Below are 102270 nucleotides of genomic sequence, written 5' to 3' on the forward strand. Positions count from 1 at the left end.
CGCCACCATGATGTTCTCCAGCACGGTCTGCCGGTTCAGCGGCCGCGAATGCTGGAAGACCATGCCAAAGCCCTTGCGCGCGATCTTGTGAGCCGGCAGGCCGGCGAGGTTCTCGCCCTGGAAGGTGACCTCGCCCGCGGTCGGGCGTTCAATCCCCATGATCGATTTCATGGCGGTCGACTTGCCCGAGCCGTTGGGACCGATCAGGCCGAGGATCTCGCCTTCGCGCAAATCGAGATTGAGGTTCTTGACCGCCGTGAGACCGCCGAAGCGCTTGGTCAGGCCGCGCACCTGCAGCGCGGGAAGGGAGTTGATGCGAGCATCCATCACGAGCGGGCCTCGCGCGACAGTGCAGCTCCAAGGAAGCCGCCGGGGAAGAACAGCACGACCAGGAGCGCGACAAAGGAGACGATGAAAGTCGCAAGCTCGCCGGTCGGCCGCAGGAACTCGCCCGCGACGATCAGGAAGATCGCACCAAGTGCGGCGCCCAACACCGTGCGGCGGCCGCCGAGCACCGCAGCCACGATGACGTTGACGCCGACAGCGACGTCGACAACGGTGCCGACCGAGGCGGTGCCGAAATAGAACACCAGCAGCGCCCCCGAAAGTCCCGAGAAGAAGGCGCTGACAATGAAGGCGAACAGCTTGTGCTTGACGATGTTGAAGCCGAGCGCGCCGGCCTGGACCGGATCCTGCCCGCTCGCCTGCAGCACCAGCCCGATCGGCGATTGCGACAGGCCGTAGAGAATTGCGGCACTGATCACCATGAAGCCGAGTGCGATCCAGTAGTTGATGTTGGCGCTGATGGTGATGACGTCAGGAATGGTCAGGCCGATCTCACCGCCGGTGAGATCGGCGAACACCACGACGAAATTCTGCAGCATCAAGACGGCGACCAGCGTGGTCAGGCCGAAATAGGGACCGCGGACCCGCAGCGCCGGCAGCGCAAGGACCAAACCGGCGATCACGGAAGCCATGGCGCCGAGGAAGATGCACAGATAGACCGACCAGCCATATTGGTTGTTGAGGATGCCGGCCGTATAGGCGCCGACGCCGATCAGGAAGGTCGGGCCGAAATTGACCTCGCCGGCGAAGCCGAACAGGAGGTCCCAGGCCATTGCGAACACACCGAAATAATAGGCGACGGTGAGGAGCCCCAGCACGTAGCCGGAAACGTAGAGCGGCAATGTCGCGGCGATCGCGACGACCACGATCGATATCAGGAATAGCCGCGATTTGAAGAAGTCGGTCATGCTCAGCGCCTCCCGAGCAGGCCTTGCGGCCTGACATACATGACTGCGACCAGGAGCAGCAGGGCAGGGATGGTTCGATAGGCCGGTGAGATCAGATAGGCCGTGACCGTCTCCAGATAGCCGACCACGAAGGCCGCGATGAGCGAGCCGGACACGCTGCCGAGGCCGCCCAGCACCACGATCGAGAAGGCGCTCGCGGTGAGCGGTCCGACGCTGTAGGAGCTGACCCCTAGGAACATGCCGAGCAGCACGCCGGCGATGCCGGCTAGCACGCCATAGATCGCCCAGACCACGAGATAGATGCTGTTGAGCTCGAGCCCGAGCAGGGTCACGCCGCGCGGGTTCATCGAGGCCGCCAGCACCGCCTTGCCGGTCCGTGTGCGGTTCACGAGCAGCCACAAGGCGCCGATCACTACCCAGCAGACGACGGCCGTGAAGATTTCGTTCTTGGGCGTGCGCACGCCCAGGATATTGACGACGCCTTCGATGATCGGAAGCACGGTCTTCGCGTTATTGGTGAAGAAATATGCGATCAGCTCCTGGATCATGATCCCCCAGAGCAGCGTGCCGGTCAGGACGAAGATTTCCTTCTCCTCATTGGGAATCCGCTTCGATTGCTGGATCGGCTGCACTACCGCGAAATAGGTCGCGAAAGACGCAATCAACGCTACCGCGACGCCGATCAGCGCGCCGGTATAGGTGTCGGTATGCAGCACGCTCGCGGCGGCCCAGGCGGCGACCGCTGCCAGCACCATGATGGCGCCGTGCGACAGGTTGAGCACGCCGGACACGCCGAAGATCAGTGTGAAGCCCATCGCGCCGAGCGCGTACAGGGCGCTGACAGCAAAGCCGTCGATCAGGATCTGTAAAGCAAGCATCTAATGCGGCCTCGGCAAAACCTTGGCCTTCACTCCCCGAAATCGCGAGACAGGACGAAGCTCCCGGGACCATGTACGCGACCTGGCCCGGGAGCGTGCTCTCTTTACATTGTCAGTTCGAGGTCAGCTTGATGAAGCTTGGGAACTTCATCTCGGACTTGGCGACGTTCTTGGGCCAGACGGCCACTTGCTGGCCGTCCTGCCATTGCAGCATCAGCCCGGTGATCAGGCCGGGGCCATATTTGATCGAGTGGGTGAATGGGTCGTCCTTGCCATAGAACTGGACGCGGCCGATGGTGCCTTCCCAATCGGTCTTTTCCAGCGCCTCGATCAGCTTGTCGGCATCGGTCGAGCCGCCCCGCTTCACGGCATCGGCGATGTAATAGACCTCGTCATAGGCTGTGTAGCCGGCGTAGGACGGATAGTTGCCGAACTTCGCCTTGAAACCATCGGCAAAGGGGACCGACTTCGGCGTCACCGCGACGCCCGGGCCCGAGACGCCCTGATAGAGCACGCCATTGGCTGCGTCATTGGTGTCCTTGCCGAAGGTCGAGTTGGTCGCCTGCGACGAGATCCCGAACATCGGGATCGGCACCTGCTGGTTCTTCCACTGTACCGTCGGCTGCACGCCGACATGCGAAATGCCGGTGATGATCACGTCAGGCTTGGCCGCTTCGATCTTGTTGAAGATCGGGGTGAAGTCGGTGGTGTCGGGCGAGAAGCGGATGTGGTCGAGCACTTTCAGCCCGATCTTGGGCAGGCACTCCTCGTAGCCGACGTCGAGCGGCTTGGTCCAGGCGGCGTCCTCGCTCATGATCACCGCGCTCTTCATGTGCTTCTGATCGACCAGCAGCTCCTTGGCCGCGTCGCAGACCGATTGCGCAAGTGCTGCCGACGTCAGGTAGCCGTGGAAAGTGTATTTGTTCTTCTCATAATCGGCATGGACGCTCTTGCTGATCTCGTTAGAGGCCGCACCCGGCGTGACGAAGGGGGTTTTCAGGCGCGAGGCCCAGGGCTCCAGCGCCAGAACAACCTCGCTGATATAGCTCGCGATGACGATGTTGACCTTGTCCTCGTTCACCGCGCGCTGGAACGCGCGGACGGAATCGGCCGACGAGGAGTGATTGTCATAGGTGATGACTTCGATCTTGCGGCCGTCGACGCCACCCTTGGCATTGATTTCGTCCGCCGCCATCTGCGCGGCCTGCGGGATCGAGGCGCCGGCGATCGCCTGCGCCTCGGCGATGACGCCGATCTTGATAGGGTCGGCGGCGAGTGCCGGCGTCAGGCTGGTCAAAAGGCCGAGGGCCGTTGCGCAGAGCAGCGCGGGCACTGACCAATTGGGGGGCATCGTTTTCATCTTTGTTTCTCTCCACTTAGTGTTCATTCTGCCTTGGCCGGCATTGTAACGGCGCGCGCGGTTGCAGCAAGCAAAACCGGGGGTGACTCCGGTTCGCCAAAGCAGAACTAAAGTCGAAAGCCTGCTTTATATGCAGACTGATGCATCGATAACGGTGACGACCCGCCTGCCGTGGGGTCCGCTTCTTCCGATGGGAGACGCGGACCGGGTTCCCATTCAATCCGATCTCATCGCGCTCTACGCGGTAAAATTGAACAGCTTCGCCGCGGTGCGGCCGAGAATGTCCGCTTTCTCGTCCTCGCTCAGCGTCGTGCAGGCGAAGATGTGATCCACCGGCTGCATCTGCCAGGGATAGGGATAGTCGCTGCCAAGCACGATCTGGCTCGCGCCGACCTGCGCCACGAGGTGACGGATGGCCTCGGGCGTAAAGACGAGCGAGTCGAAATAGATCTGCTTCAGATATTCCGTCGGCTGCTTCTTCAGCTTCACGTCCGGATTGCAGCCCTTGGGACCGACCAGACAGGCGTGGTCGGAACGATCGGCATAGGAGGGCAGGTAGCCGCCACCATGGGCTGCGATCACTTTCAGTCCGGGAAAGCGATCGAAGGTGCCTTCGTAGATCAGATGCGACAGTGCGATCGTGGTCCCTAAGGGATTGGCGATGGTGTTGCCGAGCCAGCCGTTGCCGGCGAGGCGCTTGTTCAGTTCGGGGAGGCCCTGGGGATGAATGAACAGAGGGACACCGAGTTCTTCGGCCTTGGCCCAAACGGGATGGAACTTCGGGTCGGAGAACTCGACGCCGTTGACGACGTCGCCGATAGCAGCTCCCTTCAATCCGTGCTTCTTCACCGCGGTCTCCAGCTCCTGCACGGCAAGGTCCGGCGCCTGCAGAGTGAGCGAGGCAAAGCCTGCGAAACGGTCCGGCTTGGACGCGCAAAGCTCGGCAAGCTTCTCGTTCTGGATTTTGACGATCTTTGCGGCGAGGTCGCGGTCGCGGTCATACCAGAATGGGTTGATCGAGAGCACTTCCATGTCGATTGCTTGCGAGTCCATCGCGGCGATGCGCTTGTCGATCTCGATGAAAGCCTCTTCCGCCCCGTTGACCGGCGGCACCTGTATCTTGGCCGCGTCCGCTCCGAGCAGCGCGCCGGCCTCGTGGAAGTGGCAATGGGAGTGGACGTCGACTGTCTTGATGCGCTTGCCGCCCACCGTGACCGGCAGCGTCTGGCGCGTTGCTTGCGCATGTGCGGACTTCAACAGACCGCAGCTGCAAAAGACGACGCCGGCGGCGCCCGTTTTCAGAAAATCACGGCGCGTGGTCATGATGGCTTCCTCCCTGGATTTTTATCGTGTTTTGGATTTTGATTTGAGCACAACCTAAGACAGCCAAGCCGTCGGCAGCAAGATACCTGCGCGAGGCGCGTAGCGCATGGCTGGTCAAACCGGCTTGATGCCGGCCTTCACAATGATGTCACGCCATTTCGGCACTTCGTCCTCGATCCGCTTCCGCATGCCATCGGGACCGTTGGCCAGCACTTCGAAGCCGTCCTTGCGCAATTGTTCGGCAACCTCGGGCCTTCGGAGAATTTCGGTCGATTTGGCGGCGAGCTGTCGGACGATGTCGGGTGGCGTCTTCGCAGGCGCGAGAAAGCCCTGGAACGTGTCCGAAACGAAATCCTTGTAGCCAAGCTCGATCATGGTCGGCACATTTGGCAGGTCGAACCATCGGCTGGTGCCGGTAACGGCCAGCGCCTTTAGCGCGCCGGCCTCGATATGCGGATGCGCCGGCGGCAATGCGGCGACCGCAATCTGTGTCGTGCCGCTCAGGACGGCCTGGACCGCCGGACCTGCGCCCGAGAACGGCACATGCGTCATCTCGATTCCGGCGATGATCTTGAGCAGTTCGCCTGTCAGATGCGGGGTCGTGCCGATGCCGGGGCTGGCATAATTGAGCTCGCTCGGATGGTCCTTGGCACGCGCAACGAGCTCGGCGATCGAATTTATGCCCTGCTTCGGATCGACCAGGATGACGTTGGGCGAAGTGCCGAGTTCGGCAATGGGCGCGAAATCCTTGTAGGCGTCATAGGGCGTCTTGGCATAGAGCCCGGGATTGACAACATAGGCGCTCGAGGTGAGCAGGAGCGTATAGCCGTCCGGCTCAGCATGGGCGGCAATGCCCATTCCGATGTTGCCGCCGGCGCCGGGGCGATTCTCGATCACCACCGTGCCGCTGATCGCCTCGCCAAGATGATTGGCAAGGATCCGCGCCATGATATCGGTCGGGCCGGCCGGCGCAAATGGCACGATGATCTTGACGGGATGGTCGGGGTAGCCGGCCGCCCTCGCAGGCGCCAGGCCAAATCTTACGCTCGCAGCAGCGCCTGCGAGAACACCGGCGGCGCGGAACACCTCGCGCCGCGACGGACGTATTGGATCGCCCATCCTGCACCTCCCTGACTTGATCGCCCGGCTCGTGCCGGGTCTGTTCTTCGCGCTGCGACCGGCGGCGCGGGCCGACCCTATATCACATGTCGAATACCGCAACAGCGCGGATCGGGGAGGCCGTGCCCTCGCGCATTTTCATCGGCAGGCCGATAAAAGTGAACCGGCCCCGGCCGAGCAGGGTCTCCAGATTGCACAGGCTCTCGATATGGGTGATGTCGAGATCGAGGCAGGCCTTGTGCACCAGCAGGTTGACGTCGCCCATCGGGCCCGGCCGCATCGAGTCGATGCCGAAATGCACAACCCCCTGGCGGGCAAGCCATTCGGTTGCAGCGACATTCACGCCGGAATTGTCCGTTGCATAGTCCTTGCCTGGAAAGGTGCGGGCGTGGTGGCCGGTGCAGAGCAGAACGGTGCCACCCTTCGGCACGGCGAGTCCTGTCTGTTTCACGGCCGTTTCGAGATCATCAGGCGCAATCTCCGCGCGTGGTGCGATGTGCCGCAAGTCGAGGCAGATGCCGGGCACGATGCACTTCTCCAGTGGATACTCGTTGATCGGTATGCCGCCCTTGCCGAAATGCCGGGGGGCGTCGATATGGGTGCCAGCATGGTCGGGCATCGAGATGAACATCGACGACAGCCCCCACACCTGGCCGGATTCGGCGAAAGCATCCTCGTGGCCTTTCCAGACGCCGTGGATGATCGGGGGGTGCCCGGGGTAGGTCGGTGCGCGGTGATAGAGTTCGCGACTGAGATCGACGATTTTCATTTCAAGAAGCCTCTGACCCAAGAGGCCCGCAGGCTAACGCAACACATGGCCGGGCAGCCAGAGCGATATTGCAGGGATGTAGGTCACGAACATCAGGACTACGAACATCACCGCATAGAACGGCCAGATCTTGCGCATGACCTGTTCGATCGTCACCTTGCCGACCGCGCAGCCGACGAACAGGATCGAGCCGACCGGCGGATGGCACAGCCCGATGCCGAGATTGAGCAGCATGATCATGCCGAAATGAACCGGGTTGACGCCGAAATTCTGCATCACCGGCAGCAGGATCGGCGTCGCGATCAGGATCGACGGCGCCATGTCCACCAGCGTGCCGAGTAGCAGCAGCAGCACGTTGATGAGGAACAGGATGACGTATTTGTTGCTGGAGATGGACAGGAAGAACGCCGTCATCTTCGCCGGCATCTGCGTCAAAGCCATGATGTAGCCGACGCTGGAGGCGCATGCGATCAGGGTCATCACCATCGCAACCGTGCGCAGTGTCCGGTGCAGCAGCACGGGCAGGTCGCGCCAGCGATAGTCGCGGTAGATGAACATGGTGACGAAGAACGCCCAGAGGCAGGCCACCGCGCCGGCCTCGATGGCGGTGAAGATGCCGCCCAGGATGCCGCCAAGAATGATGACGAGGGTGATCAGGCCCCAGGCCGCATCGATGCAAATGCGCAGCGCGTCCTTGACCGGCACCATCTGTCCCCGCGGATGGCGTTCGCGGTAGGCGATCACGACGCAGAGGATGATCAGCGAGAGGCCGAGCAGGAGCCCCGGGAAAACGCCCGCCATGAACAAGGCGCTGATCGAGATCGTCCCCCCGGTGGCGAGGGAATACAGCACCGCATTGTGGCTCGGCGGCACCAGCAGCGCCTGCACCGAGGAGGTGATGGTGAGGTTGGTCGCGAACACACGCGGATAGCCCGCGCGCTCCATCTGCGGGATCATCACCGAGCCGATCGCCGAGGTGTCGGCAACCGCCGAGCCCGAGATGCCGCTGAGAAACGTCGTCGCCAGCACATTGACGATCGAGAGCCCGCCGCGCAGGCGGGTGAAGCCGACCAGCACGTCGGCAAAGGCGACCAGTCGCCGCGCCATGCCGCCTTCGGCCATGATCGCGCCGGCGAGCACGAAGAAGGGAATGGTCAGCATGGCCACCTTGCTGACGCCGTCCGAAATCTTCAGCATCAAGGCTTCTAACGGGATGCCAATCGAGAGCGCGCCGGCGATGGCTGCCATCGCCAGCGAATAGGCGATGGGCATGCCGATCAAGAAGCAGAACGCCATCGTCGCGAGCAGGATGAAGATATCCATTGTTGTCTACCGGCTCTCTCTTTCGGTCTTCTCTCGTGCCTGATCAGTCGAAGGACGGGGCTTCGGAGCCGTGCGTAATCGGATCGGGCGGGAGCCCCAGGAAAATCCGCTCGATGATGAACAGCAGCAGGCAGAACCCGCCGATCGGGATCGGCAGATAGGTGATGCCGACCGACAGGAAGGGGAAATCGGCGATGGTGTTGTGCCAGGTCACCTCGACCAGCCGCTCGCCCCAGATGATCATGAACAGCGCAATCACCGCCATCAGCAGCTGGACCAGCAGGTCGAGCAGCCGCCGCCCGGCTGGCGGCAGCTTGTTGGCGAAATAGGCGACGTTCATGTGCAGGTTGAGCCGGTAGGCGGCGGCGGCGCCAATGAAGGTCAGCACGATGGTGAGGAGGATTGCAAGCGGCTCAGGCCAGGACGCCGCGCTGTTGAGCACATAGCGGGTGAAGACCGCGTAGGGGATGACGGCGGAGATCAGCACCAGCGCCGTGGTGCCGACCACCACGCATGCGAGGTAGAGATAATCCATCGTCCGGCGAAACAGTCCCGCCATTCCAAACGCCTCCCGATGTGATTTGCGTTCCGCGATCAGATCGCCTGGATGCGCTTGATCATGTCCTGGTATTTCGGGCCGTATTTGTCCCACACCGGCTTCACCGCCGCCTGGAACGGCGCCTTGTCGGCGATCTCGACGATCTCGCAGCCCGCGGTCTTGGCCTTGTCCATCGCCTGCTGCTCATATTTCTTCCACAGCTCGCGCTCTTCGAACTGCGCCTCGCGGGCGAATTTCTTGATCAGGTTCTGATCGTCGGCCGACAGCGCCGTCCAGGCCCGCTTCGAGAACAGCAGCACCTCAGGGATGACCAGATGCTCGGTCAGCGAATAATATTTCGCCGCCGTGTAGTGATTGGAGAACACATAGCTCGGCGGATTGTTCTCGGCGCCGTCGATCACGCCCGTCTGCAGCGAAGAGAAGACCTGGTCATATCCCATGGCGACGCCGTTGCCGCCGAGCGCGTTCATCATGTCGATGAAGATGGGGTTGCCGATCACGCGGATCTTCAGGCCCTTCAGGTCCGCGACCGTCTTGATCGGCTTCTTGGTGTTGTAGATCGAGCGCGCGCCGGCATCCATCCAGCAGAGCGCGACGAGGTTGGCATTGGCGTTGGCGCTGATCTTGTCGAGCAGCTCCTGGCCGATATCGCCGTCCATCATCTTCTGCGCATGCGCCATGTTCTTGAACAGGAAGGGCATGTTGACGACGTTGATGTCGTCGACGATCGGCCCCAGCGCGCCGGCCGAGACACGCAGCATCTGGATCGCGCCGATCTGCGTCTGCTCGATGGTCTCCTTCTCGCCGCCGAGCTGGGCGGACGGATACATCTGCACCGTCAGCCGCCCATTGGTCGCGGCCTCCAGCTTCTTGCCAAGGCTTTCGGTGGCGGCAACCGTCGGATAGCCGGCGGGCTGGACGTCGGAAGCCTTGAAGCTGGCCTTTGATTGAGCGAGGGCTATCGAGAACGGCGCGGAGCTCGCCGCCGCTGTCGCCAATCCGGCTGTCAGTCTGATGAAGTCGCGGCGTTTCATAATATCCTCCCACTCTCGCTTTGTTTGAACTGAACGGACCGCGCGTTTCGCGCCCCCGTATCGTCGTCAGGCTTGCTGGTCGAAAAACTCCGGATTGGTGTGCCGGGTCGCGGAGATGTCGTGCAGCAGGCGCACCAGGTGCTTCTCCATGGCGACGCGAGCCGCAGCCGGATCATGCGCCTCGATCGCCGCCAGGATCGGCTCATGCTCCGCGATCACCTGTGTCATGCGCCCGGCAACCGGCAGCGTCAGCCGGCGATAGCGGTCGACATGAACCTTGACCTGCAGGATCAGCCGCCAGATGCCGGGATAGCCGGCGATCTCCGCGATGCTTGAATGAAAGGCTTCGTCCGCCTGGTGAAAGCCCTCGCGGTCCCTGGCCGCATCCGCCTCGCGCTGGCGCTGCACGATGGCCTGCAGATTCATGATCTGGCTCGGTGTCGCACGCTGCGCCGCCATGCCTGCGGTGGTTTCCTCCAGCGCCTTGCGGACGATGATCGCTTCCGGGAGCGCGGCAAGCGGAATGCGCGAGACGAAGATTCCGGACTGCGGAAAAATGTCGACCAGACCTTCGTCGGCCAACTTGAGAATGGCCTCGCGCACCGGCGTGCGGCTCAAGCCGTAGGAGAGGGCGATCTCGGCTTCGGAGATCGGCTCGCCCGGGCGCCTTTGCAGCGACACCAGCTCCTCACGCAGCTCGGAATAGATCCGCGACGACGCCGTCGTCCGGCGCGGCCGCCCACCACGACGGATCTTGCTGGGCGACTTGCCGGGGGAGCGGGCGGCGGCTGCCGCTTTCTTGCTGGTCGTGCGTGCACGCATAGCTGTTCTCGTAACTAATATATTAGTATATGAACTGGACAGGGTTGGCAAACGAACAAGCAGCACTTTCTATTGTGCGCTGCCGCAACGGGAGTTTTGGGATGACCGATTATCGCAAGCTGTTTGATCTCACCGGCAAGACCGCGGTCGTGCTCGGTGCAGCCTCGGGTATCGGCAAATCGTCGGCGGAAGCGCTGGCCGCGCTCGGTGCCAGCGTGTTGTGTGCCGACTGGTCGCTGGACGGGGCGCAGGAAACGGTCAGCGCCATTCGCGCAAGCGGCGGCTCCGCCGACGCCGCTTCCTGCGATGCCGCGAGCGCCGCCGATGTCGCATCGCTAGCGAAGATAGCGAGGCAGATATTTCCGCGGCTCGACATTGCAGTGACGACGCCGGGCCTGAACATCCGCAAGACCATCCTCGATTACACCGAGGAGGATCTGGACCGCGTCATCAACCTCAACATCAAGGGCACGGTGTGGTTCTTCCAGGCCTTCGGCCGCATCATGGTCGAGCAGAAAGTCGGCAGTCTGATCGCTTGCTCCTCGGTGCGTGCCGTGACCATCGAGCCGGGGCTTGCGGTCTACGGCTCGACCAAGGCCGCGATCGGACTATTGGTGCAGGGCTTTGCCTCCGAGGTCGGCCGCCATGGCGTGCGCGTCAACGCCATCGCGCCGAGCATTGTCGAGACTGCGTTGACCGCGCCGTTCAAGCAGCGGCCTGATATCTACAATCTCTATGCCGGGCACACGGTGTTCAATCGCTGGAGCAGCGCGGACGAGGTCGCCACCGCCGTTGCCTATCTTGCTTCGGACGCGGCAAGCTATGTCAGCGGCAGCACGCTGTTCGTCGACGGCGGCTGGACCGCGGTCGACGGCCCGCCGACGGGGCTGACGCAGTTGGCGAAATAGCAGGCCGCCCGCTGCAACCTGACTGCAACGCTTCCGGATTGACCGGTCGGGGACATGAGTGCTGTTGCAGACAGCGAGCGCATGGACACGTGATGCTTGGCACGTCGCTCCGCGTGCGCGCGTCACGGTCAGACGAGACTGTCGGCAGCGACGATCGATCGCCTGAAGCGCGATCGATCAGCTGACGGCTATCTCAGTCGAAGCTGATGTTCCGGCCCAATCCAGTCACAAAGGTTTGAGTCCGCCGTGTTGGTGCAAATGCGGATTGCATGCGTTTCAACACGAGTTGCCGTTATAAATATCCAGGCATAACGGTGTGAAACGAGCTGGGCCTGCGGTTCAGCCCGATGGGCCGGGTGAGAGAACAGAGAGACAAATGCCATCAAACGAGCGCGCGAAGATGCTTCTTCCGTCGGCTGTCCTGGTGCTGCTCACGGTCGCGCCCCATGGCGCCGCCGCCGCAGAATGCCAAAATCAGAACACCGGCATCACCCTTTCCCCTGGATTTTGCGCGACAGTCTTTGCCGACAATCTCGGCCACGTCCGTCACCTTGCAGTCAGCAGCGACAATGTCGTTTACGCCAACAGCTGGAGCGGCCGCTACTACCACAACGACACCCCGCCGGCCGGCGGATTCCTGCTCGCGCTGAAGGACACGACTGGCAGCGGCAAGGCGGACGTCATCCGGCGCTTTGGCGCGGACCAGTCCGCCGGCGCTGCGGGTGGCACCGGCATCGCGCTCTACAATGGCGCGGTCTATGCCGAACTGAACGACAAGATTGTCCGCTATGCGCGTGCGGCGGGCGAGACGGCGCCGGCCAGCAAGCCGGAGACCGTGCTGTCCGGCATGCCGCTGACCGGCGATCATCCGATGCACCCGTTCGTCATCGACGCGAAGGGCGACCTGTTCGTCGACCTGGGATCCGCTACCAATGCCTGCCAGTCGGACAATCGCATGCCGCTGTCAAAAGGCCTCGATCCTTGTACCGAACTGGAGACGCGGGCTGGCATCTGGCGCTACGACGCCAACAAGACCGGTCAGACCTTCTCCGCGGCCGCGCGGTATGCCACCGGCATCCGCAATGGCGAGGGGTTCGGGTTCGACAGGGCCGGGCGGCTCTACGTCACGCAGCATGGCCGCGATCAGCTGTCACAGAACTGGCCCAAGCTTTATACGGTCGAGCAGGGCGTCGAGTTGCCGGCGGAAGAAATTGTCGAGCTGAAGCAGGGCAGCGACTACGGATGGCCGGAATGCTACTATGATCAGGATCAGAAAAAGCTGGTCCTGGCGCCGGAATATGGCGGCGACGGCAAGACGGTTGGAGTGTGTGCCGGCAAGCAGACGCCGGTCGCCGCCTTTCCCGGCCATTGGGCGCCCAACGACATGCTGATCTACACCGGCACGCAGTTTCCCGCGCCTTATCGCGACGGCGCCTTCGTCGCCTTCCACGGTTCGTGGAATCGCGCGCCGCGGGAGCAGGCGGGCTATGATGTCGTCTTCCAGCCAATGGCCAACGGCAAGGCAGCGGGAGATTATGTCGTGTTCGCCGACGGCTTTGCCGGCGTGCACAAGGATCCCGGTCGCGCCGCCTTTCGGCCGAGCGGACTGGCGATGGGGCCGGACGGCTCTCTCTACATTGCTGACGATGTGCATGGCCGCATCTGGCGGGTGACTTATCGTGGCGATGCGACGACCGCGCGACTGGCTGCGGCGCCGACGCCCGCCGCGGCATCGGGTCCGGCCGGCACGGCCGTGCCGCCGGAAGGGACCCATGCCGATGCTGGGCGCGCCACCCTGGCCCTGCCAGTACCACCCGGCGCCAGCAAGGATCAGGTTGCGCTGGGCGACCGCATCTTCCACGGCGAGGTTAGCGACGGCACCTGCAGCGGATGTCACGGTCCCGACGCCAAGGGGACGCCGGTCGGCCCCGACCTGACCTCCGGCATCTGGGCATGGGGCGACGGCAGTCTTGCCTCTATCACCAAGACCGTGACCAACGGCGTGCCGCGTCCGCGCAACTATACCGGCGTCATGCCGCCGAAGGGCGGCGCCGAGCTGTCGGACGCCGACGTTGCGGCGGTGGCGGCCTATGTCTGGGCGGTTGGCCACACCAGTCACTGAGGGAGCCGAGATAGGGCACCGCGCTTAGCTCACGAAGCCCGCGCGGCTCCTCGCCGCGTGCGCCGCGGGACTGGTCAGGAGATCGATCAGGATTTTCGCCTCTGCCGGGCTTTTTGCGCCTGTCGTCACGGCGGCCGTGTACGTAGTCTTGAGCTCGCAGCCCGGCGGCAACGCGCCACTCAGTGCGATGCCCTCGGTGCTGATGATTTCGGTGGATTGCGTGCAGCCGATCGGCCTTGCCGCGGTGGAGGCCGCAAGGTGCCGCATCGCGGTTGCGCCGTTCGGATAGACCTGCAGCCGCGCCGATACAGTATCGGCGATGCCGAGCCGCTCAAGCACATCAGCGACATGGATGCCGGCGGTCGATGCCTTGATGTCGGGGACGAAAATCGCATCCGCCGCAAGAAACGCTGCCCGAAGCTCGTCGGTGTTGCGGACGGAAAGCCTGGGATCGCCGCTGCGCACCGCAAGTGCGGTTTCGACCGTGCCGACATCGGTGATCGAGGCTTGGACGACCAAACCTTCCCCGGCCAGCTGCGCCGCGAGCGCCGCAGTCAGGATGATCAAGTCGGTTGGAGCGCCGTTTCGAAGCTTGTCGGCCATCGCGCCGACGGCGCCGAATTCACCGCCGATTTCGAAACCGGTGCGCGTCTTGAAAGTGGCCGCGAAGCTTGCGACCAGGCCCTGCGCCGCGCCGCCGCTCAGGATATTCACGCTGTTCATTCCGCAAGGTCCATCGCCGCAATCAAATTGTCACGGCTGATCGGGAGCTGGCGCACTCGCACAGAGAGGCCGTCAAAGACGGCATTGGCAATCGCCGCCGTCACTGGTCCATGCGCGGCTTCGCCGGCACCGACCGGCTCGATCTCGGGCCGCCGGATCAATTCGACATCCACCAGCGGCACCTCCGAGAAACGCAGGATCGGATAGTCCGTCCAATTGTTGCTGGTGATGCGCGCGGCGTCAAAGCGGACGCGCTCCTTCAGGACCCAGCTCGTGGCCTGGATGGCGCCGCCCTCGATCTGGTTGATCACGCCATCCGGATTGATGGCTTCGCCGACATCGACCGCGATCGTCAGTTTCCTGACGCGGATCGTCTCGTCACCCTCGATCTCGGCAATGGCGGCACAGTAGGCGCCGGTGTTCTTGTAACGGGCAAAGCCGATGCCATGGCCGACGCCGGCTGTTGCCGCCGGCTTCCAGTTGGCGCGTCGGGCGACGGCGCGGATCGCGTCCTTCGCGCGCTCGTCCTTGAGATGGCGCAGCCGGAAGGCGAGGGGATCCTCGCCGCGCGCGGCGGCGATTTCATCGAGGAATGACTCGATCGCAAACACATTGCCCTGTGCCCCGAGCGTCCGCAGCGCCGAGGTGCGTACCGGCATGGTCAGCAGGCGATGGCTTTGCACGGTCCAGGCCGGAAAGTCGTAGAGCGGGATCGAGTTGCGGTCGCTGCCGCCGCCGTTGGCCTGCGGCGGATCGGTGGAGATCATCCGCGGAAAGGGATTTTCGATTTCGATCGCCGCGAGCAGCGCCGGTTGCGTGGCCCGTCCGGGCCGCGCGGTATGCCCATTGCTCCAGATCGCGTGACGCCATTCGACGACATCGCCTTGGGCGTCGAGATCGGCCTCGATCTGGATCGCCATCGCGGCGCCAAACGGCGCGTGCGTCATCTCGTCTGCGCGCGACCATTGCACCCGAACGGGTTTGCCGGCTGCGGCGCCAGCGAGCAACACGGCGTCGAGCGCGACATCGTCGGCGGCGTTGTGGCCGTAGCAGCCGGCGCCTTCGACATGCTCGACCGTGATGTTATCGGCCGGCATCTTCAGGACCAGCGCAAGGTCGGCCCGCAGCAGATAGACGCCCTGGCTATGGCTCCAGACATGGACGCGCTCGCCACTCCATTGCGCGATCGCGCAGGACGGCGCGATCGAACCATGCGCGATATAGGGCCGGACATACTGCCGGCGGATCGTACGCGCTTTCGCGCCGGGGTTCGCCGCCGCTTTCGTGCCAACGATTGTCGAGTTGACCGGCTGTGCCTTCAGGAAGGCGGCGAGGTCGTTTTCGTCAGGCAACGCTTCTCCAGTCGTCCAGCTTGCGCCTTTGCGCAACGCGCCCAGCGCGGCGTCAGCGGCATGCTCGGTCTCACAGACAACGCCGGCAAAATTGCCGTTACGGACGACGGCGATAAGCCCGGGAACGCCGCGCGCGGCGTCTTGGTCGAGCCCGGCAAGCTTCGCGCCGGATCGTTCCGGCCGCAGCACACGCCCATGCACGAGTCCGGCGAGCGTGAGATCATGGATGAAACGGGGCCGCGCGAACACCTTGTCGGGAATGTCGAGCCGTTGCACCGAATGCCCCGCAAGCGCGCGCCGTGAAGCCGGTTTCGGCGCGGCTCCCGGCGCGGCATCCCGATCGAGCGAGACCTCGTCGGCGAGCTCCCAGTAGCTGGTGGCGACGTTGCCTGGGCCCGAAATGGTGCCGTCGCTGATGTCGAGCGCATCCCTCCCGACGCCGAGCCGATCTGCGGCCGCAGTCAGAAATATCCGCCGGATCTCGGCACAGGCCTGCCGCAGTGCGCGGCCCGATTGCTGGATCGACAGGCTGCCCGAAGTGACGCCCTCATTCGGGCTTGCCGCGGTTGATGCGCGGATCATCTTGACGCGCGCGAGATCAACATCGAGCTCGTCGGCGGCGATCTGGGCCAGCGCGGTGACGATGCCTTGCCCGATCTCGACCTTGCCGGGCGAGACCGTGACCTGGCCGTCAGCGCCGAACCTGACCCAGGACGACAGTCTTGGGTTGGCGGCGAGGCTGACCGGCAGGCTCGGCGCGGGTGAGGCGCTCATGAGGGCATCGTCTCTTTGATCATCTCTGATTGACCATCTCTTGTGCCGCAGCAAGAATCGCACGTACCATTCGGTTATGCGAACCGCAGCGACAGAGATTGCGGTCGAGCGCCGCGCGCACGTCGACCTCGGAAGGATCGCGATTTTGTCTCAGCAGCGCGGCCGCGCTCATGATGACGCCGGAGACGCAATAGCCGCATTGCATCGCCTGCTCCGCAATGAAGGCGCGCTGCAGCGGATGTGGATGCTCGGCACTGCCCAATCCTTCCAGCGTGATGACGTCCTTGTCCGCGACCGACCACAATGGCGTGTCGCAGGACGTGACGGCATGATCGCCGACAATGACCCGGCAGGCCCCGCATTCGCCGGAGCCGCAGCCGAAATGCACACCGGCCAGCCCAAAATGGCTGCGCAGCACGTCGAGCAGCGCGCGGTCCGGGTCGGCATCGACCTCGGTCGCCGCCCCGTTGAGGCGAAACCGGATGCTTGTCATGGACGCCTCAGTTCTGCTGCTTCTCAAATCGTTTGACGACGTCAGCCCATTTCACAATATCATCGCGCAGGAATTTATCGAACTCCTGCGGCGACATCGACATCGGAACGGCGCCTTGTTCGCCCCAGAGCTTGACGATTTCGGGGCGCTTCACCACGGCACCTACGGCGGCATTGAGCTTGTCGATGATCGGCTTCGGCGTGCCCGCAGGCGCCATCAGGCCGAGCCAGATCGTCGCCTCATAGCCGGGCACACCCGCCTCGGTCACCGTGGGAACATCGGGCAGGACACTGGAACGCACCTTGCCGGTGGTTGCCAGCGCGCGCACCTGATGCTCGCCGATATTGGGCGCCATCGCGGGCACCGCGTCGATCATCATCTGCACCTGGCCGCCGATCACGCCTGAACGCGCCTCGCCGCTGTTGCGATAGGGCACATGGACGATGTCGATGCCGGCCATGCTTTTGAAGAGTTCGCCGGCCATGTGATAGGGCGTGCCCTGGCCCGAGGAGGCGTAGTTCAGCTTGCCCGGCTGCGATTTCGCCAGCGCAACGAACTCCTGCAGCGTCTTTGCCTGTAACGACGGATGCACGACGATCACGAGGTCGGACGAGTTGACGGGCGCGATCGGCGCGAGGTCGCGCATCAACTCATATTTGCGCTGCGGCACCAGCGACTCGTTCGCCGTCTGGGTGTTCGACATCATGAGCAGGGTGTAGCCGTCGGGCGGTGACTTCGCGACCTCCAGCGTCCCGATGATGCCGCCAGCGCCGCTGCGGTTCTCGACCACGAAGGGCTGGCCAAAGCTCTGCTGCAGCACATTGCCGAGCAGGCGTGCCGCGACATCGGCGGGTCCGCCGGCCCCGAAGGGGACGATGATCTTGATCGGGCGGTTGGGATAATCGTCGGCCCGGGCGGGGAAGCTCAGTGCCGGCAGCCCAAGCATGAGCACTGCCAGAATCCAGACAAGCCTCGAGACGGCCATCCTTGGTCTCCCCCGAAACATCATTGGTTGTGCCGCAATCTAGCGGCAAGGCAATCGGACTGTCGACGCCAGATCGCGGCCGACGACGCTGGAATAAAGGCTAATGTCATCCGCATGAGAGCGGAGATGAAGCCGACGCCGCGTTGCTATTTCAACGTTTCCAGATAGGCGATGACGTCGTCGACGTCCTTCGGGTCGCTCATTCCGCCATAGGGCATGCGGTTTCCCCTCACCTTGGCTTGGGGATCCCGGATATAGGCACGCAGGTTCTCCTCGTCCCAGACGAGGTTGGCGCGCTTCATCGGGTTGGAGTAGCGGAAGCCGTCAAGTGAGGCGGATGGACGCCCGATCACGCCCTTCAGGCTCGGACCGAGCGCATCGGTACGGTCGGAATGGCAGGCTGCGCAGGTCTCGAACAGGACCTTGCCGTGTTCCGCATCCGCCGCGGCGGCAGGACCGGCGACAAGGGCGAGAAGAGCAACCCGGGCGATGCCCGGGACCCGAGTGCGCATAACGGTCCCCTTGATGTTGCCTGGCGTTTCCAGTCCGATCACGCGTGAACCAGCGGACCGGGGTTTTTCAGATATTGTTCGGTGATCGCCTTGGCCGACCAGTAGGCCAGTGCGCCGAGCGTGCCGGTTGGATTGTAGCCGGGCTGCTGCGGGAACACGGAGGCGCCCTGGACGAAGAGATTGTGGGCATCCCAGGCCTGCAAATAGCGGTTTACCACGCTGCTGTTCGGGTCCGCCCCCATGATGGTGCCGCCGGTGTTGTGGGTCGACTGATACGGCACGACGGTGAAATTCTTCGGCCGGTAGTGCATCTCGTAGCGGGTTGGGTTCATCGCCTTGATCACGCCCTCGAGCTTGCCGACCACATGGCGCGACATCGCGTGGTCGTTGTCGGTGGCGTTATAAGTCAGCCGGATCAGCGGTCGGCCGAGTGCATCCTTGTAGGTGGGATCGAGGTCCATGAAATTGTCGCGATGGGCATAGACCGAGCCCTGCGTGTTGAAGCCGGTGGAGCAGCGATACCATTTCGCGGTCGCCTGCTTCCATCCCACGCCCCAGCGCGGCTCATCTTTCGGCATCGCGCGACCGCCGATCGGCGGCGCGCCGGCATTGGTGCAGACGATGTAGCCGCCGCCGAAGAAGCCGAGGCCGGAATGGTCGAAGTTCTCGCCGTTGAAATCGTCGATCGCAATCGACATGCCGGGCGCGCCCATGAACGGATTGAACTCGCGGCCCTCGAAGAAGGCGTTCGCTCCCGCTTCGAACTGGTAGCAATAGTTCTTGCCGACCACGCCATTGCCACTGCTGGGATCGTAGGGTTCGCCGATGCCGGCCAGCAGGAGTTGCTGGGTGTTGCCGAACACAAACGACGACAGGATCACGATGCCGGCGGGTTGTTCATACTCCTCGCCGGTCCTCATGTCGGTGTAGAGCACGCTGGTGATGCGCTTTGCGTTCCTGTCGTAGTTGAGCCGCGTGACAAAGGCGCGGGTTCGCAGCTCGAATTTCGGCTCGGTCCGTAGCACCGGCACGATGTTGACATTGGGAGACGCCTTGGCGTTGGCCTCGCAGGCTGTGCGATTGCAGTGGCCGCAATATTCGCAGGCGCCGAGCGTAATGCCTTCCGGATTCACATAGGGCGCGCTCGAGGTCGCAACCGGCACCGGAAACGGGTGATAGCCGAGACTTGCCGCCGCCGCGCCGAACATTGCAGGTCCTACCGCGGTCTTGATCGGCTTGTTCGGATAATCCTCGCTGCGCGGCCCTTCGAAGGGATTGCCGCCTGAGATCAGCTTGCCGCGGAGATTGCCGGCCTGGCCGGAGACGCCGCAGAGCTTTTCGAAACGATCATAATGCGGCTCGAGCTCGTCATAGCTGACCGGCCAATCCTGGATGGTCATGGTATCGGGAATGGCCTTGGCGCCGTACCTTTCGGTCAGCACGCTCCTGATGCGAAAATCGGTCGGCAGGAAGCGCCATTGCAGCGCGCCCCAATGGATGCCGGTGCCGCCGACGCCCTCGCCGGGCAGGAAGGCGCCGAAGCGTCGGATCGGCAGCGCCACCTCGTCCGGCGCATTGCGGAAGGTGATGGTGTCGATCGAGTTGTCCTGCATCAGCTCGAGCCGTACCGCATAGCGCAGCTCGTCGCGCAGCCGCGTCAGCGTGAACTCGTCGGCGGGATTGCGGTCCGCACCGCGCTCGAGCGCCACGACATTGAGCCCGGCCTTGGTCAATTCGCGGGAGAGGATCGCGCCGGAGAAGCCGAGGCCGATCACGACCGCATCGACGTCTTTCAGTCTTGTCGCCATCGCGACCTCCCTTTTTACGAGAAGTCCGCGATCGATTGCGGCTCGGCGACATAGCGTTTGTCGCGATAGGCATCGATCTTGTCGGCATAGGTGGCCGGCAGTCCCGGGAAGCCGATCATCTTCCAGGCGACCTTGTCACGGTTGCCGCCATAGATCGGATCGGCGAAGAAGCCGGCCATGGCGAGCGAGAGCAGCTGGTTGAAGAAGGCCCGCGTGTCGAAATTGTCGAACGCGGCCTTGCCGTCCTCCATCGCCTTCAGCGCGGCGACGCGATCGCCGACCGCGAGCCGGTCAAAATCTTTGCCGCCGAAGTTTTTGCGCGACCAGGCGTTGGCCGCGACAATGCCGGCTGCGAAGAATTCGCGCGGTGTCAGCGCCAGTTGATAGCCCTGCTCGGGCTTGCCCTTATGGAACGGGCCGGCGCGATACATTTTCGCGCCGCCGCCCCAGGCGCTGCCGAGCTGGCGGTCGATGAACACGGCAACCCCGCAATCGCTGCCGGATGGCGAGAGCTCGTCGGCGGGAATCAGCGTGTCGACGGCGGCGACGATAAAGGCTGCTTCGGTGGCGGTCAGCGTGACGAAGGGCTCGGTGTCGGCTGGAGCCGCGGCGGCAGGCGAGGGCGCCGCCGGCTGTGGCTGGGCTTCGGCTTCTTGCGGGATTCCCGTCGCAATCGCGGTGCCGGCAAGGCCGACGCCAAGCAGGAATGTTCGTCGCTGCAGAGCGTCGTCGGTCATGGACACCTCCCATTTGCCCGCCGACGGCTTTTTCCGCTGCCTCTCACATGGGCGGGGTTTCGGCAAGTCCCCGATGCAGCTTTGGCTTGCAAGGTTACCTTAAGCCGGCAGCAGGGCGAAAGGGGTTTGCGACCGCTCAAAGCGCCGAAGGAGGCCGGTCCCGACGGCTGCCAGCCGGGTCGACAAACTTGTTTCGTTGGGGAGGTATGCGAGCTGTTCGCGAGTCTGGAGCCGTTTGTGGCTAGGACTCGGCCAGGAAGCCCTTCAGGAACAGGTTGGCCGCCAATTGCGCGAACTCCTTCGGCTTGATCGGACCCTTGGCGTCGTACCACGTGTATGTGTAGTTGATCATGCCGAACAGCATCATTGTATAGACGCGCGCATTTCGCCTGTTCATCTTCTTCGTGGCATCGATCGAAACCAGCACCTTGCCGACCAGTTCGACGATCTTGCGCTCGGTCTGAACGATCTGGCGCTGCTCCTCCGCCTGCAGCGCGCCGAGATCGTTCAACAACACGATTTGCTCCTCGGGCGACCGCGCGTTGTGTTCGACAAAGGCTTCGATCACTCGGACGAATGTCTCGAGCGGCGCTCCGCCGTCGGCGACGGCCTGCTCCAGATTTGCGAGCAGGCTGCGCACGAGCGAATCGAGCATGGCGAACAGGATCGCCTCTTTGGAATCGAAGTAGTGGTAGATCGCGCCACGGGACAACTCGCACGCCTCCACCAGATCGCCGACCGATGAACGCTCGTAGCCGCGCGTGGCAAAGAGGCGCGCCGCGTTGCGGAGAATGCCGGCTTGAATGTCGTCGTAGTTTTCGGATCTCGTGCGAGCCATCCCTCACTGTCCCTGATTTGTCCCGCGATCGGCGCCGAACGCTCGTACCAGTTGCCTCAAAGGCCGGCAAATTACCCGCTGCACGGCCAGAACTCCCCGGCCCGTAAGCACCCACTTGCATCGCGCGGGCAGGTGATGTATTAATAGAACGAACGGTCGGATTATTATTAGATCAATTGGGAAACAGATCAAGGGAGAAGCCGATGAACATGCTCGCCCGGAGCCCGGAATGGGGCGACCTGATCCGTCGCGACCGCGTCCGCGGAGACCTCTACCGCGACCCGGCGATCTTCCAGCTCGAGCTGGAGCGGGTCTGGTACCGGACCTGGGTCTATGTCGGCCACGAGAGCGAAATACCCAAGCCTCATGATTTCGTGCGGAAGTCGATCGGCCTGCAGCCGATCCTGATGACACGCGGTCAGGACGGCCGCATCCACCTCCTGCTCAACCGCTGCACCCATCGCGGCAACCAGCTCTGCGCGAAGGAGCAGGGCAACGCCGTCAACTTCACCTGTCCGTTCCACGCCTGGAATTTCGGCAGCGACGGCCGCCTCGTCGGTTACGCCTTCCCTGACGGCTACGAGGGCCTGGACAAGAAAGCGCACGGGCTTGGGCGGGTGCCGCGCGTCGCCTCCTACCGGGGCTTTGTGTTCGGGTCATTCGCGCCGGACGGGCCATCGCTTGAGGAGCATCTCGGCGGCGCGGCGGAAACCCTCGATCGCCTGGCCATGACCTCGCCGGAGGGCGAGATCGAGATCAAGGCCGGCTTCCTCAAGCACCGCGTCAAGGCGAACTGGAAATTCATCCTGGAAAACGAGACCGACGGTTACCACCCCGCCTTCGTCCATTCCTCGATCTTCGCCGTTGCCGACAGCGGCATCGGCAGCCTCTATGGCGCGAAGTCGACGGCACTGACGCGCGACTACGGTAACGGTCACACCGAGCTCGACCTCAGGCCGGAATTTCGCAAGCGCGATGTGCCCTTAAGCTGGTTCGGAACGACCATCGAGAGGCTGCCGGACTATGCCGCGCGCATGAACGGCGCTTACGGCGAAGCGAAGGCACGGCAGATCATGATCGACGGTACGCCGCATGTCATGATTTTCCCGAACCTGTTCATCGCCGAAATCCAAATGTTCGTGATCGAGCCGCTCGCCGTCGAGGACAGCGTGCAGCACGTGACCGCCCTGCAGTTCAAGGGGGCGCCCGATCTGAACCGACGCATGCGTCAGCAGACCATGGGGTCGGTTGGTCCAGCAGGCCTGCTGCTCGCCGACGATTCGGAGATGTACGAGCGCACGCAGCGCGGCGTGCATGCGAGCGACACCGACTGGATCTATCTCGGGCGCGGAGAACATCGCGAGCGGCGTGACGGCGACGGCTTCATGGTCGGGCATGCGACCGACGAGGTGCCCTCGCGCGGCATCTGGCGGCACTACCGCGCCTTGATGGAGCAAGCCTGATGATTCAAGCGCAAAGCAAGGCGGACCTCGTTCACGACGTCTCGCAATTCCTGTTTCGCGAGGCGCGCTACGCCGACGATCACCGCTACGAGGACTGGGAAGGGCTGTGGGCCGACGACGGCATCTACTGGATCCCGGCCAACGGCGACGACATCGATCCGGAACGGCAGATGTCGATCATCTACGACAATCGCTCGCGCATCGCTCTGCGCGTGAAACAGCTCCTGACGGGCAAGCGCCACACGCAGGAGCCGCAGTCGCGCTTGCGCCGCATCGTGGGCGACATCGAGGTCCTGAAGTCGGACGGCCGTGAGCTGCACGTCACCTGCAACACGATGATCTTCGAATCGGCGTTGCGCGGCGACATCATCTGGGTCTCGCGGAACGAATTCGTGCTGCGGCGGGACGGCGACGACTTCAAGATCGCCCGCAAGAAGGTGGCGTTGGTCAATAACGACAAGGCGATCTTCACACTGTCGTTCCTGGTGTGATGGCCTCGCTGCCGTAGCACACGGAGGAAATTCAATGACTGCAGACGATCTGGTGCTGTTATCCGTCGAGCGGGGCCTTGCTCGCATTACGCTCAACCGCGGTGGCGCCTCGAATGCCATGAACGCCGAATTCCTGGAAGCGCTTTGCCGGGCTGTCATGGCCTGCCACGGCGAGCCCGGGATTCGGGCCGTGCTGCTGAGCGGCCGCGGCAAGAATTTCTGCGCCGGCGGCGACATTCACGCTTTTGCCGCGAGGGGTGAGCACATGCCGGACTACATAAGGGTCGCGACGGCCTGGCTGCAGAATGCGGTCACGGGATTGATGCGGCTTGAGGCGCCTGTGATCGCCAGCGTGCAGGGTTTTGCGGCTGGCGGCGGTGGCTTCGGGCTGGTCTGCGCCGCCGATCTGGTGATCGCGGCGGACAGCGCCAAATTCCTGGCGGGCGCCACCCGGGTCGGCATGGCGCCGGATGCCGGTGTCAGTGTCACGTTGCCGCGGCTGGTGGGCTTGCGCCGGGCGGCCGAGATCCTTCTCACCAATCCGGTCCTAACGGCGCAGGAGGCGCGCGATCTCGGCATCGTCAACCGTGTCGTGCCGGAAGCGCAACTCGAGCAGGCGTCGCTGGAATGGGCACGTGAGATCGCGTCCGGCGCACCGAAGGCGCTTGCCGCGACAAAACGCCTGCTGACGAGCGGCGTCGGCAGCAGCATCGATTCCTGCCTGTCGGAGGAAGCGCGCACCGTGTCCGAACTCTCAGGCACCGCGGACGCCCGCGAGGGGCTCGCTGCGGTGATCGAGCGGCGCGCACCGACCTTCGTTGGTCGATAGAAACCGCCATGACGGGCGCGCTCGCAGGACGTCATGCCATGATCACCGGAGGCGCCAACGGCATCGGCGCCGCGATCGCGCGCGCCTTTATCCGCGAGGGCGCGCAGACCACGATCATCGACCGCGATCGCCGCGCCGGCGAAACCATCGCCCGTGAATCCGGGCTGACCTTCATCGAGGCCGACGTCGCGGATACGGAAACCTTGCGGGCGCGCGTTGCCGCTGCCGGCGGTTTCGACATTCTCGTCAACAGCGCGGGCGTGGATCAGCATTCGTTTTTCGGCGAAACTTCGGCGCCGGAGTGGCGGCGCTTGCTGGCGATCAATCTGGAGGCAGTGCTGGCGACCACCCACGCCGTGCTGCCGGCGATGCAGGCGGCGCGCTTCGGCCGCCTGATCAACATCGCGTCCGAAGCGGGGCGTCTCGGCTCGCGTGGTGGTTCGGTCTATGCCGCGGCAAAGGGCGGTGTCATCGCCTTCACCAAGTCGATGGCGCTCGAAAATGCCCGCTACGGCATAACGGCGAATGTGATCGCTCCGGGCCCGATCGATACGCCGATGCTGCGCCGCGCGGTGGCTGCCGGCGGCGAGCGGCTTCTGGAAGGGATGAAGGGCGCCACGCTGCTGCAGCGCCTTGGAACACCAGAGGAGGTGGCCGCGGCGGCCGTGTTCCTGGCAAGCGACGCTGCCGGCTACATCACCGGCGAAACGCTCGGTGTATCAGGCGGCATGGGAATCGGCACATGACGGCAGCGACGCAGCCCAGGTCCGTCAATTCCGCCGCAGCCGATGACGTTGCTCCGATCGTGCAACGCCTGCGGGAGACCTACGCGCGCTGGACGCGGAGGACCCCGATCGAACAGATGCGCGACGATTGGGACGAGTTGTTCCGCAGCCGCGCGCAGCCTTGGCGGATCAACGGGTTTGAGGCCGGCGGTGTGGCCGCGGAGTGGATCATGGCTCCAGATGCGCGGGCGAACCGGACCATCCTTTATCTGCACGGCGGCGGGTTTCGCATGGGCTCGATCGACTCGCATCGCGATTTGATGCAGCGGCTATCCATCGCTGCCGGCGCCCGCGTGCTCGGCATCAATTATCGCCTCGGGCCGGAGCACGTGTTTCCGGCGGCGGTGGAGGACGCGCTGTCGGGATATCGCTGGCTGCTCGACAGCGGTGTGCGCTCCGGATCGATCGCTTTCGCCGGCGACTCCGCCGGTGGAGGCCTGGTACTCGCCTGCATGTTCGCGGCGCGGGCGGCAAATCTGGAATTGCCGTCGGCCGCCTGTTTGATGTCGCCATGGACCGATCTCGCTGCGACCGGGGCGACGTTCCTGTCGCGCGCCGATGTCGATCCCCTGCATCAGCGGCCGATGATCCTGAGCATGGCAAAGGCCTATCTTGGCCCATCAGGCAATCCTCTCGATCCCCTGGCTTCGCCGTTGTACGGCGATCTTGAAAGGCTGCCGCCCTTGCTGATCCAGTGCGGCGACTGCGAGACGATCCTCGATGACTCCGTTCGTTTGGCCGACCGCGCCGCGAAGGCCGGCGTCGCTGCTGAGCTCGAGGTCTATCCGTCGATGATCCATGTCTTTCAGGCTTACGGTGAATTACACGCAGCCCGGCAGGCGCTCGCCAGTGCCGGTCGATTTCTCGGTCGATATTTTACGGAACAGGACAAGCGGCCCCCAGAAGGCCGCGGCGACACGCGCGATTGCGGGTGAATGGTGCCGGCAAGCGGTGAGAGGGAGGGATTGATGACTTTTGCGCGCGACCTGGTGAAGGCTGCCAGCCGAAACTATCCGAACAAGACCGCATTCATCTGCGGTGACCGACGTGCCACCTGGGCGCAAATGGACCAACGCTCCGACCGTCTTGCCAAGGCGCTGCAAGGACTCGGGCTGAAGAAGGGCGATACGGTCTCGACCTTGTCGCAGGAACGGATCGAGATTCATGAGCACTTCTACGCCTGCATGAAGACCGGCGCCATCCGCATCGGGGTCAACGCGCGATATGTCTGGCGCGAGATCGAACATGTGCTGCGCGACAGCAGGACCCGGTTTCTGTTTGTCGAAGATCGCTGCGTGCCTCTGATCAAGGATCACCTCGCGGAGCTCGAGGCGATGCGGATCGTCCTGATCGGTATCGGCACCAGGGCGCTGGCCTACGAACAGGAGGCGCTGATCGCCTCAGCCGAAGGCGAGCCGGCCTGGCCCGCGCTCGCGCCTGACGATCCCCTGTTCTACAGCTACACGTCGGGCACCACAGGCTTTCCGAAAGGCGTGATCCTGACGCAGCAGGGCGTGGTCGACGCCATCCTGTTCTCGGTCTCCTCCTTCGGCTTCTCCCCCGACGACGTCTGGTACAATCCATCGGCGTCGGCCTGGGTCACCATCGTCATGAGCAGCTTCAACCTGGCCAACGGAATGACCACGGTGATTCCGGACGGCGGCTTCCGGATCGATCAGTTCCTGCTCGATGTCGGGCGCTTCGGCGTGACCAGCGTGATCTTGGTGCCGACGATGATCCAGTGGATCATCAACGAGCTCCGCTCCAGGAGCTATGACCTGTCGTCGTGGCGGTTTCTGATCTACGGCTCGGCGCCCTCGTCGCCGGCGCTGATCCGCCAGATGCGGGAGGTCCTGCCCTGCGATCTGGTGCAGACCTATGGTCTGACCGAGATAACCGGCGGGTGGGCCACATATCTCTCCGAAAAGGATCATCGGGAAGCGCTCGCGCGGCGTCCCGAATGGCTCAAGTCGGTTGGGCGCTTCGGCCCGCATTTCGAATGCTCGATCCGGGACGCCGACGGCAAGCGCGTGCCGCCGAACACGCAAGGCGAGGTCTGGATCCGTGGCACGGCGGTTATGAAGGGCTATCTCAACCGCCCGGAGGAGACGGCCGATGTGATGCGCGAGGGCGGCTGGCTGTGCACGAACGACATCGCGCAGATGGACGAGGACGGTTTTCTCTATCTGCTCGACCGCAAGAAATTCATGATCATCAGTGGCGCCGTCAATGTGTTTCCCGCGACCGTGGAAGCGGTGCTCGCCGAGCACGACGGCATTGCAGAGGTCGCCGTCGTCGGCGCGCCGCATCCCCAATGGGGCGAAGCCGTCGTCGCTTTTGTGCGGGCCAAAAGCGGCCACGCCGGCCTGACCGGGCGCGAGATCATGGACTTCTGCGCCGACAAGCTGTCAAAGCCGGAAATTCCGAAGCATGTTATCTTCGTCGAGGAGTTGCCGAAGACCTCCAACGGCAAGATCATGAAGCAGCCGCTCAAGGAACGGCTGCTTCGCGAGCCGTCTTTGCTTCCGTGGTGAGGCGGTTGAAGGAACGCCAGTTCGGAACCCTGCAGGACGCCGCCGCAACGGACGGCGAATACAAGTGAATCAATGCGGCTTTTTGTCTCCCGGCCTTCTACTGCCGAAACCGCGCTTGTTACAGGAAATTAATCCTCTCGCCAGTTTCGCGTAACATCTGGGTGCCTATCTCCAGCGCGCGTTCGAACTCGCAACTTATTCACGCGCGGTTGTCTGGGGATTCAACGTGAGCCGAATTTTGAAATCCGTGGCATTCATGCTGGCGGCGATCTACTTGTTGGTGGATGCGGTCTTTATGACCATTGCTCGACCATTCGCCAACGGGATTGCCGGACACAAGTTACTCGGAAGCCTTCGCGTCCGGATAACTTCGCTGGGCCCTTATCCCACCCTGGCCTTGTTTGCCGTGCCTCTGATCGTTCTTGAACCGGTCAAGCCGGTTGCCGCTTATTTGGCCGGCACGGGCCACATCACGATCGGCGTGACAGTCCTCGTCGTCGGCGAGGTGCTGAAGCTTGTGATTGTTGAACGCCTCTTCAGCATCAGCCGTCACAAGCTCATCTCGATACCCGCATTTGCTTGGACGTATGCGAGGTACGTGCAGGCCTCGGGATGGCTGACATCGTTCGAGGCATGGCAGGCCGCACGGCGCTGGACACGTCTCGCCCGACACGCCGTTCGCAGTTCCGTTGGGGAGGTGAGAGCTTTCCGGGGATTTAAACGCGCCTCGTGCCAGCACGGCTAACGGCGCCGTGCGATACCTTTTCCATCGCTGTCGAAAGCATCCGGGCGCGGTTCACACGGCCATTTGCTGACGGCAGGTCCAGTCCGGGAAATCCGATATGATGGCAGAGCACAGTCTCTGGCGTTTCTCGCGCGCGCTGCATCGCGCGATCAATGAGCGCCAGTCCGATGATCTGGAGACCTACATCGATGAAGACGTCGATTGGGTGATCTATGGCCCTATCGAACTGTTTCCGTTTCTTGGCGCCCGCCACGGTAAGGCTGCCGTGCTCGAGGTGTGCCGGCAGATCTCCGAAAACGTGCGAGTCCATCGCTTTGATCGCGAGTCGCTCATGCTGGGCGAGGATACGGCCGCATCGATGATGCGCTATTCCTTGACCGCGTTGGATTCGAATAAGCCGATCAATTTGCGGCTCGCTCATTTTGCGCGATTTAAGGCCGGCCGGCTGCTCAATATTCGTGTTCTTCTCGACTCCCATGAGCTGGTGGCACAGGCCCTCGGAGGGCCAATGCACAGATAGTGCTATCAGCGATGTCCGCTTTTGAGCCGATCCCGTCGAGATCGCGCTTCAACGACTACGGCTGGAACCGAGCCGTCGGCGTCGAGTGCGAAATCTTGAGCTCTTCCTCGTTCATGTCGGCAGAGACATCGGCGAACAGTGGCGTGCTAAGGTAACGTTCGCCGGTGTCAGGCAACATGCAAAGAATATTTGCACCCTTCTCTGCCTGCGCCGCGACCTTGAGCGCGCCCGCCATTGTTGCGCCCGAGGTGATGCCGACAAATATACCTTCCTTGGTCGCAAGCTCCTTGCTGCATCGAACCGCCTCGGGGCCGGGAATCGGCAGTATTCGATCGATGACCTTCATCATGACGGCGTCATCGGTCAGCTTCGGAATAAAATCGGGCGTCCAACCTTGCATCGGGTGCGGCTTGAAAATCGGATGCGGCATCGCCGGCGTACCATCCGGATTGCGCTTTTGCTCGACGCCGCTGCCCAGCAGCTGCGCGTCTTCGGGCTCACAGACGATGATCCTGGTTTCGGGGCGCTCCTTGGCGAGCACCCGCGCAACGCCCTTCAGCGTGCCGCCGGTCCCATAGCCTGTCACCCAATAGTCCAGTCGCTCTCCCCCGAAATCGTCCAGGATCTCGATCGCCGTGGTTCGGGAGTGGAAGTCGGGATTGGCTTCGTTCTCGAATTGTCGCGTCATGAACCAGCCGTGCGTCTTGGCAAGCTCGATCGTCTTGTTGATCATTCCGACCGCCCGGTCCGCCGCGGGCGTCACAACGACCTTCGCGCCCAGGAATCGCATGAGCTTGCGCCGCTCGATGCTGAAAGTCTCGGCCATTGTGACCACAAGGGGATAGCCCTTGGCAGCGCAAACCATCGCAAGACCAATTCCCGTGTTGCCGCTCGTCGCCTCGATTACGGTTTGACCCGGTTTCAGCTCGCCCGATTTCTCGGCGGCTTCGATAACGCCAAGAGCCAGCCGATCCTTAACCGAGCCGAGCGGATTGAAGGCCTCGATCTTCACGAACAAATTGACTCCCGCGGGAGCTAGACGATTGATCCGCACAACGGGTGTGTGGCCGACCGTCTCAAGGATGTTCTGATATCTATGGCCCATAGTGCCTCCGGTGGCGCATTTGCTGAAAGGCAAAGCTGAAAGTATCGCCGATTGGCAAAGAATACCGGAATTGAACCTTTAGGCAATTGGGCAGACCTACCCTAAGCGCCGCTCTTCGCGCCATCGCTGACGGCTCATTCGGTGATGTCTTCAACTCGACCGCCAAGGCCTTCCGCCTTTTGGCTCAGCTAGAACATGCGAAAGCCTATGGCACCCAGTCTCTGCCGAATGTGCATAGCGCGGATACGGCCTTTCACCCAAGCTCCGACCAAACCGAAGACGTAGGCCGCCAAGCTGGGACCATGCCTTCGTCAAGCTGCGCCACGGGTCCTTGGTCGCCAATGGGAGATGTCCAATGAAGGTCACGCGACGAACTGTAACGGTTGCTGGTTTAGGCCTGCTCGCCAGCGCCTCGCCGAGTGCTGTGACGCGAGCGGAATGGGGCGAATTCAATTTTGGCGAAGGACTTGAAGACTTCTGGCTGGCCACCGAGGCCTACATTTATGGCTATCCGCTAGTAACCATGGAGATGACCCGCCGGGTCGTCACCAACGTTGCGAAGCCGGAGGGCACCCGTGCCCCGATGGGGCAGCTGATCAAGCTGCGTGAATATCCCAACGCTTCCTTCCGCGACGTGACTGCGCCGAATGCCGATACGCTCTATACCACTGCGTTCTTCGATGTCGGCAACGAGCCATGGGTTCTGAGCATCCCGGACATGAAGGATCGCTATTACCTGATGCCGATGCTGGACGGCTGGACCAATGTGTTTCAGGTTCCCGGCAAACGCACGACCGGCACCGGCGCACAGACCTACGCGATCACTGGCCCCAATTGGAGTGGGACGCTGCCGGCCGGCATCAAGCAATTCAAATCACCTACCAACATCGTATGGCTGCTCGGCCGCATCTATTGCACCGGCACGCCGGAAGACTATGCGGCGGTGCACGAGTTGCAGGACGAGTGCAAGCTGGTACCCCTGAGCGCATACGGCAAGCCATATACGCCGTCCGAGGGAAAGGTCGATCCCTCGATCGACATGAAGATGGCGGTGCGCGACCAAGTGAACCGCATGGACGCGGTGGCCTATTTCACACTGCTCGCGCAGCTCATGAAAGCCAATCCGCCGTCGCCTGCCGACGCCCCGGCGCTCGCCAAGTACGCCAAGATCGGGCTGGTGCCGGGCAAGGATTTCGATGCGAGCAAGCTGCACGCCGATTTCGTCAAACGCATCCCGCAGGTCGCCTTCGACCGGATCATGCTCCAGTTCAAGATCAACAAGGACGTGAAGGACATCAACGGCTGGGGCTATACCACCAAGACCGGCCTCTATGGCACCGACTATCTCATGCGCGCGCTGGTCACCGCTATCGGTCTCGGCGCCAACCGCCCGCAGGATGCGGTCTATCCGACCTCGCTGAAGGATGTAGAGGATCGCGCCTACGATGGGGCCCACAAGTACGTCATGCGCTTCGCCAAGAACGAGCTGCCGCCGGTCGAGGGCTTCTGGTCGCTCACGATGTACAACGCCGAATACTTCTTCGTAGCCAATCCGATCAATCGTTACTCAATCAGCGCGCGGCAGAATCTCAAGTCCAACCCCGATGGCTCGGTCGACCTCTTGATCCAGAAGGACTCGCCGGGCGCCGACAAGGAGGCGAACTGGCTTCCCGCTCCTGACGGCAAGTTCATTCTCATGCTGCGCATGTATTGGCCGGACGAAAACGCGCCGTCGATTCTCGACGGGACGTGGACAATCCCTCCAGTGAAGAAGGTGTGAGCGGAAGCCGCGCATTGCGATGCAAAGACCACGACGCTTGCATCGCTCACAACCGCAATGCGATTGGAAAGAGGCCTTGACCATGTCTGCGTATTTTATCGTTCAAGCTACGATTACGAACGAACCCCAATATCAGAAGTATCGTGAGGCGGTCGTCCCGTTCATCGCCAAGTTTGGTGGTAAGCTCACCGCAAGAGGCGCCAAGGTGGAAGTGTTCGAAGGCGAACATGATACGCGACCGGTGGTCATGTTCGAATTTCCGACAATGGAGGCCATCCAGGCGTTCTGGAACTCACCAGACTACGTGCCGATCAAAAAGCTGCGCGAGGGTGCCGCCACCATAAATGTTTGGGCGTTCCCTGGGATTTGAATACAGCGATATACAAGATGATCCGGCGCACGCCCCAACAGCGCGGACGGCGCCGGATCGATTTCCACCATGAGAAAACATGCACGCATTCTCGGGACACCAGCGCCGCGAGTGGCCTCACGGCCGTCCGAATGCGCTTAGTTAGGCGGGTGTTCCGCTTTTGCGGCGCCGGTCATCGGGGTAATATGTCAATTGTAACAGTGCTCGCCTGCCGACAGGCTGAAGCGCCGGCAACTTGTGAACCCGGTGACAGAACGCACCGCTGGTATCTCCGACAATGACAGTTTATTGCACCCCTGGAACATCGAACTAGCGGGGATTTGACGATGACCGGACCTGGCGAGGTCAAACGCGACCGTTCCTGCAATCGACGCTGGCTTCTTCGCCAGGGAGGGCTGGCGGTTCCGTTCATTCTTTTTCTCAGACCAGCGCGTGCGGTCGAGCCGGTTGGCTCGGTCGAAGACGTGACAGGCCAGGCATTCGGCGAACTCGATTCGGTCAGCCGCACGCTTGATAAAACCGCGCCGGTTTTTCTCAGTGAGGAGATCGTGACCGGCGCGGCGTCGCGCCTGGGGATGCGGCTCGGCCGCAATACGACGGTGAGGCTTGGCGAACAGGCGCGGCTGAAGATCGATCGGTTTCTGGTCGATGCTGGCGGGGAGATAACGCTGAACGCGGGGCCGATGCTGCTTGATGAGCGGCCGCACCACACCGGAGTGCAAATTCGCAGTCCGTTCGCGCTGATCGCGGTGCGCGGCACACGATTCTTCGCAGGGCCCAGCAATGATCGTTTCGGCGTCTTCGTTGCCCGCGGCTCGGTGACGGTGAGTGCGGCCGGTCAGCAAGTGACGCTGCGCCAGGGCGAAGGTACCGACATTGTCTCGCCCGGCACGCCGCCGACCCCGGTCAAACGGTGGGCGCCTGAGCGTATCCGCGCCGCGCTCGCGAGCGTCAGCTGACTATCTTGAGGGGACTGGCTTCCACGTTGGGCAAGCAGGCTGCCAAACGAGAGGCCATTTCACCGTCGTCGTCGCAAACTGGTCTGTTCGGAGTGATCGCGCTGCAGCACGTCAATGGGTAGGATGCGTCGGGCACTGCGGCAGCGCCTGCCGGTCGCGGCGGGCCTGGTGATGCTGGCTGCCTTGCTGGCAGCCGCCAGTCTGCTGCCGCGAACCATGCGCGAAGGGCTGCGCGACAGCGCCTTCGACCTCGTGCTCGCCGGCGAACAGGGGCTGCACAGGCCCGTGGCATCAGACCTGAAGGTGATTGTTGTCGACATCGATCGTGCGTCCATTGATGCTTTGGGCCCGTGGCCGTGGCCGCGGGAGACGATGGCGCGGCTTGTCGTGGCGGTGGCGAACACACGGCCGGCTGCGATTGCAATCGATGTGCTGTTCGCCGAGCCAGACGACCGCTCGCCGGCGGCACTGGCCCGACGGCTCGGATCGGTGACCGGTCACGCCGAGATCAGCGCGCTGGCAGAAAGCTTGCCGGACGGTGACAAGCGGTTGGCACAAGCAATCAGCAGCGTCCCGGTCGCGCTCGGCTTTGTGCTCGATCCCGATGGCGACCACACATTGCCGGGGGCCTCGATCGTCAGCCGTGGGTCGCCGCCCTTCGACGATGTATGGCAGGCCACGGGGGCCGTCGGGCCGGCGCCGCCGCTCGCGGCCGCAGCGCGGGGACTGGGAGCCCTGTCGCTGCCCGGCAGCAGTGATGGTGCCATCCGGCAGGTCCCGGTCTTCGTCGCCGTCGGTCGCGTGTTGATGCCGGGTCTCGCTGCCGAGGCGCTGCGGCTAGCATCCGGTGCGTCAAGCTACCTCATCGAGGGCGAGCCTCCGACACTGGAGGTAGGTAGCAGGCGGGTGGCGTTGTCGCGCGATGGGTTACTCCGGCTCGCGCCGGTATCGCCGCAGCGTCACGTCGGCCGCACGCTCTCCGCGATCGATGTCCTCGAGGGAAAGGCTGACCGGGGGCGACTGAAGGACGCGGTGGTGCTGCTAGGCGGTTCCGCGCCAGAGCTCAACGGCCTGCGCAAAACGCCTGCGGACCCGCTGACGCCCTCAGTGCAAATCCAGGCCGATGCGGTCGAGCAGATGGCCGCCGGCCGCGTGCCGAGCCCGCTGCCTGCCGCGCCGATCGCGGATCCGTTGACTGCGCTCGTCATCGGCGCGCTTGCCATCGTGCTCGGCACGGCCTTGTCCCCGGCTGCCGGCAGCGCAATCCTGGGCGGCACGATCGCGGTTCTGTGGATCGCCGCATTCGCCCTGTCGGGACTCGCGGATCGCCTCGTCGATCCACTGACGCCATCCATTGCGGGGGCCCTGGTGTTCGCCGTGACGGCCGGCACCGCATATTCGGTGACGCGCAGGCGCGAGGCGTTGCTCCACCATCGGCTTGAACAGCATCTTTCGCCAGCAGTCGTGCGGCGTATCGTCGAACGCCCGGACCTGGTCAAGTTGAGCGGCGAGCGGCGTGAGATCACCTCGCTGTTCACGGACATCGAGGATTTCACTGCTACGATGCATCGCGCCGGTCCTGAGGAGCTGGTCACAACGCTTGACCGGTATTTCGAAAGCGTCGCCGGCATTGTGATCAATCATGGCGGCATGATCGACAAGATCGTCGGAGACGGCGTGCATGCTCTCTTCAATGCGCCGCTCGACCTTGAGGAGCATCCGCAACGCGCCGTCGAATGCGCGATCGCCATCCAGGCCTGGAGCGAGGGCTTTCGCCGCGACGCGCCTGCCGCGGCAATCGGGCTTGGCCGCACGCGAATCGGGATCGAGACCGGACCCGCCATCGTTGGTGACGTCGGCATTCAATCCAAACTCGACTACACGGCTCACGGTGATAGCGTGAACATGGCGGCGCGGCTTCAGGCCTGCAACAAGGAGCTCGGTTCGACGATCTGTGTCGGGCCTGATGCAGCCGCGCGATGCGATGCATCGTTGCTACGTCCACTTGGCCAGCTGGCAGTCCGCGGTCGCGAGGAGCCGATCGCGGTCTTTGAGCCCTGGCCGGACGACGCGGCGCCCGCTTGGCGCGAGGCATATCTGAAGGCCCACGCCATGCTCGGGATTGATGTAACCCGCGCCACTATGCTGCTGCAGAAGCTGATTGCCGAGCGCCACGCGGATCCGGCGATGCGCCGGCTCGCCGAGCGATTGCCCTCGATATCCAGGTCCGGTCAATCGTCAGCGCCGCTCACTCCGCCGAGGTGACCATAAGTCGCGGAATGTCTGATGTATCGCGCCATCGTCTTACAGCCGGCCGGTTTGGCTCGATTTGTCCGCCATTCAGTCGGGCCGAATGCAACGTTGCGCATGTTGGAGGCGGGCATTGCCGCGCTCGCAAATAGAGTGCGGCGTTGGGATGGTTAGCACCTCGACGGTGCTATGCCCTTGGCTGCAGGCGGACTCGGAAGGGTCCGCCTGTAGCTTTTTGGATTCTACGGACACCAATCCCAGAAGCCCTGTCGCTGCGTCCAGTCGGTGTAATACCAGCAAAGGCCAGCCGCTGGCGGAGGACCGGCCCAAGCCGCGGCGCTCGCCGCCGCGATGAAGCCAATCGCTGCACCTGCGGCTATCGCACCGCCTGGGCGCCAAGTGTAGCGGCGGGGACGGGCCCAAGCGCCAGCACGGGGCGGCCGATGAACGGCGGGCGGTCGGGGTCGATGAGACGGACGATTTGCAGCTGGCGGCCGGGGCCGATTAGCAGCCGGTGGGCGCGGTCGGTTTGCTGCCGGTGGCCGAGGCCGATTTGCAGCCGGCGGACGAGGCCGATTTGCAGCTGGTCGACGTTGAGCACCGCCCTGCCGACGCTGCGCGCTGAAATCGGTCGCAACCGCGGCATTCGCCGATGCAGCCATGGCCAGATCATCCACGGGCAACGCTAAAGCCATAGCTGCCGCCAGCAAGCTTGCACCTAAATTTCGACAAGTCATCTGTCCTCCGTTTTCTTTTTGGTTCCATTCGCCCTAAGCGATGGCACCGTGATCATCTTCGCATTCGAAAAGATGATCAAGCAGATGACCGATGAGACCCGGATACGTGGATGGCGTCCGGCAATAACGAGGGCGGCAGGCTGGCTGACATCGGCTCGGATACAGGCCGCGAGCGATCACTTCAGATCGTTGGGAATCCATTCATCCGCGATTGAATCCCAGTGATGGGTATCGTCGAATCGTTTCCAGGGCGGCTTCGGTTTGCTGTCATCGCGCTCCTTTCGCCACACAAACATTGACGAGAAGTCAGCACAACCCAAAAGAGCCGTCATCCAGTCTCGCGTGTAATTTCCGGAGTTTCGGTTGTTGATCGCCTTTAGCATCCCGCGCCTCCTCAAAAGTGAGAAGCTAAACCAATGCTAGCTCGCCCAAAAGCAGACAAATGTGAACGGCTTCACATTTCAAAATGAACTTGTCCGGCGGACCCCGAACCCGAGGGGTGCCGCGCACCTGAGGCGTTCAGGTCGTATACTGACCCCTCGGCGAACTGGCTGCCAGCTCAATCGAGCGCTTTGCGCCGCAAGCTGCCAACCGCTTGAGGTATTCCGTTCGATGTTTTGACGGAAGGTTCGCAGGTATAGCAGACCGAAGTGCTCAATTCGAGTTTTGGCATCTATTGATCTAGATCAACGATAGTTGGGCGAGGCCCCTTCATTTCCTTGCGACATAGACTCGGTGAGCCGTCGGCAGCGAGGCAACGCGTATGGCCGAATTACATCATGCCGATAGTGCTGACAGGTTTGAAGTCAGGGTAACGGCTGACAGCCATTTCGGGTGGATCCGAACCCGCCTTAGCCTCGAACGCACCATGATGTCATGGGTGCGCACTGCCGCCGCGCTGATCGGCTTCGGATTCGCTATCGTCCAATATCTCGACCGCTTGCAGCAGCTTCCGGACGCGCGGCCGGCTTATTTCCCGAATGCCCCGCGGGGCCTCGGGCTTGCGTTGATCGGTTGCGGGATCCTAGCTCTTGCCGTCTCGCTCCGCCAGTACTGGTGGACAGCGCGATACCTATCGGGAGGCACGTTCGCTCCGATCGCAGGAATGAGAACAGACGGAATGCAGTCGCCTGTTGTGGCGATCGCCATTCTGCTTTTTTGCATAGGCCTGTTTGCTTTCTTTGCCGTGCTGTTTCGGGTCGCATGATCGCCGAGGCAACGGTTGGAACCTACAACGCGCAAAAACCGGACACGAACGCAAAGGAGACCTAGATGGCTAGGCCAGGCAAACCAAACATTCTCATCCTATGGGGGGATGATATCGGTTGGTGGAACATCAGCTACAACAACCGTGGCCAGATGGGTTATCGAACCCCCAACATCGATCGCATCGGTCACGAAGGAGCGACTTTCACTGACTACTATGGCCAGCAGAGTTGTACAGCGGGCCGCGCGGCGTTCATAACGGGCCAAAACCCGATCCGTACCGGTTTAACCAAGGTTGGAATGCCTGGAGCCGATGTGGGTCTCCGTGCAGAGGACCCGACGATCGCCGAGTTACTGAAGCCGCGGGGCTACGTCACCGGTCAGTTCGGAAAGAATCACCTTGGGGACAAGGACGAATTCCTTCCGACCATGCACGGTTTCGACGAGTTCTTCGGCAATCTGTACCACCTCAATGCCGAGGAGGAGCCGGAGGATCCCGACTATCCCAAGAACCCGACATTCAAGCAGCGGTTCGGTCCGCGCGGCGTCCTGCACAGCTGGTCTGACGGCAATGGACGGCAGAGGATCGAAGATACCGGCCCGCTGACGAAGAAACGCATGGAGACGATCGATGAAGAGGTCACCGAGCACGCGCTGAACTTCATCGACAAGGCTCACAAGAATGGCACGCCGTTCTTCTTGTGGTACAATACCACTGGAATGCATTTCAGAACGCACTGCGCGCCGAAGCACAAGGGTAAGAGCGGTCAGGGCGATTATAACGACGTCATGGTCGCACATGACGAGAACATCGGCAGGATGCTCGCGAAGCTCGACGAGCTGGGCATCACTGACGATACCATCGTCATGTACTCGACCGATAACGGTCCCCATTACAACAGCTGGCCAGACGGCGGCATCACGCCATACCGTAGCGAAAAGAACACCAATTGGGAGGGCGGATGGCGTGTGCCGGTTTTCGTCCGTTGGCCAGGCCAGATCAAAGCAGGCTCGGTGTTCAACGACGTCGCCTCGCACCAGGACTGGTTACCTACGCTGCTGGCCGCCGCGGGAGAGCCGGAGATTACCTCGAAGCTCTTGCAAGGCCACAAGGCGGGAGACAAGACCTTCAAAGTGCATATCGATGGCTATAATCTGCTGCCGTATCTGACGGGGACCACGACCGAGGGTCCGCGGAAGTTTTTCTTCTACATCAGCGACGACGGCGACATCCTGGCGATCCGGATGGGCGACTGGAAAGTCGTGCTCATGGAACAAAGGGCCAAACAGCTGATGTGCTGGTTCGAGCCATTCGTGAAACTGCGGGCTCCGAAGATGTTCAACCTCCGGCGTGACCCATTTGAACGGGCCGACGAGAACTCCAATACATACTGGGACTGGGTGATATCGCACGCCTATCTTCTCTACGAAATGCAGGGACTGGTTGCCCAGCAAATCCAGGACTTCGTGCGCTTCCCGCCGCGGCAGAAACCTGCAGCATTCAATCTCGACGAGGTACTTCGGAATCTGCAGGAAGCTTCTAGTAGCGCCAACCACTAGAGGAAGACACTGCCCGACGAGCCCGTCGCCGAAAGGATGCGTCCAGGCGTCACTTTCGGCGACGTACGTGTTCGCTGCCATTGTTCTGTGGTCGGTAACCGTCCTCAAGAGAATCCATGGCTAGGACCCAAATGGAAAAGTCGGTATATCGCGAGCGCTTCGTCACCGAATTGCGCGAATTCGCTATTCTGGCGGCTTACCTCTTCATCTGCTTCACCGCACTTTTGGCGTACAAAGCTGCGCTCCTGAAAGTCTACGGCGTAAGCTTCGCTCCATGGGTTCTTGCAGCGATCAAGGCTTTGGTGTCAGCCAAATTCTTGCTGATCGGACGCATGTTTGGGCTCGGTGACGGCCTGACCCAAAAACATCCGCTGATCATCTCGACGCTCTACAGGTCGTTCGCCTTCCTGGTCGTGCTGATATGCTTGACTGCCATCGAAGAAGTCATCCTGGGGCACCTCCGCGGGGAATCAATCGCCGATTCGCTAGCAGGCCTCGCCGGCGGCACGCTGTGGCAAGTGATCGCGACCAGCTTCATTGTGCTCCTCATACTGATTCCCTGGTTCGCCTTTCGAGCAGTTGGAGAAGTTATCGGCGATGCAACGCTCGTCCGGCTGTTTTTTGAATCGCGACAGAAACACTGAGTCATGCTGCACCGTGGCTTTCGTCCGGCGAGGGCGGCGTGTTGGGATTTGCCGCTGAATGGCCTGGCGGCTCGCGCCGTGATACCGTCGCCACGCGGCAACAACCAATGATCTGCCCTCCGCACGAGTCTGACGGGGTGCCCTTTCTCGCCACGACCTTAGCTTTATACCAGCTGCCCGCAAAATGGCCGTAGTCTGCAGCAATTGAAGGGGGCGTTGAATTCGACGGATTGGTCGAGGTGACAACGATGCGGAATTGGTCTTTCGGACTTCGGCGATTGCTGTCGCTGATCGTGGGCCTGACCCTTTGGGTGGCCGCTGCTTGGCCTGCTGCGGCCGAGCCCTCCGCGGCGGGCCTGTGGCAGAAGATCGAGAACGGCGAGCCCCGGCTTTACGTATTGGTCGTCGATCACAACGGCGTCTTCGAGGGCGTGATGGCGAAACTGTTCCCCAGGCCAGGCAGTACTACGGGCCCGAGGATCTGTTCGGAGTGCACGGACGACCGCAAGAACGCGCCCTGGCTCGGGATCTCCTTCGTCCGCGACATGAAGCGCAATGGTCTGAATTATGAGAACGGCAACGTGCTCGATCCCCGCGACGGCAAGATCTACAACGCCAAGATGACCTTGAGCCCGGACGGGCAGACCTTGACGCTGCGCGGCTATATCGGCATTTCGCTGCTCGGCCGCGACGAGACCTGGACCCGCCTGCCGGATAGCGCCATCGCCCAAGTCGATCCCGCCATCGTTGCCAAATATCTCCCCGCGCATGGCGCCGCGATGAAGCCGCCCGCCACGACACCGGGGATGCAGAGAAAGATGGCGCCAGCACATTAGCCGTTTCTATCAAGGCTGGCTTGAACGCGGGCTGGGCGACGGACTCGTTGATGAAGGCCGATGCTGGTCACCGCCATCGGATTCCACCAAAGCCGCGTTTTGACCCGGACCTGACAAAGCTTCGAGTTTCGCGGTGTCAAAGCTGGTGTATCATCGGCGATCCTACAAGACGGAGAGCGACGGTCAAAATGTCCGATCCTTCTGCTCCCCCGGAATTGGAGAAGCGGTCAACCGGGACGACAGCTTCTGCGCCCCTCAAATTTTCGGTCGTGCGACTTGCACTCGCATTTGGCGTTGCTGGTCTGTCCGATGTCATTGGTGCTTTCACCAGCTTGGCGCCGCCGATCGGATGGGTAGTCGATGTCGTGACGGCCGCGCTGTTGTTCGTCGTGCTGGGCTGGCAATGGTTGCTTCTGCCGGGGCTGGTCCTGGAGGCGATACCGGGCGTCGGAGTACTTCCATTCTGGTTGCTGGTGGTGGGAGCAGTTGTTGTCTTTGGCACGCCTCGGCCGAAGATTGGACAGCACTGAGGCGTCGTTCCTTGTTGCCCTCTATGAGAAGTTGGCCCTGAGATGAGGCTCACGCTTGCTGGCCAGAGACGCTCTCGCGCCGGGCCGCTGCTTGCGGACCGCTGATTATGGTGCCACCAGATGGGAGCTTCGCCGGCCGTCTGATCGAGGGACTTGTCGCACTTGGATTGCCCTCGTATATGTGGCGCTGGATGCCCAACCCATCGAGAGGCATTCGTTTCGACAGGATGTGCAGCAATGGATTTCAACCCGACCGTAACGCCAGTTCGCCTTGCCACCGGGGAAATCCATATCCATGCCTGCCTCGATCACCCTCTCCAATCTTTCATGGTCCACGCCTGACGGGCGTTCGCTCCTTTCCGATCTCGAACTGAGTTTCGCCCCGGTACGGACCGGGCTTGTCGGCCGCAACGGCGCCGGGAAGACCACGCTCCTCAGGCTGATCTCCGGTGACGTGCGCCCTCACTCCGGTATGGTCACCGTCAACGGCACTCTGGGCGTCCTGCACCAAACGATTCAGCTCGATCCGAGCGAAACCGTCGCCGATATCTTCGGTATCGGCGAGGCGTTAGCCCTTCTCCGCCGCGCGGACAGCGGCGAGGCCACCGCTGAGGAACTCGCGAACGCCGATTGGACGCTGGAGGCCCGCGTCGCGTCCGCTCTCGGTCGCGTCGGGCTGGACGTGCGGCCCGAAACGCCTTCGGCGACATTGTCGGGCGGGCAGAGCACGCGGGCTCGTCTGGCAGCGCTCATCTTCGCAGGGCCTGACTTCCTGCTCCTGGACGAACCGACGAACAACCTCGACCGGGAGGGACGCACGGCGGTGATCGACTTTCTCGCCAACTGGCGGAGCGGGGCGATTATCGTCAGCCATGACCGGGAGCTGCTCGAAACCGTGGATGCGATCGTCGAGCTGAGTTCGCTGGGAGCCACACACTATGGCGGCGCTTGGAACCACTATCGCGAACGCAAGGCCCTTGAGCTCGCCGCCGCTCGGCACGATCTGGCGAACGCCGAGAAGCGCGTTGCCGAGATCGATCGAAGGGCGCAGGAAACCACCGAGAGGCAGGCGCGCAAGGACCGTTCAGGCCAGAGGAAACGTGCAAAGGGTGACATGCCACGTATCCTCGCGGGTACGCGCAAGGACCGCAGCGAGGACACGAGCGGTGAGAATGCCCGTCTCGCGGAGCGGCGTCGCGCGCAGGCTCTGGAGGTTGCGGCCTCCGCTCGCGAGCGCATCGAAGTGCTTCAGCCACTCTCGGTCGTTCTCCCACCGACGTACCTGCCGGCGAGCAAGACGGTCCTGATGATCGATGCCGCAAGCGTCGGTTACGAGCCGCAACGGGCGATCATCAGGAATCTCTCGTTTTCCATCACCGGACCTGAACGCGTCGTCGTCGTCGGCCCCAACGGCTCCGGCAAGACGACGTTCCTGGCGCTCGTCACCGGGCAGTTGCGGCCATGGACCGGGACCGTACGGGTCATGACCGACTTTGCGATGTTTGATCAGCGGGTGAGCGTGCTCGAGCCTTCGGCCTCGGTTCGGGACAACTTCCGGCGCATCAACCCGGAGGCTGGCGAAAATGCCTGCCGGGCGGCTCTGGCCCGTTTCATGTTCCGGGCCGACGCCGCGCTACAGGTCGTCTCCAGCCTGAGCGGCGGGCAATTGCTGCGCGCTGGACTGGCCTGCGTTCTGGGTGGACCAACTCCGCCCTCACTCCTGATCCTGGACGAGCCGACCAACCACCTGGACATCGACTCCATCGCAGCGGTCGAGGCCGGATTGCAAGCCTACGACGGCGCGCTGCTGGTGGTCAGTCACGATGAACAGTTCCTGAAGGCCATCGCAGTTTCACGCCGGCTGGATCTCGCAGACGCGCGGACCTGATTTGGTGATCTCTGCGATCGAATGTCGCAAGTTTCTCTTTGATGACGGCATTCGTCCCATGGTTTGCCGCAGTGATGTGCGCGAGTGAACCGGTCGGCGGATAGGCTGATTTGGCGAGCATCGTGGCTGTTGTCAGCGGCGCGACACGATCGCGCCCGACGGGGCAAATCGCTTCCGTTGCCTTCCTCCCGGTTTGGCACAAAACGCACAGCGCGGCGCAAGCGATTGAGTACATTAAGGCGACGCAGCGTTCGAATAGGAGAGGGCGCTCGTCGGGATGTTCCCGATCTCCAGTCAGTGAGGAACACAATGAGAAGCGGAAGTTCGATCCTGTCGTCCGCCCTGTTGATTTCGTCGCTGTGCGTGCCCGTGTTCGCGCAACAGGACCAGACGGCGCCGCCCCTGGTCAAGCAGATCAATAACGGGAACTGGCTGCCGCAAAAGGAAGCGGAAGACCTGCGCGACGAGCTGTTTTATCAGCGCGCGGTTCACACCTACATGACCATGCTGCCCGCGCTGAACACGATCGGAATGCGTGACGGCTCGGAGGCGGTGTTCGGCAAAGGCTACAACGTTCTGCCGATCTGGAAGGAGCGCATGGATTCGCGCACCTGGGTGCCGACACCGAACGCCGATGTCATCTATTCCATGAGCTATCTCGACCTGAAGGAGACCGGTCCGCTGGTCGTTGCCGCGCCGCGCGACGTCATCGGCATGTTTACCGATTTCTTCCAGCGCACGATCACGGATGTCGGACTGATCGGACCGGACCGCGCACGTGGCGGCCTCTATCTGCTGCTGCCGCCGGATTATGACGGCGAGATCCCGCAGGGCTATTTTGCGTTCAAATCCAAAACCTACAACGTCTTCCTGTTCTTCCGCACCATCATGCCGAAGGGCGACAACGGGCCTGATCCGAAGCCGGCAGTCAAGCTTGCCGAGCAGACCCGGGTGTACCCACTCTGGGCACCGGAGAAGGACGTCAAGCCGATGCAGTTTCCCGATGGCAGCGGCAAGCAAATCAATATGATGTATCCGGTCGACAATACGTTCTGGACCAAGCTCAAGGCATTCGTCGATTACGAACCGATATCGGCGATCGATCCTGAATTGCGCGGCGTGCTCGCCTCAATCGGCATCATCAAGGGACAGCCGTTCAATCCGACACCGCAGCAACAGGCGCTGCTGCAGAAGGCTGTCGTGACTGCGCCGAAAATGATCCTGGCCCTTCGACAGCTCGGCAGGCCGGACGAGCGGGATCGCTACTACAAGGATCGGCAATATCTGAACACTTGGGCCAGCGGCACGTCCGAATGGCTGCAAGACAGCTATCTCGATGTGAACCAGCGCGCCAGCTACTTCCAGATCGCTTATTCCTCGGCTCCTGCCATGGTCATGAGAACGCTGGGAGCCGGGTCGAAATATCCATTCACGCTACGGGACGCGAGCGGCGAATTCCTCAACGGGTCGAACACCTACAAGCTGCATTTGCCGCCCGATCCACCAGCGGCGCTGTTCTGGGCCGTCACTGCCTACAACATCACCGATGGGACCATGGTCGAAGCTCCGCAACTGATGCCGTCGATCAACGGATACAACAAGGTTGCGACCAACGGTGATGGTTCGGTCGATCTGTGGTTCGCTCCCGCAAAACCCGCCGACGCGCCTGCGTCGAACTTTATCCAAACCGTCGGTGGACGGAACTTCCTGGTCGCGCTGCGCCTCTATGGTACGGGCGTCGAGTTCTTCGATCAGACCTGGAAGCCGGACGACGTCGTGAAGATGAAATAACTTCTGAACGCGATTGCGATGCGATGGAGCCGCGATGGTTGCAAGAGGAGTGCACAATGAAAAAGACTTCTGTCGATGATCTCAGCACGAGCCGCCGCGACGCGATCAAGAGTGGCCTTGGCGCGGCTTCGCTCGCCGCCCTGGGGGCCCCAGTCGCGGTTTCGACCGCAACGATCGCCATTGCAAGCACGGCTAAGGCTGCTGAACAGCCTTCGTATGACAGTGACGTGACGGAGCCGGCGACAGGCATCGTAATGTTTCCGGACTACGCGAGGACGATCGCGCAGTTCGCTTATGTCTGGGGTTGGCCCATTGTAAACATGATGAACCGGAGGGCCGCGATCACGCAGGCCCCGCAACCGGCCCATCTCAATGGCGTTCTGCCTGCCGCGCCGCGCGGCCAGATTGCGATGCTCGCCGACTACATCGAACCATCCGAATCTTTCGTGACATGTCCTAACCAGGATGTCGTCTATGGCCTCGGGTTCTTCTCGCTCGATGAGGAGCCTGTGGTCATCCAGGTGCCGGATTTCGGCGAACGCTTCTGGGTCTACGCCCTTTATGATGCGCGAACCGACCAGTTCGGCCAGCTCGGTAAGCCCTATAACTCGAGGCCCGGCTTCTATTTGCTCGTCGGCCCGAATTGGAAAGGTCTCAAGCCTGTTGGCATCACGGAAATCATCCGCTGCTCCACGTCGCTCGCAAACGCCATTCCAAGAGTGTTCCAGGATGACACGGCGGAGGACAAGAAGGCGATTCAGCCGGTTATCAACCAGGTAGTCGCCTATCCGCTGAAGGATTTCACCGGAAAGATGAAGACCATCGAATGGAGCAAGGTCCCGAACATTCAGGGTCCAGCATCGAACGGGGAAGAAACGAAGTGGGTGGTGCCGGAGAAGTTCTTCGATGAGTTCGGCGAAGCCATCGACCTTGTCGATCCGTTGCCCGGCGAGGAGGCCCTCTACGCGCAATTTCGCCTGTTGCTCGACTCCGCGGCCAAGGACCCAGAGCTGAAAAAGGCGCTGGTTGCGACAGCCGTCGACACGGAAGAGAAAGTCATCGAGCAGTTCTTCCAATGGAAGCACAATGGGCGCCCGGCTGGTAACGGGTGGAACCGCTCCACCAACAATGCGCAGTTTGGCATCGATTATTTCGACCGAACCGGGACCGCGAAGTCGAACATGTTCGATAACAGGCCGACCGAAACGCAATATTTCTACACCGATTATGACGGCGCGGGCACCGAACTGTCAGGGGCTAACAATTATGAGATCACGTTCGCGGCGGGACAGGAGCCGCCGGTCAACGGCTTCTGGTCATTGACACTGTACAACGACAGGCATCTCTTCAACGCGAACGAACTCAAGCGCTACTCGCTCGGCACCAAAAACAAAAACCTCAAAAAGAATAGCGACGGCTCGCTGACGCTCTATGCCGGCGCGAAGTCTCCCGGCAAGGACAAGGAAGGCAACTGGCTGCCGGCGCCGGATGGGCATTTTTCACTTTACATCCGTGCCTACTGGGGCAAGGAGGGCATCCTCGACGGCTCGTGGACACCGCCTGTCATTCGAAAAGCCTGAGGGTGTTCGAGTTCAGCGCCGCTCGCAAGGCGCTGCTGTCATGGAGCAGCGCCTCGCGAGCGTGCATCGACTTCGACTTGCGGTCGCGATCTGGTCCTGCAAGCGCCGAACGACCACTTTCAGAGGAAATGCGGACATGGCCCCAAGCACATCCTGGCGACCGCTTTTTGCCCAACTCAGACATCTCGGCCCGTTAAACTCCTCATGGGCTTATTGCGCAAGTTGCAACCCTAAATCAGTAAGCTAATCTTCTCTGTAGGCCGGGGATATCGGAGGGCTGATCAGATGAGAGCGACTCTAATCGCGTTTATGCTGCTGGGGTCGATTGCGGCCGCCAAGGCCCAGACGTCCCCGAATGATGCAGACAGCCGCTTAGTAGAGAGCCGCGCGGTCGAAGCCATGATTTGGGGCATGCCTGCGGTCAATCTCGACCTGATGTATCAGGCGATGGTTCGCGAGACCAAGGGCAGCTACAACCAGATAGTCTACTGGTCTCGTTTGCCCGACTGGAAGAACCAGACGCTCACGCCAAACCCCGATTCCATCTATCTGATGCCTTTCATCAATACGAAAGCTGTCGGGCCGGTCGTCATCGAAATTCCGCCCGCGGACGAAGGTTCGATCAATGGCACCATCATGGACGGCTGGCAGATGCCGCTCGAGGACGTCGGCCCGGCCGGCGTAGACAAGGGCGCGGGCGGCAAGTATCTGATCCTGCCGCCGGACTATAAAGACAAGGTGCCTGAAGGCTATATCATCCTCCCATCGGTGACCTATCGGGCGTACGCGCTGCTGCGGTCGATCTTGAAAAGCGGCAGCAATGCCGATGTCGCCAAGGCCGCCGCCTATGGCCGGCGCATCAAGGTCTATCCCCTGTCCCAAGCGGCGAGCCCGCCGCCGACAACGTTCGTCGACGCCATCGATGTCGTTTATGACGCGACGATTCCCTACGACGTGCGCTTCTACCAGTCACTTGATCGCGTCGTGCAGGCGGAACCGTGGCTGACCCGCGACAAAGCGATGATCGACCAGTTGAGATCGATCGGGATCGAGAAGGGCAAGCCGTTCAATCCGGATCATTCGACACAAGCGATCCTCAACGGCGCCGCACGCGAGGCGCATGCGTGGTTCGAAAACCGATATGAAGGTCTCTTTCATCCATTCTTCCAATCCAGCCGATGGGCTTTGCCCGCCTTGCCCGACTATATCAAGGCGGCACCGAGCGGATATACCGATCCGGATAGTTACCCACTCGACAGCCGCGGCCTCGTCTTCACGTTCGCCTTCTTCTCGCCGAAGCATCTCGGCGAAGGTCAATTCTACCTGATGACGATCAAAGACAAGGACGGCGACCATTTCGATGGCGGCAAGACTTACCGGCTGACAGTGCCAGCCAACGCGCCTGTCAAGCTCTATTGGTCGGCGACCGTCTACGACCGTGTCACCCACGCCCTTATCCGCGACCAGTCGCGCGCGAGCCGCTCGTCGCAGAACGTCGGATTGCAGAAGAACACAGACGGTTCGGTTGATATCTATTTCGGGCCGAAGGCGCCGGCTGGGAAGGAGACGAACTGGGTGCCAACGGTTGCTGGCAGCGGCTTTGAGGTGCTGTTTCGCCTCTACGGTCCGGAGCAATCATTTTTCGAGAAGAAGTGGGTATTGCCCGACATCGAGAAGGTGGTCGCACAATGACCGCTGTCATACTTCGCCACCTATTTGTGGGGCGCAGGACATGTCCGAAGTTAGGCCAGAGGCTTGACCGGCGCGTTTGACACCGCGCGGACCTATGACGGATTGGCGCTGGCGAGAGCATTAGCCGGCCCAAGAGGCGTCCGCCGTCCATCAGCAGATTATCCTTGGCTGTAAGCGCGATCGGCCCTATGCCTGTCGGGCGTGAAGTTATGCGCAGCCCCAAGCCGCTGCTTTTTTCGGTGTGCGGTTCGGCGGCGTGTTACAGATTGGACCAGTTGACGGGACATGAACCGAAAAGAACGACGTGCGGCCAATAAGCGACGCGACGAGTCCGCAAGGAAACCAAACGCCCTTGCCTTCGGCTTGCCGGGCGTCAGCATTGTCGACCTCGCCGCTGAGGCAAGCCGTTTGTACCGGGTGGGCCGCATCAACGAAGCACAGGAGATTTGCCGTCAAATTCTCACGCGCGAGCCTGCACATGTGCAGGGCCTGAATCTTCTGGGCCTGATGGCGCAGGCATCCGGCGATCACCGGGCCGCAGTGAAGATGTTCGCGAAAGCGATTGCTTCGGACGAGGTGGACGCCGCTTGCCACTACAACGTTGGCAATTCGTACCAGGCGTTGGGCAACCGCTCCAAAGCGATCGCACATTTCAGCAGAGCGCTTGCGCTTGGCATGGACGAGAAGGCCGTGACCTTCATCTTGCAAAGTCCTGTCATCGCCACGTATGTTGCGAGGATTGCCAGCAAGTGGCCGCTACCGATAACAAACGTCGAATTGTTCGGCACCGAAGGAATCGTCCCGCTTGCAAACGACCGCTTCCTCCGCTGTGCCATGGAGGCGACGACGCTGCCAAGCGTGCAACTTGAATTGTTGTTGGGATATGCTCGCGCCGAGCTGCTCCGGCTGATAGGTGAGCAGGGCGAAGATAACGACAAAAGCGACGACGATATAGTCGCCTTTGCTTGCGCACTTGCTCAGCAGTGCTTCATTAACGAATATGTCTATGTACAGGCTAGCGCGGAAAGCGAACTTGCGCGCGTACTGCGCGATCGATTGCTGCGGAATCTGGCGTCAGGGGCCGCCATAACTCCACTCACGCTAGCGGTAGTTGCGAGCTATTTCCCACTTCATGCCATGCCAATGGCGGAAGCGCTTCTGCGCCGGGATTGGCCCGCGACCGTGGCCGGCCTGTTACAGATGCAGCTCCGCGAGCCGCTTGAGGAAGCGGGCGATCGCACCGCCATTGCGACACTCGCCCCCATCAAGGACAGCGTATCATTGCAAGTGATGCGCCAATACGAGGAAAATCCTTATCCGCGCTGGACCACCAACCCGCTGAACGCATTCGCTGCCGATCAGGCGCGGGGAAGGATCATCCCGACAGCGGAACGGCAAGCCGAACTGGATATTCTGATCGCGGGTTGCGGCACCGGCTTGCACGCGGTTCAGGTCGCGCAAGTCTATCCGAACGCCCGTTTGCTCGGGGTCGACGTCAGTCTGAACAGTCTCGCCTACGCGCGCCGAAAGACACGAGAACTGGGCTTGCGCAATATCGAGTATGCACAAGCGGATATTCTGGAATTAGGCACGATCAAACGCACGTTCGATAGGATTGAGTCGGTCGGTGTGCTCCATCATCTTGCAGAGCCGACGGTGGGGTGGCGCGTGCTGGTCTCGCTGCTGCGACCGGGTGGCAGGATGTGCATCGGGTTATACAGCAATTTGGCGCGCCGCCTTATCACGGAGGCCCGCGCCCGCATCGCGGCGCGCGGTTATCGCGCCACAGCCGGCGACATAAGAAGGTGTCGCCAGGACCTCATCCACGAGGCGGACCAATGGAAAATGCTGATTGACGGGAAAGATTTCTATAGCATGAGCGGCTGCCGAGACCTGCTGTTTAACGTCATGGAACATCACTTCACTATCCCGCAGATCGCTGCATTTCTGAACGATAATGATCTGTCTTTCCTGGCCTTCGAACCCTTCAGCGATCCGACGGTGATCGAAAGATTTCATAAGCAGTTTCCGGGTGCAGCCGATGAGGCCAATTTGGATCAGTGGTGCCGCTTCGAAGCCGATCATCCCGAGACTTTTTTGGGCATGTATCAATTCGTGGTGGGCAAGAACACGCACTGAAGCTTTGGGGGGCGCGCTTGGTCGCGTTGGGTTCGCGATGCCCGGGCGCGAACTCGCTGCGAGCGGGATCGCGCATGACTATGCCGGTATCCGTCGAATGCACGTTTTGGTTGTTGATTGTTCGGTAGCGCTACCTTGCGGAAGCCGGCGCTTCAGCCTGCCCCGGGAACCTGTTGCGGCGCGAGAAGCATAGCTTGCGCCCAAACTGCGCGTGGACTGCCGGATAAATACGCTCGGCTCCCTAAATATTTGATGCTACTGCTGCTCGCCATGAACAAGCACGCCGGCCTCAGCATCCGCCATTCCACCTGTCCACACGACTGTCCATCGGCCTGCGCGCTCGATGTCGAGGTGATCGACGGCAACAGCATCGGCCGGGTGCGCGGCTCCAGGCGGCAGACCTACACAGCCGGCGTGGTCTGCGCCAAGGTCGCGCGCTACGCCGAGCGCATCCATCATCCCGAGCGGCTGATGTACCCGATGCGCTGCACCGGGCCAAAGGGCTCCGGGCAATTCGCGCGCATATCCTGGGACGAGGCGCTGGACGAGATCGCGGCGCGCTTCAATCAGGTTGAGCGCGAATTCGGGTCCGAAGCCGTCTGGCCTTACTACTACGCCGGCACCATGGGGCTGGTGATGCGCGACGGCCTCAACCGGCTGACCCATGTGAAGAAATATTCGCGCTTCTATTCCACCATCTGCGCCAATATCGCCCGCGTCGGCTTTGCGGTCGGCACCGGCAAGATCGCCGGCGTCGATCCGCGCGAGATGGGCGTGTCCGACCTGGTCGTGATCTGGGGCACCAATCCCGTGAACACCCAGGTCAATGTGATGACGCACGCTTCGCGCGCCAAAAAGGAGCGCGGCGCCAGGATCGCGGCGGTCGACGTCTATAACAATGACACGATGAAGCAGGCCGACATCAAGATCATCCTGCGGCCCGGCACCGACGGCGCTTTTGCCTGCGGCGTGATGCATGTGCTGTTTCGCGAGGGTTTTGCCGATCGCGCCTACCTCGAAAAATACACCGATTGCCCGGCCGAGCTCGAGGCGCATCTGCAATCCCGCACGCCCGAATGGGCCTCGGCGATTTGCGGCGTGCCGGTCAGCGAGATCGAATCATTCGCGCGCACTGTCGGCGAGACCAAGCGCACCTTCTTCCGCCTCGGTTATGGCTTCACCCGCAGCCGCAATGGCGCCACGCAAATGCATGCCGCCGCATGCATTCCGGCGGTGACCGGCGCCTGGCAATATGAAGGCGGCGGCGCGTTCTTCAACAACGCCGCGCTCTGGCGATTCGACGAATCCGTCATCGAAGGCCACGACGCGATCGACCCGGGTATCCGCCAGCTTGACCAATCCAAGATCGGCCGCGTGCTGACAGGCGATGCCGAGGCATTGCGGGGCGGGGGCCCGGTCAAGGCAATGCTGATCCAGAACACCAATCCGGTGACGGTCGCGCCCGAGCAGGCGCTGGTCCGCCAGGGATTTGGGCGGGAAGACCTGTTTGTGGCGGTCCACGAGCAGTTCATGACCGAGACGGCGCAGATGGCCGATATTGTGCTGCCGGCGACGATGTTCATGGAGCATGACGATCTCTATTATGGCGGCGGTCACCAGCACATTTCGGTCGGCCCGAAGCTGATCGATCCGCCGGCCGAATGCCGTTCCAATCACCAGGTGTTGCAGGCTCTTGCGCCGCGGCTTGGAGCCGCGCACCCCGGCTTCGAGATGACGCCGCGGGAACTGATCGATGCCACGCTGAAGAAGAGCGGACACGGCGATATCGAGGGGCTGGAGGCCGATATCTGGCGTGATCTGCAGCCGGACTTCCGCACCTCGCATTATCTCGACGGCTTTGCACATGCCGACAAGAAATTCCATTTCAGGGTCGACTGGGCGCATCCGCCGTTCGGCAATGTGATGGGCGATGCGGACAAGATGCCGTCGCTGCCCGATCACTGGGCGGTCATCGAAGACGTGGATTCGGCACACCCGTTCCGTCTCGCCACCAGCCCCTCGCGCAGCTTCCTCAATACGACCTTCAACGAGACACCGTCATCGCAGGCGCGCGAGGGCAAACCGACGGTGATGATTCACCCGCTCGATGCCGCGAGCCTTCGTATCGCCGATGGCGATGTCGTGACGCTCGGCAATATGCGCGGCGAGACCACGCTGGTCGCGAAATTCTTCGATGGCGTGCGGCGTGGCGTGCTGATCGCAGAATCCGTGCACCCAAACAGCGATCACATCGGCGGCCGCGGCATCAACATGCTGACCGGTGCGGAGGCCGTCGCGCCGATCGGAGGCGCCGCCTTCCATGACAACAAGGTCTGGGTGAAGAAGGTCGTTCTCGGCGACGCCGCCGGCTAAAGCATGATCCGGAAAAGTGTGTGGCGGTTTTCCGAAAAGATCATGCTCAATCAAAGACCTAAAGCGCGATGACGATTCAACCAAATCTCATCGCGCTTTAGCGGCCTGCTGTCGTCAGGTCTGCCGCTCCGGCAAGCGCAGCGTCAGGCCCTCGAGCGCCGGCGTGATCCTGATCTGGCACGACAGCCGGCTGTTGGGAAGGCGCGCGGACACGGTGCTGTCGAGCAGCGTGTCCTCGTCTTCGCCGACGGGGCCGAGCTTCTTGAGCCAGGTCTCGTCGACATAGACGTGGCAGGTCGCGCAGATGCCGTTGCCGCCGCATTCCGCCGCGATGCCCTTGACGCCGTGGCTGACGGCCGCGCGCATGACCGAGGAGTTGTTGTCGGCGTCGATGCTGCGGATATGGTTCTTGCGATCGATGAAGGTGATCTTCGTCATGGAGCCATCCTCGCTTGGCAAGTCCTGTACTGAGTCGTTTCGCGGTCAACGACCACCGTCGCTAGGCCGCGTGCAACTCATCCTCGTTCTTTCGCGGTGAGCCGTCGAACCAGCCGACCACCCGCGCGATCAGGCCTGCCTGCTCGTCTTCGCCGGGGTTCGATACAAACGGATCCGTGTAGCATCTGGCGCCGGCAGCGGCCGCGATCTTCGCCACGGCCTCGGTCATGGCCGGTGCGCCCGCGGTGTAGACGAGATCCGACGGCGAGAGATCCGGCAGATAGTCGGTCGGCCGGCCGCTGCGAAGCACGGAGGAGACGCTCTGCTGCTCGGACACGACAGGGATGATGGTGACGTTGGGAAACAGCGCCAGCCGGCACAGCGCCCCGTCCATGTAGAACGATTGCAGCTTGCGGCTTGCGACGATGAGGACGAGATCGCGTTGCGGCCGCTCGGTGATCGCGCCGACCGCCACCGACCACATCGGCGCAAATCCGGTGCCGCTCGCGACGATCACGATGCGGCCGAGGTGATTGGGGCGGTGGAAGGCGCTGCCAAAAGGGCCGGACAGCCGGACACGATGGCCGATGCGGATCTTGCTGCCGAGCGCGGAGGAGACGGCCCCGCTCGGCAGGCGCCGGATGTGGAAATGCAGGAGGCGATCGTCCGGAGCGCCCTGAAGCGGGTAGGTCGGGCTGTAGCAGCGCGCGGGGAAGCCGCGAAACTGCAGCTTGCAATATTGGCCGGGAAGATAGGCAAATGGTCGCGGCAGCTCGAGCGTGACGCCGACGACGTCGGGCGCGAGCCGCACGAGGTCGACGACGCGGGCCATTGCCGATGTCGGATCAGGCGTCGGTTCCGCCTCCAAAGTGAGGTCGGAGATCACACGCGCCTGGCAGGCATAGATCGTATCACCGCTCGCATCCGTGCCGCCGTAGACTTTGCCGTTGACCAGACGAACCTTGCAGGCGCCGCAAACGCCGCTGCGGCAATCGTGCGGCATCTCGACCCCACTCATCAGCGCGCCATCCAGCAGCATGTCGCCGCAATTGGCGTAGAACGTCTCGCCGTTGAACGTAACCTTGCAAGTCTTCGGCATTACTCTACCTCGATGCGAATAGGTCGGACGTGTCGCGTATGCCTGATCTCGCTGTGATCGAAGGCTGCGACCCGCATGAAGACGCCGCTCTTGAGCGGCACGTCGTATTGGCTGTGGGTATCGAGGCGGCGCGCCACCTCGAGCGCCCAATGTCCGGACGCCCAGCGGGCCGCACAGCGAATGTCGGCGCGGTCGCCGCTGTACTCGCCGGAGACGATGACGCCGGGAACGACGGTGCCGACCGGGATCGCGCGGTCGAGTTCCGGCGTGTAGGGCACCGTCTCCGCCTCCGTCATGAACCAGCGCGCGCCGTCGCTTTCGCCGACATCCGGATCGAGATTGATCAGCCCCATCGCATTGCCTGTCGCCACCATATCCTTGGGCAGTCGCAGCGGCCTGACGAAGCCATTGCCGCCTTTCGGATCGGACGGCGGCACAAAATTGTCGCTGTAATTTGCCGTGCCCGGGTCATGGTCGAAGCCGCCGCGATAGGGCGCGCGATTGCTGACCTGCGTTGCGGTGGGTTCGAGCGGCGGGCCGAAATGGTCGTCGTCCATCCACCCGGTTGGGCCGCCGCTGGTCGCCTTCCATTGCCACACGTCGGCATAGAGGCCTTCAACCATCGTGTAATGCAGGCCACGCCCGCTCATGGTCGCCGGCGCATCGGGAATCGGACGCGGGCTGGCGTGGAAGGTGCGGTCGCCCGCTAGCGTAGCGTCGAGTGTCGTGAACAGCACGGCAAACTTGTCCTCGTTAAAGGCACGCTCGTCACCACGCTCGTAGCCGTCATGGAGCAGGTGCCAGCCGTCGACCCGCTTGATCAGCGGCAGCTGCTTCAGGGAGCGTGTCGGATCCTCCCAGGTGAACAGGAAATAGGCCCAGGTGCCGTCGTGCACCGCGCGGATCTGGACCCTGGACTCGCCCTTGCCGTCGAAATTGCCGCCCTGATTGGTCATGAGCGAGAGCGGCTCGACATTGCGCCAGACCGGATCGGAGGTGTCGCCGTCGAGAACCGGCGCGTCGGCGCTGGCGATGCGGTGGATGCGCAAGGTGTCGACGACCAGCCAATTCGTCGCGAGCAGGATCCAAGTCGCGGTCATTGCTGCGGCTGCGGCGACCAGAAGCGGATTGGTCTGCAGTGTCACGTTCCGTCGCCGCCGCTCGCGCGAGGCGCCGCTCGCCTGCCGCCGTCGTGGTTCATGTTTGCCGTGACCGTCAGGCGCTGTCGGCTGTAGTGGTACCTTCGCCTCCGTACCGGCCTGCGCGTTTTGTTCGACGAGCATGGTCAGAAGCTCGACTGCATCCAGCCGGGGCGGGGGTGGCGGCAGCGGGCCGGGCCTGATGATGCGAAAGAGCTGGGACGTTCCGCCGATCCAGGCATGGACAAGAACGTGAAGGCCGATGAACGCCGGAATGGCCCAGCTTGCCAGCCAGTGTGCGGTGGTGACGGTAAAGCCGGCGAACAGACCGAAATAAAGCAGCCCCCCGCTGGCGATTAGAATCAGCATGGCTGCGAAAAAGCCCCAGGTAAGAAGTGCGCTGACAGCCGCAAGCCGCGCCCGCCTGCGTCCCACGAGTCCGCGAAGCCTCATCTTGTCGAGCTGAACGCGGCGTGTGAGACCGGAGCGTGCCAGGTAAATCGCGTAAGCGAGCGCAATACCGGTCAGCGCCACTGCTGACTTGATGTGCAGGGTCCAGACACTGGTGCACGGCAGAATTGCATCGAGCAGGTTGATCCAGGTCCGATCGGGCGTTTCTGACGCGATGCGCAGCCCGCTGATGAACGCGGCGGCGGTCGCCGCGACGAGCAGCCAGTGCAGGATGACCGTGCCGTAGTCGGTCTTGCGGCGTCTCACCGATCCCTCCTGCTCTCGTGGAGGGCCCACGCTTCGCCGCCGGCATGTCGCCTGGCCGTCTCACACATGCCGCGCGGTCGCAAGCCATCGTCGCCCGACAGTCGCCACGCGGTACGCTGCAGAAAGCCGTTCTTACGCCTATACAACTCGCTGTCCCCCCAGATACGGAATCGCCGGAATCGGCGACGAAAGCCTCTCTCCTTGTTATTCGGCACGCGCCGAAACGCCGTCCAAGCAGCTCTGCCCAAGCTGAATCGGACGATCGGCGGATCTGGCGCGCGGGTGATTCGTGACTGGCCGATCTTCAGGTCTGCTCCGCAGATGCCCTGCCAGTTGTGTCGTTCGCGAAGCGCTTCATTGTTTTTCCCCGTTCTTCATTGCGCCGTCAGCCTGACCGAAGGAAAGACCGGCCAACGTCAATCGACCCAACGGCATCAAGGTTTATTTAGCTTCGTGGCGTCATTCGGCCGACACAACGGCCAATGCGTGCAGAAGCAAGGTCATAGACCGACGATTCTATGACGCCAACGCACGACATGCGGCGCAGCTTGCACGCAACTATCTAGAGTGGTGCCGGAATTTTTTTATCGTAACGGGACGTCGTGGATCTGCACGAAGCCTCGGCAAGGTCGCCGCCTTCGCGCTCAACCTCCCCGCGAGTGATTTTTTTCGAGCCATTGCCCTTCAAGTCCAATTGTTGCCGGAAAATGGTCCGCATCGGCTGTCAGGAAATATACCGACCAGCGATAACTCATCAGGGGGGAGATGCACGGGATGAGTGTCGTGCAGGAGCATTTGCAAACACCGTCGCTCGCGGCAGCGGCGGGCCCATCATCAGCACCGGCAGCGGACGATCCGGTATCGCGCGGCTTGCGCGACAGCCGGCGGCGCATGGTCGGCATCGCCGTATTCAGCGGCGTGATCAATCTCTTGATGCTGTCCGGCTCGCTCTACATGCTGCAGGTCTATGACCGGGTGATTCCGAGCCGTAATCTTGCGACGCTGTTCGGTCTCTCGTCGATGGTGCTGTTTGCCTATCTGATGCAGGGATATTTCGAGGCGCTGCGTTCGCGCATGCTGTGCCGGGTCGCGACCCTGTTCGATGTCGGCCTGCAGGAGGCGATCCATACCGCGCTAGCGACGCTGCCGCTGCGTGGCGCCAAGCCGCTGGCGATGCAACAGCCGCTGCGCGATCTCGACCAGATCCGCGCCTTCATGTCGAGCATGGGGCCGACCGCCTTTCTGGACATGCCGTGGATCCCTGTCTTCCTACTGGCATTGTTCATGTTTCATCCGGCGATCGGCCTGACCGCTTTGCTCGGGACAGTCTCGATCATAGCCATGACATTGCTGACCGAGCGCCTGTCGCGCGGGGCCGCCAAGGCGGCGATGGATTCGAGCGCGCAGCGCCAGGTGCTTGCCGACGCCACGCAGCGCAATGCCGAGGTGATCCAGGCGCTCGGGATGGCGGATCGATTCAAGACGCGCTGGTCGCGGGTCAACGAGCGCTATTTACGGGAAAACATTCGCGCCAGCGATCTGTTTGCCAATCTCGGCTCGGGCGCCAAGGTGATGCGCTATGTGCTGCAGTCGGGCATGTTGGGGATTGGCGCTTATCTCGTGGTGTCCGACAAGGCTTCGGGCGGCGTGATGGTCGCCTCGTCGATCATGATGGGTCGCGCGCTGGCGCCGGTCGAGGTCGCGCTCGGCAGTTGGAAACAGCTTGTCGCGGCACGCCAGGGCATGGCCCGGTTGCGCGCGGTCTGCAAGGCGACCGCAAGACCTCCGCTGCCGGCGGTGGCGCTGGTGCGTCCGAGCCGGGAGCTGTCGGTGCAGGATCTCACGGTTTCAGCACCGGGCACCGATACCCCGATCGTGTCGAATATCAGCTTCAAGCTCCCGGCCGGCACTGGACTGGCACTATTGGGCGCTAGCGCCTCGGGCAAGACCTCGCTCTCCAAGGCGCTTGTCGGAATATGGCCGGCCAGGGGGGGCACTGTCCGGCTTGATGGCGCAGCGATCGATCAGTGGCGCAGCGAGGAGCTCGGCCGCCATGTCGGCTACTTGCCGCAGGATGTCGCTCTGTTCGACGGCACCATTGCCGAGAACATCGCACGCTTCGACGAGAGCGCCACGTCGGAGGCGGTGCTTAGGGCCGCGCAGATCGCGGGCGTGCACGATATCATCCTGCGTCTGCCCGAGGGCTATTCGACCCAGATCGGCCAGGGCGGGATGTCGCTGTCGGCAGGGCAGCGGCAGCGAGTCGGGCTGGCGCGGGCCGTCTATGGCGATCCTTTTCTGGTGGTGCTGGACGAGCCGAATGCCAACCTGGATACCGACGGCGAGAACGCCTTGACCCGCGCCATCCAGATCCTGCGCCGGAATAACAGCATCGTCGTCGTCATATCCCATCGTCCAAGCGCGATCGCCGCCCTGAACATGGCGATGGTCCTCTATGATGGGAAGGTGATCGCCTTTGGCCCGACCGAGGACATCTTCTCCCGCGTTCGCGGCTCGCGCGCGCCCGGCGCGCCGAAGATGCCGACACAACCGGTGGCGAAAGCGCCGCCGCGCGCAGCCGTGACCGAGAGCATCTAGCCATGCGTCCCTTCAACAATGATCCGCGCTTCGATCGCACCGCGCAAGGATGGAGCGGCGAGAGCGATGGTGACGGGGTCGGTCCGCAGGGTGCAGCGCTGATCCGCGAACTCCACCGCCTGCGTCAAGCCCTTGACGACGAGCGCGGAGGGGCCAACCGTCGGCGCAGACCTCCCGCTCCCGACGAGGCACGAAAGCCGCAACCGCCACGGAAGGCCCAAGCGCCGCGGCCCGCCCAAGCGCCGCGGCCAGCTCAAACGCCGCGGCCATCTGACGCCTCCGCGCGGAAGGCCCAAGGCAGGATGCGCCGCGCGCAGCCCAAGCGAAAAAGTACGATGGAGCAGGCGATCGATGTATGTCTGCGGCCATTCGCGGCGAAGGTCTCGATTGAGCCCGAGCGGCCTCGCGAAGGCTCGGTTGAGCCCGCGGCTGTGCCGCCGCGTGGGCACAGCCCGTCGATCGCGCCCACCGACCCCGTGTTTATGGATCTAGCGGCGCCTGCACCCGAAATGCGCGTGCTTGCGGGGGCGCATCGATCCGCTGTCGGTGAAAATGCAGAGGCCGCACTCCCGTCCAAGACCGAGACGGCCGCGGTCAAGTGGATCGCGAGATGCCGGGAGGGCCTCATGACGGGCCTTGCATTCCTCGTGGATCGCGACGGCGCGATGCCGCCGGCTGACGGCGACGACAGCCTCCTCGTCCGGACGCGATGGGGCTTCGAGCATGAGTTGCGTGTCGGGCTCCGAATCCTGATCATCGCGCTACTGCTGGGCGGGGGCTGGCTTGCCTTCGTGCCGCTCGCCGGAGCGGTCGTTGTGCCCGGCAATCTCGTGGTCCAATCCAACGTCAAGCAGATCCAACATCCGACCGGCGGCGTCGTCGCAGAGATCAAGGCGCAGAATGGTGTGCGGGTCGAGGCGGGCGATCTCCTGGTGCGGCTTGACGCCACGCAAGCGAAAGCCAGCCTCCAGGTCCTGACCAAGCAGCTCGACGAGGTCCGGGCGCGGATGGCGCGTCTGGCTGCCGAGCGCGACGGTCGGGCCCAGATCGAGTTCCCGGCAGAGCTTTTGACCCGGGCGAGCGAAGATAATGTCATGAGCCTTTTGGCATCGGAAGATCAGCTGTTCAGGGCGCGCTCCAGCACGCGGCAAAGCCAGAAAGACCTGCTGACCAGCCAGATCGCACAGCTCTCCCAGGAGATCACGGGGCTTGACGCGCAGGTGGATTCGAAGGCCAAGCAACTGGATCTGATCCAGGGCGAGCTTAGCGGTGTCCAGGACCTCTATGACAAGCGGCTGGTGCCGCTGACGCGACTTACCAGCCTCCAGCGCGATGCCGCGCGCATCGATGGTGAGCGCGGGCAGCTGGTGTCCTCGATTGCCGAGACCAAAGCGAAGATCGATACAGCCAAGCTACAGATGGTCCGCGTCGACCAGGACTTTCGGGCCGAAGTCGTGAAGGATATGAACGAGGCGCAGGGCAAGGAGGCCGAGCTTGTCGAGCGCGGCATCGCGGCGCGCGATCAGCTCGACCGGATCGAAATCCGCGCCCCGACCTCAGGGACGGTCAATCAGCTTTCCATTCATACCCTGGGTGGTGTCATTAAGGCCGGCGAGACGATCATGGAGATCGTTCCGGATGCGGACGATCTGCAGATCGAGGCGCGCGTCGACCCGAAGGATATCGACCACGTGAAGACCGGTCAGAAGGCATTCGTCCGATTGACCGCGTTCAATCAGCGCACCACGCCGCAGCTCAAGGGAAGTGTCAACTACGTGTCGGCAGACACCGGGCATGATCAGCAATCGAACAAGCCGTTCTACACGGTCAGGATCGTGCTGCCCGAGGACGAGCGCCGACGGCTGAGCGGGCAGCAGCTTGTCCCTGGGATGCCAACCGAGGTTTTCATGCAGACCGGCAGTCGGACCATGCTGAGCTATCTCTTCGAGCCGATCAACGATCAGCTGCGGCGAGCCTTTGTCGAGCAGTGAGTGCTCTAAGATTGCAAAATGTGCGAGCCGCAATTTGCCCAAACATCATCATACTTGTGCGCGAGCGCGCACCTTCTTTGGCCCAATTGCAACGATTAGTTCACAATCGGTTCGAGCATGATCCGGAAAAGTGTGAGTAGCGGTTTTCCGAAACGATCATGGTCAATCAAAGCGCCGGGCACGACGACGATTCAACGAGGTCGCGTCGCGCCTTGGTAGCGCAAGAAAACACAATTCCCTGGGCCGGCGCCCGTCGGCTGAGGGGGGCAAACGTCCTGCAAACTCTTTACTTGGTCCTGCGAAGAGCGCCGGGGCAGGTGGCGCGATTGGTTATTGGGGAGATCAAACAATGGCGAATAGCACTTTCAATCCGACGGCCCTAGCAAACGGCACATCTAATCTGATCGTGCGCGCTGATGCGCTCAATCCGTCGACCGACCTTGTTCAGGCCGGTGTCGTCTTCAACGATGCGACCAGGTTGCTTGAGGGCGGCACCTTCTTCGCGCCTTCGGGGAGCGGCAACCAGAATCCTGCTCTCGGCAGCTACACGACTGACCTGCATGCGGTGCAGAATGACATCGCCGCAATCCTTGCGACTCCGGCGAGCGCGACCGTCGGAGGTCAGGCATTTGCCGTGAATGCGACCGACACCGCCGTTCTGACCGAGGTCCAGAGTCAGCTCACTTCGCTGATCAATACGGCACCGCAGATCACCAACATTGCGAATATGCAGGCAACCGAGCAGACCCTGCACGCCGGGCAGAACGAAATCCTTCAGGAAATTGCATCCGATCCTCATCTCGCAGCTGCGCTGAATAACGTGCCGTTCCTTGCCAATACGGGCGGAAACGACGTTGCATTCCAGCTCCTGCCCGCGGGCGCTGACGATCCGGCTGCGCTTTCGGCGGCGACGGCTGGAACAAGCTTGAAAGCTGTGGGCGAGGTCTTCAACGCGGCCGCTGATCTGGCGATCGGCGGCATCAACAACGCAAATCTTAACGAGGTCACGACCGATCTGACCGCGGTTTCGCAGGGGCTGAACAATATCATCAACAACAAGACGATGCTCGCGCAGATCGAGACTGGCGAGACGGCGAATGCTGCAGCGCTTACGACGATCCACCTTGAGACAGCGCTGGCGCAGGTCAACCTCCAGCTCAACAAATATGACGGGATGTCCGCAAGCGGCCAGAACGAGGGATTTCGCGGCACCGCCGACAACCTGCTCGACATCATTGACATCATTCAAGGCGATGCCAACCTGAATACCGCGGCGGGAGGCACCGGTACTGCGGGGCATATTGGTGGCTTCGCTGAAATGCCGGGCAATCTCGAGGGGACCACCAACAAGTTCCAGGACAATCAGGCCCAGACCAATTTCTGGGCGGCGTTTCTGTCCGAAGCCAATACGATCAATGCCCACCTGCAGAAGGTGTCCACCGGCGGCGAGCAGGCCAGCCAGGCGCTCATCACGCAGATTGAGAATTATCAGCAGTTCGGCGCCAACTTCGATGCGGCGCAAGGCCCGATCTTCGAGGCACGCTTCGACAATGAATTGTTGGGCGGAACGCTGGTCACCGATACCCAAAATGCTGTGAAGGCACTGCAGGGAATCCTCAATGGCGATACTGGCGCCGCCCTCACCGCGGACCACGCGACAGTTGCCGCGGCCGGGCAGGGATTTGCTGCCGACGCCATGGATGTTTCCGGAAACAATCTCCCGGTCGGCGGCGGCACCTATGTCGGCTCGGCGACAACGGTCACCACGGCGACATCGGTCAATGGTGTTGCGCACGGCACCATTCCAGTCACAGCGACGCCGAACATTGCCAACGGCACCGGCGGGACGCCGGCATCCGGCACCACAACATCGGGCGGCGGCTCTGGGTCGGGTTCCGGTGCAGGTACTGGCTCGGGAAGTGGAAGTGGAAGTGGAAGTGGCGGCAACGCCGGCAATCACGACGGCTGTTCGGGATGCGGCAGTGGTACGGGAGCAGCAAGCGGCGCAAACGATACTGGCGCGAACCAGCAGCACGATTCCGGCCACAACGGCGGCGGATTAGCCAATGACATTGCCGCGCTCCTGCAGGCACTGCAGGGCGGTAACACGAGTGCCGTCAACGCTGCTGTCACAGCATTGGGCAACGACATTCACAATGATCCCGGTGCTGCCTCGACCGCAAGCCACATGCACCTCGCGCATCTCTGGCATTGATTGCGGACAGCCGGCCCAACGCCGCGACAGCGCAAGACCCGGCGCAGACCCTATTTCTGCGCCGGTGGTCTTGGCCGTGAGTGAACGATCAATCAACCCCGTGGAATTGCATTGCAACGCCTCGATCAGCATCAGGCTGCCATAGCGCGCGCTGAGGTGAGCCTCGCGCTCATGCCACGATCGGCGCTTGCGCATCTTGGCCTCGCCGATGCCTTGCGCCGGGTCAATCAATTCGATGATGCGATTGAAGAATATCGGCGAGCCCTCGCGATCGATTCCAGTCTTGCCGAAACACACCTCAATCTTGGCGGCGTTCTGCAGGTCACAGGTCGTCGCGACGAAGCAATCCGCTGCTATCAGCGGGCGCTGGCCATCAATCCCGGCCTCGGCGAGCCGCACTACAATCTCGGCAATCTCTACACCGAGGTCGACAATCTGCACGCTGCGATCTGCCATTACGAGCGGGCCATAGAGCTCAAGCCGTCATGGGCCGAAGCGTACAACAACCTTGCCAATGTCCTGCAGAAGCAGGCCCGATACGAGGACGCGCTCCACTACTACAACGAGGCCATTCGCCTGAGGCCGCAATATGCTTCGGCGCGCCGCAATCTGGCCAACGCGCTGAAGGCGCTCGATCGCTTCGATGAGGCGATTGAACAATATCGCGCCGTGCTCGCCATCGAACCCGACGATCCCACCGCCCTCAACCTGCTCGCTTCCGCAATGCTGGTGGTGGGCGAGCTGGATGATGCGGCCCGAACCTTTGAGCGCGCGCTCGGGTTCGCCCCGCACAATCTCGGCATCCAGCTCAACTACGCCGCAATCAGGAAATTCTCGCCAGGCGAGTCCCGGCTCGCCCGGCTCGAAGACCTCGCAGGACGCGAGGACACGCTCTCCGATCATGATCGGATTGCGTTGCATTTCACGCTCGGCAAGGCATTTGCGGACCTGGGCGATGGCGAACGATCGTTTTACCACCTCAGCGCGGGCAATCGTATCAAGCGAAGATTCATCGCCTACGATGAACACGCAACGCTCGCCTATCTCGATCGTATCCGCGAGGTCTTCTCACGCGAAGTCGTGCGCGCAAAATCCGGTCATGGGCATGTCTCCGAGGCCCCGGTCTTCGTGCTGGGTATGCCGCGCTCCGGAACAAGCCTGGTCGAACAGATCCTCGCCAGCCATCCCCGCGTCTTCGGGGCCGGCGAGCCCAATCATCTTGCGGTGGTCACCGCCGAGTTCGCGACGCATTGCGCGCGCACTTTTCCAGAAATGCTGCCCGAGATGCCGGATCGCGATTTGGCCGCGCTTGGCAAGGCCTATATCGAACGCTTGCGCCCCTCGGCGGCGGGCGTGGATCGCATCATTGACAAGATGCCGTCGAACTTCTTGTTCGTGGGCCTTATTCATCTGGCGCTCCCGCGCGCGCGGATCATCCATGTCAGGCGCGACCCGGTCGACACCTGCCTGTCCTGCTTCTCCCTGTTGTTCTCCGAAGACCAGCCCTTCGCCTACGACCTCGCCGAGCTCGGGCGCTACTACAAGGCCTACGAGGCTTTGATGGCGCACTGGCGCGCCATCCTGCCGCAGGGCTCGATGCTGGAACTGCAATACGAGGACCTTGTCGCGGATATCGAGGCGCAGGCGCGTCGCCTCATCGAATATTGCGGCCTGGACTGGGATCGGCGTTGTCTTTCGTTCCACGAGACACAGCGGCCGGTCAGAACCGCAAGTGTCGCCCAGGTTCGCGCGCCGATCAATTCCAATTCGGTCGGGCGCTGGCGTCTCTATGGTGCCCGCCTGAAGCCTTTGTTGAACGTGCTTGGGGTCGACCCGCCGCAGTCCGAGGCGCAGCACCGCGGACGGGCTGTCGTAGCCCCCCTGGCGCAATCTCTTCCGAACGATTCGGAGGGGAAGGCCGACCTCAGGATCCAGCGCGCCTTTCAACTGGCTATCAGGCTTCAGCAGCTCGGAAAGCTGGAGCAGGTCGAGCGTCTCCTCATCGCCGTGCTGGCTGCACGGCCGGATCATATCGCTTCACTGTCGATGTTGGGCTCGCTCTGTGCCAACGCCAATCGCATTGACGAGGCGAGCGCGTACTTCGAACGAATCATCGCCGCCGATCCGAGCTCCAGCGAGGCATATGGAAGTCTTGCCGCGATTCACGCCTCTCGTGGCGCACTCGAGGCTGCATCGGCCTGTTACGAAAAGGCGCTGAGCCTGACGCCCGATCATCCTGGTATCCGCTACGGATTTGCTGCGACGCTGCAGAGCCTCGGCAGGAACGCGGAGGCAATTGGGCATCTCAGGGGCGCGTTGGCGGTCAAGCCCGAGCATCTTGAGTCGCATTTCCTGCTGGGAAATCTGCTCTATGCGATGGGCAAGGACCGCGAGGCCGCTCAATGCTACCTCAAAGTTCTGCAGTTGAGCCCCCGGCATCCCGAAACCCACAACAACCTCGGCAATGTGCTGCTGCGGCAAGGGCACGCCGAGCGGGCGATTGCCTATTATCGGACCGCGATCGAGATCAAGCCGGTCTATGCCGATGCCCATGGCAACCTGGGCAATGCCTTGCTCGAGCTAAATCGTCTGGAAGAATCGATCGAGCAGAACCAGCGGGCACTTGAATTGAAGCCCGAGCGCTTTGGATCATACAACAATCTCGGCGTCGCACTGCAGGCGCTGGGTCGATTTGACGAGGCAAGGAACGCCTTTGAGCGGGCTCTCGAACTGTCCCCGAACGAGGCGCCCATTCACCTCAATCTTGCGAACATGGGACGCTTCAAGCCGCGCGATCGGCGCCTCACGGGTCTGAGGCGGCTGCTGGCGGTGGTCGATACGCTCGACGAGGAGAAGCAGATCGCCGCGCATTTTGCCATGGGCAAGGCGCTTTCCGATCTCAAGCAATATGATGAGGCCTTCCATCACCTGAAGAGCGCGAATGCCTTGAAGCGGAGGACCTTCGCCTACGACGAGCCGAAGCGCTTGGCAATGTTCGGGAACATCAAGGCTAAGTTCCCGTCCGAGCGCTTTCAGGCTCGCCTGGGCGACGGCGACGCGTCGTGGTCGCCGATCTTCATCGTCGGCATGCCGCGGTCGGGCACGACGCTGATGGAGCAGGTGCTGGCGAGTCATTCGAAGGTGTTCGGCGGCGGCGAACTTGAGACGTTCAAGGAATTGATCGGCGAATGCGCCAAGCACGAGGGCATTCCGCCGGCCTATCCGGACCTGATGGAGGCGCTGTCGCCGGAAGGAATTGCGCAGCTCGGTCGGCTCTACGCGCAGCGTGTGCGGGCCATGGCGCCCGATGCGGCGTATATCGTCGACAAGATGCCACTCAACTTCGCATTTGTGGGCCTCATTCACCTGGCGCTTCCGCGCGCGCGCTTCATCCATGTTCGGCGCGATCCGCTCGACACATGCGTATCCTGCTTCTCCCTCCTGTTCACGGGAAGCCAGCCCTTTGCCTACGATCTTGCCGAGCTCGGGCGCTACTACCGTGGATACGAGTCTGTCATGGAACATTGGCGATGCGTGCTACCGCAGGGCATCATGATGGATGTGCAATACGAGGAGCTGGTCGAGGATATCGAAGGCGTCTCGCGCGCCGTGTTGCAACACTGCGGCCTGCAATGGGAAGACGGATGCCGCAACTTTCACGACACCAGACGAGCGGTGCGGACAGCAAGCCTGATGCAGGTTCGCAAGCCGCTCTATCGATCTTCGATCGGCGGCTGGCATCGCTACGCAAGACACCTGACGCCGCTGGCGGACGCGCTCGGGCAGGGTGTTCCGGAGAGGGTCGCCGCCGAAGTGGAGGCGAGGACAGAACGGCATCCAGCCAAGGTACGCACTCGGTAATGCTACCCATTCGCCAGACGCAGGGTTTGCCCCGGGAGATCGATGCCTGCCCGACGATGAAGCCGTTGCGCGTCAGGCTGGTTGGCCGACATGCTGAGCGTCGTGGGCGTGCCGCGTTCGGGACCGAATCATCGTCGGGTCATTGCCGTTGCAAATCCAGAGTGATCCTCGCCGGGTGGTCGTCAGAGGGTGAGACAACATCGGTGTGCAACCCGTTGCGCTCCGGCAAGGGCTCGCGGCCACGATTGCGCCATCATTTGTTGGTGCTTTGTCTGGCGCGTTGAGCGATCGGCAGGATCTATTTCGCCATCGGGATTGATCCGCGATTTTCGGGCCGTCAACTGTCTGAAATGGCATCATTTTAAAGGTCTTATGCTGGCTCGGCCCGGTTATTCCTGACTATCGTCCAGATCACGGCCCGGCGGCATTTTTGCTGCTTGTGTTTTTTCCCCGAAACCATAACCAGCCTTTTTGACATCGGCGGGATGAGTGGCTTAAGTAGAACCCCAATCGCGCCGGAGACGCTAATGACGATGCGAAAACGCGCTGTTTTGTTGGTCGGTCGCCAAGCCGCGTGCACGCATCTGAAATCGAAAGAGGGCCTCGCATGACTGCCTATTTCAGGCGTCAGCTCATAGACTATGTCGAATATCACCGTGATCCCTGGAACTGCGCGGCTCACGTATTTGGTATCATCGTCCTTTTCCTCGGCGCGGTTCTGCCGCTGACCATGCTGCGGCTTCCCGGGTTTGGTGGCCACGTCACTTTGGCGATGCTCCTGGCGCTGCCGGTGTTGATCTACTGGCTAGCGCTCGACCCCGCGCTGGGGCTCGCGATTCTCTGCTCGGCCATCGCGCTGCTCTCCATCGCTGCGGCCATTGTCGCCAATGTGAGTGCGCCGGCCGTTTGGGCTCTGACCGTGGTGCTGGTTGTGCTTGGCATCGCGGCGCAGGTCGTCGGCCACAGCGTCTTCGAACGGCGCAAGGCGTCGATGGCCGATCATCCCGCTCATTTCCTGCTCGGGCCGATGTTCGTGATGGCCAAGCTCTTCATTGCGTTCGGCTTCCGTCACGATCTGGCAGCCATCATCAGTCCGGGCGCCGAACCGGTACCGGCCGGCTATCCGGGCAATCGCTAAGACGAGCCGAAATTTTTTTGCATGACACGCATTCTTGTCACTGGCGGCAGCGGGTTCATCGGCCAACACTTGGTCTCCGAGCTTGTCGGGCGCGGGCACCAGGTCCGTGTGCTCGACGTCCGACTGCCCACGCGTCCGATAGCCGGGGTCGACTATGTCAAAGGCTCCGTGCTCGATCAGGCACGCATCCAGGACGCTCTGGCTGATGTCGACGAGGTCTATCACCTCGCAGCCCATCCCGGGATGTGGAAGCGCGACCGCGCGGAATTCGATGCCATCAATTTCCAGGGCAGCAAGAACGTACTTGGTGCGGCACGCAAACGCGGTGTCGGCCGCTTCCTGCATTGCTCGACCGAGTCCATCCTATTCCGCAGCACCGAGCCGGGCAGGGTTCCTGCGGAGGATTCGCGGCTGTCGGTCGACGAGATGCCGGGGCCTTACACGCGCTCCAAGATGCTCGCCGATCAGCTCGCGCTCGATGCCGCGACATCCGGTTTTCCTGTCATTGTCGGCTGTCCGACCATGCCGATCGGTACCCATGATCATAACACGACGCCGCCGACCCAGATGCTCCTGCACTTCCTCGGCGGCGGAGTGTTGCGGTTCTATCTCGATTTCATCGTCAATCTGGTTGACGTGCGCGACGTTGCGCTTGGTCTCATTCTGGCGATGGAGAAGGGACGGGTTGGGAACCGCTACCTCCTGGGCGGCGACTCTGTTCCGCTCGGCCAGGTGCTTTCGCTGATGGCGGCCATCAGTGGGCGCCGCAAGCTGTTTGTTCCCATTCCCGGCCGTATAGCGGAGTTCGCTGCATCCGTGATAGAGTTCAACGCCAATTACATCACCCGCCGCACGCCCGCGGCGACCGTCGAGGGCGTGCGCATCGCACGACGCGCCAGCGCACTGTCGATCGAGAAGGCCAAGCGCGAGCTCGGCTATGCGCCGCGCGCGATCGAGCCCGTCCTGCAGGAGACGATCGCTCGCATGACGGGCGCGCCTGTTAGCAAGGTCCTGAAGCATGCTTGACGGTCTGGGCAATATCGGTGACGCCATCCTCAGCGGCTGGATCGTCGCCTGGCCCACCAGATTGCTGGCGCTGATCTGGTTCGCCTGGGTGGTGAGCTGGGTGGTCGCGGCATTCTGGTCGGGGCGCACCAAGGCACATGTGCCGACCTGGGAGTCCTGGGTCTATCGGCTGCCAATCCTGATTGGCGCGATCTTCCTGATGCCGCTGACCGCGCGCTTGGTCGGAGCTGCGCCGCTCTATCACGTCGGCAACATCGGCACCTACCTGCTCGCGCTGGTTACCGTGCTCGGCATCTCGTTCACCTGGTGGGCGCGGATCCATCTCGGCCGCTTCTGGTCGAATGCGATCACCCACAAGGAGGATCATCGCATCATCGATACCGGCCCGTACGGCATGGTGCGGCATCCGATCTATACCGGTCTCATCATCGCGATCCTCGCCACCGGCATTGCGGTCGGCACCTGGACTGCGTTGGTCGGCGCGCTGTGCATCTGCTTCGGCGAATGGCAGAAGGCGCGCATGGAGGAAGGGTTTCTATCCATCGAGCTCGGGCAGGAGGCGTACCGCAATTACAGCCGCCGCGTCCCGATGATCGTGCCGTTCCTGCGGCGCTCGTAAGCCCAAGCTCAACGCCGCGTAGCGACCGGTCCGGCGACTGCCGCCGCAGTAGCCGGTGCCGCCGGTGCCAGATGCCGCGGCACGATCACGCGCTGGCCGGGCACGAGCGGCGCATTATCCGGCATCGGGTTGGCTTGCGTCAGCGCCCACAACGGCAGCTGATATTGCTGGGCGAGTGTCTGCAGCGTGTCACCGGGGCGGGCTGCAACGACCATACCGCTGTCCCATAGCTCGATCGGTTCTTCTGGCGGTACGGCGTAGCGCAGCTGTGCAATCTCGTCGTTGGTCTTCGCGGGCGTCGCGGCGAGTGCAAGAATCTTGGCGATCAGCTGCTGGTGCACAGAATCCATCTTGTCGATGGTGATGTGCGAAACCTCGTCGTGCTGCTCGAGGTCGTAGCTCGCATAATGTCCCGGAAAGCCCGTGACCGGCTTGATGTCGCCGCCGCCGAGCACGTTCTTGGACAGGAAGATGTTGATGAAGCGCTCGACATTGGTCGGCACGCTTGGGCTGAGATGGGCGGGATCGATGGTCACGACCAGGCTGACCGGAATGTTCTCTTCCTGCAGCTTTTCGGAGAACTGCAGGGCGCAGCGTCCGCCCATGGAATGGCCGATCAGGATGATCGGCTGTGGGTCCTCGCGGTACTTGTCGATCGCGCGCGAGGCAATCAGTGGACAGATCGTGAATTCGTAAGTATCCGCCGGAAGCCCGGCGCGCACGATCTTCTCCGCGAGCCGGTCCATGCCGGTGGAAAAGATCGGGCCAAGCGCGCCACGGAACAGATAGACCCGCCCGCGCGGGACGATCGGCGCCGGATCCGGGGCCGGCGTCGCAGCGGCGGTGCCTTTCGCCTGCGCAGCGTTGGCGTCGGTTCGATGGACGGCGGTCTGGCGGATCGGGGCCGCGGAGCCTGCGAGCGCGGACTGCGCGCAGCCCAAGGCCGCGAGCATGGCCGCGGCGACAATCAATGTCGCTTTTGGCCTGGGAAAAGCCCGGTTGAGTTTCACGGCCCGCCTGTCCGCCGTTGCCGGCGCCTCGATCGACACGCGCCCGTTTGGCGCGCGGCTATTGCATTGCAAGGGAATGGGCGGATTTTGAGGCCGGGCCAGTCCGAAGGCCGAGGCTAATCGGCGGGCGGTAATCAGTTCGCCGCAGCCGCTCGCCTTGGCCTGGGGGCGGCGGCCTGCGGGGCCACGGGTTTGCGCGCGACCGGGGCAGTTCCCGGCATCGGCGCCGGGCCGCCTGCCACCGCCGCGTCGATCGCCGCGATGACCTTCCGCTGCATCAGCTCGTTCTTGTCGATGGTGAGATGGCCGACGCCCGGCACATTCTCGACATCGACATTCTCCAGCGTGCCCTGGAAGTTCCGCGTGGGCTCGACCCGGGTGCCGGCGCCGTTGGCGACATAGAAATTGATGTATTTGCCGACGCGGCCCGAAAGGCTGGTGTGGAACACGGAGTCGAGGCCGATCGCGAGCTTCACCGGCACGCCCTGCCGGCTCAGTCGCTCGACCATGTCGGGCAGGCAGGTCGCCCCAGAGGAGTGGCCGACCAGAATGATGACCTTGGCGCGGCCGCTCCGGTATTCAGCGACAGCATCATCGGCCACCGAGGCCCAAAGTATGTGGTTGTGCACGCTCGCGGGGATTCCCTGCGCCTGTAGGCGGGAGGCCATCTGGTCCATGCCAAGCGAGAAGATGTTGAGCACGCCGCGCATCAGATAGACGTGCGCGCTAGCCGGTGCCGCTTGGGCCGCCTCGGCGCTTCGCGGCCCGAGCCCCACCGCAAATAGCAGCATCGCCAGCGCTGCGGCCTTCAGCGCGCCACGCCGTGACGCGAATGGCGACCCAAAGCCGCCGTGATCCGCCGCATTGCCGCTTTTCAATGTCATGGATCCCTCTGCTGGTCGCAATATATGTATACGAGGTATAAGGTTAGCGCCTTCGCATTCGCAATAGATGTGATTGCGGGAGATAAATTTTCTGCTCGGGCGCGGCGATCCTGCAACAGGAGCCGGCCGCGTTCACGTTCTCCGGTTCCGTCGCCAACCTATTGATGCATTGGGAAAATATCCTCGCTGCGGCGACCCCGCACCCGGCGCATTCCTGACGCAAGAGCGCCCCTCTTGCCCTCGGCTAGGCTCCCATCGCAAATGGTTGATCAGGCGAGAGAGCGAGGTGCTGCGATGAGCGACAATGACAGCGTGATTCTCGAAAAGCGCGGATATGGGCTCTGGATCACCATCAACCGTCCGGACAAGCGCAATGCGCTCAACGGCAGCGTCATCAGTGGTATCGCCGAGGGCTATCGTGCGGCGCACGAAGATGCGGACGTGCGCGTCATCGTGCTGACGGGGGCGGGCGAGAAGGCGTTCTGCGCCGGTGCCGACCTGCAGAATTCGGGTGCCGCCTTCTCGATGGATTTTTCGAGGCCCAATGTCGACTACGCCGACCTGCTGCGGCTGTCGCAGAATGCCACAAAACCGGCGATCGCGCGCGTCGGCGGTGTCTGCATGGCCGGCGGCATGGGCCTGCTCTGCATGACCGATATGGCGGTCGCCGCCGACCACGCCATCTTCGGCCTGCCGGAGGTCAAGGTCGGTGTGTTCCCGATGCAAGTGATGAGCCTGTTGCAGGGGATCGCCCCGCCGCGGCTTGTCAACGAATGGGCGCTGACCGGCGAACCGTTCGATGCGAAGGTTGCCCAAGCCGCCGGCCTGCTCAACTACGTTGTTCCCGCCGCCGAACTCGACGCCAAGATCGACTGGCTGATCGGCCGCCTGATCGACAAGTCGCCGACCGCGATCCGTCGCGGCAAATACGCCATGCGCGCCATCGCCTCGATGTCGTTCGACGAGAGCATCGCCTACACGGAAAGCCAGATCGCGCTGCTCGCGATGACCGAGGATGCGAAAGAGGGCCTGAAGGCGTTTGGCGAAAAACGCAAGCCGGTGTGGACGGGGAAGTAGTTGCTCTCGATGTGGAGGCATTTGGGTTCAAGTCCCGAACAGCGCGCTCCGTCATTGCGAGCGTAAGCGAAGCAATCCAGGGTCACGCGTGGCTCTGATTGCCTCGTCGCTTCGCTCCTCGCAATGACGTGGAGAGGACATGCGTTTGCCTTCTCGCGACGGAATTCGCCCGAGCTTTGCATCATCATCACCCTCTTCAAAAACAGAGGGAGCAGGGAAGGCCGGGTGGGCCGCTGCACCCGGGGCCCGCGCGCAGAAAAAAATTGCGCGAGCGCGAAAATCACAGGGCCAACAGCGGAAGTCTGGCTTCTAAAGCCGAAACCAGGGGATTGTGAGATAAGCGCAAGCGATCATCGCCATTGGGGGAACGACCCACGCACACCATACCCAGAACGGGGACAGGCGAGCCGGCAGAAGCGCGGCAACTATGCCAACGACGAGCGCACCGACAGCGGCGGAAGCAGTCCACCCGTACCAGTACATCTCGGGCGCGAGGAAATCCAAGACGGGATCGGCAACATCCCGGGAACGATGCAGACCGAGAAGGACGATGCCTTGCGCGGGATAAACGGTAAACAGCGCAAGCCCACGGGCATGTGCGAGAGCGTAAAAGAGCGCGAAAGCTGCCCCATAAGCAAAAGCGAACCGCCGAAACATCGAGTTAAACATTACGATCCGAAGCCTCCGATGTTGTTCAAAACGTGACCAACGAGAAAGGCCCACCAGACGATGAATGCAAGGAGTAAGGTAAGGGCAGTGCGTAGCTGATAGCTGCGACCATCAACCGGCTGATGCCAGCACGACCAGTATGCGGGCAGCACCCCCAAGCCGATGGCGGTGAAATCCTCCTTGAGATCAAAGAAACCCAGCGCATGCCAATGGTGATCGCGTTCCAAACTTGGCTGAACATCGACCTTGAAATACAGGTAGACGACAGCGCCGAGCAGCCACGAGATCACATACAGAACGACGATTGCATTCGTGAAGCCTGCACCTCGCACTGCGCGAAACCGGTCGAAGAACGAATACGGCTTCGCCCTGGCCGGCGCGCATGTTGCCAATGTCTGATGCGTGATGGCGCCGAGCAGGGCCACCGTGACCAAACCGTGCAGAATGAGAATTACTGTTCCCACAGGTTACGACCGGTGCTCTACGAGAACAGTGCCTCGGATGCGAACGGCTCAGCCGAGCCGGGCCGGTAACGTGTCAGGTTGAATTTTGTCTTCTCCACCGGTGCGACATCGACCAGGACGTAGTTGTATTCTTCCTGCGGCGGCTTGCCCTTCCAATAGAGGTCCGGCGGATAGTTGCTTGGCACCTTGATGCTCGTGCGACCGGGAAGGATCGGGTCCTGCTCCGCCCCACCGCCACCAAGAACCAGGTATTTCACGCCATCGACGTCATACATTTCGGTCGTATGCACGTGTCCGTTGAAAACGACGAGTTCCAAGTCCTTGGCGTAGGCCGCGATGGTCTTGTGAGGATTGTCAGGCTCCGGAATGGGACCGAGGCCAGCGCGACAGAAGACCGGATAGTGGAAGGTGATGAACGCCTTTTTTAATCCCTTGGCTTTGGCATCGTCCAGCCACTGTTGCAATTGCACCATCTGCTCCGCGTATTTTGGCCGGTCTCCATCCCACAGCGACGGCGAGCGATAATCGTACTTTCCGCTCCACAGGAAGATAAACCTGACGTCTCGGAAGTCGAATTTGTAAATCAACCGCTCCGGGGTCACGCCGAAGTTCTTCAGATAAGGCACCGCGTCAAGCGTCCCTTCAATTTTTGGATCGCCCCACACTTCGTGATTGCCCACCGACATGAACCACCGTCCTTCGAGCCCTGCGGCGCGCATCTCGGAATCTGGCGCCGGCAGCAGCTTGAGCATGGTGTCGTTGACGCGTTTCCAATAGGGACTGTCGGCGACTGAGCGGCCCTGATTGCCCCACCAGACGACGTCGCCGCTGTTGATCACGAATTTGGCGCGGCCGGCCTGCACGTGCTGCACGATTTCGCGAGAAACCCAATCGCCACCCTCGAGTCGAAACATTTCCCGGTGCACTCCGGGAAGCAGTTTGACGTCTTCGACAGTTGCACGGGTCACCCAGCCCTGGTCCACCGACAACGTCATGACCTCGCTCCGTGACATGAACGGCATGACGACTTGCTTAAGCTCCTTGGTGGTGGGGTCGAAGATCATTTTCACATCGCGCTTCACCACCGCTTCCGCGACCTTTTCCGGCATGACCAGGCCAAACATTTCAACGAATAGTCCGACGAGATCGGTGCGGCCTTCCTTGACCGGCAGGTACATCATGGGTCGCGAGTCACCGCAGACCGCAAAGGAAAACCCGGAATTTGCCTGTTGCGCCACTGCCTTCTTCACCGCGAGAACCGAGGACAGCACTGGCAGCATTGCAAGGCCCGAGAGCAGGCCCCTCCTATTCAATCCGCCTTTAGCCGAATTCACGTCGCTGAAGACAAGGCGCCCGTCCATCTGACCGCTCCATCCGTCTATTGGCGCCCTTTTCGCCCGATCGGCGTTGCCGCTGCAGGGACGAACGCCAGCCGCCCGAGAGTGCTGCAATCACGGATAGCCGAACCGTATTCGCGCGCTATGCAACTTCGGCAGATTGGTGGTCTTCTAAGTGCCTTTGCGCCTGGGTCATTGCGGAAGTCGGCCGATTGAATAACCAAATGGACCGCGCTCAGCCGCCCTTCGCACAAGCACTTGGCTGATTGGATTTTCTCGGATGTGCCCCCTAAGTCACACCCAAAAGCCACGCCCAATGGTTGAATGGAGCACTGGCGCGCTCGCTACCCTGTTTAGGGCTGCCATGGAGAATCCATTCCTTACCGTTGCGCTGTTTGCAATGCTTGCGAGTGTCACCGCGCGTGCTGCGGATATGCCGGTGAAGGCCCCGCCGCCTCCCCCACCGCCGTACAACTGGTCAGGATTTTATCTTGGCGCAAATCTCGGTGGTGCGTGGACCAACGGCAGCCTGAATATTCCAGGCAACAATCTCTATGGCGGCATCACCGAATTCGTCGGTGGCGTTCAGGCTGGCTACAATTTCCAGCTGGCCATCTTTTGTTTGGTGTGGAAGGTGATTTAGATGGGGCGACTTTTGGTCATCCCGCGCTTCCCACTCCTACGGTCGGATCGGTGAGCCAGAACTGGATTGGGATGATTGCAGGCCGCAGCGGCAAGCGCAAGTTGACTTGGGACAAGCGCCGGATCCGATATCGCAAGGTTTGTTCGTCCGTTGGTGATACTCTGTCACTCCAGCTATGCCTTGCGCCTCGCATCGGTACCTACGCGCTATTGTCCGAGCAGGGCGGCGACGGACGCAAGTTGCAAAGCTCCGGCCAGGAAAAGCACGGTGAAAATGGAAGTGGTGGAGCGTATCAATTCATCCTATGGCAAAAGACCCCGATCGCAACACGCGCGTCCGGAGGACTTCAGGTCAAAAGCACCAGTCGAGGATTGTAGTCAACAGGTCCGCTTCACGGATAGCGGACCTGAGCGGACCACCGAGCGATGTCGCCCTCAGGCCCAGTTCCGGACTCATGCATTGCAGCAACCGCGTCCTATTCGATCACCTCATCGGCCCGGACAAGGATCGAGGGTGGGATATTCAATCCGAGCGCCTTGGCCGCCTTGTTGTTGACTATCAACTCGAGCTTGGTGGGAAATTCCACCGGGAGATCGCCTGGCTGAGCTCCTTTGAGAATTTTGTTCACATAAATAGCCGCGCGATGAAAATTCTCGGACAAGTTAACGCCATAGCTGGCCAGCCCGCCCGCGTCGACATGGTCACGGAAGCCATAGATCGCCGGCAATCGCGCCGTTGCAGCGAGTACGGCGATCCTGTTCCGCTCACTGAAGAGCATACCATCAACGAGGACGATGACTGCTCGAACGTGGTCGTCCGCCATTGCCTGGAATGCCGCTTCGAGATCGCCGGGCGAACGAACCTCGGCAGCAACAGCTTGGATGCCCAACTTCCGACACGTGCTCTCCAATTCTTGCCGGTCGATAATGACCCCGGTGGCAACGTTCACCAAGTATCCAAGCTTGACGACGTCTGGAATCATTTGAAGCGCCAGCTCAACCTGTTTGCCTGTTAGGCCTTGGGTGCGAAACGATACGCCGGTCACGTTCCCGCCCGGCCGCGCCTCGCTGGAAATTAAGCCGAGGTTGATGGCATCGGCGAGTAACGGGCAAACAATCGGAATTGACGTGGTCAATGCTCTCGTCGCTACTGCAGCCGGAGTTACAGTGGCTAGAATCACGTCAGGTCTAAGTCCAACTAACTCCGCTGCAAGAGCAGGGAAGCGGTCCAGATGCCCCTCCGCGAAACGGTAGACAATATCCACGCTCAGGCCATCGACGTAGCCAAGTTCTTTCAAGCCCTGCTCGAAGCCGTTGAGCGGCGAATTACCTTCCTTCCTGATCGCACTGAGAACTGCGATAAGCGGACGTTTGGTTGGGATTTCTGCGCGTGCCACGATCGGCCACGCGGCAGTGGTGCTACCGAGGAGTGTGATAAACTCGCGCCGCCGCAAATGCCGTCCCCCGACAAAAAGACCCCGCTGAAATCGATTAGAGGTAGCACATTGTGATCTACTTGGCCGCACCCGTGGTGGATTGCACCTGCACCACCGAGGGCGGGTTCCATTTGCCCGTGAGCGCCTCCGATTTCGGGGCATAGATGCGCATGGTCAAGTTGAACGGCCCTTTTGGCGCCGGAAGCCAGTTGGCTTGTTTGTCGGCGCTGGGGCTCTCGTTCTGGAAATAGAGGTCGAGCGATCCGTCCCCGTTATACTTGAACGGCATCCAACTGCTGACGGCAAACCGATTGAGAGTGTTGGTAATCTGGAAGCCCTCTGGGTCATAAAGCGTAACCGACCAAAAGGCGTTCGCCGGCGGCATGTCGCTCTTGTCGAAGTGGAGCGCGTAGCTGTTTGCACCATCGAGAGGTTTGCCGGTCTCATCGCCCAGATTGATCGGATAGATGGCATCCTCGGGAAGGTTCGCGCCGAGGCCGGCCTGAGCGATGATAGCGCGCTTCAAATAATAGTTGCCGTACACCCCCATTGTGTCGGTGTTCATGGACCAGCCGTTCACGACGCGCGCGAGCGTCGGCAGCTTCCAAGCCATCAATTTCTGCCCTTCTTCCGGCGCGCTCGTCAGCGCATTGCGAACCTCGGGATCGAGCTTCGCCATGTTAAAGCTCTTGCCTGGCTCGATTCCGATCCCCCTCATCTGCGCGATGATCGGCTCGTCAGTAATGTGGGGAGGATTGACCTTGAGAAGTTCGGCCGCGTAGGAGAAGAACTTGTCGGCCGCCATGGTGTCGACCGCAGTTTTCGGCGGCGTTTTCATATCGACAGTCGGATCAATCTTCACTTCCACGGGCGTTGGGGTCTTGCCCCATTCCGAGAGCGGGGTGACTTTGTAGCCGTCCTGTATCTTGTGAACGGCATCGTAGTCTGGCGGTCCATCCGTCTTCGTTCGTCCGATGATCCAGACGAAAGGCGTCGGTGCACTGATTCTCGAGATTCCTGAAGGAACATCTCCGTTCCAACCCGTTGGCGCCACCAAGAAATTGATCGCCTGTGTGCCCGTGGTTCGCCAACCGGGCGATGCAAACACGTCGGTCCACATGTCGAGCATCGGAAGCAGATAGTAGCGGTCATCGGTATTCGGAGCGGATACGATCATCGGCTCTTTGGTCAACTCGAGCCACGCAATGGAATACAGCGTATCGAAGTTTACTCGCACTACGCCCTTGAAATCAGCGGGGGGATACTCACGAACGCTGGTGAACTCGTTCATCGGGCCTTTGCCGAACTCCTTGCCGGGCTTGATGTTTGTCGATTGCTTCCGGGTCACATCCATCATGACGAGAGGGTAGAGATAGAGATAAGCATCGACGGCGATGGCGCGGGCTTCTTGCTCGGTAATCCCGGCATAAGCACTTCTTGGAGTGGCCGAGACGTCCAGCAAGCTGAACAGGAGCGCCAAGGTAATCGTAACTTGTCTCATGACTGAAACTCCAAGGCTGTTTACGCGACTGCGCTGGGACAACGGCCAGTTCCAACCTGATAAATCGTTGACTGCGGCCTATTGGCCGATGGGCACTAAGCGCTTCACAGGCCATCCGGTGTCGTTGACCTAGATCAAGGGATGTCCGAGACAGGATCTTTCTCGATGGATTAAGCGGGGGGGGCGGCTGGGAAATGTCCGCTTAGGCCCGAAAGCGCCGAAGCCGAGCTAGGTCGAAACGAAACGGCCCCGGGCTAGGTTGCGGCAGTCTCGCAATATCGCACATTGGAGCCGACGGCGGACCACGACACTCTGTCGATCAGGGGGCGTGGTCTGTTCACTTTTGAACACTCGATCCCATGCTTGCCCTCCATTTGCAGTGCGCTTTTGCTTGCGACACGAGCTTGATAACCCTGGGATATCGAGGCGTTTGCCATAGAAGGCCGCGCCAGATAAGGCTTTAGGGGAAGCCTCGAGGGAGTGTGCGACATGGCCGCGAACGTGGGTACCGTAGCTGAGCTGGTCGGCAGCAGCGAACAGCTCATCCTGCCCGAATGGATCGACCTGCAGAAGAAGGCCGGCAGCCTCAACACGGGGCGGATCACCGAAAATGAGCTTGTTTCGCAATCGCGCGAGTTTCTTCATTTGTTGCGGGACGGCCTGGCGAAGGGCGGCAGCGATGCCTCCAATCCCGCCTACGGACCGGCCAAGCAGTTGCTCGCGGACGTGTCCCGCTCGCGCGCGCTCCAGGGCTTCTCGCCGAGTGAGACGGCGACGTTCGTCTTTTCGCTGAAGCAGCCACTCTTCAACACACTCAACCGCAACAGTACGCTGTCGCCGGCCCAGGCCGCCGAGCTCACCTGGTCGGTGACGCTTCTTCTCGACGAATTGGGCCTGTTTACGCTCGAGGTTTTCCAGAAGAGCCGCGAGGAAGTCATCGTCCGTCAGCAGCGCGAGATCGCCGAGCTGTCGACGCCGGTCGTCAAGCTGTGGGATGGTATCCTCGCGCTGCCGCTGATCGGCACGCTCGACAGCCAGCGGACCCAGGTCGTGATGGAAAATCTTCTGCAGACCATCGTCGATTCCGAAGCGGCGATCGCCATCATCGACATCACCGGCGTGCCCACGGTGGATACGCTGACGGCGCAGCATCTCCTCAAGACTGTCGCCGCTGCGAGGCTCATGGGCGCCGATTGCATCGTCAGCGGCATCCGCCCGCAGATTGCCCAGACCATGGTGCATCTGGGTGTTGAATTGAACGTGGTTTCGAAAGCCACCCTAGCCGACGCGCTCGCTGTGGCGCTGGAGCGAACCGGGCGAGCCGTGACCAAGCAGAAAAGGCAGGCTGCCTCCGAACAGACCAAGACGCCCGCCGAAAAAGGCCAATGATCATGGATCGCATTCCAATCCTGAAGTTCGGGAATGCTCTTCTTGTGACCATTCAGGTCGACATGCATGATCGTCTTGCCACCGCGCTCGAGGAGGACCTGACCAGCAAGATCGTCGAATACGGTGCCAAGGGGGTGCTGATCGACATCTCCGCGCTGGAGATCGTCGACAGCTTCATCGGACGGATGCTCGACAACATCGCCGCGGTTTCCCGCATCCTGGACGCTGACACGGTGGTTGTCGGCATGCGGCCGGCGGTCGCGATCACGCTGGTCGAGCTCGGACTGTCCCTGACCGGTGTCAAGACCGCCCTGAACGTCGAGCGTGGCATGGCTCTCATCCACGCACGGCTCAAGACGTCGGATTCGGAAGATGACGACGCCGAAGATTGAGCGGCTCGATATCCGCTCCTCGGACGACGTCGTGCGAGTCCGCCAGTTGGCGCGCACGCTGGCCCTCGGAGCGGGCCTGAGCCTTGTCGACCAGACCAAGATCATCACGGCTGCAAGCGAGCTGGCCCGCAATACGCTCGACTATGGTGGCGGCGGTTTTGTTGTCGCCGAGCTGGTCGAGGCATCCGGTCGCCGCGGTCTCAGGCTGACATTCGAGGACAAGGGCCCGGGCATCCCCGATATAGACGCCGCGCTAAAGGATGGCTTTACCACCGGCAAGGGCATGGGTCTCGGGTTGGGAGGCGCCAGACGGCTTTCCAATGAATTTTCGATTCATTCAAAACCCGGCGAGGGCACCAAAGTCGTCATCGCGCGTTGGAAATAACCCATGATAGCTCTCGCCGTGCAGGACCAAAGTCAGGTAGCGGAGGCACGGCGAAGGGCAACCGAAATCGCGGGGCGTCAGGGATTTGGCGATGTCGATGCCGGCAGGGTGGCTCTCGTGGCGACGGAGCTCGCGACCAACATCCTCAAGCATGGTAACGGCGGGGAGATGCTGGTCGGCGCGTATGGCGAAGGCGCGGACGGCGGCGTCGAGTTGATTGGCCTCGACAAAGGTCCCGGGATCGCGAACCTCGCTGCGAGCCTGGCCGATGGATATTCCACCGCGGGAACGGCCGGCAAGGGCCTGGGCGCGGTCGTCCGTCAGTCCCATTTTATCGATATCGCATCCTGGCCCGGAAACGGCACGGCCGTTCTGGTTCGGCTCAAGACCGGGACTCCTCCCGAAGGCTCGGTCGATAGCAGCCGGGTCGGTGTCGTCTCGGTGCCGAAGCTCGGCCAGGACGTCTGCGGGGATTCCTGGGGCGTTTCGCTGGGAGCGGAGGAAACGACGCTGCTGGTCGTTGACGGCCTCGGTCACGGACCGGAGGCCGCCGAAGCGGCCGTCGAGGCCGTCCGCCTGTTTCACCGGTTCAATGGGCATCGCGCCCCGGTGCTGCTCGACTACATCCACGGCGGGCTGCGAGCCACGCGTGGGGCGGCCGTATCGGTGGCGCGATTTCAGCCGGCATCCGGCAAGATCATCTATTCGGGAATCGGCAATATCGCCGGCGTCATCGCCGCCAACGGCGAGATCCGGCGCATGGTCTCGATGCCGGGAACCGCCGGCCACAACGCCCGCAAGATCCAGGCTTTCGAATATCCGTTCACGGCTGGCCTCGTCATTCTTCACTCCGACGGAATAGCCTCCAGCTGGACGCTCGACAGGTATCCCAATCTCGCCGCACGGCACCCGACCCTGATCGCAGCGGTGCTGTACCGAGACCTGACACGGCATCGCGACGATGCTACCGTCCTGGTAGCGAAATGGTGACGATCATGGCCTCAAGTGCGAAAGTATGGCCAATCGTGACGGTTCCGATCCAGAGCGAAGCCGACGTCGTCAAGGTCCGTCAGCGCGCACATCGGCTGGCCGAGCTCCTGGGATTTGAACGGCAGGACCAGACGCGGATTGCAACCGCCGTTTCGGAGCTGGCGCGAAACGCTTTCAGCTATGCCGGCGGCGGACGCGCCGAATTCATTCTCGATCCAGCACCTGTCCCACAGGTTTTCCACGTCAGGATATCGGACAAAGGACCGGGTATTGCCGATATCCAGACCATTCTGGACGGACAATACCGCTCCAAGAGCGGCATGGGTCTCGGCATCCTCGGCGCCCGCCGGCTGATGGACCATTTCAGGATCGAGTCGAGGCCGGGCAAGGGAACGACCGTCGAGATCGGCCATGATCTGCCGCGCCGCGCAGAGCCGGTGACACGGGCAAAGCTCGCCGAAGTTGCGACGATCCTGCAGAAGGACAGCTCGTCTGATCCTCTCGAGGTCTTGCGTGAGCAAAATCGCGAGCTCATGCAGAGCCTGGAGGACATCCGCCGCAAGGACGAGGAGAGCAAGCAACTCGATCAGGAGCTGAGCGATACCAACCGGGGCGTGGTCGCGCTGTACGCCGAGCTCGACGAGCGTGCCGAACAGCTTCGGCACGCCAGCGAGCTCAAGACGAAATTTCTCTCGAACATGAGTCATGAGTTTCGCACCCCGCTCAATTCGGTGCTGGCGCTGTCGCGGCTTCTGCTTGACCGCGTCGACGGTGATCTCACGCAGGAGCAGGAGCGACAGGTCGGCTATATCCGCCGCTCCGCCGAGAGCCTGCTCGAGCTCGTCAATGATCTCCTGGATCTTGCGAAGGTCGAAGCAGGCAAGGTCGACATCCGGCCGACAGCCTTTACGGTCTATGAGCTCTTCGGCAGCCTGCGCGGCGCCCTCAGGCCGCTTTTGACCAGCCAGGCCGTCGAGTTGATTTTCGACATTCCCGACAAGGTACCCAATCTCTTCACCGACGAGGCGAAGCTTACCCAAATTCTGCGCAACCTCATTTCGAACGCGCTGAAATTCACCGAGCAGGGCGAAGTCAGGGTCACCGCCTCCTTTGACGCGGACACGGGGCGCGTGAACCTTGCAGTCCGCGATACCGGAATCGGTATCGCGCCGCAGGACCATTCCCGGATTTTTGAGGAATTTTCGCAAGTCGATACGAAAATCCAGAAGCGGGTCAAGGGCACTGGTCTGGGCCTGCCGTTGTCCAGGTCGCTCGCCGAACTGCTTGGCGGCGAATTGACAGTCGAAAGCGTGCTGGGCCAGGGTTCGGTTTTCACCCTCTCCATTCCACCCCAACGGGGCGACCCCTCGCGCGCGCAGCGCGCCGCCGACAAGGCGCGCAAGCGGGTGCTGCTCATCGACGATGACGAGACGTTCCGTTATGTGATGCGTCAGATCATCAGCAACGAGCCGCGCTATGAATTCATCGAGGCGGTCGATGGCGACGTCGGCCTCAAGGCTGCGCGCGAGCAGAAGCCCGATGTCATCATCCTCGACCTGCAGATGCCGACCATGGATGGGTTCACGGTGTTGCAGGAGCTTGGGGCGGACAGCCGAACCAGCGTGACGCCGGTCATTGTCTCGACGTCGCTGAACGTCAATGCCGAGTTGAAGGCACGGCTTCCGTCAGGCACCCGCGTCATTTCAAAAAATACCATTTCTCGCGAGAACGTTTCGCTGTTTCTGCGCGATGCAACCCTGGGGGCATCGTGACCGATAGCACCGTCATTGTTAATGTCGACGACCAGGACGCGCCTCGTTATGTCAAGACGCGCGATCTCCAGGAGGCCGGCTTCACCGTCATTGAAGCTCGAACCGGCGCCGAAGCGCTGCGGCTTATCGAGGTGGAGAAGCCGCCGATCGTTCTTCTGGACGTCGAGTTGCCCGATATCACCGGCTACGACGTCTGTGCCTTCATCAAGAAGAAGTGGCCGGCGGTCATGGTCCTGATGACGTCCTCCACATTTACAACGTCGACCCATCGCACGCGCGGCCTCGATTCCGGTGCCGATTCCTATCTCGTGCAGCCTGCGGAGCCTCTCGAGCTCGCTGCCGCCGTCAATGCGCTGCTGCGGATTCGCAGAGCCGAAGACAACATGCGAGCGCTGAATGCGACGCTGGAGCAGCGCATCAGGGATCGCGTCGCTGATCTCGAGGCCGCAAATCTCAAACTGCAGCATGAAATAGAGCAGCGGCAGCGCGCAGAGACCGCGCTTGTTCAGTCCCAAAAGATGGAAGCGATCGGTCAGCTCACCGGCGGACTCGCACATGACTTCAATAATTTGCTGACGGCGGTTGTCGGCAATCTGGATCTCATCCGCATGCGCGCCAGCGATCCCCGTATCGCCCGTCAGGCCGAGCATGCGTTCAAGGCAGCCGAGCGTGGCTCGAAGCTGACCGCGCAGCTGCTTGCATTTTCACGCACGCAAAAGCTTGTAACCGCGCCGGTCGACCTGAATGCGCTGATCACGGGCATGGGCGAGCTCGTCAACCAGACGCTGGGTGCCGAAATCACGGTCAAGACGGAGCTGGCGGAGGGACTGCCGCATGCGCTTGCAGACGCCAATCAGCTCGAGTTGGCGATCCTGAACCTGTCGATCAATGCGCGCGACGCTATGCCCGGGGGCGGCACGCTGACGATTTCGACACGGCCGGATCATGCCGACAAGGGGCGTGTGATCGTGTGCGTGGCCGATACCGGAACGGGAATGCCGCCGGAGGTCGTCACGCGTGCGTTCGATCCATTCTTTACGACAAAGCCTCCCGGCAAGGGGACCGGTCTGGGGCTTTCGCAGGTTTACGGCATCGTTCGCCAGCTCGGCGGCGATGTCACGATCGATACAGCTCCCGGCAAGGGAACCGGGATCAGGATCGCCCTCCGTATCGCTCACGCGCCGGCGGAGCATGAAAGCACAGGGCCCTCAGATGTGTCGCGGGGCTCCGAGAACATCCTGATCGTCGATGACGATCCCGACGTCCGGGACATCATGTCCAGCGTGCTCTCCGACCTGGGCTATCAGGTCAGGGAGGCGACCAGTGGGGATACGGCGCTCGATATGCTGAAGGACTATCGCCCGGATTTGCTGATCCTTGATTTCGGCATGCCGGGAGCGAACGGCGCCGAAGTGGCCGCCAGCGCGCGAGCGATGAACGTCGGCTTGCGGATACTCTTTGTCAGCGGCTATTCCGACACGTCCGCGATCGAGAGGGCGGTTGGAAAGGCGGCGCTCCTGCATAAGCCCTTCCGTCCGGCCGAATTTGCCGCTGCGGTCCGGTCCTCGCTCGATGCGCCGCCGCCTTCCGCAAGTTGCTCCAGGACTTGATGCGTGCCTATCCGGCGAAGACCGGAGCCGGCCGCACTCAAGGTAAGCTTCGCCGAGATTAATTCAGGCCGAGCTGACGCGCGCGGCTACGCGCTCGACCGGATTTCGTCCGATCCTCGACTGCAGGTCCCTGAGCTCTACGAAGCGGTCGGCTTGCCGTCGCAACTCGTCCGCAATCATCGGCGGATGAGAGGCCATGCTGGATACGACGGTGACGTTTACGCCGCGGCGCTGGACCGCTTCGACCAGGCAGCGAAAGTCGCCGTCACCCGAGATGAGCACCATTTCGTCGATATGCGGGGCGAGTTCCATGGCGTTGACGGCAAGTTCGACGTCCATGTCACCCTTCACCTTTCGACGACCTGTGGCGTCGATGAATTCCTTGCCCGGCTTGGTGACCACCGTAAACCCATTGTAATCGAGCCAGTCGATCAACGGGCGGATGGATGAGTAGTCCCGATCCTCGAAGACCGCCGTGTAGTAGAAGGCCCGCAGCAGGGTGCCGCGGCTCTCGATCTCCTTGAGCAGGCGCCGGTAATCGATCTCGAACCCGAGCGCCTTCGATGTCGCGTGCAGATTCGCGCCATCGATGAAAACGGCAATCGTGGTGGTTTCGGAAGGGGACATTACAGGCCTTTGTAAAAAGAGAGCCGTGTCTGGGGGTGAGATAGCGCCCAAAATATTTTAGGCTTCAAATTATTTCAGTCATGATCGCCCTGCTGAGGATCAAGTCAAGGCTCTGGATTGGTCTTTGCGTGGAAGTCGGACAATCGACCACACATGTGGTCGGCTATTCGCCCGGGCAGGAAAGCGATTGGCTCAATGGTGCGTTCGATGGCTCCGGCGATCGCTGCCGTCACCCCGACAATCGCGTCAAGCTCGGCTCTGCGATCGGTCATGGCTTTTGTCCCTTGACCTTACTCTATCCGAGCGAATGCGCTGTTGTCACTGGCAAGCACGATGCGATGGTGTTCCGCCAAATGAACACCCCTTTCGCAAAATGTTTACACTGCATCGCAAAGAGAACTGACGGGCAAGCCCGCGTGGATGCAAGCGCCCACTCCTCGCGCTGGCGCGCTCTTCAGTTTCGGATCATGGCTTAGCGCCTGACGCGCGCTCCCGGCTGTTCAGTGCGGCCAGCGCCTTGCGATCGATAGGGCGAAGACAGGAGCAGGAGGAAAAGCGCGCTGTTCGCCCGGTATCTGGCCGCTGATCGGCTGGCTTCTACGCCCGCCATGACAACCTTTGCTTCGGTCGTCCATACCGACCACATCCATCTCCGCCCTCGCTTCTTCAGGGCGATGTCGTAGGTTGGGAACAGATCAGACATGTTTCGGGCTCACCGTCAGCAACGCCGCTTTGCGTCAGATTGGGTCCTTGCCGTCTCAATCTCCACGTTCGTACCAACACCGGGCCTGCGCGTGACAGGCTGGTCGGCAGCTCCCGCTCTTTCGCTCAAAAGCGCGGACCCGGCATGGAAATGCGCGAAAAACCGCAGTTCCCATGTGCAGTAGTAGCTCGGCCGTGTAACGGGGCCATTGTCAGAATTGTAATTAAAATGTAACAATCCGCGCGATCCAGGTAGCTGACGATCCCGGCGAGCGCGGACGGGTATGAGAAAGCGTGTACTGGTTGTGGCGGGGGAGGCGACTCTCCGCGCCAAGCTCGCACGTATGCTGCAACAGGCAGGATACGTGATCGAGCTCGCCGCTGATGACAGGCGGGCGCTCAAGCTCGCGTCAGACGGAAAAGTCGAGGCGGCGATCGTTGTGCCGGGGCCGGCTCCCGACGGCCTTGCGTTCCTGGAGGAGTTGGGCAGCCTGATCCCGGGGCTTTTGGTGCTCGCGGAGCGATCGGACCAGGTCGCCGGGTTCGCCCGTCTCCTTCTCGGCGTGGAGGTCCATCGTCTGCAGCCAATGGACGAGAAGCAGATCCTCGACAGTCTTGCGCGAGCCATCGCCTCATCGACGGGCGAAGAGCCTGCGCCAGCTTCGGCTGCTCTCGTGATCGGCGACTGCAGGCTCGACCTTGCCGGCCGTGTCTTCGTCCATCCTGACGGGCGGGAGGTGCTGCTGACGCGCGCGGAGCTTTCGCTGCTCTCGGCGTTCGCACGCAGGCCCGGCCAGGTGCTGTCGCGCGACCAGTTGAGTGTGGCGATCGCGGGCCATGATGCGGAGCCATACGGCCGCAGCGTCGACATGCATATCAGCCGGCTGCGGCGCAAGATCGAGCCAGATCCCAAGGCGCCGCAATTCATTCTGACCGCGTCCGGCGGCGGCTACAAATTCGCTGCGGCGACCCGAACGGGCAGGGGACAGGCCGAGCCGGCGGTCGATCTCGACGCGCAGGCAAGCGCCGCACGGGTCGCGACGCATGCGATCGGGCTTGCAGGCATTGAGCCGGAGCTGGCGGTTGGCCGTCGCACCAACCCGCCGCAGCTCGGATCCGAGAAAAGGCAGCTTACGGTGCTGTCCTGCGAGATCGTGCCTTCGGCGGCGGTCGGAGAAAGCATTGACCTCGAGGAGCTTGCGCGCCTCGTCCACAGTTTCCACGGTGCTTGCACGGCCGCCGTTGCGGGCATGGACGGCAGCCTTGCGGGGTCGGCCGGGCACGAGGTCCTGGCATTTTTCGGCTCCCCGAGGGCTCATGAGGATGACGCCGAACGTGCCGTGCATACGGCGCTTGAACTGATCGCAAAGGCCGGTGAGCTCGCGTGGTCGTCCGGCGAGCCGCTGCAGCTGCGCATCGGAATTGCCACGGGTCTTGTCGTCGTCTCCGGGCGAGGCGTGATCGGAGAGCCCTCGACGGCGGCGCCCCGCTTGCGGAACATCGCGCGGCCGAACACGATCCTCGTCGCGCCGAGCACCTACAGGCTGCTGGGACGTGCCTTCGTTTGCGAGGGACCCGGCTCATACGAGCTTCCGGGCGTGTCCGGGACGGTGACCGCCTACATGGTCACCAGGAGGCGGCCGGTCGAAAGCCGGTTCAGTGCCAGGCAGACGCCCAGGCTGACTCAATTCGTCGGCCGGGAGCACGAGCTGCGACAGCTCATGGTCCTGTGGGAGCGCGTTCAAACCAGGAAGGGGCAGATCGCGCTGATCTGCGGCGAGGCCGGGATTGGCAAGTCGCGGGTTTGCGAAGAGTTCCTGGAGCGGATTCATGCCGATCCCCACATCACGATCCGCTATCAGTGCTCGCCGCATCATACCCATAGTCCGTTTCGTCCGATCATCGACCAGATCGAATATGCCGCGCATTTCGAGCAGGGAGAGGCGCCCGGCACCAAGCTGAAGAAATTGGAAGCCGCGCTGTCCGAAGCCGGCGCTGTGTCCCTGGCCGACATGGAATCCTGCGCCCTCCTGCTTTCGATTCCGAGCGGCGAATCATCGACAGCGGGCCTGACACCGCAAAAGCAGAAGGATCTCGTGATCGCAGCACTGACACGGCATGTGCTGGGTCTCGCGCGCACGCTGCCGGTCGTGATCGAGCTTTCGGACGCGCATTGGGCGGACTCCAGCACGCTGGAGCTGTTCAGCCGGATCATCGGATCACTCAGGGCCGCGCAAGTCTTCGTCCTGATGAGTTTTCGCCCCGAATTCTTTCCGCAATGGCTCGACGAGCCGCATGTGACGATGTTGCGGCTCGACCGGCTTGGGCGCGAGCAGACGGATGCCATGGTGTTCGATGTCGCCGGACAAAAGACGTTGCCGCCCGATATCCACGCGCAGATCATCAGCAAGACGGACGGCGTTCCGCTCTTCGTCGAGGAGCTCACGAAATCCGTCATGGAATCAGGACTCGTCCAGGAGAGCGGCGAGCAGTTTGCCGCGGCTGGTCCGCTGCCGACGCTTGCAATTCCGACGACGCTGCTCGGCTCGTTGACGGCGCGGCTGGACAGGCTTGGCGCGGCCAAGGAAATCGCGCAGACCGGCGCTGCCATCGGTCGCCAATTCTCCTATCAACTGCTGGCCGCCGTGGTGCCTGTTGCAGGCGTGCTCCTCGACGCTGCCCTTGCCCAGCTCGCCGCGCTAGAATTGATCTTTGTGCGGGGTGAGCCGCCGAACGCGACCTACATCTTCAAGCACGCCCTGGTGTGCGATGCCGCGTACGGCACCCTGGTTCGCGACAAGCAGCAGGAGCTTCATCGCCGTATCGCCGATGCTCTTGCGCAGGTGTCGCCGGAAACCGTCGAAACCCAGCCCGAGCTGCTGGCGCATCATCTGATCCAGGGCGGATTGACCGAGAAGGCCATCCATTATCTGCGCGAGGCGGGCCGTCGCACGATCGAGCGTTCAGCCAACGCGGAGGCGATCGGGCACCTCGAGCTGGCGCTTGAGCTGCTGCAATCGCGTCCCGCGAGGCCGGAACGCAGACGTGCCGCGCTAGAGCTCGAGGTCATGCTCGCCCAGGCGATGATCGCTGGCTACGGCTACGCCGCGCGCCAGACGTCGGAGGTCCTGCTGCGCGCCAGGGCTCACATCGACGCGCTCACCGATCCCGCGATGAAGCTGTCGATCCTCTACGGGATATGGGCATGCCATTACGTCAGAGGCGAGGTCGATGACCAGACCGGCGCGGCCGCCGAATTCCTTGCCGAGGCCGAACGCCACAGCGACACCGGAACCATGTGTGTCGCGCATCGCATCGTGGGCACTACCCATCTGACGAAAGGGGAATTCACGGCTGCGTTGCCTCATCTCGAAACAGCCAGCACTCTTTACGAGCCGCGCGCCCATGCGCAGTTGCAATACCAATACGGCCAGGATCTCGGCGCGGCCGCATCGTGCTATTTGAGCTGGGCGCTGTGGCTTCTCGGGCATCCGGACCAGGCGTCAGAGGCCGCCGCGGCCGCGATGAAGCGCGCGGAGGCATCCTCCCATCCGCACACGCTCGCCTTCTCGGTCGGCCATGCCCAGGCGATCCTCGATATTTTGCAGGGGTGCCCTGACGACATGCCATCCTTCGCGGACGCCGTGGTCTCGCTCTCGGGCGAGCACGGCCTTTCGCACTGGATGGCCTTTGGCCGCATCCTCGAAGGCTGGGCTGCCGCCACGCGCGGCGATGCGGGGCGGGGCGTCGAACTTTTGCGCGCAGGCGTTGCGGCCTGGCAAAAGGCGGGCGCAAGACTGTGGCTGCCGCTGTTTCACGCGCTGGAAGCCGAGGCCTGCAGCAAAGCGGGGCGAACTGACGAGGCGATGGCGGCCATTGAGCAGGCGATCACGATTGCTCTGAAGAGCGGCGAGCGCTGGTATCTCGCCGAGATCCTGCGTCTCAAGGCCGGTTTGTTGTCGGCAACCGGGCACGCAGCCGATCAGGTGGAGCCCCTGCTGGACGAGAGCCTCGAGTTGGCGCGAGGCCAGCGAGCGCGCAGCCTTGAGCTGCGCACGGCTTATGACCTTGCCCTGCTACGGCGGCAAGGGCGGGAACGCCAGGACGCGCTGCGGGTCTTGCGGTCCATCGTCGCCCAATTTGCCGAAGGCTCCCATAGTGCGGATTTGCTGCGGGCAAAGCAGGTTCTTGACAGCAAGGCAAACGGCACCCGGTAACGCTTGATGAGGCTATCTGCCCATCACGAGGCGTCGTCCTTTGCTCCGACTTCACGTCGCCAGGTGAGAACATGGAAGGCTGCAAGAACGGGCTCGAGCAGGGCGATGCCGATGACGGTTCCTGCGAGCCGCGCGAGGCCGGCGTCCGGGTCCGGCGCTACATAGCTGTCCGGCACGAGCGTAACAAGCATGGCCAACGTGAACTGGGTTCCGCTGTACGCCACCGAGCTCGCGCCATTCTCGATGTGCCGACCGAGCATCACTCCGAACAACGAACCCGCGATGAGAATGGTAGCGGATCCGCGCGCCAGCAGCAGGATCAGCCCAGCGAGCGCCGCGCCGCACGCGCAGCCCAAAATCCGCAAGGCGATTCGCCGGCTGACCGGCAGCAGTCCACTGCTGCCCAAGCGGTTCACCGGCACGATCATCACCGCCATGATGGCGACCGCAGCCTGGCCGAGCTCTGGCAGTCGCCACATCTCATGGAGCAGCGGCAACAAGGCCAAGGCCGCCGCGCCCTGGGCGGCGTGTAGCGCGGCCTCCGGATGCCAGCCGCCGGCGGCCGGGCTTGGGCGCGCCTGATCAGGCCATCGCTGCCGCAAGGTCAGCGTCGACGCGGTGCTGACCAGGACACAGGCGATGGTGCCGGCCAAGACTTCCAATATTCTTGACGACGCGAAAGCCCATAGATCGCTTTGGGTGAGCGGATATCCGAGAACGATCATCGCGAAGGTCAGGCCGATGAACAGGAAGGCGTACGCATGTCTGTGCGTGAGCGACGCATAGAGCGAGCCGCCGCCGATCAGGGCCAGCGCAGCAGACAATGCGAGCGGGTAGGGTGCGACGGCTGGAAAGATCACGACCGCAATCGCGGCTCCGCCGACCGTGCCTGCAATTCTAAGGACTCCGCGCCGCAGGCTTTCCGAGACATGCCCGCGCATGACCATGAAGCCCGAAAAAGCTGCCCAGGAGATGTTCGAGGCGCCAACCAAATGACCCAGGACGATCGCGAGGAGCACCGAGAACACGCACTCGATTTCGTCCACCATCCTCGGGCCAGGCGTGACGAAGGCCTTTGCTTCCGCGGCCAATTGTGGTCGCACGCTCGCGATCGCCTTGTAGCAACGCTGCACTGGCCAGCGGCTCCTGGTCCACCCTGATCTGTCGCTCTCGTGCCGATCGAACCGCCGACCGGCGGCCGGCACGGTTCGATGCATTGGCGGCTCAAGTTGCGACGGGTGAGCTGAAGTTACAAGCCGTATAAAAGAGAAACCGTCCCGAGATGATCGAAGGCCGAGCGAATGATCCAGGCGGAAACGCTCCGACTTTCCCTCCGCGTGGTTTATGCGGCCCTTATACGATCGGCGGTGCGCGTCCCTCGAATTCATATCCGGCCCCGATCATATTCGCCGCATGAGTCAAGCATCCCACGGCCGACGATAACCGTCCGGACACCGCACGCGACCGAAGCTGCGGCGTTCCGCGGCTTCGATGCGCAAGACCCCTTTCCAAGCGCAATCGGCCGGGATTGGCGAGAATGGGAAAGGGAACCGGTAGAGGTGATGTCATGGCTATCTCCGAAGTCGTCACTGGCGACAGAATTATCGATCCAATGATCGCGCTAGGCGGCTGCTCGACGCAGCATCGCATCCTCGTGGCCGGCTTAAAGAGCATGGAATTGACGATCGAGTTGCAGCGGCGCGGCTACGTTCACGCGGCCGCGAGCGGAAATTGCGGCCGTCCCGCCGGTCAATATGATGTTGCATTGATCGATTGGCGACGGCGCACGCTCCGCGAACTCGAGACGACGCTGGACTGGGTCGGCAAGTTTCTCAGGCCAACCGCGACCCTCGTCGTCTGGGTCGATGCGCAAAAGCCCGCAGCTTATCAAGGCCTTCACGCATCAATCGAGAAGCGCGGCTACATGATCGAGAATGGCACCGTCCATGACTGCGGTTGCGCACTCGTAGCGCGACTGCGCCAGGCTACGCCGCACAGGAAGGCGGCATAACACGCTATCGCCGGGGGGCGAGGGGGCGGCGGTGGGATGTGCGTCGATAGTGGACCGTCCCACCGCCGTAATTTCATCGGAGCATCACATGGCCAAATCCAATCCGCGTCGGACCATCATTCGCGAGTGGATGTCGCTTACGCCGGAGAAGCGGCAGTCCAGCCGACAAGCCCTTACCTTTGCGGACGCGGCCCTGCAGCGGCACCCACTGCCGCGGAGCCGGCGAGGCGCGCGCGAGATCGTCATGGCATGGCTGCGACCGCGCACCGGACGTCCCTGATCGTGGCGGGTCTTATCTGTTGGTATGGAGGAGCTGCTTCGTTCCACCGGCGTGGTTGCTAGCGATCGAGACCGATCATCGCGACTGGAATTGCTGTATAAAACCTGGTGCCCGACCAGGTTCTTATCTCAAGCGATTGGCGCGCGAGGATTTGCCCGATCAGGGCACCGACGCGACGCGTAGATTGTTGGTCGTGCCCGCCTGCGCAAAGGGTATGCCGGCGACGACCACCAGCAAATCTCCGCTGCGCGCGAACTCTTCCTCGGCGGCAAACGCGGTCGCGCGCTCGACCATTTCCTCGTAGCTCTTGACGTCCTCGGACAGCACGCTGTGGGCGCCCCACAATAGGCACAGGCGCCGTGAAATCTCGGTATTGGGCGTAATTGCGAGGACGGGCAGGCTCGGCCGCTTGCGCGCAACGCGCGCCGCCGTCGTCCCGCTCGAGGTGTAGGCGACGATCGCCTTTGCACTGATGGACGAGGCGAGATCGGCCGCAGCCGTCGCGACCGCATGCGGCGGCGTCTGCTCCTCGTTGGGCTGTGTGGCCTGGATGATCGACCGGTACATCTTGTGCTGCTCGGTGCTTCTGATGATGCGGTCCATCATCTCTACCGCTTCACGCGGATAGCGGCCGGTCGCCGACTCCGCCGAGAGCATCACCGCATCGGCGCCGTCATAGATGGCAGTCGCGACATCCGAGACCTCCGCGCGCGTTGGCGTCGGACTTAAGACCATCGAGTCCAGCATCTGGGTGGCCACGATCACCGGCTTCACTGCCAACCTGCAGGCCCGCACCAGCTCCTTCTGCCGGCCGGGCACGTCCTCGTGCGGAATTTCGACGCCGAGATCGCCACGCGCGACCATGATGGCGTCCGAGAGCTGGATGATGTCATCGATCCGTTCGAGCGCCGCGGGCTTTTCGATCTTCGCCATCAATCCGGCGCGCTCGCCGATCAAGCCGCGCGCCTCGAGAACATCGGATGGTTTTTGCACGAAGGAGAGCGCCACCCAGTCGACCCCGAGCCGCAGGCCGTACTCCAGATCGGAGCGGTCTTTTGCGGTGAGCGGCGAAAGGTCCAGCACCGTTCCTGGCAGATTGACGCCCTTGTGATTGGAGATGGCGCCGCCGACGATCACCTTGGCCTCGATGAAATCCTCGCCCAGTCCAGTGACGCGCACGCGGACGCGCCCGTCGTCGATCAAAAGATCATGGCCGGGCGCCACCGCCGCAAAGATCTCCGGATGCGGCAAGGGAATCGACGAACGATCACCGGCCGACCCGCGCAGCACGAAGCGAATGGTTTCGCCGCTTTCAACCGCGATCTTGCCGTCACGGAGCGTGCCGACGCGAATTTTTGGACCTTGCAGGTCCATGAGGATGCCGATCGGCCGGCGGATCTGTCGCTCCAGCGCGCGAATTGCCGCGTGGACTTTTGCATGATCCTCCTGCGCCCCGTGGCTGAAATTGAGGCGGAACGTGTCGACGCCGGCAAGGAACAGTGCCTTCAGCATCTCCGGCGACGCACTGGCGGGGCCAACGGTCGCGACGATCTTGGCTCGTCGATGACGACGCATGATGATCTCGCCCTTTCTGCGCCGTCCTGCAGGACAGCACCAAGCTGGTTGATGGTCTCAAAACGCCAAGGCTGCTGGTGACAACGAGGAACCCTTCGCGATCATGCGTGCCTTGGCAGGTTCCGGGGGGCGTATCACATCTCCTTGCCAGGCGCTTGACGATTCGTTGGACGAATCAAAGCCCAAGAGCCATTTCGGTTCCGGCGGAGGTGCCGGCGCATGCCGGCCTCACACATTCGATCCATGGATCGCGTCAATCACGGCGTCCGTGACCTCCTTTGTCGTCGCCTTGCCGCCGACGTCGGGCGTCAGCACGCCCGCCGCGCAGACCTTTTCCACCGCAGCCATCAGCCGCGCAGCCGCGTCCTTCTCATTGAGGTGCTCCAGCATCTGCGCGCCGGTCCAGAAGGTCGCCACCGGGTTGGCGATGCCCTTGCCGGTGATGTCGAAGGCCGAGCCATGGATCGGCTCGAACATCGAGGGGAAGCGGCGCTGCGGATCGATGTTGCCGGTTGGGGCGACGCCGAGACTGCCGGCCAGCGCGCCGGCGAGATCGGACAGGATGTCGGCGTGCAGATTGGTTGCGACGATGGTGTCGAGACTCCTCGGATTGAGCGTCATGCGCACCGTCATCGCGTCGACCAGCATCTTGTCCCAGGTGACGTCGGGGAATTCTTTTGCGACCTCGGCCGCGATCTCGTCCCACATCACCATGCCGTGGCGCTGCGCATTCGATTTCGTCACCACGGTGAGGAATTTACGCGGGCGGGATTGGGCGAGCTGGAAGGCGTAACGCATGATGCGAGTGACGCCGACGCGGGTGAAGATCGCGACCTCGGTGCCGACCTCCTCGGGCAGGCCCTTGTGAGCGCGGCCGCCGCAGCCTGCATATTCGCCCTCCGAATTCTCGCGCACGATCACCCAGTCGAGATCACCGACGCCAACATTGCGGAGGGGCGAGGCGACGCCCGGCAGGATTTTTGTCGGGCGCACATTGGCATATTGGTCGAAACCCTGGCAGATCGGCAGCCGCAGGCCCCACAGCGTGATGTGATCGGGCACGTCGGGCGCGCCGACCGCGCCGAAATAGATGGCGTCGAATGGCTTGAGCTGCTCCAACCCGTCTGCCGGCATCATGACGCCGTGCTTCTTGTAATAGTCCGAGCCCCAGTCGAAGGTCTTGACCTTGAAGGAGAGGTCGCCCGCGCGTTTGGCCAGTGCCTCCAGCACGCGAATGCCTGACGAAATGACCTCGGGGCCAATGCCATCGGCGGGAATGGCGGCGATCGACAAAGTGCGCATGAACGTGCTCCGTTGGATAGATATCAATGGGGTTGGACGGCAGGCCGCGTGTCGGGTCTCGTTTTTGCATTTTGCGAGCGGCCGAGCAGCAGCGTGAGAATGGCCGACAGCACCAGCAGCATGGCGACGAAGTAGAGGCCGCCTGCAAAGCTTCCGGTCCGGTCCTTGATCCAGCCTATCATGGCGGGGCCGGCGAAGCCGCCGAGATTGCCGATCGAGTTGATGGTGGCGATGCCGGCCGCTGCGGCCGAGCCCGACAGGAAGGTCGTCGGCATGCTCCAGAGCGGCGGCTTCGAGGCGCTGACGCCGATATTGACCAGCGTCAGCGCCGCCAGCACTGCGGCGACGCCGGTCGCGGGGCCGGCAAGGCCGAGGCCGATGGCAGCAAGCAGGCAGGTGAGCACGACATGCCAGGTGCGCTCGCCGGTGCGGTCCGAATGCCGTGCCCACAGGATCATCGCGACGACGGCGATCGTCGGCGGCACCGCGTTGAGGAAACCGACTTGCAGCGACGACAATCCGAATTGCTTGATGATCTGCGGCGCCCAGACGCCGAGCGTGTAAAGGCCGGCGGAGGTGCCGAAATAGATCAGCGACAGCGCGAGCACCCGCGGATCGGCAAGCCCCCGCCAGATGCTGTGGCTGGTGCTCGTCGCCTTACCGGCCTGCTCGGCATTCATGGTCTTGACCAGGAAGTCCCGCTCGTCGCTGGCAAGCCATTTGGCCTGCTCGGGTCTGTCCGTGATGTAGAAGAAGACCGCGATGCCGAGCAGCACCGCGGGAACGGCTTCCAGCAGAAACAACCACTGCCAGCCCTTCAGCCCGAGCAGCCCGTCCATTTCGAGAAGCGCGCCTGATAGCGGCGAGCCGAGCACTGTCGAGAGCGGTGCGGCCGCCATGAACAAGGCGGTGACCGCCGCGCGCTGGCGGGCCGGGAACCAGTAGGAGAGGTAGAGAATGATGCCGGGGAAGAAGCCCGCTTCGGCGACGCCCAGCAGGAAGCGCAGTGCGTAGAAGCTGGTTGCGCCCTGCACGAAGGCCATCGCGGCCGATACCAGTCCCCAGCTGATCATCACCCGAGCGATCCAGATCCGGGCACCGACCTTGTGCAGGATGATGTTGGAGGGGACCTCGAACAGGAAATAGCCCCAGAAGAAGATGCCGGCGCCGAAGCCGAACACCGACGGCGAGAGACCGAGATCCTTGTTCATGGTCAGCGCCGCGAAACCGATATTGACGCGGTCGATGAAGGCCACGAAGTAGAGCAGCATGATGAAGGGCACGATGCGCAGAGTGATCTTGCGCAAGGTGCGCGTCTCGATTTCGCTCGCCATGCTCAAGGGTTCCCTGACCGCTCTCCCGGCAGTTTTGTTGAATTAATGCGTTCTGCCTTTGCGCTGAACGCGAGTTAGGAGGCCTGGCGAGGGAAATGCAATGAGCACCCGTTTATACAAAAAAATGATATAATTGCTTTCGGATCGGGAGATGCTCGCCAATGGAATTGCACCAGCTCCGCTGTTTCGTCGCCGCGGCCGAGGAGTTGCATTTCGGCAGGGCGGCGCAGCGGCTGCAGATGCTGCCGGCCGCGCTCGGTCGCCATGTCAAGCTGCTCGAGGAGAACCTGGGCGCGCCGCTGTTTGCCCGGACGACGCGTGCGGTGACGCTGACAGAGGACGGGACGACGCTGCTGCGCGACGCGCGGGCTATCCTGTCAAGGGTGCAGGCGGTCGAGGATGGCTTTCGCACGCGCTCGCGTTCCAGGGGGACGCGGCGGCTGCGGATCGGCGCGATCGACAGCGCTGCGGCCGGGCTTCTGCCGCCATTGCTGCGCGATTTTCGCAAATCCCGCCCGGACGTGCCGGTTCAGCTGCTGGAGGAGAAAACCATAAGGCTGTTGCCGAAAATTCTCTCCGGCGCGCTCGATCTCGCCTTTGTCCGCCCGCCTGATCGGCCGGACAAGCGGCTCGAGCTGCGCCCGCTCCTGATGGAGACGGCGGTCGTTGCCTTTCCGCAAAAGCATCTGCTTGCCGGGCGGAAGTCGATCTCGCTTCTCGAGATCGCAGACCAGCCGCTGATCGTGCCCGACCGTCGCTCGCGCCCGCACAGCCATGACCTCACCATCAAGCTGTTCGAGGCGGCGGGACTGCCGCCGCGCGTGGTGCAGATTGCCGACGAGAAGCAGACCATCGTCAATCTGGTCGCGGCGCGGCTCGGCGTCGCCATCGTGCCGCGCTGGACCTCGCGGATGGCGATCCCGGGCGTCCGCTTCGTCCCGCTCAGGCTCAAGCAGAGCGGGCCGGTGGGCCGGCTGCCACTCGCCGCAGCCTGGCTGCGCGGCTCGCGCGACCCGGTGCGCGATTCCATACTGGCTGTTCTCGAAACCAGGCTACGCGGATACGCGCGCGAAGCTTGAGGTGGCGGCCCGATTGCGGCAGCCCGTGCGTCAGCGTCCCTGCGCCTTGCGCCAGACGGCAAAGTCCTTCAGCGTCTGCTCATCGGTCGCAGGATAAAGACCGACGATCGAGCGCCCCTTGTGCACCTCGGACGCGACGAAATCCTCGAACGCCGTCATCTCGAAGGTCTCCTCCGCGATCTCGTCGGCGAGATGGGCGGGGATCACGATCACGCCGTCGGAATCGCCGAGGATGACATCGCCCGGAAACACCGGCGCGTCGCCGCAGCCGATCGGGCAATTGATCTCGATCGCCTGGTGCAGGGTGAGGTTGGTCGGCGCGCTCGGCCGCTGGTGATAGGCGGGAAAGCCGAGGCGCGCGATCTCCTGCGAGTCGCGAAAGCCGCCATCGGTGACGACGCCGGCGCAGCCGCGCTTCATCAGCCGCGTCACCAGGATCGCGCCAGCGGAGGCCGCGCGGGCATTCTTCCGGCTGTCCATCACCAGCACCGCGCCCGGCGGGCAATCCTCGATCGCCTTGCGCTGGGGATGGGAGCGGTCGCGGAACACGTCGAGCTTGTTCAGATCTTCGCGCGCCGGCATGTAGCGCAGCGTGAAGGCTTCGCCCACCATGGTCGGCTGATCGGGACTTAGGGGATGCACATCCTGAATGCACTGGATGCGCAAGCCGCGCTTGTAGAGCGCGGTCGCCACCGTTGCGGTGGAGACGGTCTTGAGCTTGTTGCGGGTGGCATCGCTGAGTTTTGACATGGCTGGGCTCTCTACGGTGATTCCCGGGCGGTATTTTTTCCGGTCATTCCGGGGCGGTGCGACAGCACCGAACTCTGGTGTGCTCTTGCACACCTGAGAATCTCGAGGTTCCGGGTTCGCTTCGCGCCCCGGAACGACGGTGGTTACATCAATAAATCGACGGCTCGCCGACCGGCTTGCCGAAGCCGGTCTCGAGAAAATCGAAATCGCAGCCGTCATTGGCCTGCTTGATGTGGCGCGAGAACATCCAGCCATAGCCGCGTTCGAAGCGGCGCTCCGGCTGCTTCCACGCCGCGCGGCGCCTTGCGAGCTCGGCCTCCGGCACATCGAGATTGATGGTGCGTGCGGCGACGTCGAGCGTGATCCTGTCGCCATTCTTCACCATCGCGAGCGGTCCGCCGACATAGGCTTCCGGCGCCACATGCAGGATGCAGGCGCCGTAAGAGGTGCCGCTCATACGCGCGTCCGACAGGCGCACCATGTCGCGCACGCCCTGTTTGACGAGCTTTGTCGGGATCGGCAGCATGCCCCATTCCGGCATGCCGGGCCCGCCCTGCGGACCCGCATTGCGCAGGATCAGCACATGATCGGCGGTGACATCGAGATCGGGATCGTCGACCGCCTTCTTCATCGAGGGGTAGTCGTCGAACACCAGCGCCGGTCCCGTGTGCTTGAGGAAGCGCGGTTCGCAGGCCGACGGCTTGATCACACAGCCATCGGGGGCGAGGTTGCCCTTGAGGACGGCGAGCGCACCTTCCTCGTAGATCGGGTTCTCGACCGTGCGGATGACATCGTCATTATAGACCTCTGCGCGCGCGATGTTCTCGCCGAGCGTCTGGCCTGTCACGGTGATGCAGTCGAGATGCAGGTGCGGCTTGATCCGGCTCATCAGGCCGGGCAGGCCGCCGGCGTAGAAAAAATCCTCCATCAGATATCTGTCGCCGCTCGGCCGCACATTGGCGATGACAGGGACCTTGCGGCTTGCCGTCTCGAAATCGTCCAGCCCGATATCCTGGCCGGCGCGGCGGGCCTGCGCGATCAGGTGAATGATGGCGTTGGTCGAGCAGCCCATCGCCATCGCAACCACGATCGCATTCTCAAAGGCCTTGCGGGTCTGGATCTTTTGCGGCGTCAGGTCCTCCCACACCATCTCGACGATGCGGCGGCCGCATTCGGAGGCCATGCGGGTGTGATTGGCGTCGGCCGCGGGAATCGAGGACGCGCCCGGCAGCGTCATGCCGATCGCTTCCGCGATCGCGGTCATGGTGGAGGCGGTACCCATGGTCATGCAGGTGCCATAGGACCGGGCGATGCCGGCCTCCATATCGACCCAGTCGTCGTCGGAGATTTTCCCCGCGCGCCGCTCGTCCCAGTATTTCCAGGCGTCGGAGCCCGAGCCCAGCGTCTTGCCCTTCCAGTTGCCGCGCAGCATCGGGCCCGCCGGCAGGTAGATCGTCGGCAGGTTCATGCTGGTGGCACCCAGCAACAGACCCGGCGTGGTCTTGTCGCAGCCGCCCATCAGCACGACAGCGTCGACCGGGTGGCCGCGCAGCAGTTCCTCCGCATCCATCGCCAGCATGTTGCGATAGAGCATGGTGGTCGGCTTCAACAGCGATTCCGACAACGACAGCGCCGGCAGCTCGATCGGCAGGCCGCCGGCCATCAGGACGCCGCGCTTGACGTCCTCGACGCGGCTCTTGAAGTGCATGTGGCAGGGCTGCGCATCCGACCAGGTGTTGAGAATCGCGATGACCGGCCGGTCCTTCCACTCCTCGGGCGCATAGCCCATCTGCATCACGCGCGAGCGATGGCCGAAGGAGCGCAAATCGTCGGGCGCGAACCAGCGCGCGCTGCGCAGGTCAGCGGGGGATTTCTTCTCGGTCATGTCGTCATGCTCGTTCTTGATTGGCCTTGATGGGTGCTTCGATCGCGATCATGCCGCCCGGCGGCGACTGCTTCTCGATTGACGGCATCGGCTCGCCATAGATCTTGGCCTCGAATCCGCGCAGGCGCTTGTAGATCGAGATCAGCTCTACGATCGTACTCCAGGAGGTGATGAGATATTGGAACGAGCTTCGCACCTCGTTGAACGCGCGCAAGATCTGGTTCATCGGCCCGAGCGTGATCTTGCCGGCCACGATGGTCGGGGCGAGAAGCACGTATGGGAAGATGACGTCGGCCTGCAGGTAGACGATGCGGCCGATGTTGAAATAGACGTAATTCAGATAAAGCCAGAAATAGTTCCGCCTGACGTTGCGGAACAGCGTATGCAATGTCGGCGGGTCGGCGCGGTTCACGTCGTCCTCGCCGAGCACGAGCTCCTTGCGATAGGCGGCTTCGACCCGCTGGTTGAAGAATTCGATTCCCGGCAATTTGATGCCGATCAGCGCCAGAAGGCCGGTGCCCAGGACCGACCACACCACGGCCGCCCAGACCAAGGGATAAGGGATTTCGCCGACAATCGGCAGCTCGGTGATGACGGCCGACAGCTTCATCAGGATCGGCAGGAAGGCGACCAGCGTCAGCACGGATTTGATGAGGGTAGCGCCGAGCCCCTCCAGCGTCTGAGCAAAGCGCATGGTGTCTTCCTGCACGCGCTGCGAGGCGCCCTCGATGGCGCGTAGCTGCGGCCAGTGTTCGACGTAAAACTCGTTCATGGCCGTGCGCCAGCGGAAGATGTAATGGCTGGTGAAAAAGCTCGTCAGCACGCTGACCGTGACGGCCACGAAGGCGATGCCCGCAAAGGTCGCCAACTGGGCGTAGAACTCAGCGAGCGTGACCGGCTTTGATTTCGACAGCGCGGCCTGAACGAGATCGTAGAATGGCCCGAACCAGGCATTGATGGCGACAGAGACCTGGACCTGGAAATAAGAGGTGAACAGGATCAGCGCAGTGCCGCCGATCGACCACATCGCCCAGCGATGAGGGGAGAAGATCATCCAGGCCGCGGCGAAAATGGCGGTACACAGTGCGAAATAGGTGTCGAACCAAAGTTCCGGCGTCGACCAGAACGCCGCCACCCCAACCGGCATGGGCCCCTGAAAAAGGCCGTTTGCAAAGCCGTACCAGACCGCCATCGACAGCGCGATCCAGAGGACCACCGACGGGAAGAACACGTTGGGGCGGGGGAAGAATGAAACGAACATGTTCTGTGTCTCGGCTCCGGTCGGAGAGTTGGGTGGGCGCTTATAGAACAGCCGGCAGGGGTGAAGGAACCCACGGCATGCGGGCGGATCAGAACATAACGTGATGGTCGAGGCTAGATGTGGAGCCTCAAGAGGTTATACCCGGCCAAGCCGAGCCTGCTGATTGGTGGTACAGACCCGATACTGCCATGAGGACGATGCCAATTGTAGCGGTGGAGCCATCTTGGCAGCTCGGCGGCGCGTTCTCTTGAGGTGTTGTAGGCCTGGGCGTAAGCCCACTCGCGCAGGCTGGTTTGAATGAAGCGCTCGGCCTTGCCGTTGGTTTGTGGGGTGTAGGGCTTGGTGCGGA

Annotated in this window: 85 protein-coding genes (1 of these 85 running past the window's edge); 45 read left to right on the top strand and 40 right to left on the bottom strand. The window is 62.3% G+C overall.

Translation table 11 applies throughout. The features are described 5' to 3' along the window. The 11 genes from A3AI_RS0105775 to A3AI_RS0105825 all read right to left on the bottom strand — a co-directional run. On the bottom strand, positions 1 to 327 hold the 5' portion of the coding sequence (locus A3AI_RS0105775; RefSeq protein ID WP_024514660.1) for an ATP-binding cassette domain-containing protein. Its footprint begins 1155 nt before the window's first position; only the first 327 of its 1482 coding nucleotides appear in the window; its start codon is at positions 325 to 327; its stop codon lies off the left edge, out of view. After that, positions 327 to 1253 (bottom strand): branched-chain amino acid ABC transporter permease, encoded by a 927-nt coding sequence (locus A3AI_RS0105780; protein ID WP_024514661.1) that lies wholly within the window; start codon positions 1251 to 1253, stop codon positions 327 to 329. Before A3AI_RS0105780 ends, A3AI_RS0105775 begins: the two co-directional genes overlap by 1 nt. Positions 1254 to 1255: 2 nt before the next feature. Next, on the bottom strand, positions 1256 to 2131 hold the full coding sequence (locus A3AI_RS0105785; RefSeq protein WP_024514662.1) for a branched-chain amino acid ABC transporter permease: 876 nt from the start codon (positions 2129 to 2131) through the stop codon (positions 1256 to 1258). Between the two features lie 112 nt (positions 2132 to 2243). Continuing rightward, positions 2244 to 3482 (bottom strand): ABC transporter substrate-binding protein, encoded by a 1239-nt coding sequence (locus A3AI_RS0105790; protein ID WP_036047553.1) that lies wholly within the window; start codon positions 3480 to 3482, stop codon positions 2244 to 2246. Between the two features lie 246 nt (positions 3483 to 3728). Continuing rightward, complete coding sequence (locus A3AI_RS0105795) at positions 3729 to 4814, bottom strand: amidohydrolase family protein (RefSeq protein ID WP_024514664.1); 1086 nt, start codon at positions 4812 to 4814, stop codon at positions 3729 to 3731. Between the two features lie 114 nt (positions 4815 to 4928). Then, positions 4929 to 5933 carry a Bug family tripartite tricarboxylate transporter substrate binding protein gene (locus A3AI_RS0105800; RefSeq protein ID WP_024514665.1) on the bottom strand — a complete coding sequence of 335 codons (1005 nt, stop codon included), beginning with the start codon at positions 5931 to 5933 and terminating at the stop codon, positions 4929 to 4931. Positions 5934 to 6015: 82 nt separating this feature from the next. Continuing rightward, entirely contained in the window at positions 6016 to 6702 is a 687-nt protein-coding gene (locus A3AI_RS0105805) for a cyclase family protein (RefSeq protein ID WP_024514666.1), read from the bottom strand. A 33-nt stretch (positions 6703 to 6735) separates the two neighbouring features. Next, positions 6736 to 8025 (bottom strand): TRAP transporter large permease, encoded by a 1290-nt coding sequence (locus tag A3AI_RS0105810; RefSeq protein ID WP_024514667.1) that lies wholly within the window; start codon positions 8023 to 8025, stop codon positions 6736 to 6738. 43 nt (positions 8026 to 8068) lie between these two features. Beyond that, entirely contained in the window at positions 8069 to 8584 is a 516-nt protein-coding gene (locus A3AI_RS0105815) for a TRAP transporter small permease (protein WP_024514668.1), read from the bottom strand. Positions 8585 to 8619: 35 nt separating this feature from the next. Next, a complete protein-coding gene (locus A3AI_RS0105820) occupies positions 8620 to 9618 on the bottom strand; it encodes a TRAP transporter substrate-binding protein (RefSeq protein ID WP_036047462.1) in 999 nt (332 codons plus the stop codon). A 66-nt stretch (positions 9619 to 9684) separates the two neighbouring features. Next, complete coding sequence (locus tag A3AI_RS0105825; protein ID WP_024514670.1) at positions 9685 to 10371, bottom strand: GntR family transcriptional regulator; 687 nt, start codon at positions 10369 to 10371, stop codon at positions 9685 to 9687. Between the two features lie 170 nt (positions 10372 to 10541). On the opposite strand from A3AI_RS0105825, the gene A3AI_RS0105830 reads away from it, so the two are divergent. Both A3AI_RS0105830 and A3AI_RS0105835 read left to right on the top strand, forming a co-directional pair. Beyond that, entirely contained in the window at positions 10542 to 11348 is an 807-nt protein-coding gene (locus A3AI_RS0105830; protein ID WP_024514671.1) for an SDR family NAD(P)-dependent oxidoreductase, read from the top strand. Positions 11349 to 11748: 400 nt separating this feature from the next. Continuing rightward, a complete protein-coding gene (locus A3AI_RS0105835; RefSeq protein WP_245286843.1) occupies positions 11749 to 13470 on the top strand; it encodes a PQQ-dependent sugar dehydrogenase in 1722 nt (573 codons plus the stop codon). 24 nt (positions 13471 to 13494) lie between these two features. Here A3AI_RS0105835 and A3AI_RS0105840 read toward each other — a convergent pair whose 3' ends face one another. The 8 genes from A3AI_RS0105840 to A3AI_RS0105875 form a co-directional block, all read right to left on the bottom strand. Further along, a complete protein-coding gene (locus tag A3AI_RS0105840; protein WP_024514673.1) occupies positions 13495 to 14193 on the bottom strand; it encodes a molybdate ABC transporter substrate-binding protein in 699 nt (232 codons plus the stop codon). Beyond that, positions 14190 to 16319: a xanthine dehydrogenase family protein molybdopterin-binding subunit gene (locus A3AI_RS0105845; RefSeq protein WP_024514674.1), complete on the bottom strand. Its 2130-nt coding sequence runs from the start codon at positions 16317 to 16319 to the stop codon at positions 14190 to 14192. Before A3AI_RS0105845 ends, A3AI_RS0105840 begins: the two co-directional genes overlap by 4 nt. A 19-nt stretch (positions 16320 to 16338) precedes the next feature. After that, entirely contained in the window at positions 16339 to 16812 is a 474-nt protein-coding gene (locus A3AI_RS0105850; protein ID WP_024514675.1) for a (2Fe-2S)-binding protein, read from the bottom strand. Positions 16813 to 16819: 7 nt separating this feature from the next. After that, the gene (locus A3AI_RS0105855) at positions 16820 to 17758 is read right to left on the bottom strand and encodes a tripartite tricarboxylate transporter substrate binding protein (RefSeq protein ID WP_036047554.1); all 939 of its coding nucleotides are present in this window, start codon (positions 17756 to 17758) and stop codon (positions 16820 to 16822) included. Between the two features lie 185 nt (positions 17759 to 17943). After that, positions 17944 to 18309 (bottom strand): c-type cytochrome, encoded by a 366-nt coding sequence (locus A3AI_RS0105860; protein WP_024514677.1) that lies wholly within the window; start codon positions 18307 to 18309, stop codon positions 17944 to 17946. A gap of 38 nt (positions 18310 to 18347) precedes the next feature. Continuing rightward, positions 18348 to 20117 (bottom strand): GMC family oxidoreductase, encoded by a 1770-nt coding sequence (locus A3AI_RS0105865; RefSeq protein ID WP_024514678.1) that lies wholly within the window; start codon positions 20115 to 20117, stop codon positions 18348 to 18350. A 14-nt stretch (positions 20118 to 20131) separates the two neighbouring features. Then, positions 20132 to 20854, bottom strand: coding sequence for a gluconate 2-dehydrogenase subunit 3 family protein (locus tag A3AI_RS0105870; RefSeq protein ID WP_024514679.1), 723 nt, complete (start codon positions 20852 to 20854; stop codon positions 20132 to 20134). 241 nt (positions 20855 to 21095) lie between these two features. Then, positions 21096 to 21692 (bottom strand): TetR/AcrR family transcriptional regulator, encoded by a 597-nt coding sequence (locus tag A3AI_RS0105875; protein ID WP_024514680.1) that lies wholly within the window; start codon positions 21690 to 21692, stop codon positions 21096 to 21098. A 203-nt stretch (positions 21693 to 21895) separates the two neighbouring features. On the opposite strand from A3AI_RS0105875, the gene A3AI_RS0105880 reads away from it, so the two are divergent. The 8 genes from A3AI_RS0105880 to A3AI_RS0105915 all read left to right on the top strand — a co-directional run bounded on the left by A3AI_RS0105880 (position 21896) and on the right by A3AI_RS0105915 (position 29059). Beyond that, the gene (locus A3AI_RS0105880; protein WP_024514681.1) at positions 21896 to 23155 is read left to right on the top strand and encodes an aromatic ring-hydroxylating oxygenase subunit alpha; all 1260 of its coding nucleotides are present in this window, start codon (positions 21896 to 21898) and stop codon (positions 23153 to 23155) included. Then, complete coding sequence (locus A3AI_RS0105885; protein WP_024514682.1) at positions 23155 to 23646, top strand: aromatic-ring-hydroxylating dioxygenase subunit beta; 492 nt, start codon at positions 23155 to 23157, stop codon at positions 23644 to 23646. Before A3AI_RS0105880 ends, A3AI_RS0105885 begins: the two co-directional genes overlap by 1 nt. A 34-nt stretch (positions 23647 to 23680) precedes the next feature. Further along, positions 23681 to 24475 carry an enoyl-CoA hydratase/isomerase family protein gene (locus A3AI_RS0105890; protein WP_024514683.1) on the top strand — a complete coding sequence of 265 codons (795 nt, stop codon included), beginning with the start codon at positions 23681 to 23683 and terminating at the stop codon, positions 24473 to 24475. 8 nt (positions 24476 to 24483) lie between these two features. Next, complete coding sequence (locus A3AI_RS0105895) at positions 24484 to 25221, top strand: SDR family NAD(P)-dependent oxidoreductase (protein WP_024514684.1); 738 nt, start codon at positions 24484 to 24486, stop codon at positions 25219 to 25221. Continuing rightward, complete coding sequence (locus tag A3AI_RS0105900; protein WP_024514685.1) at positions 25218 to 26195, top strand: alpha/beta hydrolase; 978 nt, start codon at positions 25218 to 25220, stop codon at positions 26193 to 26195. Before A3AI_RS0105895 ends, A3AI_RS0105900 begins: the two co-directional genes overlap by 4 nt. 33 nt (positions 26196 to 26228) lie before the next feature. Further along, on the top strand, positions 26229 to 27794 hold the full coding sequence (locus A3AI_RS0105905) for a class I adenylate-forming enzyme family protein (protein ID WP_051382296.1): 1566 nt from the start codon (positions 26229 to 26231) through the stop codon (positions 27792 to 27794). Between the two features lie 226 nt (positions 27795 to 28020). Next, positions 28021 to 28539, top strand: coding sequence for a hypothetical protein (locus A3AI_RS0105910; protein ID WP_024514687.1), 519 nt, complete (start codon positions 28021 to 28023; stop codon positions 28537 to 28539). A 100-nt stretch (positions 28540 to 28639) separates the two neighbouring features. Beyond that, positions 28640 to 29059: a nuclear transport factor 2 family protein gene (locus tag A3AI_RS0105915; RefSeq protein ID WP_024514688.1), complete on the top strand. Its 420-nt coding sequence runs from the start codon at positions 28640 to 28642 to the stop codon at positions 29057 to 29059. A gap of 55 nt (positions 29060 to 29114) precedes the next feature. On the opposite strand, the gene cysK is transcribed toward A3AI_RS0105915, so the two are convergent. Then, positions 29115 to 30164: a cysteine synthase A gene (gene cysK / locus A3AI_RS0105920; protein ID WP_024514689.1), complete on the bottom strand. Its 1050-nt coding sequence runs from the start codon at positions 30162 to 30164 to the stop codon at positions 29115 to 29117. Between the two features lie 355 nt (positions 30165 to 30519). On the opposite strand from cysK, the gene A3AI_RS0105925 reads away from it, so the two are divergent. From A3AI_RS0105925 to A3AI_RS0105940, 4 genes are all read left to right on the top strand, one after another. After that, complete coding sequence (locus A3AI_RS0105925) at positions 30520 to 31944, top strand: DUF1254 domain-containing protein (RefSeq protein ID WP_024514690.1); 1425 nt, start codon at positions 30520 to 30522, stop codon at positions 31942 to 31944. Positions 31945 to 32026: 82 nt separating this feature from the next. Beyond that, positions 32027 to 32314: a DUF1330 domain-containing protein gene (locus A3AI_RS0105930; RefSeq protein WP_024514691.1), complete on the top strand. Its 288-nt coding sequence runs from the start codon at positions 32027 to 32029 to the stop codon at positions 32312 to 32314. Between the two features lie 326 nt (positions 32315 to 32640). Further along, a complete protein-coding gene (locus tag A3AI_RS45155) occupies positions 32641 to 33273 on the top strand; it encodes a FecR family protein (protein ID WP_024514692.1) in 633 nt (210 codons plus the stop codon). Between the two features lie 114 nt (positions 33274 to 33387). Next, a complete protein-coding gene (locus A3AI_RS0105940; protein WP_084800835.1) occupies positions 33388 to 35538 on the top strand; it encodes a CHASE2 domain-containing protein in 2151 nt (716 codons plus the stop codon). A 361-nt stretch (positions 35539 to 35899) separates the two neighbouring features. On the opposite strand, the gene A3AI_RS47275 is transcribed toward A3AI_RS0105940, so the two are convergent. Next, positions 35900 to 36169: a hypothetical protein gene (locus A3AI_RS47275; protein ID WP_156927650.1), complete on the bottom strand. Its 270-nt coding sequence runs from the start codon at positions 36167 to 36169 to the stop codon at positions 35900 to 35902. 267 nt (positions 36170 to 36436) lie between these two features. Next, the gene (locus tag A3AI_RS47280; RefSeq protein WP_156927651.1) at positions 36437 to 36643 is read right to left on the bottom strand and encodes a hypothetical protein; all 207 of its coding nucleotides are present in this window, start codon (positions 36641 to 36643) and stop codon (positions 36437 to 36439) included. Between the two features lie 380 nt (positions 36644 to 37023). On the opposite strand from A3AI_RS47280, the gene A3AI_RS0105955 reads away from it, so the two are divergent. The 11 genes from A3AI_RS0105955 (at position 37024) to A3AI_RS0106005 (ending at position 52499) form a co-directional block, all read left to right on the top strand. Next, positions 37024 to 37467 (top strand): YidH family protein, encoded by a 444-nt coding sequence (locus tag A3AI_RS0105955; RefSeq protein ID WP_024514695.1) that lies wholly within the window; start codon positions 37024 to 37026, stop codon positions 37465 to 37467. A 65-nt stretch (positions 37468 to 37532) separates the two neighbouring features. Next, positions 37533 to 39026 carry an arylsulfatase gene (locus A3AI_RS0105960; RefSeq protein WP_024514696.1) on the top strand — a complete coding sequence of 498 codons (1494 nt, stop codon included), beginning with the start codon at positions 37533 to 37535 and terminating at the stop codon, positions 39024 to 39026. A gap of 116 nt (positions 39027 to 39142) precedes the next feature. Beyond that, entirely contained in the window at positions 39143 to 39670 is a 528-nt protein-coding gene (locus A3AI_RS0105965) for a hypothetical protein (protein WP_063615451.1), read from the top strand. A 248-nt stretch (positions 39671 to 39918) separates the two neighbouring features. Beyond that, positions 39919 to 40506, top strand: coding sequence for a DUF2147 domain-containing protein (locus A3AI_RS0105970; RefSeq protein ID WP_024514698.1), 588 nt, complete (start codon positions 39919 to 39921; stop codon positions 40504 to 40506). Positions 40507 to 40694: 188 nt separating this feature from the next. After that, a complete protein-coding gene (locus A3AI_RS42280) occupies positions 40695 to 41036 on the top strand; it encodes a hypothetical protein (RefSeq protein ID WP_036047467.1) in 342 nt (113 codons plus the stop codon). A gap of 295 nt (positions 41037 to 41331) precedes the next feature. Continuing rightward, entirely contained in the window at positions 41332 to 42924 is a 1593-nt protein-coding gene (locus A3AI_RS0105980; protein ID WP_024514700.1) for an ABC-F family ATP-binding cassette domain-containing protein, read from the top strand. A 309-nt stretch (positions 42925 to 43233) separates the two neighbouring features. Beyond that, a complete protein-coding gene (locus A3AI_RS0105985) occupies positions 43234 to 44715 on the top strand; it encodes a DUF1254 domain-containing protein (RefSeq protein ID WP_024514701.1) in 1482 nt (493 codons plus the stop codon). Positions 44716 to 44771: 56 nt separating this feature from the next. Then, complete coding sequence (locus A3AI_RS0105990) at positions 44772 to 46295, top strand: DUF1254 domain-containing protein (RefSeq protein ID WP_024514702.1); 1524 nt, start codon at positions 44772 to 44774, stop codon at positions 46293 to 46295. A gap of 285 nt (positions 46296 to 46580) precedes the next feature. Then, entirely contained in the window at positions 46581 to 47987 is a 1407-nt protein-coding gene (locus tag A3AI_RS0105995) for a DUF1254 domain-containing protein (RefSeq protein ID WP_084800837.1), read from the top strand. A gap of 285 nt (positions 47988 to 48272) precedes the next feature. Next, positions 48273 to 50126, top strand: coding sequence for a class I SAM-dependent methyltransferase (locus A3AI_RS0106000; RefSeq protein WP_024514704.1), 1854 nt, complete (start codon positions 48273 to 48275; stop codon positions 50124 to 50126). 270 nt (positions 50127 to 50396) lie between these two features. Next, the gene (locus tag A3AI_RS0106005) at positions 50397 to 52499 is read left to right on the top strand and encodes a molybdopterin oxidoreductase family protein (protein ID WP_024514705.1); all 2103 of its coding nucleotides are present in this window, start codon (positions 50397 to 50399) and stop codon (positions 52497 to 52499) included. 114 nt (positions 52500 to 52613) lie between these two features. On the opposite strand, the gene A3AI_RS0106010 is transcribed toward A3AI_RS0106005, so the two are convergent. The 3 genes from A3AI_RS0106010 to A3AI_RS0106020 form a co-directional block, all read right to left on the bottom strand. Beyond that, complete coding sequence (locus A3AI_RS0106010) at positions 52614 to 52937, bottom strand: 2Fe-2S iron-sulfur cluster-binding protein (protein ID WP_024514706.1); 324 nt, start codon at positions 52935 to 52937, stop codon at positions 52614 to 52616. Between the two features lie 61 nt (positions 52938 to 52998). After that, positions 52999 to 54036, bottom strand: coding sequence for a 2Fe-2S iron-sulfur cluster-binding protein (locus A3AI_RS0106015; RefSeq protein WP_024514707.1), 1038 nt, complete (start codon positions 54034 to 54036; stop codon positions 52999 to 53001). Beyond that, the gene (locus tag A3AI_RS0106020; RefSeq protein WP_024514708.1) at positions 54036 to 55892 is read right to left on the bottom strand and encodes an ethylbenzene dehydrogenase-related protein; all 1857 of its coding nucleotides are present in this window, start codon (positions 55890 to 55892) and stop codon (positions 54036 to 54038) included. Before A3AI_RS0106020 ends, A3AI_RS0106015 begins: the two co-directional genes overlap by 1 nt. 891 nt (positions 55893 to 56783) lie before the next feature. Between A3AI_RS0106020 and A3AI_RS42285 the strand changes: the two genes are divergently transcribed. From A3AI_RS42285 to A3AI_RS0106055, 7 genes are all read left to right on the top strand, one after another. Next, positions 56784 to 58490: a type I secretion system permease/ATPase gene (locus A3AI_RS42285; RefSeq protein ID WP_051382317.1), complete on the top strand. Its 1707-nt coding sequence runs from the start codon at positions 56784 to 56786 to the stop codon at positions 58488 to 58490. Between the two features lie 626 nt (positions 58491 to 59116). Beyond that, a complete protein-coding gene (locus tag A3AI_RS42295; protein WP_198030064.1) occupies positions 59117 to 60481 on the top strand; it encodes an HlyD family type I secretion periplasmic adaptor subunit in 1365 nt (454 codons plus the stop codon). 349 nt (positions 60482 to 60830) lie between these two features. After that, on the top strand, positions 60831 to 62696 hold the full coding sequence (locus A3AI_RS42300; protein ID WP_051382300.1) for a hypothetical protein: 1866 nt from the start codon (positions 60831 to 60833) through the stop codon (positions 62694 to 62696). A 111-nt stretch (positions 62697 to 62807) separates the two neighbouring features. After that, positions 62808 to 66557: a sulfotransferase gene (locus A3AI_RS42305; protein ID WP_051382301.1), complete on the top strand. Its 3750-nt coding sequence runs from the start codon at positions 62808 to 62810 to the stop codon at positions 66555 to 66557. Between the two features lie 607 nt (positions 66558 to 67164). After that, entirely contained in the window at positions 67165 to 67695 is a 531-nt protein-coding gene (locus A3AI_RS0106045; RefSeq protein WP_024514710.1) for an Mpo1 family 2-hydroxy fatty acid dioxygenase, read from the top strand. A 21-nt stretch (positions 67696 to 67716) separates the two neighbouring features. Further along, positions 67717 to 68721, top strand: coding sequence for an NAD-dependent epimerase/dehydratase family protein (locus tag A3AI_RS42310; protein WP_036047470.1), 1005 nt, complete (start codon positions 67717 to 67719; stop codon positions 68719 to 68721). Beyond that, positions 68714 to 69340 carry a methyltransferase family protein gene (locus A3AI_RS0106055; RefSeq protein WP_024514711.1) on the top strand — a complete coding sequence of 209 codons (627 nt, stop codon included), beginning with the start codon at positions 68714 to 68716 and terminating at the stop codon, positions 69338 to 69340. Before A3AI_RS42310 ends, A3AI_RS0106055 begins: the two co-directional genes overlap by 8 nt. 8 nt (positions 69341 to 69348) lie before the next feature. Here the strand turns inward: A3AI_RS0106055 and A3AI_RS0106060 are convergent, their stop codons facing one another. Next, positions 69349 to 70350 (bottom strand): LysM peptidoglycan-binding domain-containing protein, encoded by a 1002-nt coding sequence (locus A3AI_RS0106060; RefSeq protein ID WP_245286844.1) that lies wholly within the window; start codon positions 70348 to 70350, stop codon positions 69349 to 69351. A gap of 134 nt (positions 70351 to 70484) precedes the next feature. Continuing rightward, the gene (locus A3AI_RS0106065) at positions 70485 to 71234 is read right to left on the bottom strand and encodes a hypothetical protein (protein ID WP_024514713.1); all 750 of its coding nucleotides are present in this window, start codon (positions 71232 to 71234) and stop codon (positions 70485 to 70487) included. A gap of 294 nt (positions 71235 to 71528) precedes the next feature. On the opposite strand from A3AI_RS0106065, the gene A3AI_RS0106070 reads away from it, so the two are divergent. Next, positions 71529 to 72311 (top strand): enoyl-CoA hydratase/isomerase family protein, encoded by a 783-nt coding sequence (locus tag A3AI_RS0106070; RefSeq protein ID WP_024514714.1) that lies wholly within the window; start codon positions 71529 to 71531, stop codon positions 72309 to 72311. Between the two features lie 668 nt (positions 72312 to 72979). Here the strand turns inward: A3AI_RS0106070 and A3AI_RS0106080 are convergent. Continuing rightward, the gene (locus A3AI_RS0106080) at positions 72980 to 73405 is read right to left on the bottom strand and encodes a hypothetical protein (protein WP_156927653.1); all 426 of its coding nucleotides are present in this window, start codon (positions 73403 to 73405) and stop codon (positions 72980 to 72982) included. Positions 73406 to 73461: 56 nt separating this feature from the next. After that, positions 73462 to 74622: a metallophosphoesterase family protein gene (locus A3AI_RS0106085; protein WP_084800848.1), complete on the bottom strand. Its 1161-nt coding sequence runs from the start codon at positions 74620 to 74622 to the stop codon at positions 73462 to 73464. 475 nt (positions 74623 to 75097) lie between these two features. Here A3AI_RS0106085 and A3AI_RS49235 point away from each other — a divergent pair, with 475 nt between their 5' ends. Continuing rightward, the gene (locus tag A3AI_RS49235) at positions 75098 to 75424 is read left to right on the top strand and encodes a hypothetical protein (RefSeq protein ID WP_245286845.1); all 327 of its coding nucleotides are present in this window, start codon (positions 75098 to 75100) and stop codon (positions 75422 to 75424) included. Between the two features lie 475 nt (positions 75425 to 75899). Here the strand turns inward: A3AI_RS49235 and A3AI_RS0106095 are convergent, their stop codons facing one another. Continuing rightward, complete coding sequence (locus A3AI_RS0106095; protein ID WP_198030065.1) at positions 75900 to 76820, bottom strand: ABC transporter substrate-binding protein; 921 nt, start codon at positions 76818 to 76820, stop codon at positions 75900 to 75902. A 115-nt stretch (positions 76821 to 76935) separates the two neighbouring features. Further along, positions 76936 to 78360: a DUF1254 domain-containing protein gene (locus tag A3AI_RS0106100; RefSeq protein ID WP_024514720.1), complete on the bottom strand. Its 1425-nt coding sequence runs from the start codon at positions 78358 to 78360 to the stop codon at positions 76936 to 76938. 489 nt (positions 78361 to 78849) lie between these two features. Between A3AI_RS0106100 and A3AI_RS0106105 the strand changes: the two genes are divergently transcribed. The 6 genes from A3AI_RS0106105 to A3AI_RS0106130 are packed head-to-tail and all read left to right on the top strand — an operon-like array spanning position 78850 to position 84898. Beyond that, entirely contained in the window at positions 78850 to 79749 is a 900-nt protein-coding gene (locus A3AI_RS0106105) for an STAS domain-containing protein (protein ID WP_024514721.1), read from the top strand. 2 nt (positions 79750 to 79751) lie between these two features. Continuing rightward, entirely contained in the window at positions 79752 to 80141 is a 390-nt protein-coding gene (locus tag A3AI_RS0106110; RefSeq protein WP_024514722.1) for an STAS domain-containing protein, read from the top strand. Further along, a complete protein-coding gene (locus tag A3AI_RS0106115; protein ID WP_024514723.1) occupies positions 80122 to 80526 on the top strand; it encodes an anti-sigma regulatory factor in 405 nt (134 codons plus the stop codon). Before A3AI_RS0106110 ends, A3AI_RS0106115 begins: the two co-directional genes overlap by 20 nt. Positions 80527 to 80529: 3 nt before the next feature. After that, positions 80530 to 81516 carry an ATP-binding SpoIIE family protein phosphatase gene (locus A3AI_RS0106120; protein WP_024514724.1) on the top strand — a complete coding sequence of 329 codons (987 nt, stop codon included), beginning with the start codon at positions 80530 to 80532 and terminating at the stop codon, positions 81514 to 81516. A gap of 5 nt (positions 81517 to 81521) precedes the next feature. Next, complete coding sequence (locus A3AI_RS0106125; protein WP_036047576.1) at positions 81522 to 83288, top strand: ATP-binding protein; 1767 nt, start codon at positions 81522 to 81524, stop codon at positions 83286 to 83288. Continuing rightward, positions 83285 to 84898: a response regulator gene (locus A3AI_RS0106130; protein WP_024514726.1), complete on the top strand. Its 1614-nt coding sequence runs from the start codon at positions 83285 to 83287 to the stop codon at positions 84896 to 84898. The genes A3AI_RS0106125 and A3AI_RS0106130 overlap by 4 nt, the downstream gene beginning before the upstream one ends. Positions 84899 to 84961: 63 nt before the next feature. On the opposite strand, the gene A3AI_RS42315 is transcribed toward A3AI_RS0106130, so the two are convergent. Then, complete coding sequence (locus tag A3AI_RS42315; RefSeq protein WP_051382302.1) at positions 84962 to 85525, bottom strand: LabA-like NYN domain-containing protein; 564 nt, start codon at positions 85523 to 85525, stop codon at positions 84962 to 84964. 80 nt (positions 85526 to 85605) lie between these two features. On the opposite strand from A3AI_RS42315, the gene A3AI_RS0106140 reads away from it, so the two are divergent. Then, a complete protein-coding gene (locus tag A3AI_RS0106140; protein ID WP_024514727.1) occupies positions 85606 to 86001 on the top strand; it encodes a hypothetical protein in 396 nt (131 codons plus the stop codon). A 510-nt stretch (positions 86002 to 86511) separates the two neighbouring features. Then, positions 86512 to 90444 (top strand): AAA family ATPase, encoded by a 3933-nt coding sequence (locus tag A3AI_RS42320; RefSeq protein ID WP_156927654.1) that lies wholly within the window; start codon positions 86512 to 86514, stop codon positions 90442 to 90444. Between the two features lie 23 nt (positions 90445 to 90467). Here the strand turns inward: A3AI_RS42320 and A3AI_RS0106150 are convergent, their stop codons facing one another. Then, positions 90468 to 91535, bottom strand: coding sequence for an FUSC family protein (locus tag A3AI_RS0106150; RefSeq protein WP_024514729.1), 1068 nt, complete (start codon positions 91533 to 91535; stop codon positions 90468 to 90470). Between the two features lie 476 nt (positions 91536 to 92011). On the opposite strand from A3AI_RS0106150, the gene A3AI_RS0106155 reads away from it, so the two are divergent. Together A3AI_RS0106155 and A3AI_RS0106160 are read left to right on the top strand one after the other, a co-directional pair. Then, positions 92012 to 92455 carry a hypothetical protein gene (locus tag A3AI_RS0106155; protein ID WP_024514730.1) on the top strand — a complete coding sequence of 148 codons (444 nt, stop codon included), beginning with the start codon at positions 92012 to 92014 and terminating at the stop codon, positions 92453 to 92455. An 88-nt stretch (positions 92456 to 92543) separates the two neighbouring features. Next, positions 92544 to 92735: a hypothetical protein gene (locus A3AI_RS0106160; protein ID WP_024514731.1), complete on the top strand. Its 192-nt coding sequence runs from the start codon at positions 92544 to 92546 to the stop codon at positions 92733 to 92735. Positions 92736 to 92894: 159 nt separating this feature from the next. Here A3AI_RS0106160 and pyk read toward each other — a convergent pair whose 3' ends face one another. The 3 genes from pyk to A3AI_RS0106175 form a co-directional block, all read right to left on the bottom strand. Further along, positions 92895 to 94310 (bottom strand): pyruvate kinase, encoded by a 1416-nt coding sequence (gene pyk, locus A3AI_RS0106165; protein ID WP_024514732.1) that lies wholly within the window; start codon positions 94308 to 94310, stop codon positions 92895 to 92897. A gap of 228 nt (positions 94311 to 94538) precedes the next feature. Then, positions 94539 to 95612, bottom strand: a complete 1074-nt coding sequence (locus A3AI_RS0106170; protein WP_024514733.1) for a tartrate dehydrogenase — start codon at positions 95610 to 95612, stop codon at positions 94539 to 94541. Between the two features lie 23 nt (positions 95613 to 95635). Then, a complete protein-coding gene (locus tag A3AI_RS0106175) occupies positions 95636 to 96946 on the bottom strand; it encodes an MFS transporter (RefSeq protein ID WP_024514734.1) in 1311 nt (436 codons plus the stop codon). A gap of 161 nt (positions 96947 to 97107) precedes the next feature. Here A3AI_RS0106175 and A3AI_RS0106180 point away from each other — a divergent pair, with 161 nt between their 5' ends. After that, a complete protein-coding gene (locus A3AI_RS0106180) occupies positions 97108 to 98025 on the top strand; it encodes a LysR family transcriptional regulator (RefSeq protein WP_024514735.1) in 918 nt (305 codons plus the stop codon). Positions 98026 to 98055: 30 nt separating this feature from the next. On the opposite strand, the gene A3AI_RS0106185 is transcribed toward A3AI_RS0106180, so the two are convergent. From A3AI_RS0106185 to A3AI_RS46030, 4 genes are all read right to left on the bottom strand, one after another. Next, positions 98056 to 98775 (bottom strand): ribonuclease activity regulator RraA, encoded by a 720-nt coding sequence (locus A3AI_RS0106185; protein ID WP_024514736.1) that lies wholly within the window; start codon positions 98773 to 98775, stop codon positions 98056 to 98058. A 148-nt stretch (positions 98776 to 98923) separates the two neighbouring features. After that, positions 98924 to 100660, bottom strand: coding sequence for an L-arabinonate dehydratase (gene araD, locus A3AI_RS0106190; RefSeq protein ID WP_024514737.1), 1737 nt, complete (start codon positions 100658 to 100660; stop codon positions 98924 to 98926). A gap of 4 nt (positions 100661 to 100664) precedes the next feature. After that, a complete protein-coding gene (sbmA, locus tag A3AI_RS0106195) occupies positions 100665 to 101921 on the bottom strand; it encodes a peptide antibiotic transporter SbmA (RefSeq protein ID WP_024514738.1) in 1257 nt (418 codons plus the stop codon). Positions 101922 to 102034: 113 nt separating this feature from the next. Further along, positions 102035 to 102270 (bottom strand): integrase core domain-containing protein (locus tag A3AI_RS46030; RefSeq protein WP_156927655.1); only part of this gene is annotated, 236 nt, incomplete at its 5' end.

The organism is Bradyrhizobium sp. Tv2a-2 (assembly GCF_000472425.1).
GTDB lineage: Bacteria > Pseudomonadota > Alphaproteobacteria > Rhizobiales > Xanthobacteraceae > Bradyrhizobium.

Bases quoted from the DNA above. Each gene is read 5' to 3' on its own strand.
- A3AI_RS0106110 (WP_024514722.1), top strand. From the start codon at position 79,752: ATGGATCGCATTCCAATCCTGAAGTTCGGGAATGCTCTTCTTGTGACC.
- A3AI_RS0105890 (WP_024514683.1), top strand. From the start codon at position 23,681: ATGACTGCAGACGATCTGGTGCTGTTATCCGTCGAGCGGGGCCTTGCT.
- A3AI_RS0105830 (WP_024514671.1), top strand. From the start codon at position 10,542: ATGACCGATTATCGCAAGCTGTTTGATCTCACCGGCAAGACCGCGGTC.
- A3AI_RS47280 (WP_156927651.1), bottom strand. From the start codon at position 36,643: ATGCTAAAGGCGATCAACAACCGAAACTCCGGAAATTACACGCGAGAC.
- A3AI_RS45155 (WP_024514692.1), top strand. From the start codon at position 32,641: ATGACCGGACCTGGCGAGGTCAAACGCGACCGTTCCTGCAATCGACGC.
- A3AI_RS0105900 (WP_024514685.1), top strand. From the start codon at position 25,218: ATGACGGCAGCGACGCAGCCCAGGTCCGTCAATTCCGCCGCAGCCGAT.
- cysK (WP_024514689.1), bottom strand. From the start codon at position 30,164: ATGGGCCATAGATATCAGAACATCCTTGAGACGGTCGGCCACACACCC.
- A3AI_RS42295 (WP_198030064.1), top strand. From the start codon at position 59,117: ATGACGGGCCTTGCATTCCTCGTGGATCGCGACGGCGCGATGCCGCCG.
- A3AI_RS0105885 (WP_024514682.1), top strand. From the start codon at position 23,155: ATGATTCAAGCGCAAAGCAAGGCGGACCTCGTTCACGACGTCTCGCAA.
- A3AI_RS0105850 (WP_024514675.1), bottom strand. From the start codon at position 16,812: ATGACAAGCATCCGGTTTCGCCTCAACGGGGCGGCGACCGAGGTCGAT.
- A3AI_RS0106115 (WP_024514723.1), top strand. From the start codon at position 80,122: ATGACGACGCCGAAGATTGAGCGGCTCGATATCCGCTCCTCGGACGAC.
- A3AI_RS0106045 (WP_024514710.1), top strand. From the start codon at position 67,165: ATGACTGCCTATTTCAGGCGTCAGCTCATAGACTATGTCGAATATCAC.
- A3AI_RS0105875 (WP_024514680.1), bottom strand. From the start codon at position 21,692: ATGGCTCGCACGAGATCCGAAAACTACGACGACATTCAAGCCGGCATT.
- A3AI_RS0106005 (WP_024514705.1), top strand. From the start codon at position 50,397: ATGAACAAGCACGCCGGCCTCAGCATCCGCCATTCCACCTGTCCACAC.
- A3AI_RS0105840 (WP_024514673.1), bottom strand. From the start codon at position 14,193: ATGAACAGCGTGAATATCCTGAGCGGCGGCGCGGCGCAGGGCCTGGTC.
- A3AI_RS0105915 (WP_024514688.1), top strand. From the start codon at position 28,640: ATGGCAGAGCACAGTCTCTGGCGTTTCTCGCGCGCGCTGCATCGCGCG.
- A3AI_RS0105880 (WP_024514681.1), top strand. From the start codon at position 21,896: ATGAACATGCTCGCCCGGAGCCCGGAATGGGGCGACCTGATCCGTCGC.
- A3AI_RS0105940 (WP_084800835.1), top strand. From the start codon at position 33,388: ATGGGTAGGATGCGTCGGGCACTGCGGCAGCGCCTGCCGGTCGCGGCG.
- A3AI_RS0105990 (WP_024514702.1), top strand. From the start codon at position 44,772: ATGAAAAAGACTTCTGTCGATGATCTCAGCACGAGCCGCCGCGACGCG.
- A3AI_RS0105965 (WP_063615451.1), top strand. From the start codon at position 39,143: ATGGCTAGGACCCAAATGGAAAAGTCGGTATATCGCGAGCGCTTCGTC.
- A3AI_RS0106170 (WP_024514733.1), bottom strand. From the start codon at position 95,612: ATGCGCACTTTGTCGATCGCCGCCATTCCCGCCGATGGCATTGGCCCC.
- A3AI_RS0106105 (WP_024514721.1), top strand. From the start codon at position 78,850: ATGGCCGCGAACGTGGGTACCGTAGCTGAGCTGGTCGGCAGCAGCGAA.
- A3AI_RS0106085 (WP_084800848.1), bottom strand. From the start codon at position 74,622: ATGTACCTGCCGGTCAAGGAAGGCCGCACCGATCTCGTCGGACTATTC.
- A3AI_RS0105930 (WP_024514691.1), top strand. From the start codon at position 32,027: ATGTCTGCGTATTTTATCGTTCAAGCTACGATTACGAACGAACCCCAA.
- A3AI_RS0105805 (WP_024514666.1), bottom strand. From the start codon at position 6,702: ATGAAAATCGTCGATCTCAGTCGCGAACTCTATCACCGCGCACCGACC.
- A3AI_RS0105895 (WP_024514684.1), top strand. From the start codon at position 24,484: ATGACGGGCGCGCTCGCAGGACGTCATGCCATGATCACCGGAGGCGCC.
- A3AI_RS47275 (WP_156927650.1), bottom strand. From the start codon at position 36,169: ATGCCGCGGTTGCGACCGATTTCAGCGCGCAGCGTCGGCAGGGCGGTG.
- A3AI_RS0105800 (WP_024514665.1), bottom strand. From the start codon at position 5,933: ATGGGCGATCCAATACGTCCGTCGCGGCGCGAGGTGTTCCGCGCCGCC.
- A3AI_RS0106120 (WP_024514724.1), top strand. From the start codon at position 80,530: ATGATAGCTCTCGCCGTGCAGGACCAAAGTCAGGTAGCGGAGGCACGG.
- A3AI_RS0106140 (WP_024514727.1), top strand. From the start codon at position 85,606: ATGATCGCCCTGCTGAGGATCAAGTCAAGGCTCTGGATTGGTCTTTGC.
- A3AI_RS0106100 (WP_024514720.1), bottom strand. From the start codon at position 78,360: ATGAGACAAGTTACGATTACCTTGGCGCTCCTGTTCAGCTTGCTGGAC.
- A3AI_RS0106175 (WP_024514734.1), bottom strand. From the start codon at position 96,946: ATGGCGAGCGAAATCGAGACGCGCACCTTGCGCAAGATCACTCTGCGC.
- A3AI_RS0105860 (WP_024514677.1), bottom strand. From the start codon at position 18,309: ATGCGCACTCGGGTCCCGGGCATCGCCCGGGTTGCTCTTCTCGCCCTT.
- A3AI_RS0105870 (WP_024514679.1), bottom strand. From the start codon at position 20,854: ATGACCGACGACGCTCTGCAGCGACGAACATTCCTGCTTGGCGTCGGC.
- A3AI_RS42285 (WP_051382317.1), top strand. From the start codon at position 56,784: ATGGTCGGCATCGCCGTATTCAGCGGCGTGATCAATCTCTTGATGCTG.
- A3AI_RS0106180 (WP_024514735.1), top strand. From the start codon at position 97,108: ATGGAATTGCACCAGCTCCGCTGTTTCGTCGCCGCGGCCGAGGAGTTG.
- A3AI_RS0105820 (WP_036047462.1), bottom strand. From the start codon at position 9,618: ATGAAACGCCGCGACTTCATCAGACTGACAGCCGGATTGGCGACAGCG.
- A3AI_RS0106055 (WP_024514711.1), top strand. From the start codon at position 68,714: ATGCTTGACGGTCTGGGCAATATCGGTGACGCCATCCTCAGCGGCTGG.
- A3AI_RS0105865 (WP_024514678.1), bottom strand. From the start codon at position 20,117: ATGGCGACAAGACTGAAAGACGTCGATGCGGTCGTGATCGGCCTCGGC.
- A3AI_RS0105815 (WP_024514668.1), bottom strand. From the start codon at position 8,584: ATGGCGGGACTGTTTCGCCGGACGATGGATTATCTCTACCTCGCATGC.
- A3AI_RS0106125 (WP_036047576.1), top strand. From the start codon at position 81,522: ATGGCCTCAAGTGCGAAAGTATGGCCAATCGTGACGGTTCCGATCCAG.
- A3AI_RS42315 (WP_051382302.1), bottom strand. From the start codon at position 85,525: ATGTCCCCTTCCGAAACCACCACGATTGCCGTTTTCATCGATGGCGCG.
- araD (WP_024514737.1), bottom strand. From the start codon at position 100,660: ATGACCGAGAAGAAATCCCCCGCTGACCTGCGCAGCGCGCGCTGGTTC.
- A3AI_RS0106015 (WP_024514707.1), bottom strand. From the start codon at position 54,036: ATGCCGAAGACTTGCAAGGTTACGTTCAACGGCGAGACGTTCTACGCC.
- A3AI_RS0105790 (WP_036047553.1), bottom strand. From the start codon at position 3,482: ATGCCCCCCAATTGGTCAGTGCCCGCGCTGCTCTGCGCAACGGCCCTC.
- A3AI_RS42300 (WP_051382300.1), top strand. From the start codon at position 60,831: ATGGCGAATAGCACTTTCAATCCGACGGCCCTAGCAAACGGCACATCT.
- A3AI_RS0106160 (WP_024514731.1), top strand. From the start codon at position 92,544: ATGGCCAAATCCAATCCGCGTCGGACCATCATTCGCGAGTGGATGTCG.
- A3AI_RS42280 (WP_036047467.1), top strand. From the start codon at position 40,695: ATGTCCGATCCTTCTGCTCCCCCGGAATTGGAGAAGCGGTCAACCGGG.
- A3AI_RS0105960 (WP_024514696.1), top strand. From the start codon at position 37,533: ATGGCTAGGCCAGGCAAACCAAACATTCTCATCCTATGGGGGGATGAT.
- A3AI_RS0105995 (WP_084800837.1), top strand. From the start codon at position 46,581: ATGAGAGCGACTCTAATCGCGTTTATGCTGCTGGGGTCGATTGCGGCC.
- A3AI_RS0106155 (WP_024514730.1), top strand. From the start codon at position 92,012: ATGGCTATCTCCGAAGTCGTCACTGGCGACAGAATTATCGATCCAATG.
- pyk (WP_024514732.1), bottom strand. From the start codon at position 94,310: ATGCGTCGTCATCGACGAGCCAAGATCGTCGCGACCGTTGGCCCCGCC.
- A3AI_RS0105970 (WP_024514698.1), top strand. From the start codon at position 39,919: ATGCGGAATTGGTCTTTCGGACTTCGGCGATTGCTGTCGCTGATCGTG.
- A3AI_RS0106010 (WP_024514706.1), bottom strand. From the start codon at position 52,937: ATGACGAAGATCACCTTCATCGATCGCAAGAACCATATCCGCAGCATC.
- A3AI_RS0105835 (WP_245286843.1), top strand. From the start codon at position 11,749: ATGCTTCTTCCGTCGGCTGTCCTGGTGCTGCTCACGGTCGCGCCCCAT.
- A3AI_RS0105905 (WP_051382296.1), top strand. From the start codon at position 26,229: ATGACTTTTGCGCGCGACCTGGTGAAGGCTGCCAGCCGAAACTATCCG.
- A3AI_RS42310 (WP_036047470.1), top strand. From the start codon at position 67,717: ATGACACGCATTCTTGTCACTGGCGGCAGCGGGTTCATCGGCCAACAC.
- A3AI_RS0105810 (WP_024514667.1), bottom strand. From the start codon at position 8,025: ATGGATATCTTCATCCTGCTCGCGACGATGGCGTTCTGCTTCTTGATC.
- A3AI_RS42320 (WP_156927654.1), top strand. From the start codon at position 86,512: ATGAGAAAGCGTGTACTGGTTGTGGCGGGGGAGGCGACTCTCCGCGCC.
- A3AI_RS0105855 (WP_036047554.1), bottom strand. From the start codon at position 17,758: ATGCTTGGGCTGCCGGCACTGAGCTTCCCCGCCCGGGCCGACGATTAT.
- A3AI_RS0106065 (WP_024514713.1), bottom strand. From the start codon at position 71,234: ATGACATTGAAAAGCGGCAATGCGGCGGATCACGGCGGCTTTGGGTCG.
- A3AI_RS0106070 (WP_024514714.1), top strand. From the start codon at position 71,529: ATGAGCGACAATGACAGCGTGATTCTCGAAAAGCGCGGATATGGGCTC.
- A3AI_RS0105785 (WP_024514662.1), bottom strand. From the start codon at position 2,131: ATGCTTGCTTTACAGATCCTGATCGACGGCTTTGCTGTCAGCGCCCTG.
- A3AI_RS0106000 (WP_024514704.1), top strand. From the start codon at position 48,273: ATGAACCGAAAAGAACGACGTGCGGCCAATAAGCGACGCGACGAGTCC.
- A3AI_RS0106185 (WP_024514736.1), bottom strand. From the start codon at position 98,775: ATGTCAAAACTCAGCGATGCCACCCGCAACAAGCTCAAGACCGTCTCC.
- A3AI_RS0105780 (WP_024514661.1), bottom strand. From the start codon at position 1,253: ATGACCGACTTCTTCAAATCGCGGCTATTCCTGATATCGATCGTGGTC.
- A3AI_RS0105925 (WP_024514690.1), top strand. From the start codon at position 30,520: ATGAAGGTCACGCGACGAACTGTAACGGTTGCTGGTTTAGGCCTGCTC.
- A3AI_RS49235 (WP_245286845.1), top strand. From the start codon at position 75,098: ATGGTTGAATGGAGCACTGGCGCGCTCGCTACCCTGTTTAGGGCTGCC.
- A3AI_RS0105795 (WP_024514664.1), bottom strand. From the start codon at position 4,814: ATGACCACGCGCCGTGATTTTCTGAAAACGGGCGCCGCCGGCGTCGTC.
- A3AI_RS0105955 (WP_024514695.1), top strand. From the start codon at position 37,024: ATGGCCGAATTACATCATGCCGATAGTGCTGACAGGTTTGAAGTCAGG.
- A3AI_RS0105985 (WP_024514701.1), top strand. From the start codon at position 43,234: ATGAGAAGCGGAAGTTCGATCCTGTCGTCCGCCCTGTTGATTTCGTCG.
- A3AI_RS0105980 (WP_024514700.1), top strand. From the start codon at position 41,332: ATGCCTGCCTCGATCACCCTCTCCAATCTTTCATGGTCCACGCCTGAC.
- A3AI_RS0105845 (WP_024514674.1), bottom strand. From the start codon at position 16,319: ATGAGCGCCTCACCCGCGCCGAGCCTGCCGGTCAGCCTCGCCGCCAAC.
- sbmA (WP_024514738.1), bottom strand. From the start codon at position 101,921: ATGTTCGTTTCATTCTTCCCCCGCCCCAACGTGTTCTTCCCGTCGGTG.